The sequence below is a fragment of the Bradyrhizobium sp. 44 genome, from assembly GCF_023073095.1.
Lineage (GTDB): Bacteria > Pseudomonadota > Alphaproteobacteria > Rhizobiales > Xanthobacteraceae > Bradyrhizobium.
Window position 1 is genome coordinate 56,917 of record NZ_JADPIY010000029.1, and the last position, 112,917, is coordinate 169,833.

General features: G+C 63.5%; 106 protein-coding genes (1 of these 106 only partly in view). 49 read left to right on the forward strand and 57 right to left on the reverse strand.

Features of this window, described 5'->3' with window-relative positions; genetic code table 11:
• Positions 1-105 carry the 5' portion of a hypothetical protein gene (locus IVB41_RS35690; RefSeq protein WP_018460395.1) on the reverse strand. 18 nt of this gene lie to the left of the window's left edge, so only the first 105 of its 123 coding nucleotides appear in the window; the start codon lies at positions 103-105; its stop codon lies beyond the left edge, outside the window.
• A 131-nt stretch (positions 106-236) separates the two neighbouring features.
• On the opposite strand from IVB41_RS35690, the gene IVB41_RS25965 reads away from it, so the two are divergent.
• A complete protein-coding gene (locus tag IVB41_RS25965) occupies positions 237-455 on the forward strand; it encodes a DUF6894 family protein (protein ID WP_247436173.1) in 219 nt (72 codons plus the stop codon).
• A 14-nt stretch (positions 456-469) separates the two neighbouring features.
• On the forward strand, positions 470-937 hold the full coding sequence (locus IVB41_RS25970; protein WP_027570907.1) for a metallophosphoesterase family protein: 468 nt from the start codon (positions 470-472) through the stop codon (positions 935-937).
• 250 nt (positions 938-1,187) lie between these two features.
• Here IVB41_RS25970 and IVB41_RS25980 read toward each other — a convergent pair whose 3' ends face one another.
• Positions 1,188-1,757: a DUF1236 domain-containing protein gene (locus IVB41_RS25980; RefSeq protein ID WP_051462985.1), complete on the reverse strand. Its 570-nt coding sequence runs from the start codon at positions 1,755-1,757 to the stop codon at positions 1,188-1,190.
• Positions 1,758-1,906: 149 nt separating this feature from the next.
• On the opposite strand from IVB41_RS25980, the gene IVB41_RS25985 reads away from it, so the two are divergent.
• A complete protein-coding gene (locus IVB41_RS25985; RefSeq protein WP_247289218.1) occupies positions 1,907-2,080 on the forward strand; it encodes a hypothetical protein in 174 nt (57 codons plus the stop codon).
• An 836-nt stretch (positions 2,081-2,916) separates the two neighbouring features.
• On the opposite strand, the gene IVB41_RS25995 is transcribed toward IVB41_RS25985, so the two are convergent.
• Both IVB41_RS25995 and IVB41_RS26000 read right to left on the reverse strand, forming a co-directional pair.
• Positions 2,917-3,180 carry a hypothetical protein gene (locus IVB41_RS25995; protein ID WP_245287898.1) on the reverse strand — a complete coding sequence of 88 codons (264 nt, stop codon included), beginning with the start codon at positions 3,178-3,180 and terminating at the stop codon, positions 2,917-2,919.
• 145 nt (positions 3,181-3,325) lie between these two features.
• Entirely contained in the window at positions 3,326-3,805 is a 480-nt protein-coding gene (locus IVB41_RS26000; RefSeq protein ID WP_247436178.1) for a DUF4142 domain-containing protein, read from the reverse strand.
• Positions 3,806-4,020: 215 nt separating this feature from the next.
• Between IVB41_RS26000 and IVB41_RS26005 the strand changes: the two genes are divergently transcribed.
• The 4 genes from IVB41_RS26005 (at position 4,021) to IVB41_RS26020 (ending at position 6,899) form a co-directional block, all read left to right on the forward strand.
• Positions 4,021-4,530, forward strand: a complete 510-nt coding sequence (locus IVB41_RS26005) for a DUF2243 domain-containing protein (protein ID WP_247436181.1) — start codon at positions 4,021-4,023, stop codon at positions 4,528-4,530.
• A 175-nt stretch (positions 4,531-4,705) separates the two neighbouring features.
• On the forward strand, positions 4,706-5,491 hold the full coding sequence (locus tag IVB41_RS26010) for a succinate dehydrogenase iron-sulfur subunit (protein WP_247290829.1): 786 nt from the start codon (positions 4,706-4,708) through the stop codon (positions 5,489-5,491).
• A gap of 74 nt (positions 5,492-5,565) precedes the next feature.
• Complete coding sequence (locus tag IVB41_RS26015; RefSeq protein WP_247436184.1) at positions 5,566-6,039, forward strand: NUDIX hydrolase; 474 nt, start codon at positions 5,566-5,568, stop codon at positions 6,037-6,039.
• A gap of 83 nt (positions 6,040-6,122) precedes the next feature.
• Positions 6,123-6,899, forward strand: coding sequence for an SIR2 family protein (locus tag IVB41_RS26020; RefSeq protein WP_247438153.1), 777 nt, complete (start codon positions 6,123-6,125; stop codon positions 6,897-6,899).
• A 153-nt stretch (positions 6,900-7,052) separates the two neighbouring features.
• Here IVB41_RS26020 and IVB41_RS26025 read toward each other — a convergent pair whose 3' ends face one another.
• Entirely contained in the window at positions 7,053-7,289 is a 237-nt protein-coding gene (locus tag IVB41_RS26025; protein WP_247290823.1) for a DUF3551 domain-containing protein, read from the reverse strand.
• A 162-nt stretch (positions 7,290-7,451) separates the two neighbouring features.
• On the opposite strand from IVB41_RS26025, the gene IVB41_RS26030 reads away from it, so the two are divergent.
• Complete coding sequence (locus tag IVB41_RS26030; RefSeq protein WP_247436188.1) at positions 7,452-8,648, forward strand: NADH-quinone oxidoreductase subunit D; 1,197 nt, start codon at positions 7,452-7,454, stop codon at positions 8,646-8,648.
• Between the two features lie 26 nt (positions 8,649-8,674).
• Entirely contained in the window at positions 8,675-8,911 is a 237-nt protein-coding gene (locus IVB41_RS26035) for a hypothetical protein (RefSeq protein ID WP_247436191.1), read from the forward strand.
• A gap of 52 nt (positions 8,912-8,963) precedes the next feature.
• On the opposite strand, the gene IVB41_RS26040 is transcribed toward IVB41_RS26035, so the two are convergent.
• From IVB41_RS26040 to IVB41_RS26055, 4 genes are all read right to left on the reverse strand, one after another.
• Complete coding sequence (locus tag IVB41_RS26040) at positions 8,964-9,851, reverse strand: manganese catalase family protein (RefSeq protein ID WP_247436193.1); 888 nt, start codon at positions 9,849-9,851, stop codon at positions 8,964-8,966.
• Positions 9,852-10,056: 205 nt separating this feature from the next.
• The gene (locus IVB41_RS26045) at positions 10,057-10,401 is read right to left on the reverse strand and encodes a hypothetical protein (protein ID WP_247436196.1); all 345 of its coding nucleotides are present in this window, start codon (positions 10,399-10,401) and stop codon (positions 10,057-10,059) included.
• A gap of 73 nt (positions 10,402-10,474) precedes the next feature.
• Positions 10,475-11,344: an MBL fold metallo-hydrolase gene (locus IVB41_RS26050; RefSeq protein ID WP_247436199.1), complete on the reverse strand. Its 870-nt coding sequence runs from the start codon at positions 11,342-11,344 to the stop codon at positions 10,475-10,477.
• A 29-nt stretch (positions 11,345-11,373) separates the two neighbouring features.
• Positions 11,374-11,961, reverse strand: coding sequence for an NADH-quinone oxidoreductase subunit B family protein (locus IVB41_RS26055; RefSeq protein ID WP_276576680.1), 588 nt, complete (start codon positions 11,959-11,961; stop codon positions 11,374-11,376).
• Positions 11,962-12,189: 228 nt separating this feature from the next.
• On the opposite strand from IVB41_RS26055, the gene IVB41_RS26060 reads away from it, so the two are divergent.
• Together IVB41_RS26060 and IVB41_RS26065 are read left to right on the forward strand one after the other, a co-directional pair.
• The gene (locus IVB41_RS26060; RefSeq protein WP_247436202.1) at positions 12,190-12,687 is read left to right on the forward strand and encodes a ferritin-like domain-containing protein; all 498 of its coding nucleotides are present in this window, start codon (positions 12,190-12,192) and stop codon (positions 12,685-12,687) included.
• A 107-nt stretch (positions 12,688-12,794) separates the two neighbouring features.
• Entirely contained in the window at positions 12,795-13,055 is a 261-nt protein-coding gene (locus IVB41_RS26065) for a hypothetical protein (protein ID WP_247290808.1), read from the forward strand.
• A gap of 27 nt (positions 13,056-13,082) precedes the next feature.
• Here the strand turns inward: IVB41_RS26065 and IVB41_RS26070 are convergent, their stop codons facing one another.
• From IVB41_RS26070 to IVB41_RS26140, 15 genes are all read right to left on the reverse strand, one after another.
• Positions 13,083-14,150 carry a UDP-glucuronic acid decarboxylase family protein gene (locus IVB41_RS26070; protein ID WP_247436204.1) on the reverse strand — a complete coding sequence of 356 codons (1,068 nt, stop codon included), beginning with the start codon at positions 14,148-14,150 and terminating at the stop codon, positions 13,083-13,085.
• An 11-nt stretch (positions 14,151-14,161) separates the two neighbouring features.
• Positions 14,162-15,286, reverse strand: coding sequence for a glycosyltransferase (locus tag IVB41_RS26075; protein ID WP_247436207.1), 1,125 nt, complete (start codon positions 15,284-15,286; stop codon positions 14,162-14,164).
• Entirely contained in the window at positions 15,283-16,371 is a 1,089-nt protein-coding gene (locus tag IVB41_RS26080; protein ID WP_247436210.1) for a glycosyltransferase, read from the reverse strand. The genes IVB41_RS26075 and IVB41_RS26080 overlap by 4 nt, the downstream gene beginning before the upstream one ends.
• Positions 16,368-17,498, reverse strand: a complete 1,131-nt coding sequence (locus IVB41_RS26085) for a glycosyltransferase (protein ID WP_247436213.1) — start codon at positions 17,496-17,498, stop codon at positions 16,368-16,370. Before IVB41_RS26085 ends, IVB41_RS26080 begins: the two co-directional genes overlap by 4 nt.
• The gene (locus IVB41_RS26090) at positions 17,495-18,598 is read right to left on the reverse strand and encodes a glycosyltransferase family 4 protein (protein WP_247436217.1); all 1,104 of its coding nucleotides are present in this window, start codon (positions 18,596-18,598) and stop codon (positions 17,495-17,497) included. The genes IVB41_RS26085 and IVB41_RS26090 overlap by 4 nt, the downstream gene beginning before the upstream one ends.
• On the reverse strand, positions 18,595-19,881 hold the full coding sequence (locus IVB41_RS26095) for a TIGR04295 family B12-binding domain-containing radical SAM protein (RefSeq protein ID WP_247436220.1): 1,287 nt from the start codon (positions 19,879-19,881) through the stop codon (positions 18,595-18,597). The genes IVB41_RS26090 and IVB41_RS26095 overlap by 4 nt, the downstream gene beginning before the upstream one ends.
• The gene (locus tag IVB41_RS26100; protein ID WP_247436223.1) at positions 19,878-20,942 is read right to left on the reverse strand and encodes a GDP-mannose 4,6-dehydratase; all 1,065 of its coding nucleotides are present in this window, start codon (positions 20,940-20,942) and stop codon (positions 19,878-19,880) included. The genes IVB41_RS26095 and IVB41_RS26100 overlap by 4 nt, the downstream gene beginning before the upstream one ends.
• A complete protein-coding gene (locus IVB41_RS26105) occupies positions 20,942-22,054 on the reverse strand; it encodes an NAD-dependent epimerase/dehydratase family protein (RefSeq protein WP_247402530.1) in 1,113 nt (370 codons plus the stop codon). Before IVB41_RS26105 ends, IVB41_RS26100 begins: the two co-directional genes overlap by 1 nt.
• A 209-nt stretch (positions 22,055-22,263) precedes the next feature.
• Complete coding sequence (locus IVB41_RS26110; RefSeq protein ID WP_247436226.1) at positions 22,264-23,469, reverse strand: phosphopentomutase; 1,206 nt, start codon at positions 23,467-23,469, stop codon at positions 22,264-22,266.
• The gene (locus IVB41_RS26115) at positions 23,457-24,410 is read right to left on the reverse strand and encodes a beta-xylosidase (RefSeq protein ID WP_247358999.1); all 954 of its coding nucleotides are present in this window, start codon (positions 24,408-24,410) and stop codon (positions 23,457-23,459) included. Before IVB41_RS26115 ends, IVB41_RS26110 begins: the two co-directional genes overlap by 13 nt.
• Positions 24,407-25,174, reverse strand: a complete 768-nt coding sequence (locus IVB41_RS26120; protein WP_247359001.1) for a TIGR04290 family methyltransferase — start codon at positions 25,172-25,174, stop codon at positions 24,407-24,409. The genes IVB41_RS26115 and IVB41_RS26120 overlap by 4 nt, the downstream gene beginning before the upstream one ends.
• Positions 25,171-25,980: a nucleotidyltransferase family protein gene (locus IVB41_RS26125; protein ID WP_027566467.1), complete on the reverse strand. Its 810-nt coding sequence runs from the start codon at positions 25,978-25,980 to the stop codon at positions 25,171-25,173. The genes IVB41_RS26120 and IVB41_RS26125 overlap by 4 nt, the downstream gene beginning before the upstream one ends.
• A gap of 2 nt (positions 25,981-25,982) precedes the next feature.
• Positions 25,983-27,086 (reverse strand): glycosyltransferase, encoded by a 1,104-nt coding sequence (locus IVB41_RS26130; protein WP_247436229.1) that lies wholly within the window; start codon positions 27,084-27,086, stop codon positions 25,983-25,985.
• On the reverse strand, positions 27,083-27,682 hold the full coding sequence (locus tag IVB41_RS26135; protein WP_247436232.1) for a histidine phosphatase family protein: 600 nt from the start codon (positions 27,680-27,682) through the stop codon (positions 27,083-27,085). The genes IVB41_RS26130 and IVB41_RS26135 overlap by 4 nt, the downstream gene beginning before the upstream one ends.
• On the reverse strand, positions 27,682-28,782 hold the full coding sequence (locus IVB41_RS26140) for an inositol-3-phosphate synthase (RefSeq protein ID WP_247436235.1): 1,101 nt from the start codon (positions 28,780-28,782) through the stop codon (positions 27,682-27,684). Before IVB41_RS26140 ends, IVB41_RS26135 begins: the two co-directional genes overlap by 1 nt.
• A gap of 354 nt (positions 28,783-29,136) precedes the next feature.
• Here IVB41_RS26140 and IVB41_RS26145 point away from each other — a divergent pair, with 354 nt between their 5' ends.
• Together IVB41_RS26145 and IVB41_RS26150 are read left to right on the forward strand one after the other, a co-directional pair.
• Positions 29,137-29,424: a hypothetical protein gene (locus IVB41_RS26145; protein WP_247290759.1), complete on the forward strand. Its 288-nt coding sequence runs from the start codon at positions 29,137-29,139 to the stop codon at positions 29,422-29,424.
• Positions 29,425-29,462: 38 nt separating this feature from the next.
• The gene (locus IVB41_RS26150; protein WP_247436238.1) at positions 29,463-30,371 is read left to right on the forward strand and encodes a hypothetical protein; all 909 of its coding nucleotides are present in this window, start codon (positions 29,463-29,465) and stop codon (positions 30,369-30,371) included.
• Here IVB41_RS26150 and IVB41_RS26155 read toward each other — a convergent pair.
• The 3 genes from IVB41_RS26155 to IVB41_RS26165 all read right to left on the reverse strand — a co-directional run bounded on the left by IVB41_RS26155 (position 30,364) and on the right by IVB41_RS26165 (position 32,735).
• Complete coding sequence (locus IVB41_RS26155) at positions 30,364-31,146, reverse strand: Crp/Fnr family transcriptional regulator (protein ID WP_247436241.1); 783 nt, start codon at positions 31,144-31,146, stop codon at positions 30,364-30,366. The two genes, IVB41_RS26150 and IVB41_RS26155, sit on opposite strands and share 8 nt — an antisense overlap.
• 267 nt (positions 31,147-31,413) lie before the next feature.
• On the reverse strand, positions 31,414-31,602 hold the full coding sequence (locus tag IVB41_RS26160) for a hypothetical protein (protein WP_247436244.1): 189 nt from the start codon (positions 31,600-31,602) through the stop codon (positions 31,414-31,416).
• Between the two features lie 182 nt (positions 31,603-31,784).
• Positions 31,785-32,735 carry an AraC family transcriptional regulator gene (locus tag IVB41_RS26165; protein ID WP_247436247.1) on the reverse strand — a complete coding sequence of 317 codons (951 nt, stop codon included), beginning with the start codon at positions 32,733-32,735 and terminating at the stop codon, positions 31,785-31,787.
• Between the two features lie 209 nt (positions 32,736-32,944).
• Between IVB41_RS26165 and IVB41_RS26170 the strand changes: the two genes are divergently transcribed.
• The 4 genes from IVB41_RS26170 (at position 32,945) to IVB41_RS26185 (ending at position 37,711) form a co-directional block, all read left to right on the forward strand.
• Positions 32,945-33,868 (forward strand): class I SAM-dependent methyltransferase, encoded by a 924-nt coding sequence (locus tag IVB41_RS26170; protein ID WP_247436250.1) that lies wholly within the window; start codon positions 32,945-32,947, stop codon positions 33,866-33,868.
• A 74-nt stretch (positions 33,869-33,942) separates the two neighbouring features.
• On the forward strand, positions 33,943-34,734 hold the full coding sequence (gene mddA / locus IVB41_RS26175) for a methanethiol S-methyltransferase (RefSeq protein ID WP_247436253.1): 792 nt from the start codon (positions 33,943-33,945) through the stop codon (positions 34,732-34,734).
• 412 nt (positions 34,735-35,146) lie between these two features.
• Complete coding sequence (locus IVB41_RS26180) at positions 35,147-36,322, forward strand: helix-turn-helix transcriptional regulator (protein WP_247436257.1); 1,176 nt, start codon at positions 35,147-35,149, stop codon at positions 36,320-36,322.
• A 180-nt stretch (positions 36,323-36,502) separates the two neighbouring features.
• Entirely contained in the window at positions 36,503-37,711 is a 1,209-nt protein-coding gene (locus IVB41_RS26185; protein WP_247436260.1) for a multidrug effflux MFS transporter, read from the forward strand.
• A 69-nt stretch (positions 37,712-37,780) separates the two neighbouring features.
• Here the strand turns inward: IVB41_RS26185 and IVB41_RS26190 are convergent, their stop codons facing one another.
• Complete coding sequence (locus tag IVB41_RS26190; protein ID WP_247436263.1) at positions 37,781-38,131, reverse strand: RidA family protein; 351 nt, start codon at positions 38,129-38,131, stop codon at positions 37,781-37,783.
• 328 nt (positions 38,132-38,459) lie between these two features.
• Between IVB41_RS26190 and IVB41_RS26195 the strand changes: the two genes are divergently transcribed.
• Positions 38,460-40,781 (forward strand): molybdopterin guanine dinucleotide-containing S/N-oxide reductase, encoded by a 2,322-nt coding sequence (locus IVB41_RS26195; RefSeq protein WP_247436266.1) that lies wholly within the window; start codon positions 38,460-38,462, stop codon positions 40,779-40,781.
• A gap of 81 nt (positions 40,782-40,862) precedes the next feature.
• Here IVB41_RS26195 and IVB41_RS26200 read toward each other — a convergent pair whose 3' ends face one another.
• The gene (locus IVB41_RS26200; protein WP_247438162.1) at positions 40,863-41,846 is read right to left on the reverse strand and encodes a helix-turn-helix domain-containing protein; all 984 of its coding nucleotides are present in this window, start codon (positions 41,844-41,846) and stop codon (positions 40,863-40,865) included.
• Between the two features lie 353 nt (positions 41,847-42,199).
• Here IVB41_RS26200 and IVB41_RS26205 point away from each other — a divergent pair, with 353 nt between their 5' ends.
• Positions 42,200-45,082 (forward strand): winged helix-turn-helix domain-containing protein, encoded by a 2,883-nt coding sequence (locus tag IVB41_RS26205; protein WP_247436269.1) that lies wholly within the window; start codon positions 42,200-42,202, stop codon positions 45,080-45,082.
• Positions 45,083-45,133: 51 nt separating this feature from the next.
• On the opposite strand, the gene IVB41_RS26210 is transcribed toward IVB41_RS26205, so the two are convergent.
• The 4 genes from IVB41_RS26210 to IVB41_RS26225 all read right to left on the reverse strand — a co-directional run bounded on the left by IVB41_RS26210 (position 45,134) and on the right by IVB41_RS26225 (position 50,787).
• The gene (locus tag IVB41_RS26210) at positions 45,134-46,090 is read right to left on the reverse strand and encodes an alpha/beta fold hydrolase (protein WP_247436272.1); all 957 of its coding nucleotides are present in this window, start codon (positions 46,088-46,090) and stop codon (positions 45,134-45,136) included.
• 140 nt (positions 46,091-46,230) lie between these two features.
• The gene (locus tag IVB41_RS26215) at positions 46,231-46,932 is read right to left on the reverse strand and encodes a type 1 glutamine amidotransferase domain-containing protein (protein WP_247436274.1); all 702 of its coding nucleotides are present in this window, start codon (positions 46,930-46,932) and stop codon (positions 46,231-46,233) included.
• Between the two features lie 185 nt (positions 46,933-47,117).
• Entirely contained in the window at positions 47,118-47,825 is a 708-nt protein-coding gene (locus tag IVB41_RS26220) for a hypothetical protein (RefSeq protein ID WP_247436279.1), read from the reverse strand.
• A gap of 118 nt (positions 47,826-47,943) precedes the next feature.
• Positions 47,944-50,787 (reverse strand): winged helix-turn-helix domain-containing protein, encoded by a 2,844-nt coding sequence (locus tag IVB41_RS26225; protein WP_247436282.1) that lies wholly within the window; start codon positions 50,785-50,787, stop codon positions 47,944-47,946.
• Between the two features lie 335 nt (positions 50,788-51,122).
• Here IVB41_RS26225 and IVB41_RS26230 point away from each other — a divergent pair, with 335 nt between their 5' ends.
• The 7 genes from IVB41_RS26230 (at position 51,123) to msrA (ending at position 56,576) form a co-directional block, all read left to right on the forward strand.
• The gene (locus IVB41_RS26230) at positions 51,123-51,794 is read left to right on the forward strand and encodes a sensor histidine kinase (protein ID WP_247436285.1); all 672 of its coding nucleotides are present in this window, start codon (positions 51,123-51,125) and stop codon (positions 51,792-51,794) included.
• Between the two features lie 33 nt (positions 51,795-51,827).
• Complete coding sequence (locus tag IVB41_RS26235; RefSeq protein WP_247436287.1) at positions 51,828-52,553, forward strand: VOC family protein; 726 nt, start codon at positions 51,828-51,830, stop codon at positions 52,551-52,553.
• A gap of 259 nt (positions 52,554-52,812) precedes the next feature.
• The gene (locus IVB41_RS26240) at positions 52,813-54,126 is read left to right on the forward strand and encodes an epoxide hydrolase family protein (protein ID WP_247436290.1); all 1,314 of its coding nucleotides are present in this window, start codon (positions 52,813-52,815) and stop codon (positions 54,124-54,126) included.
• Positions 54,127-54,187: 61 nt separating this feature from the next.
• Positions 54,188-55,036, forward strand: coding sequence for an enoyl-CoA hydratase/isomerase family protein (locus tag IVB41_RS26245; RefSeq protein ID WP_247436293.1), 849 nt, complete (start codon positions 54,188-54,190; stop codon positions 55,034-55,036).
• A 108-nt stretch (positions 55,037-55,144) separates the two neighbouring features.
• The gene (locus IVB41_RS26250) at positions 55,145-55,567 is read left to right on the forward strand and encodes an OsmC family protein (protein WP_027566489.1); all 423 of its coding nucleotides are present in this window, start codon (positions 55,145-55,147) and stop codon (positions 55,565-55,567) included.
• A 23-nt stretch (positions 55,568-55,590) separates the two neighbouring features.
• Complete coding sequence (locus tag IVB41_RS26255) at positions 55,591-56,031, forward strand: cupin domain-containing protein (RefSeq protein ID WP_247436297.1); 441 nt, start codon at positions 55,591-55,593, stop codon at positions 56,029-56,031.
• A 29-nt stretch (positions 56,032-56,060) separates the two neighbouring features.
• Positions 56,061-56,576: a peptide-methionine (S)-S-oxide reductase MsrA gene (msrA, locus tag IVB41_RS26260; protein ID WP_247436301.1), complete on the forward strand. Its 516-nt coding sequence runs from the start codon at positions 56,061-56,063 to the stop codon at positions 56,574-56,576.
• Positions 56,577-56,625: 49 nt separating this feature from the next.
• Here the strand turns inward: msrA and IVB41_RS26265 are convergent, their stop codons facing one another.
• On the reverse strand, positions 56,626-57,342 hold the full coding sequence (locus tag IVB41_RS26265) for a TetR/AcrR family transcriptional regulator (protein ID WP_247436304.1): 717 nt from the start codon (positions 57,340-57,342) through the stop codon (positions 56,626-56,628).
• Between the two features lie 59 nt (positions 57,343-57,401).
• On the opposite strand from IVB41_RS26265, the gene IVB41_RS26270 reads away from it, so the two are divergent.
• The 3 genes from IVB41_RS26270 to IVB41_RS26280 all read left to right on the forward strand — a co-directional run bounded on the left by IVB41_RS26270 (position 57,402) and on the right by IVB41_RS26280 (position 61,072).
• Entirely contained in the window at positions 57,402-58,547 is a 1,146-nt protein-coding gene (locus IVB41_RS26270; protein WP_247436308.1) for an HlyD family secretion protein, read from the forward strand.
• Positions 58,544-60,040, forward strand: a complete 1,497-nt coding sequence (locus IVB41_RS26275) for an MDR family MFS transporter (RefSeq protein ID WP_247436311.1) — start codon at positions 58,544-58,546, stop codon at positions 60,038-60,040. Before IVB41_RS26270 ends, IVB41_RS26275 begins: the two co-directional genes overlap by 4 nt.
• Before the next feature lie 93 nt (positions 60,041-60,133).
• On the forward strand, positions 60,134-61,072 hold the full coding sequence (locus IVB41_RS26280) for an aldo/keto reductase (protein ID WP_247436357.1): 939 nt from the start codon (positions 60,134-60,136) through the stop codon (positions 61,070-61,072).
• Positions 61,073-61,095: 23 nt separating this feature from the next.
• Here IVB41_RS26280 and IVB41_RS26285 read toward each other — a convergent pair whose 3' ends face one another.
• The gene (locus tag IVB41_RS26285) at positions 61,096-63,936 is read right to left on the reverse strand and encodes a winged helix-turn-helix domain-containing protein (RefSeq protein ID WP_247436364.1); all 2,841 of its coding nucleotides are present in this window, start codon (positions 63,934-63,936) and stop codon (positions 61,096-61,098) included.
• Between the two features lie 296 nt (positions 63,937-64,232).
• On the opposite strand from IVB41_RS26285, the gene IVB41_RS26290 reads away from it, so the two are divergent.
• Positions 64,233-65,222, forward strand: coding sequence for a tripartite tricarboxylate transporter substrate binding protein (locus tag IVB41_RS26290; protein ID WP_247436366.1), 990 nt, complete (start codon positions 64,233-64,235; stop codon positions 65,220-65,222).
• A gap of 6 nt (positions 65,223-65,228) precedes the next feature.
• Here IVB41_RS26290 and IVB41_RS26295 read toward each other — a convergent pair whose 3' ends face one another.
• From IVB41_RS26295 to IVB41_RS26325, 7 genes are all read right to left on the reverse strand, one after another.
• Complete coding sequence (locus tag IVB41_RS26295) at positions 65,229-66,368, reverse strand: MFS transporter (protein WP_247436368.1); 1,140 nt, start codon at positions 66,366-66,368, stop codon at positions 65,229-65,231.
• A gap of 1,161 nt (positions 66,369-67,529) precedes the next feature.
• Positions 67,530-68,762, reverse strand: a complete 1,233-nt coding sequence (locus tag IVB41_RS26300) for a Zn-dependent hydrolase (RefSeq protein ID WP_247290687.1) — start codon at positions 68,760-68,762, stop codon at positions 67,530-67,532.
• Entirely contained in the window at positions 68,755-69,540 is a 786-nt protein-coding gene (locus tag IVB41_RS26305; RefSeq protein WP_247402708.1) for an ABC transporter ATP-binding protein, read from the reverse strand. Before IVB41_RS26305 ends, IVB41_RS26300 begins: the two co-directional genes overlap by 8 nt.
• Complete coding sequence (locus tag IVB41_RS26310; protein ID WP_247359206.1) at positions 69,537-70,310, reverse strand: ABC transporter permease; 774 nt, start codon at positions 70,308-70,310, stop codon at positions 69,537-69,539. The genes IVB41_RS26305 and IVB41_RS26310 overlap by 4 nt, the downstream gene beginning before the upstream one ends.
• 73 nt (positions 70,311-70,383) lie before the next feature.
• Positions 70,384-71,328 (reverse strand): ABC transporter substrate-binding protein, encoded by a 945-nt coding sequence (locus IVB41_RS26315; protein ID WP_247436386.1) that lies wholly within the window; start codon positions 71,326-71,328, stop codon positions 70,384-70,386.
• A 105-nt stretch (positions 71,329-71,433) separates the two neighbouring features.
• Positions 71,434-72,162 (reverse strand): histidine utilization repressor, encoded by a 729-nt coding sequence (gene hutC / locus IVB41_RS26320; protein ID WP_247402712.1) that lies wholly within the window; start codon positions 72,160-72,162, stop codon positions 71,434-71,436.
• On the reverse strand, positions 72,159-73,517 hold the full coding sequence (locus IVB41_RS26325) for a formimidoylglutamate deiminase (RefSeq protein ID WP_247436400.1): 1,359 nt from the start codon (positions 73,515-73,517) through the stop codon (positions 72,159-72,161). The genes hutC and IVB41_RS26325 overlap by 4 nt, the downstream gene beginning before the upstream one ends.
• An 84-nt stretch (positions 73,518-73,601) precedes the next feature.
• On the opposite strand from IVB41_RS26325, the gene hutI reads away from it, so the two are divergent.
• From hutI to hutU, 3 genes are read left to right on the forward strand one after another with little or no spacing between them, the layout of a single operon-like run.
• Positions 73,602-74,816 carry an imidazolonepropionase gene (gene hutI, locus IVB41_RS26330; RefSeq protein ID WP_247436403.1) on the forward strand — a complete coding sequence of 405 codons (1,215 nt, stop codon included), beginning with the start codon at positions 73,602-73,604 and terminating at the stop codon, positions 74,814-74,816.
• A complete protein-coding gene (gene hutH / locus IVB41_RS26335; RefSeq protein WP_247436406.1) occupies positions 74,813-76,372 on the forward strand; it encodes a histidine ammonia-lyase in 1,560 nt (519 codons plus the stop codon). Before hutI ends, hutH begins: the two co-directional genes overlap by 4 nt.
• Positions 76,373-76,385: 13 nt before the next feature.
• The gene (hutU, locus tag IVB41_RS26340) at positions 76,386-78,056 is read left to right on the forward strand and encodes a urocanate hydratase (protein ID WP_247436409.1); all 1,671 of its coding nucleotides are present in this window, start codon (positions 76,386-76,388) and stop codon (positions 78,054-78,056) included.
• A 6-nt stretch (positions 78,057-78,062) separates the two neighbouring features.
• Here the strand turns inward: hutU and IVB41_RS26345 are convergent, their stop codons facing one another.
• A complete protein-coding gene (locus IVB41_RS26345; protein WP_027519406.1) occupies positions 78,063-78,683 on the reverse strand; it encodes a TetR/AcrR family transcriptional regulator in 621 nt (206 codons plus the stop codon).
• Between the two features lie 254 nt (positions 78,684-78,937).
• Here IVB41_RS26345 and IVB41_RS26350 point away from each other — a divergent pair, with 254 nt between their 5' ends.
• The 8 genes from IVB41_RS26350 to IVB41_RS26385 are packed head-to-tail and all read left to right on the forward strand — an operon-like array spanning position 78,938 to position 87,300.
• Positions 78,938-79,798 (forward strand): xanthine dehydrogenase family protein subunit M, encoded by an 861-nt coding sequence (locus tag IVB41_RS26350; protein ID WP_247436412.1) that lies wholly within the window; start codon positions 78,938-78,940, stop codon positions 79,796-79,798.
• Positions 79,795-80,319 (forward strand): (2Fe-2S)-binding protein, encoded by a 525-nt coding sequence (locus IVB41_RS26355; protein ID WP_247436415.1) that lies wholly within the window; start codon positions 79,795-79,797, stop codon positions 80,317-80,319. The genes IVB41_RS26350 and IVB41_RS26355 overlap by 4 nt, the downstream gene beginning before the upstream one ends.
• Positions 80,316-82,691, forward strand: a complete 2,376-nt coding sequence (locus tag IVB41_RS26360) for a xanthine dehydrogenase family protein molybdopterin-binding subunit (RefSeq protein WP_247436429.1) — start codon at positions 80,316-80,318, stop codon at positions 82,689-82,691. The genes IVB41_RS26355 and IVB41_RS26360 overlap by 4 nt, the downstream gene beginning before the upstream one ends.
• Positions 82,692-82,713: 22 nt before the next feature.
• Entirely contained in the window at positions 82,714-83,955 is a 1,242-nt protein-coding gene (locus IVB41_RS26365; RefSeq protein WP_247436452.1) for an ABC transporter substrate-binding protein, read from the forward strand.
• A gap of 10 nt (positions 83,956-83,965) precedes the next feature.
• Positions 83,966-84,841: a branched-chain amino acid ABC transporter permease gene (locus IVB41_RS26370; protein ID WP_247436470.1), complete on the forward strand. Its 876-nt coding sequence runs from the start codon at positions 83,966-83,968 to the stop codon at positions 84,839-84,841.
• On the forward strand, positions 84,838-85,836 hold the full coding sequence (locus IVB41_RS26375) for a branched-chain amino acid ABC transporter permease (RefSeq protein ID WP_247436471.1): 999 nt from the start codon (positions 84,838-84,840) through the stop codon (positions 85,834-85,836). The genes IVB41_RS26370 and IVB41_RS26375 overlap by 4 nt, the downstream gene beginning before the upstream one ends.
• Positions 85,833-86,588 (forward strand): ABC transporter ATP-binding protein, encoded by a 756-nt coding sequence (locus IVB41_RS26380; protein WP_247436474.1) that lies wholly within the window; start codon positions 85,833-85,835, stop codon positions 86,586-86,588. Before IVB41_RS26375 ends, IVB41_RS26380 begins: the two co-directional genes overlap by 4 nt.
• Entirely contained in the window at positions 86,581-87,300 is a 720-nt protein-coding gene (locus tag IVB41_RS26385; RefSeq protein ID WP_247436477.1) for an ABC transporter ATP-binding protein, read from the forward strand. The genes IVB41_RS26380 and IVB41_RS26385 overlap by 8 nt, the downstream gene beginning before the upstream one ends.
• 2 nt (positions 87,301-87,302) lie before the next feature.
• Here IVB41_RS26385 and IVB41_RS26390 read toward each other — a convergent pair whose 3' ends face one another.
• Both IVB41_RS26390 and blaBJP read right to left on the reverse strand, forming a co-directional pair.
• Positions 87,303-89,312 (reverse strand): bifunctional diguanylate cyclase/phosphodiesterase, encoded by a 2,010-nt coding sequence (locus IVB41_RS26390; protein ID WP_247436481.1) that lies wholly within the window; start codon positions 89,310-89,312, stop codon positions 87,303-87,305.
• 320 nt (positions 89,313-89,632) lie between these two features.
• A complete protein-coding gene (gene blaBJP, locus IVB41_RS26395) occupies positions 89,633-90,517 on the reverse strand; it encodes a BJP family subclass B3 metallo-beta-lactamase (protein ID WP_247436484.1) in 885 nt (294 codons plus the stop codon).
• A 291-nt stretch (positions 90,518-90,808) separates the two neighbouring features.
• Between blaBJP and IVB41_RS26400 the strand changes: the two genes are divergently transcribed.
• Positions 90,809-92,125 carry an esterase family protein gene (locus IVB41_RS26400; protein ID WP_247436541.1) on the forward strand — a complete coding sequence of 439 codons (1,317 nt, stop codon included), beginning with the start codon at positions 90,809-90,811 and terminating at the stop codon, positions 92,123-92,125.
• Positions 92,126-92,135: 10 nt separating this feature from the next.
• On the opposite strand, the gene IVB41_RS26405 is transcribed toward IVB41_RS26400, so the two are convergent.
• From IVB41_RS26405 to IVB41_RS26415, 3 genes are all read right to left on the reverse strand, one after another.
• Complete coding sequence (locus tag IVB41_RS26405; protein ID WP_247436545.1) at positions 92,136-92,402, reverse strand: Plug domain-containing protein; 267 nt, start codon at positions 92,400-92,402, stop codon at positions 92,136-92,138.
• A gap of 63 nt (positions 92,403-92,465) precedes the next feature.
• Entirely contained in the window at positions 92,466-93,503 is a 1,038-nt protein-coding gene (locus IVB41_RS26410) for a hypothetical protein (protein WP_247436548.1), read from the reverse strand.
• A gap of 295 nt (positions 93,504-93,798) precedes the next feature.
• Complete coding sequence (locus IVB41_RS26415; protein ID WP_027566522.1) at positions 93,799-94,071, reverse strand: hypothetical protein; 273 nt, start codon at positions 94,069-94,071, stop codon at positions 93,799-93,801.
• A 169-nt stretch (positions 94,072-94,240) separates the two neighbouring features.
• On the opposite strand from IVB41_RS26415, the gene IVB41_RS26420 reads away from it, so the two are divergent.
• Positions 94,241-95,050, forward strand: a complete 810-nt coding sequence (locus IVB41_RS26420) for a substrate-binding domain-containing protein (protein ID WP_027566523.1) — start codon at positions 94,241-94,243, stop codon at positions 95,048-95,050.
• On the opposite strand, the gene IVB41_RS26425 is transcribed toward IVB41_RS26420, so the two are convergent.
• Positions 95,024-95,722 (reverse strand): ABC transporter permease, encoded by a 699-nt coding sequence (locus IVB41_RS26425; protein ID WP_027566524.1) that lies wholly within the window; start codon positions 95,720-95,722, stop codon positions 95,024-95,026. The genes IVB41_RS26420 and IVB41_RS26425 overlap by 27 nt on opposite strands.
• 237 nt (positions 95,723-95,959) lie before the next feature.
• Positions 95,960-97,012, reverse strand: a complete 1,053-nt coding sequence (hisC, locus tag IVB41_RS26430) for a histidinol-phosphate transaminase (protein ID WP_247402741.1) — start codon at positions 97,010-97,012, stop codon at positions 95,960-95,962.
• Positions 97,013-97,235: 223 nt separating this feature from the next.
• On the opposite strand from hisC, the gene IVB41_RS26435 reads away from it, so the two are divergent.
• From IVB41_RS26435 to IVB41_RS26455, 5 genes are all read left to right on the forward strand, one after another.
• Positions 97,236-98,714 (forward strand): FAD-binding oxidoreductase, encoded by a 1,479-nt coding sequence (locus IVB41_RS26435; RefSeq protein ID WP_247436551.1) that lies wholly within the window; start codon positions 97,236-97,238, stop codon positions 98,712-98,714.
• Positions 98,715-98,914: 200 nt separating this feature from the next.
• Complete coding sequence (locus IVB41_RS26440) at positions 98,915-99,826, forward strand: 3-hydroxybutyryl-CoA dehydrogenase (RefSeq protein WP_155809552.1); 912 nt, start codon at positions 98,915-98,917, stop codon at positions 99,824-99,826.
• Positions 99,827-99,956: 130 nt separating this feature from the next.
• On the forward strand, positions 99,957-100,421 hold the full coding sequence (locus tag IVB41_RS26445; protein ID WP_247436554.1) for a group III truncated hemoglobin: 465 nt from the start codon (positions 99,957-99,959) through the stop codon (positions 100,419-100,421).
• 265 nt (positions 100,422-100,686) lie between these two features.
• Positions 100,687-101,334: a ubiquinol-cytochrome c reductase iron-sulfur subunit gene (locus tag IVB41_RS26450; RefSeq protein WP_247436558.1), complete on the forward strand. Its 648-nt coding sequence runs from the start codon at positions 100,687-100,689 to the stop codon at positions 101,332-101,334.
• A 116-nt stretch (positions 101,335-101,450) separates the two neighbouring features.
• Complete coding sequence (locus IVB41_RS26455; RefSeq protein ID WP_027566530.1) at positions 101,451-103,178, forward strand: methanol/ethanol family PQQ-dependent dehydrogenase; 1,728 nt, start codon at positions 101,451-101,453, stop codon at positions 103,176-103,178.
• 305 nt (positions 103,179-103,483) lie between these two features.
• Here IVB41_RS26455 and IVB41_RS26460 read toward each other — a convergent pair whose 3' ends face one another.
• The 7 genes from IVB41_RS26460 to xoxF5 all read right to left on the reverse strand — a co-directional run bounded on the left by IVB41_RS26460 (position 103,484) and on the right by xoxF5 (position 111,392).
• Positions 103,484-103,744 carry a hypothetical protein gene (locus IVB41_RS26460; protein ID WP_247359102.1) on the reverse strand — a complete coding sequence of 87 codons (261 nt, stop codon included), beginning with the start codon at positions 103,742-103,744 and terminating at the stop codon, positions 103,484-103,486.
• A gap of 57 nt (positions 103,745-103,801) precedes the next feature.
• Positions 103,802-106,114, reverse strand: a complete 2,313-nt coding sequence (locus IVB41_RS26465; protein WP_247436562.1) for a molybdopterin cofactor-binding domain-containing protein — start codon at positions 106,112-106,114, stop codon at positions 103,802-103,804.
• A gap of 1 nt (position 106,115) precedes the next feature.
• The gene (locus tag IVB41_RS26470) at positions 106,116-106,568 is read right to left on the reverse strand and encodes a (2Fe-2S)-binding protein (protein WP_007601363.1); all 453 of its coding nucleotides are present in this window, start codon (positions 106,566-106,568) and stop codon (positions 106,116-106,118) included.
• A 652-nt stretch (positions 106,569-107,220) separates the two neighbouring features.
• A complete protein-coding gene (gene gfa / locus IVB41_RS26475) occupies positions 107,221-107,784 on the reverse strand; it encodes an S-(hydroxymethyl)glutathione synthase (protein WP_247436566.1) in 564 nt (187 codons plus the stop codon).
• A gap of 33 nt (positions 107,785-107,817) precedes the next feature.
• The gene (locus IVB41_RS26480) at positions 107,818-108,927 is read right to left on the reverse strand and encodes an S-(hydroxymethyl)glutathione dehydrogenase/class III alcohol dehydrogenase (RefSeq protein WP_027566533.1); all 1,110 of its coding nucleotides are present in this window, start codon (positions 108,925-108,927) and stop codon (positions 107,818-107,820) included.
• A 61-nt stretch (positions 108,928-108,988) separates the two neighbouring features.
• Complete coding sequence (locus tag IVB41_RS26485; protein WP_027566534.1) at positions 108,989-109,477, reverse strand: c-type cytochrome, methanol metabolism-related; 489 nt, start codon at positions 109,475-109,477, stop codon at positions 108,989-108,991.
• 109 nt (positions 109,478-109,586) lie between these two features.
• Complete coding sequence (gene xoxF5, locus IVB41_RS26490) at positions 109,587-111,392, reverse strand: lanthanide-dependent methanol dehydrogenase XoxF5 (RefSeq protein ID WP_027566535.1); 1,806 nt, start codon at positions 111,390-111,392, stop codon at positions 109,587-109,589.
• A gap of 511 nt (positions 111,393-111,903) precedes the next feature.
• On the opposite strand from xoxF5, the gene IVB41_RS26495 reads away from it, so the two are divergent.
• A complete protein-coding gene (locus IVB41_RS26495; protein ID WP_027566536.1) occupies positions 111,904-112,872 on the forward strand; it encodes a helix-turn-helix domain-containing protein in 969 nt (322 codons plus the stop codon).
• Positions 112,873-112,917: the final 45 nt, after the last annotated feature.

Here is a 112,917-nt window from a genome sequence, read left to right on the forward strand (position 1 = left end):
CACGGCGATCACGATCGCCGCATCGCCAGCGGCCATCAGCAACAGGACGGCAAGACTGGCGATGATCGCACCCGGCTGGGCAAGCACGCGCAACTCTCCGAGCATGTGTCGGCTCCAAAAACGCAGCAATGCCGCGACGACCCTGAGGGTTCCTGCGGACGTGCCGGGAGTTGACCTGCGAGCGCCGGAATGAAGGCTCGAGATCGCGCGTTCCTGCGAAGAATTCGAGGGTTCACGTGCCGCGCTATCATTTCGATCTGGTCGATTCGAAGACCTTTGCAGACGAGGGAGGTGCTGAATTGCCCGACGACATCATGGCCCTGGATGTTGCCGAGGAGATCGCCAGGAGACTTCTTGCGGAGCGTCCCGAACTCAGAAATCGTCATTTTTCCATCCTGGTCACGAACCAGGAGGGTGAGGAGATCGGGAAGGTACCCCTTGATGTCCTGCACTGAAGCCCTGGCCTGACATGACGTTGAGGATCGGCGTGATCTCGGATACGCACGGCCTTCTCAGGCCGGAGGCCGAACGCCGTCTTGCGGGGGTGTCGCATATCCTCCACGCCGGTGATATCGGCGCGCCGGAGGTTCTGGAGAGGCTTTGCCGAATAGCACCGGTCACCGCCATCAGGGGAAACGTCGACATCGGTAGTTGGGCGAGGCGCTATCCCGAAACCGAAACAGTGCACCTCTTCGCTCGCTGTTTCTACCTCCTTCACGATCTCAAGGCGCTCGCCATCGACCCCGCGGCAACCAGTGTGAACGTGGTGATATCAGGACATTCACATCGGGTGCAGGTCAACACGATCAACGGAGTGCTTTTCCTGAATCCTGGGAGCGCCGGTCCAAGGCGCTTCAAGCTGCCGATCACGCTGGCAACGCTCGAAATGGATGAGGGCGGCGACCTGCGCCCCACCATCCATGAGCTCGACGCGTGACCGAAGTGCGTGCGTGCCAGCTAGTGGGTATTCGACTTTTGCCACCGCTCCAGATCAATCGGGGGACGCTTTGGGTCGATCTGCTCCTTCTCGGGATTCCCCTGCCAAGGCTGGTCCGTCTGCCGGTGGGTTGGCAGATCGGTCTGCTGTCGCGGATCGTCGACCGGGGTTTCTCTGGGGTCGTTTTCAGGTGCTTTTGCTCTCGGCATAAGTTGTCCTCTTTATGGTCTGTCGATGCGGCGGCACGCGATCAGCGTACGCCAGCGATAATTGCCGCGACGCGGCGCGAATGCTGATCGACAATGACGAGATCGTTTCCGGCGATCAGATATTGATCGCCCCAGAACCCGTTCAGCACTTGGGTGACTTCGGGCGGCAAATCGGCAACCTCGGTCTGGCGCGGCACAGACGTACCGATCATCATTTCGAAATTCGGGCGATCCATCGTCGGGCCATGCGCCGATGAGATGATGGCGCGGAGCTGCTCGCGTTGCTGATCGTTGAGGCCAGCCGGCTGGGCGCTCTGCTTCACATCCCGCGCACGGGCGCCGGTCGTGTCTTCATTGCCAGCCGGGTTTTCCTTGGCCGCTTTGCTGACTGCTTCGCGTTGCGTGGGAACTCCCGTGCCGACCGTTGTGGCAGGGGCACCTTTGTCGGCGCCTGTGGAGGGGCGGCCCAGATAGTCTGTTGCCCCGAACATCTGGGGCACGGCGAACCAGACGATGAAACCTACAAACAGGACCGCGGCCACTCCCGATCCCGCCATCATCAGCTTCCGGGTGCCGTCCTTCTCCGTTTCACGCGATAGATACTTGACCATGAACAAAAAGCCTTCGGTATGAACTGCGGAGTCAACCCGCGCAGGAATCGTTCGTTCCTACGGGCATGCATGGGCATCGATCAGGAACGACCGCCGCCGCATCTCATTGCCAGCGCATGAGGTCGCGAGACCGAAGCAAGGAGCATGTAATGACCAAAATGCCCCCCGTACCGCCGGAGCAGCGCAGCGACAAGGGACCCGGATCTGATCCAAAGATCGAGACGGACGAAAAGCTGCCCGGCCGCGAGAACTTCGACACCCAGGGACGTCACGGCAACATCAAACAGAACACGACAAACCAAGGCTACCAGCAGGACCGATGAATGCCACACAAGAACCCAGACACTGAACGCTTTGGTGGTCCGGGCTCCTCGCGGCAGGATCGCAAGCACCCTGAAAAGGGAGGTCGCGACCTTGAGTGCCCTGCGCCCGGAACGCCCACCAACGACCGCAAATCACACGTCTCGGGAGGCGGTGGTGAGCGCGATCAACATCACACGCATAATGATCGTGAGAGGAGCTGAGCAATGCATAGGACAAGTTCGAGCTTGATGCTGATCGCCTTCCTGGCGAGCGCGTCGATAGGGGCCGCCTCGGCGCAGAGTGGCGGGGGTGGGGGCGGCGGCGGTGGCGGTTCGGGAGGATCGGGCGGAGCAAGCGCGAGCAGCACGAGCGGCGGCACCGGCGGTGCGACAAGCCCCGGGTCAGCCGGCGGTGCTTCGAGCCTTGGGTCTGCAGGTCCTGGGTCTGCAGGTCCTGGGTCTGCAGGTCCTGGGTCGACAGGTCCTGGGTCTGCAGGTCTTGGGTCTGCAAGTCCTGGGTCGACAGGTCTTGGGTCGCCGGGAGCGACAAACCAGGCGGGGGATGTATCGCCCAACCTGGTCAATCCAGCCGACGCGGCCGCGGCTTCGCGCGGCACGACGGCTACCGGCACGAACACCGCTGGAACGGCCCAATCAACGGGTAGCGGCCCGCAAGGATCGACCACCGTCGGGCGGGCCGGCAATCCCGCAGGAGGCACCAGCAGCGGACGGATCGACGGAACTGCGACACCCGGTCCGTCGATGCCGGGCGACGCCGAAATACGCTCCGAGAACTCTCAGGATTCGCACGTCGATCGAAAGATCAAGAGCATCTGCAAAGGCTGCTAGATTGGTGATCAGGACGCCGGGCTTCCCGGCGTCCAATCGAGGTCATCCTCGCTTCGAGGTTCGGGGTCGGGCGAGCAGGGCTTGATCTTCAGGTCGTCCTCGAGCCTGGGCTTGCCCTCGCTGCTTTCGACCAGACCAGCGTCTTCGGCTTTCTTCAGCGTTTCCTCTTTGGTCGAAAATGTCCGGCTCAGTTTTTCGTCATCCTTGAACAGGGCATACGCCATCTCGGTCCTCACAGTTTGATCATCGGCAACTTTGACGGCGGCCGTCACGCGCGGCCACCGCCAATGCTACGGCTGCCACTTCCGCTTGCGCTTGAGACGTTGCGCGCCGTTTCCCCTTTTTCCTTTGCCGTGCTTCACGGGGGCCGTCTCGATCTTCTTGCCATTTGTACCTCCTTGTCGCTGGGGTGAACCTCTAGCCGACTTCCCTGAGACTGCTCAGGATCGCAAGGTGACGCTGGATGATGGGCAGCGACATCTGTGCGACCTGCTGTTCGCTGGGGTTGCCACCGGATCGCAAATACGAATTGTTGAGCGCGAGCAATTCACGGTGTCCGCGGATCTGCCCCTGCACATACATCCGGTCGAAGGGACCCGACGGTGTGGCCTGAAGGCGCTGAAGCAGGGCGGCATGATCCGGCCGCAGCGGTGCCGATCCCGGCGCTGCTCCGAGCGCGCTCGCGACTTGGACCTGTTCGGTGATCTCTGCATTGGCGAAGTTGACGATGTCGGGATTGCCGGTGCGCGTCAGGGCGAGCTGACTCGTCTGCATCGCAAACGCGCCACCCATGAGGTCGGCCGTTCGAAAATCCCGCTGTGGGACTGGCTTGGATTGCGCAGCGTAGGTCGATAGTCCGAGGCCGCCCAACGCAAGTAAAAACGATCTTCTCAGCATGATGAATCTCCAATGTTGGATTCACAAGACACTGCGACCGTTTCGAACGTTCCTATCGTCACACAAGCAGCCGAGCGATGCTCCACCGAGCGCCTTCGGTGGCATGCAGGTTAACGCAGGTTATTGGCAGGGGGAGTGTGTCATGATCATAGGAACGGCAACCTGGAGGAGGGTTTGTCCATCATCCAGATGCCGACCGACGCACGAGCAGATTCATGCAAGACAGCAATTCATCCAGCTTCCCGATTTCCGCGGGTGTCCTTCTCGGGCTTGGCCTGGGCGGGTTTTTTGACGGCATCGTGTTTCATCAGTTGCTGCAATGGCATCATATGTTAAGCGGCTGGTACCCGCTCAACTCCATCGACAACGTCAAGCTCAATACGACCTGGGACGGCATCTTCCACAGTGCGACTTATCTGCTTGTGCTGCTCGGCCTGTATGTGCTGTGGCAACGGGCGCGCAGGCCCGACATTCACCTGTCGGGCAGCCGGTGTCTCGGAGCGGTCTTGCTCGGTTGGGGCATCTTCAATCTGGTTGAAGGCGTGGTGGACCATGAGATATTCAAGTTGCATCGGGTGAATGAGACCGTGCCCGACGAACAGCGCATCTTCTGGGACATCGGCTTCCTGCTATGGGGTGCGGCCATGTTGGTGATCGGCGCAGCCATGACACGCGCCGCCACGCAAGCGAGGGTACATGCGGAAAGCAGTCTACAGGCTCGCTAGAGAGACCCCGCCAGCTCTGGTCTACGCCCTTTTTATATTGCTGCTGTTGCTCGCGACAGCACCGGCCTTTCGCATCGTGCTGTTTGGTGTGTCGCTGGATGATCTCCTGCAACTACGTTGCTTCAATCCCAATTGATGCGCAGTTATCAACGCCTCATGTCCGCCCGGAGGTAACATGGTCGAGTTCAGGCTTCCGAAACACTCCCGCGTCGAAAAGGGAAGGATCTGGCCCAAGCCGGACAGCAAATCGTTGCGCGAATTCCAGGTCTATCGCTGGAACCCTGACGACGGTCGCAATCCCCGGCTCGACACCTACTTCGTCGATATCAGCGATTGCGGGCCCATGGTTCTGGACGGCCTGATCTGGATCAAGAACAACATCGACTCCACACTGACGTTCAGGCGGTCCTGCCGCGAAGGCGTGTGCGGCTCCTGCTCGATGAATATTGCCGGCCAGAACACGCTCGCCTGCACCAAATCCATGAGTGAGGACGTCCCGAACGGCGAGCCGTTGCGCGTGCTGCCCTTGCCGCATCAGCCCGTGGTCAAGGACCTCGTTCCCGACCTGACGAATTTCTACGCCCAGCTCGCATTGATCGAGCCTTGGCTGCAAACCGTGTCGCCCACGCCGCAGAAGGAATGGCGGCAGAGCCATGAGGATCGGGCGAAGCTCGACGGGCTGTACGAATGCATCCTCTGCGCCTGCTGCTCGACGTCTTGTCCAAGCTACTGGTGGAATTCCGAACGTTTCCTGGGCCCAGCGGCTTTGATCCAGGCGGCGCGGTGGGTCAATGACAGCCGCGACGAAGCGACAGGCGAGCGCCTCGACAAGCTTGAAGACCCCTTCAGGATCTATCGCTGTCACACCATTCTCAACTGCGCGAAGGCGTGTCCCAAGGGCTTGAATCCGGGCGAAGCGATTTCCGGATTGCGCCTCAAGATGGTCGAACGGAAGTTCTGATCGGAGATGGACGCTCCCCGCAGAAAGGAACGATGGCTGCGGCGTAGGCTTATCGACCAAACTGGAGGCGCCTGATGGGCAAGAAACAATTCGCCGCTTTGCCGTTCACGCTGACCAATTCCGAATTGCGCGTGATGCTGATCACGACCAGGCGTAAGGGCAGGTGGAGTGTCCCGAAGGGGTCGCCGATGCGCAAGACCGAGCCGCATCGTACGGCTGCGCTCGAGGCATACGAGGAGGCCGGTCTTGTTGGCGTCACCGCAAAGCGCGCGCTCGGGTCCTTCAAACATCGCAAACGGAAGGGTGATCGCAAGCAGACCGTGAACGTCGCCGTCTTTCCCATGAGGGTCCACGGGCAGGAGCGCTGGTGGCCGGAAAAGGGAGAGCGCGAAGCAATCTGGGTGTCGCCGAAGAAGGCGAACCGTCTGGTACACAAGGCGCAGCTTCGGCGTCTGATCGCCCGGTTTGCGGCGCAGACGGAGAAGACCGCCTCCTTACCGCTGGGCGACGGCCCAGGAACCCGTGTCTCGTCCAGCTATTCAAGGTAGATGAACCAGCAACCGACCGGACTCGCATTCGAGGAGCGACCGCCTCATGAGGTCCTGGCCGCTGCGACAAGCGGCGCTGCGCCATCCTGTTCGTCGGTGCCGGCGTCTCGATGGCTGTCGGCCTGCCGTCCTGGCAGTCTCTGATCGACCACCTGCTGGATGACCTTGGACTTGAGCGCAACATGATCGATGGAATGCACGGCGGCTATCAGATGCTGGCTGAGTACTACCGGCTTAAGCGCGGCGGAATTGGCCCGCTCCGCAGCTGGCTCGACCGCAACTGGCGCGTCGACCCGGACAGGATCGCAGCCTCGCGGCTCCACAAGCTGATCGTGGAGCTCGATTTTCCGACCATTTACACCACGAACTACGACCGCAACCTCGAGACAGCCTTCGACGTCCTGGAAAAGCCTTACGCCAAGATCAGCAACGCAAAGGATATTGCGGGCGCCCGTTCCGGCGTCACACACATCATCAAATTCCATGGCGACTTCGACGACGATGCCTCGCTCGTCCTGACCGAGACCGACTTCCTCAACCGGCTCGCGTTCGACTCGCCACTCGATATCCGGTTTCGCGCCGATGCCTTGGGAAGCACGTTGCTTTTCATCGGATACAGCATGTCCGATCCCAACATTCGGCTCCTGCTGCACCGGATTTGGCAGAGTTGGGAGGAGTCCGGGCACCGCCAGGACCGACCGAGGTCCTTCGCTTTCGTCACGCAGCGCAATCCGGTGCAGGAAGCGGTATTGGCGAACTGGGGCATCACCACCATCGCGCCGCCCGATGGCGTCAGCCCGGATGATGGTGTTACCCGGTTCTTGCTGGACATCCGCCAACGTATCGACCGAAAGAAGTAAGTGCCTCAACTGCGCCGCCACGATGCGCGCCCAGACCAAGACCACCGGCGAACACGATGGCCGTGAGCATTTGCTCTGCTGCCATGGGGCGCTCGGCTCAACGGCGGGATCGGTCAGAACGGGGCTCGATTGCCAGTCCGCAAGCGGGACTGGTCACCGATATCCCCTGTATCGCCGGCCATAGGCATAGCGAGGATTGACGCCGCAATAGGCGTTCGTTCCCGATGCAGTCGCCATGCACTGAGCGTAACTGGCGAACTGGCAGTTGCCCGGATAGCCCCAAACGCGGCCCTGAAGGCAGTAGCGGTCTTGTGCGACGGCGGCCGTCGAGGAGCCGAAGCCCATCACAAGCGCGAGAGACGCGGCAGCCAGGAGCAATCGATGTTTCATGAAAATCTCCAATTTCAACATTGAACGTCCCTCGTGAAGCGGCGTTCCAAAGTGCGACGTTGACGGCTCCTTTTCTCGGGTTCGACGCGAATCGTTAACCTGTGTGAAGCCGTTTGATGCCGATCGCGATTAAGGTGACGGATGTCCTCGATCGGAAGCCGTATGCCTGACCAATCTCCCAGCCTTAGAAATTTCACCATCAATTTCGGTCCACAGCATCCCGCCGCTCATGGCGTGCTGAGGCTCGTGCTCGAACTTGACGGCGAAGTCGTCGCACGGGTCGATCCGCACATTGGTCTTCTGCATCGGGGCACCGAAAAATTGATCGAGGCCAAGACCTATCTTCAGGCGATCCCCTATTTCGACCGGCTCGACTATGTCGCTCCTTTGACGCAGGAGCACGCATTTTGCCTGGCGATAGAGAAACTGATCGGGCTTGAAGTTCCGCGGCGAGGGCAGCTGATCAGGGTACTCTATCACGAGATCAGCCGCATCTTGTCTCATCTTCTGAACGTCACGACGCAAGCGATGGACGTGGGGGCCTTGACGCCACCCCTTTGGGGCTTCGAAGAGCGCGAGAAGCTCATGGTGTTCTACGAGCGTGCGTCCGGCAGCCGGATGCATGCCAACTATTATCGTCCCGGCGGCGTGCACCAGGACCTTCCCCCCAAACTGATCGATGATATCGAAGCCTGGTGCGATCCGTTCCTGCGCGTCGTCGACGATCTGGATCGGCTGCTCTCGCTCAACCGCATCTTCAAGGCACGAAACGTTGATATAGGCCGGGTGACACTCGATCAGGCCTGGGCGTGGGGCTTCTCCGGCGTGATGGTGCGGGGCTCGGGCGCGGCTTGGGACTTGCGAAAGGCACAGCCCTACGACTGCTATGCCGAGATGGACTTCGACATCCCCGTCGGCAGGAACGGCGACTGCTATGATCGCTATCTCATTCGCATGGAGGAGATGCGGCAATCCGTGCGCATCATGAAGCAGTGCATCGAGAAGCTGAAGTCTGCGGACGGCCAAGGCCCGGTGCTCGTGCAGGACAACAAGGTCGCGCCGCCGCGACGTGGCGAGATGAAGCGTTCCATGGAGGCGCTGATTCACCACTTCAAGCTCTACACGGAGGGCTTCCACGTTCCCGCTGGCGAGGTCTATGTCGCCGTCGAGGCTCCGAAGGGAGAGTTCGGTGTGTTCCTCATCTCGGATGGGACGAACCGTCCCTACAAGTGCAAGATCAGGTCGCCCGGGTTCGCCCACCTGCAAGCGATGGACTTTCTCTGCACGGGGCATTTACTCGCGGACGTCTCGGCGATCCTGGGGTCGCTGGACATCGTCTTCGGCGAGGTCGATCGCTGACTGGAAAACCGCATTGGAGGATCAGGATGGATATCAGGGAAAGCTCCGCGATGACCGAAGCGTCCGGTCTTGTGGACGATCAGGTCACCGCGCAGAACGGCTCGCACGCGTCGCACGGCGATACAAGAACAGGACTCGATACGCCTTTCCAAACGACCTCGGCGCAATTGGCCGACCAGCTGCGGAAGATGACCAGAGCAGCGCCGCTGCAGGCGGTCTTTGCGGCGTTTCTGTTGGGCGTTCTGATGGCTCGGGGTCGCTAGACATCGGCCAGGGCCGTCCCTTTCATGGGACGACCCCGGCCGTGGCACGAGATCAGGCCAGCGCGTTCGTCACCGGCGGCTCGTTCATCTGCTCGACCTGTGCGCCGCTATCCGGCCGCGCCGGTCCGAGCACAGGCTCCTCGCCCAACGGCTCGAACCCGGCGCGGAAGCTGAACGACCCCTGGCCGTCGAGCGAAGGACCTTCGCAGTAGCGCCCCGGCTGCAGCGGCGCCGCGTTGCGTTCGGTGCCCATGAACATGTAGCTGAACTCGGTCGCCTCCTTGCTGCGGTCGAAGCTGTTCGGAATAGGCAGGGCGGCGTCCGCGCCCATCTCCTCGATCACCGCGAGCCATTGCTGTTGATGCATGGTGTCGCGCGCAATCAGGTAGCTCAGCATGTCCTGCATGCCGGGATCGCTGGTGGAGTTGAAGAGACGCACGGCGAGGGTCCGGCCGGTGGATTCAGCCGCGACGTTGCAATACATGTCGGCGGCCAGATTTCCGCTGGCATAGACATGTGAGCAATCGAAGGGGACGCCGTCGCAATTGGCAGGGAAGGCAGCCATGCCGGTCGAGAGCAGATGCCGGTGCAGCATGCCCTCGATCACATGCCGCGGCCGCTCACCGCCGTTCATCACCGCGCCGACGACTGGATTGGCCTGCAGGCTGGTCTCCTGCATCGTTGCCGGCGCATTCTCCAGGTTCAGCGCTACCGCGGTCGCGAGCATCTCGATGTGGCTGATCTCTTCGGTCGCGGTATTAAGCAGGATGTCGCGATATTTGGCCGGCCCCCGCGCACCCCAGGCCTGGAAGAAATACTGAAGGCAGACGCGGATCTCGCCTTCGACGCCGCCGATGGCTTGCTGCAGCTGGCGGGCGAAGATCGGATCGGGCTTCTCGACCCTGACCGGATATTGCAGTCGTTTGTCGAAGTAGTACATGCGCAGCTCCTTTTTGTGTTGACGCTATTGCGCAATGAGTGCTGCCGGGTTGCGTTCCTATGGAGTTTCTAGCGACTATTTTGAAAGCCTTTAAATTTTAGACGTGAACGCGATGCGGCCCCGGCGAGGAGAGGATCTCGCCGAGGCCGCTCTCAGGCGCGCAACAGCAGGGAGCGCGCGTTAGAAAATTGCGAACCGCGAACCGTTAGCGCCGCGGCATGGTGCCGTTGGACGGTGGGGTCGTCTCGTTGCGCATGCCGGGAGGACTGGAAGCACCTTGTCCGCCCCGCTCGACATGGGTGATGCCGCCGCCACCGGAGCCGCCGGCTCCGCCCGAGCCGGCTCCTGCACCGCCAGCGCCAGCTCCAGCACCGCCGCCGGCCCCGGCGCCCGCGCCGCCGCCCGCGCCACCTCCGGCGCCACCCGCACCACCGCCGGCGCCGCCTGCGCCACCACCAGCGCCACCGCCTGCACCTTGCGCGAACGCTGCGCCGACTGAAGCGCCTGCAAGCATTGCTGCCGTAAAGATCGTCAGGATCGTCTTACGCATCTGTCTTCTCCTTGAGGTTTCGATGTCGGACCAATCATGTGAAGCATCCACCGTTCCTAGCCGTGCAGCGCGATCAAGCTCTGTCCTCGACGACTCCGCGTCGATATTGCGAAGGCACGGCAACTTCGTCGAACCGTTCGGCGAGAGCATCGAGAGCCGCGCGCATCTGCGGCCCCTGCATGGCCGCGCCGTGCCCGGTGACGACGATCTCTGGAGCGAGCGCGGCAAGTGCGCGCACCGATGTCTTCGCGCTTTCCCAATCGGGCGTGAAATACATCGGAGGTCCGTGCATCTCCGGCGCTTGCGTCACCGCGGCGTAGACGGATTCCTGCCGCGTCGTGATGAAGGCATCTCCGGCGATCAGCACGCGATCGCGTTCGCGCCAGAGCGAGATATGCCCTGGGGTATGGCCGGGCGTATGGATCCACTGCCATTCCGGCATGAAGGGTACGCTATGATCAAAGGGAAGATCATAGAGGCGCGATGCGACGTTCACCGGCCTTGTCGGGAAGAGCGGAGAAAGCCGGGCGAGCAGCCCGCCACCGACGCTGGGATCGGCCGACGGATAGGATTGACTTCCGTCAAGATAGGGATGCTCGGCCGCATGGGCATAAACCGGAACTTCCCATTCATTCGCCAGCGTTTCGAGCACGCCGACGTGATCGAAGTGCCCATGCGTCATGATGATGCAGGCGGGCCGGCCGTTCCCTCCGAATCTCGCTTTCGCGGCGGAGCGGATGGCGCCAGCCGATCCAGGAATGCCGGCGTCCACCAGCACCCAATTGCCGTCGCCGGCGTTCTCGAAACCGACGAAGATGACGTTGACGATCGCAAGCTGACGATAGGCGACGTCAGCGACGATCTGCCGCGTGCTGTCGTTGCGGTCGAGGTCGGATTGCGGGTGCTCCGCGTCGGCGGAAGAGGGAAGCGAGATCTGCGTCATGTTCATTCGAGTCCGATGTAATCAATTCTCTAGCGCCCAATCGTACCCATGCGCCGGATCTTCTTCTGAAGCAGCATCACGCCGTATAGCAGCGCCTCTGCGGTCGGCGGGCAGCCGGGCACGTAGATGTCGACCGGCACGACGCGATCACAGCCGCGCACGACCGAGTAGGAATAGTGATAATAGCCTCCGCCGTTGGCACAGGACCCCATTGAGATCACGTAGCGCGGCTCGGGCATCTGGTCGTAGATCTTGCGAAACGCCGGCGCCATCTTGTTGGTGAGCGTGCCCGCGACGATGATCACGTCCGACTGGCGCGGTGATGCGCGTGGCGCGAATCCGAAGCGTTCGGCGTCGTAACGCGGCATCGACATCTGCATCATCTCGACCGCGCAGCAGGCGAGCCCGAACGTCATCCACATCAGCGAGCCGGTCCGCGCCCAGGTGATCAGCTCCTCCGCCGTCGCCGTGAAGAAGCCCTTGTCCGCAAGATCGTCGCGGATCGTCATGAAGAACGGATCGGAAGTGTTGTCCGGCCGTCCCTCGCCCGGCCGGCCAGATCCAGGCCGGCCAAGCGAAGGGCCTGAGCTGCCGACGTGCGGAAAATTGTTTGTCATTCGTGTCCCTGAGCGCTGCGGCCGTTTGGCGATGCGACCACCCGCTCCGGGAAACAGTGATTTGCATGCGGCGTTCCTGCGGCGGGAGGAGGATTTGCGTTCTGTTATCGCAGGTTAGCTTCGGGTCCAACGGCCGGAACCCGGCGTTGGCGTCGTGGATCACCCGAGGAACGATCCACCGAAACTGCGGTTGGCGGCGACAGGGCCCCGTGAAATGGAGAACATGAAATGACGACCGCAGCCCGCGATACATTCGTCGTTGGATTACGCAATGCGCATGCGATGGAAGTGCAGGGGCGAGAGTTGATGGAGCGCCAGTCGGAACGACTGGACGAATATCCCGAAGTCAAGGCCAAGGTTGCCGCCCACCTTCAGGAGACCAACGAGCAGCTGAAGCGGCTGGAGAGATGTCTGGAAGCCTGCGGCGAGAGTACCTCCAGCCTCAAGGATACGACGCAATCCATGATGGCGAACATGCAAGCGATGGCACACTCTGTTGCCGGCGACGAGATTCTCAAGAATACGTTCGCCAACAATGCCTTCGAGAATTTCGAGATCGCTGCCTACAAGTCTCTGCTCGCCCTCTGCGGCGCCGCTGGTTTCGCGGAGGCCAAGGAGCCGCTCGAGACATCGCTGAAGGAGAAGCAGCGCATGGCCGCCTGGATCGACTCAAACGTCGAGAAGGTGACAATGGAATATCTGGCGCATCAGCGCCAGGCGGCCTGATCGCACATCACACCCGCAAGGGCGAGACCAGCGCTTCGGCCGCTGAGTCGCCTGCGTCCTCATATGGGCTCGCAGGACCGAAACCCTCTCATCCGCGTTTTGCTGCAATGGCGCACATCATCTTCAGCGACTACCGCAATCCTGCTGCCGAACAGGCCTATGAGATCGCATGGGACTTTCTGGCCCGCAGCGGGGCGATCCACGATGAGTTCGAGGCGTGCGTGTTTCTCGCTCAACGCATCACCATGATGGTCGAGGAAGGCCAGGCAAACCGAATCCGGATGGCCAATCGCGCGATCTCCGAATACCAGTACCATCTCGAGAACCTCTGCAAGCCGGCCCGTGGCGCGGCTGCTTCACGCGCTTGAGGGCTCGCGCGGGTTCGTGGGCTGTTACTACTGCCGATCTGCGATCGTGAGCTGGCCACGTGCCCCGGTACGTCCGCTCCTCCGCGGTGCAATAGCCGGGACCAGTGCCGGCGCTTCGCCGGCCATGCGCATGGCGAAATAAGCAATCGTCGCGCGAAGACCATCCTTGAGCGCCACGCGCGGGCGCCACCCCAACGCCTTCACGGCCGTGTCAATAACGGGCTTGCGGCGCTTCGGATCGTCTTTCGGCAGCTCCTCGAACCGGAGCGGGGAGGCTGATTCCGTATACGCCAGCACGTCGCGCGCGATCGCCTCGATCGTAACCTCGTGCGGATTACCCAGGTTGCACGGTCCGGTGACTGACGATGGGCTCTCCATGAGCAACTGGAGGCCACGCACGAGATCGTCGACGAAGCAGAAGCTCCTGGTCTGCGTACCACCTCCATAGATCGTGATCGGCTCTCCGCGAAGCGCCTGCACGATGAAGTTGGAGACCACGCGTCCGTCGTTCTCCAGCATCCGGGGTCCGTAGGTGTTGAAGATGCGCGCGACCTTGATTTCGACCCCGTACATGCGATGGTAATCAAACATCAGCGTTTCCGCTGCCCGCTTGCCCTCGTCGTAGCAGGCCCGGGGTCCGATCGGATTGACGTTGCCGAGATAGGATTCCGGCTGCGGATGGACCTCTGGATCGCCGTAGATCTCGCTGGTCGATGCCTGCAGGACCCGGGCGCCTTTCCGCTGCGCGAGCTCCAGCATGTTGATGGTGCCGAGCACGCACGTCTTCATCGTGCCGACCGGATCCTTCTGGTAATGACGGGGCGACGCCGGGCAGGCGAGGCTGTAGATCCGGTCGATATCGCCCTCGATCTCGACGGGATCGCGTACGTCATGTTCGATGAAGCGAAAATTCGGATGATTGAGCAGCGGCCGAATGTTGTCGGTCGTCCCCGTGAAGAGGTTGTCGAGGCAGATCACGGTGTGGCCGCGCTGCAAAAGCGCGTCGCAGAGATGGGATCCGATGAAGCCGGCGCCGCCGGCCACCAGAACGGTGGGAGAGCGGCGGGATGCGTTGATGCGGGTCTGAACTGTCATGGTGCTGCCTTTCAGATTTGAGCGACCTGCATGGGACGCGAGGCGGAAAGTTGCGGGGGTTTCCGGCGGCGACGTACCGATGCCTCGGCATAGTAGGTCTCCACTTGCCGGGCGCGGTGGTCGGAGGTGTGGTCGGCCAGAACGCGGCGCCGCGCGTTTTCCGCGATCGTGCGCCTTTGCTCCTCGGGCATGTCGCGCAGGATCTCCACGACGTCGCGGGGGCTCGATGCGAGCAGGATTTCCCGGGAAGGCTCGAAGACCGTCTCGATTCCAGGCCACCGGTCCGAGATGACGGGCGTGCCGCACGCGGCCGCTTCGAAAAGCCGAACGCTGGGCGAGAAGCCGAGCGCGCGCATGTCGGCGCGGGTGGCGTTTAGCGTAAAGCGTTGCTGTGCGTAAAATCCCGGATGATGTCTGGGCGTGAGGTGCTCGATCCGGGCGACATTGGCGGGCCAGACCACCTCATCAGGATATTGCGCCCCGGCGACGACGAATTGCTCGTGTGACAGAGTGCGAGCAGGGGCGAGCAGCAACTCCTCCAGAACCGGTTGCCGGTCCTCGCTGTAGGTTCCGAGATAGCCCAGTGCCCATTTCTTCTCCGCGCGTTGCGGCGCGTAGATCTCGGTGTCGGCACTGCAATACAGCACCCGAGCCAACGGACTGCCATAGTTCTCCTCAATCATGCCGGGCACCGGGCCGCCGGCAAAGGACAGATAAAGGTCGAAGCGCGGGATCATCGCCGCGGAAAGGTAGTCCAGGCCCTGCTCGAGCTTCGCAAGCGTGACCGGCGTGTCGATGTCGTAGAAGGCGGTAATCCCCCGGGCATGGGTCGTGATCCATTCGGAGATCGCAATGCCGTCGGGCACGTAGGAGCCGATGACCACCAGATCGGCATCCCGGATCATCTTGCCGAAGCGCTGCGGGATGTCCTTCAAGGATTGATAAAGCTCGACGGTCCAACCGGAAGGCTTGGCAAGATCACGATGCTCGCGATACCAGGGGACGTCGCGTTCCAGAAACGTGACGTGGTGACCTCGTCGTGCCAGGGCTTCGATCAGGGCGCGGTAGGTCGTGGCATGGCCATTGCCCCAGGACGAAGTAACCGAAAGACCGACGACGACGATGGTGAGGTTCATTCTGCTGCCTCGATTCGCGAACTGCTTGCGGCAAAGAGATCGTTGAACTTGCGCGCGCGCTGCCGGTAGGTGTGATGGCTCAGAATGCGCGCACGAGCGCGCGCTGCGATGGCCCGAGCCCGGTCGGGACGCAGTGCGGCAAGATGCTCGGCGACCTCCGCCCCGCTCGCGGCCACCAGCACCTCGCGATCTGGCTCGAGAAAATGATCGATGCCGTCCCACTGGTCGGTGATCAGGCAAGCTCCGGCACCGATGGCCTCGAACACGCGCGTTGGCGGCGAGAAGCCGTAGCGCGCCATGCTGTCGCGATTGACGTTCAGCGTAGCGAGACCGGAGCCGAAAAACGCGTTGTGGTCGCCGGTCCCGACATGCCCGACCTTGTGCAGATTGGCTGGCGTGTCTTTGGAATCCCACCCCGATCCACCGAGCACGAACGTTTTGTCGGGCAATTGGCGTGCGACATCGATGAAGAACCGCTCGACGCGCTGCTCGCGATCGGGCAGGCGGTTTGCCAGCAAGCTCAGATCGCAAGTGAAGTGCGTATTGGGCGGCGCCGGAAAGTGCGTGGCGGGGTCGAGCGCATTGTAGATCGGTACGCAGTCTCGCGCGCCGATGCCGCGATAAGCGGATACGACGGCATCGCCGCCGCCATAGGTCAGAACCATGTCGTAGGACCGGATCGCATGGCGCAGATGATGGTCTGGATTGTCCGCCACCGACTCCAGCGTCGCGGGGGCATCGACGTCCCAGTAGATGCGCATTGCATTCGATGGGATGTCGGCGACCGCGTTCTCCAGCTCCTGATCGAAGACGCCGACGCCGCTGGCCTTGACCAGCATGTCGGCCGAGCGGGCGGCTTCCTCAAGCGAGCTTCGCCAGCCGTCGGGCGTCGCGGCATAGACCACCACCTTCGCCCAGTCCGGATCGTCGATGTCGCGATGAGCCTGGCGCTCGAAGGCATCCGGCTCGTAGAATGTGACGTCGTGGCCGAGGGCCGCAATCTCCTTCAGCATGCCGCGGTAATAGGTGGCGGCACCGTTCCAGTAGGATGAGACGAGGCTGGATCCGAAGAAGCAGATCTTCATGCGGAGGCTCCGATATATCGCAGGGGCTGTGTGGAGTGGCGTGAGGCCCGGAGGTTCTGCACGATGCCGACAAGCTGTTCCGCCCGATGACGGCAGGTGTGATGCTCCTTGATCGTCCGGAGTCCGGTCTCCACCGTGGCGGACCATAATTCCCGGTCATCGAGCAGCGCACGGAGCGCCCGCTTCATCTCTGCGCCGTCGGAGGCACTGAGATAGGCACCTTCCGGGAACAGGTTTTCCGCATCTGACCAGGGGGCCGAGACCAGTGGAATGCCGCACGCCATCGCCTCGAAGACGCGAATGGTCGGAATGCCCGGAAGCAAGCGGACATAGGGGCCGCGGGGGACGTGGACAGTCGCACGTGCGCCAGCGAAAGCAATGGGAGCCCAGTGCGCTGGCAGCCAGCCGCCATACCGAATACCTGCGGCCTGAATGGTGGCGAGGGCTGGGTCCGAATAGCGGACGCCATAGACCCCCGCGCGCAGCTTCAGCTCGGCCACGGGTTCGACCAGAAATTCGTTGAGCTCGGCACTGCGTTCGCCGTCGCCCCAATTGCCGATCCAGACGACATCGTCGGTGCGCTCGATATGCGGCAGCGGATGATACAGGGCGACATCGGCCGCCTCGTGCCAAGTAAAGGCCCGGTCGGCCCAGCCGAGCTTCAGATAGATTTGGCGAAGCACCTCGCCAAAGGCGAGCACACCGTCGAATCCGTCGAGGTCGAACTGCGCAAGTTCGTCCGGTGCGCTGACGGCGCGATGATGGGTGTCGTGGAACAGCAGCGTAAACGGAGCGCCGTGAGCCCGTCTCGATCCGATGTCTGCGATCAGATCAGGTGAATTCCATTCGTGGACGACGACGAGATCGGCGCCGTGCAGCGCCTCATCGAGATCAAGGGGGGCATCGTGGCGGCGGATGCCGATGCCGGGAAACAGCGTTGGAATATCCTCCATGGTCTGATTGCCACCCTCGCGGAGCGCATTCAACCGGCTCCAGCCGTCGATCGGCTCGAACACGACTACCTCATGACCGAGCGCGTGAAGTTCGCGGGCATAACCGCGCAGGAAATGGGCATTGCCGTTGTTCCAGCAGGAGGTGAACGCGTGGTAGAACAGAACGCATTTCATGCGCGGACCTCCATGGGGGCGGGCGCGTGATGGACGGCAAGCAGCTCCTCGTACAGGCTGAGATAGGCGCTCGTGGTTCGGGTCAGCGAGTAGGTCAGGGAATGCTCGAAGGCGGCACGTTGCAGCCGCACCCGCTCGCGATCGTCGGTGCACAGACCTGCGAGCGCTCGATGCAGCGCCTTGCTGTCGGTGGGATCGACGAACAGCGCGGCCCCACTCCATAATTCCTTGAAGGTCGGAATGTCGGACAGGACGAGGGCACATCCCGCGGCCGCGGCTTCCAGAACGGAGAGGCCGAACGGCTCATAGAGCGCGGGGCTGGCGAAGATGGCAACGTGCTGCAAGTGCGCGCGCATGGCTTCGTGAGACAACTGCCCGAGCCAGGTGACGGAAGCCGAAGGGCACTCATCCGCCGGCCCGGCGACCTGAACGGGCCAGTCCAGTCCAGGCGCCGCGGCCGCCAGGACCTCGATGTTCTTGGCGCGGTCCCAGAGCCGGCCCGCTGCAAAGATCATGTCTTGCTTCCGTCCCGCGAGGCCCTGAGGGTCAATTCCATTCCAGATCACGATGCCGCGCGAGCGAGGCCGATAGATTTCCGCAACGTCATCGTGGAAGGACTGGCTGGGACAAACCCAGGCCTGTGCCGTGTCGAATGCGGCCGTCACCCGTTCGGTGTAGCCGCGCCATTTCGGTTCACCTAGCCAGCTCGTATTGCGGCACGCGAGCCCCCAGGAGTTGACGCAGGAATGCGCGACGACCACCACTGGAGCGCGCCAGGCGAAGTTCGCTTCGCGAAAGCTGTTGAGGTGAACGACGTCAGGCCGGATTCTGGATTCGAGCTTCGCAAGGACGCGCCTGGCCTGGGACAGATCTTGTCCTTCCGGATACTGCCATTCGAGTGCAAGGTCCGTTTCGATCAGGCGGACCCGCGAGCCACCGAGCATCTCAAGCTGGCCGGCCCGCGCGCGCGGACCCATCGTCACCAGGGTGACGTCGGCGCCCTTCGCTGCAAGGGACGACGCAAGAGATGACGAATAGGTCCAGACGCCTCCAACGGTATCGGTCGTCATCAGGATCCGGAGCTGCGAGCTGCGGCTCATGATGCCACCTGCAGTTCGAGAGTCTCGAGCGGGACCGGGCGATCGTTCTGCACGTCGCTGAACTGGTCGAACATCGCGAGATAGTGCCGGTGCGCGCGCTCCCAGGCGAAATCGTCGGGCTCGCCCCACAGCTTCCGATAATCCGGCGAGCCTGGATAGGGATACAGCGGGACCGGATCGTTGGCCCAGATGCCGGCATCCTGCATGGTGCGGCGCCAGCGCTGCACGATGGGGTCATCGTCCTCGGGGACTTCGATCAAATTGGCCTGCACGAAGGGGACGTGACGGCGCGCTTCGACCAGCCGTTCGGCAAGCTGGTCGGTCGTCATCTTGCAGTTCTTGGCGAGCGCGGCGCGGCCCTCGACCGTGAGGCTCTCGATGCCGGCTTCAATCGAGACGCAGCCGGCGCGGCCGAGCAGAGCCAGCATGTCCGGCTTCCAGAGGTCGATGCGGGTCTGCACCCCGAATTTCAGCCCGCGTGTGGCCAGCCCTTCCAGCAGTTCCTCGTTCGGAAGAAATATCTCGTCGATGAAATAGACATATTCGATGCCTTGACGGCGCAGGCCTTCGACTTCTTCGAGAACGATGGTGGCAGGCCGCTTGCGGTAGGCGTTGCGGAAGTTCTCCTTGGCGCAGAACGTGCAGTTGTACGGACATCCCCTGGACGCCTCGACCTCAGCGCCCGGCGCCTGCGGCTCGGCTTCGAAACGGTGGTGGTGATGGTGGTGCCGCCGGATCATCTCCTCCGGCCAGTCAAGCGGCGGCTGATCCTTGAATGCGACCGCCTGCGGGCCGCCATTGACGCGGAGCGAGGCGCCATCGGCAAAGCACAGGCCCGGAAAGTCCCGTTCGCCATTGGCGAGACGCAATAAGGAGGCCTCGCACTCGCCCATCACGACGATGTCGGTGCCGAGCTTTCGAAGCGCCGCTTTTGGCACGGTCGAGCCATGGGGGCCCACCGCGACGAGGATCGGAGCCAAGTCGCGCACCGCCCTCGCAAGCTCCTGCGGGACGCGGAGCTCGGGAGGGGCACAGCGCCAGAACAGATAGGTCGGTGCCGTCGTGATGACGATCTGGTCGGGGCCGAACGCGCGCAGCTCGGCTTCGATATCGGCGAGAGAAAGGTCAAACATGTGGGCGTCGAGCAGCAGCGTCTTGTGCCCGGCCGCCATCAAATAATGCTCGGAGATCCCGAGTTCGAGCGGAAGGTGAGGGGATCGGCAGCCGAAATAGATGCTGCCGCCAAAATCCCAATTCGGGTTGATGAGGGCAACACGCGTCATGCCAGCGCCTCGCGGTTGCCTTGTGACGATCCGAACCGGCCGTCCAGCCAGGTGTGAAGGGATCGGAGGCCGTCTGCGAACGAAACCTGAGGCGCCCAGCCGAGCGCGCTGGAGAGCGCGCGCGTGTCGGTCACGTACCAGGGCTGATCCCCGGGCCTCCAATCGGCGAAGCGATAGGCCACATTGCGGCCGGTCAGATCGGTGATGCGGTCGATCAATTCCAGCAGACTGATCGCGTTGGCCGGACCGCCGCCGAGATTGAAGACGCGTCCACGGGCGAGCGCGATGCCATCGAGCACGGCGAGCCAGGCCGAGACCGCGTCGGAGACGTGAAGCGCATCGCGGACCTGATGGCCGTCGCCATAGATCGTCAGCTCTTTGCTGCGGATGGTGCTCAGCAGGAAATGCGCGATCCAGCCCTGATCCTCGGTGCCGAATTGACGGGGCCCATAGATGCAACTCATGCGCATCACCACGGTCTGCAGGCCGTAGACCCGCGCATAGTCGTGGACGTATTGATCCGCCGTTCCCTTGGAGCATCCATAGGGACTGTAGAAGTCGAGCGGCGCATTTTCCGAGATGCCGGCGGCGAGCAGGCCGCTTGTCGGCGTGTAGCGGCGGCCGGTGAGCGCGATCTCGCCATCGTCGATCAGGCGTCCGTAGACCTTGTTAGTCGAGGCGAACACCACCGGCGCGGCGTTGTTGTGGAGGCGCACGGCTTCGAGCACGTTCAATGTGCCCCGCGCGTTGATCTCGAAATCGGCGGCCGGATCGCTCACGCTGTCGGTGACGGCGACCTGGGCGGCCAGGTGCAGCACGGCGCGGGCTTCGCGTACGGCGTCGATCACCGGGATCGGCTCGCGAATGTCGGCCACGGTAATTGTGACCCGGTCGCCATGCCGGGACTTCAGCCACTGCGCATTCTCCCGCACGCCGGCGCGGGCGAGGTTATCCAGGATCAGCACCGGCTCGCCGCGCTCCGCGAGGCGGTCGGCAAGGTTGCACCCGATAAACCCGCAGCCGCCGGTGATCAGGACGGGTCTGTTGTCTCGTTCACTCATCACGCGACCAATCCTCGTTGCTGCAGCTCCTTGGTGGCCCGCTCCGCCTGATCGTCAGCGATCTGGTCGGCGAGATATTCCGCCAGCTCTTCGAGCCCATCCCTGAATGCGACGCGAGGCTCGAAGCCGAGCACGTCGCGGGATTTTCCCATGTCGGCGAAGCAGTGCCGGATATCTCCTGCGCGATATTTCCGCGTCAGCTCGGGCGCAATGTCGCGGCGCCCCATGACTTCGGCCAGATCCTCCGCGACCGACAGAATGGTGCGGCTCTGGCCGGAGCCGACGTTGAAGACGTCCTGCGCGTGCTCCGCCTCCAGCGCCATCCGGCAGGCGCGGGCGACGTCATGGACATGGACGAAGTCGCGGCGCTGCCGGCCGTCCTCGAAGACGAGGGGAGGGCGGCCGTTGAGCAGCCGGGCGGCAAAGATGGCCAGCACGCCGGTATACGGATTGGACAGCGCCTGACGCGGCCCGAACGCATTGAAGAAGCGTAGCGCCACCGTCGGGATGCCATAAGCCTTGCCCGTGATCAGGCACATGCGCTCCTGCGCATATTTATTGAGCGCATAAATCGAGCTCAGCGAAGGCTGCTTTGTCTCCGGGGTCGGAACAGGATCGAGCGGGTTGCCGGTTGCATCGCGCAGCTCCCAATCGCCGCGGCGAAGCTGCTCGACTGCCCGCTCCTCGCAGGCGACCACGCTCTGATCGGCGCTCCGGTAGAGGCCCTCGCCGTAAATACTCATGGACGAGGCCACCACGAGCCGCGCGACCGGGCGCTTGGACAATGTCTGCAACAGCACGGCGGTGCCGAGCTCGTTGGTCCTGACATAAGGTTCGATGTCGTACATGCTCTGGCCGACGCCGACTGCTGATGCGAGATGCAGGACCATGTCCGTGCCGCGCAACGCATGATCGACCGCGAGAGCGTCGGTGACGTCACCGACGACGAGCTCCGCGTCTTTGGCAAGGTAGGCGGGACGCTGGCGGTTGCCTCCGTGGACCTGCGGCGAGAGATTGTCGAGCAGGCGGACTTCATAGCCGGCCGCCAGCAGCGCGTCGGCCGCATGCGATCCGATGAATCCCGCACCTCCAGTGATCAATACTCGCGTCATTCACCGCTCCGTGCCGCCGTGAGATCGATCCTGCGGGATCAATCCGTGATGAGAATGAAAGCGCGCTGCTGTTCTGGTCGGGCGACCGGCGCGCCAGTCACATTTGGGAGTAGAAGCGATGCAAGGAATGTTCGTTCCTGCGAAACCTACAAACGAATATTTCTCTAACCTGGATCAATAACCCAGGTGAATCTGCCGGGTGCAGCGGACTAGAAATGCACGCCGTGACCTGGCGTCCGCAGTTCGAGATGCCTCGCGACCGCTGCGCCGATGTCCGCAAATCCGGCGCGCTTGCCGATCGAAGAAGTTGAGCGCGGGCTCCATGCCAAAATCGGCACTTGTTCCCGCGTGTGGTCGGTACCGCTCCAGGTCGGGTCGCAACCATGATCGGCCGTGATGATCAGGAAATCATCGTCGTGCAGGCGGTTCAGCAGATCCGGAACGCGCGCATCGAATGTTTCGAGCGCCGCTGCATAGCCCGCGACGTCGCGCCGATGGCCGTACAGAGTGTCGAAATCGATGAAGTTGGCAAACAACATCCCGCCCTCTGCGAGAGAGGCCAGCCCATTGAGCGTGGCATCGAACAGCGCCTGGTTGCCATCGCCGCGCAGGTTCCTCCCGGTCCCGCGATGAGCGAAGATGTCGTCGATCTTTCCGATCGTGACGATGTCACGGCCTGCGCTTTCGGCAAGATCGAGGATCGTCCGCTCCGGCGGCGGGACCGAAAAGTCCTTCCTGTGCGATGTCCGCTTGAAGCCACCCGCCGACGTACCGACGAAGGGACGTGCGATGACGCGTCCGATGTTGAGGGGATCGACCAGTCCGCGGGCAATGCGGCAGACCTCATAGAGGCATTCGAGTCCGAACGTCTCCTCGTGCGCTGCGACCTGAAACACGCTGTCGGCCGATGTATAGCAGATCGGTTCGCCCGTTCTGATGTGACGCTCGCCGCATTCGGCGATGATCTCTGTGCCGGAGGCGTGACAGTTCCCGAGGATGCCGGGCAATCGCGCCTGTTCGCACAGGCTCTCCATCAAATCGCGCGGGAAGCACGGCTTGGTTCTTGGAAAATAGCCCCAGTCGAACGGCACCGGCACGCCGGCGATCTCCCAATGACCGGATGGTGTGTCCTTGCCTTTGGAGATCTCGCTCGCACAGCCAAATCGCGCATGCTCAGGACGGCCATCGAGCCCCGGCGGCACGCGCCCGGTGGCGAGACGGCAAGCCTGGCCAAGTCCGAGCGCAACCAGATTGGGAAGCCGAAGCGGCCCCTCCCGGCTGGGTCCGTCGGCAGTGCCGGCCATGCACATGTCAGCAATGTGGCCGACGGTATCGGCACCCTCGTCGCCGTAATTGATGGCGTCGGGGGCGGCGCCGATCCCGACGGAGTCCATCACCAGGATCAGGGCACGCATGTCGGCTCCGAGATGGCCGGGCGCGAAGACACTGCGGACGGCGCGAGTCCGGTTTTCGCGCAATAGCGTTCGACCATCTTTGCGCAGAAATCCGCGAACTCGTTGACGTCGAGCGGCGGGCTGGTGTGATGAGGCTCGATACCTCGATGTTCCGGGGTGAAGCAGAAGGTCACCGTGACCTGAAACTCGGCCAGCGCGTCCATCTGCCGATCGAACCAGGCGAGCGCATTGGGACGGAAGCTGTCGGCCCAGGACAGGCCAGTCCTGAGATGCTGCACGCCGAGCCGGCGCATCCAGCGCACGGCGTCATCGAGGCGGTGGTCCTCGAAGTGAAACCACTGGCACAGGCCCATCGCAGGTGCATATTGGCTGAACAGGCCCGCGGCAGCTTTCGGCGTGCCGTCCTCGCGCAGCAGCCCCATATGGAAATGCCGATAGTAGGAGGAACCTTCAGCTTCCTTGTGCCGCGTCGTCGCCTCCCAACTGGAAGGAAGATCGTAGAGGCTGTACCAGTGAATACGCGGCGCCCGGCCAGTCAACAGCTCGGCGGTCCGCGTCAGTCCCCAGGCCTGCACCTCCTCGGCACCGAAGGACGAGACTCCCACCTCGCTTACCCACACCGGCAGGGAAGTGACGGCCTTGATCTCGTCGATCTTGGCCGGCCATTCCGCGATCTGCCACAGGTTCCAGTCCAGCGGAAAGCCGTGCACGGCCACGGCATCGACATGATCGAGCACGCCGCGCGCCTGCATGTTGCGGATGAAGGACGGATCGATCGGCGATATACCGCCAAGCACGCGCGGGAGTGTGGGATGCGCGCTGCGGATCGCCTTTCCCGCAGCGAGCGCCAGGCTCGCGAACATGGTCCAATCCGGATCGATCAGGATGTCCCAGTGCGACTTGTTGTTGGGCTCGTTCCAGATCTTGGCGGCTTCGATCATCGGCCGGTCTCCCGCGACGGATAGACCGGACCTTCCGCCTGCGGCCTTGCTACCCGCTTGCATAGATAGACTTCGTCTTCCGGATGCGCCGCGATCGCAAAGCCGGCGCTGCGCAGCATGGCTTCGGCGCAGGCGCGGTTCGGCACCCACCAATTCGTGGGGTCGTCGGCATATTTGTTCTCGATGAAGTGCAGCTTTGGATAGCCCGGGGAATCGAACTGATCGGTGGTCCAGAAGTCGTAGTTCTTGTCGACGCAATCCACGCGGCTGTCGCCGCGCTGCATCGACTGGAACAGCAGGAGATCGCCGGCCACGTGCTCGTGGATCAGATCGAGTGCCAGCAGAGGGTGCCGCAGGTGGTAGAGCACGCCCATGAAGATCACGAGATCGAACTTTTCGCGCAGCTGTCCGACGTCGTAGGCTGACATCTTGCGGAATTCGATCCTGAGCCCGTTCACCTCGGCCGCGAAGCGGGCTTGTGCGAGATATTCGTCGTCAGTGTCCAGGCCGAGGACGCGCTCGGCGCCGCGCCGCTTCATCTCCATGGCGTAGAACCCGGCATTGCAGCCGATATCGAGCACGGTCTTGCCTTCGAGGCGGTCCGGGATGATCCCGGAGAAGCGGCGCCATTTCACGTTGGGATAGTCACCGAGAAAGTGTGAAGGCGCAGTCGGCACGCCATTCAGGTCCAGATTGTGAAACCATGGCCCGAGCGCATCGACGCGCTGGCGGATTTCCTCGCGGGAGAGGGCGCCTCTGCTCATGCGGTCACTCCATTGTTCATTGCGTGGGCCGGGCGGGCCGCCTCCGGCGAACCGCCGGCCAGCAGTCGAGAGCGTCCGTTCCCGACGGAGCTTTCGGCGAGCAACGCCATTGCCGTCCGGTAGCCGTCGATGGTGCCGACGTCGACATAGGATTCGCCGGCCTTGACGCCGAGACCCTGGCCGCCGGCCGCGATGTAGGCGTTGACGAGCGTCCCGAAATATTCATCCCGGCGCTCGCGCTTCGTCCACAGCGACTGTAGCTCGCGAAATCCGTTGCCGGACATCTTGAAGGCGCCCCATATCCATTTCGACGCCGCATCCGGCTGCTTGACCTGGATCTCCGTGACGCGATCCCCGTCGAGCACGACGGCATCGAAGAACTCGGGGTGTTCGACCGGAAACAGCAGAAACGACAGGTCAGCGGCCGGCAGCGCCTGCAGGGCGGCCTTTGGGAACCAGACGGTATCCGGAAGTCCGACCAGGATGTCTTCGTTGTGGCCAACCACCGTGCCCGCCCTGAACACGGCATCGCACAGCCCCGACGCATCGGGCTGCACAACATAGGCGAGTTGAGCGCTGCCGTAATGATCGCCGAAATATTCGAGGATGTCCGATTTGCCGGGGGAAATCACGAAGCAGATCTTGTCGGCACCCCCAAGGATCAGCCGCTCCAGCAGATATTCGGAGACGGCGCATGGACGATCGATGCCGTCGTCCCGTTGGCTTCCGACCGGAAGCAATTCCTTGGAGAAGGCGAGCGGCTGGATGCGGCTGCCGCGGCCCGCGGCCGGAACGATGCCCCACATGATCAGGCCTCCTCGGGTTGCTGTCGGCGCGCGCCGAGGGATGCCGTCTGCTCAAGCAGCGAAATCAGCTCGGCAGCGCGCTTGTCGGATGTGTGCTGATCCATGGTCCGCTCATATGCGCGCCCGGCGATGTGCTGAAGGTCGGCGTCGGCCATCGTCAACGCAGCAAGCGTGTCCTTCGCATCATGTGCGATCAGGATTTCCTGGCCGGGTACAAAGAATTCATCGAGTCCCGGCCAGTCGTCGCTGAGGAGCGGGGCCTTGCAGGCAGCGGCTTCGAACAGGCGGCCGGAGGGACACCAGCCCATCTCCGCCATGGCGCGGCGCGTGACGTTGAGCGTCAGCCGGGACGACGCAAAGAACGACGCGTGCTCAGACGGCGGCAAGTGCTGCACGAAGTAGATGTTTGGCGACCAGGGAAAATCTTCCGGGTACTGTGCACCCCCGATCAGGAAACGCCGATCCTGCCTGTTGCGTGCGGGTTCGACGAACAGAGCCTCGAGCGCGCGCTGGCGATCCTGCGAATATGTGCCGAGATAGGACAGATCCGCACGGTAATGCGGCTGCGACGACACCGGTCGATGGGTGTCCGTATCGACATGGCCGTAGAGCGGGCGGACATTGCCGGCGCCGAGCCTGTCGCGAAATTCGTTGCAGATGCGTGGACCGCCGGTGAAGCTCAGGACCAGGGCGAAATCCCGCAGGCCCCGCGGCCCGATATAGGGAACGGCCTCGCCGGCCATGAGCTTCGCCAGCGTGACCGGCGTGTCGAGGTCGTAGAACACGGGCACCGCGTGGCCCTCGGACAGGGCAAGTTCCGTCGCGGCGATCGCGTCGGGACAATAGGAGGTCACGATCGCGACATCGGCATCACGAATGTCGCTGCGCGCCAAAGGAAGTACATCGTCCCAGTTCGAGAACAGGCGCAATTGGCCGCCGGGCACTTCGTGCAAATCCCGCGCGCCGGCGTAATAGGGAACGTCGCGCTCGAAAAAGACGACGTTGTGGCCGGCTCGCGCGAGATGCTTGCAAAGCCCTCGCCACAAGGTGGCGTGACCGTTGCCCCAGGATGAGGAAATTGTCAGGCCGAAAATCACGATCTTCACGCTGGCACCCGCTGATTGATCCCGGTGATCTTGAGTCCGCGATTGTCCACGCTGAGGGTGCTGACGCTGCCGGGGTCGATCTCGATCGAGAGGAAGTCGTCCAGCTCTTTCCGGGAATAATGCAGCAGCGCCGCGCGGATCGGTTCGGCGTGGCTGACGGCGACGACGACCGTGCCGCTACCATGATCGTTGCGCAGCTGCTCCAGATGGGCGACGACGCGCCTCTGGAGCGACCGCATGCTTTCGCCGCCCGGCGGGCGGTTCGTTCCGCGTTGTTCGTTCCAGCGCGACCATCGGGGGTCTCGGGCGAGTGCCTCGAACGACAGTCCGGTCCATTCGCCGTAGTCGAGCTCGTCGAGTGCCGGCACGATCTCCACCGGCAAGCCGAAGCGTGCGGCCAGGATGCAGGCCGACTGCATGCAGCGCCGCTGCGGGCTCGACTGAACCATGTTCGGCGGCGGCGTGAAGGTATCGGCACATCGCGCGATTTCCTCGCAGCCGAGATCATCGAGCTCTACGCCTTTCATCCGGCCACAGAGAGTGCGGCCGAGCAGGGCATGATGCCCGTGGCGGATCAGATGAATGATGTTCGCCATCAGGTGTACGCCTTGTCGTCGATGAAGGCGCGCGTTCGCCGTCCGGCTTCCTCGTCCGGGAACTGCTGAGGCGGCGACTTCATGAAATAGCTCGAGGGGCCCGTCAGCGCGCCGGCTTGCCCGCGGTCCATGGCAAGCTTGGCGCAGCGGACCGCGTCGATCACGACGCCCGCCGAGTTTGGAGAGTCCCAGACCTCGAGCTTGACTTCCGCGCTCAAGGGAACACCGCCGAACGTCGTGCCCTCCAGGCGGATAAAGGCCAGCTTGCGGTCGGTCAGCCACGGCACATGGTCGCTCGGGCCGACATGGATATTATCGGCATCCATGGGCACGTCGAACTGGCTGGTCACGGCCTGGGTTTTGGAGATCTTCTTTGATGTGAGCCGCTCGCGCTCGAGCATGTTCTTGAAATCGGTGTTGCCGCCGACGTTGAGCTGGTAGGTTCTGTCCAGCCGCACGCCACGTTCGCGGAAGAGATTGGCGAGCACACGGTGCAGAATGGTGGCGCCGACCTGGCTCTTGATGTCGTCGCCGACGATCGGCAGGCCTGCATCCTCGAATCGCCGCCGCCAGTCGGGATTCGAGGCAATGAAGACCGGGATGCAATTGACGTAGCCGCAGCCGGCCTCGATCGCGCGCGCGGCGTAAAATTCGCTCGCGCGCTGCGAACCGACGGGAAGATAGGACACAAGCACGTCCGTGCGCGAGGTCGCGAGCACTTCGGAGACGTCGGCTTCCGGGACATCCGCGATCGGGACGTCGTCCTTGAGATAATGGCCGACGCCGTCCATGACCGGGCCGCGTTGGACCATGACGCCGGTGGCTGCGACGTCGGAGAAGCGGTGCGTATTGTTCGGCGCTGCGAAGATCGCCTCGGCCACGTCGCGTCCGACCTTGCCGGCATGGACGTCAAAAGCCGACGCGACCTGAATGTCGCTGATGTGGTAGCCGCCGAGATCGGCGTTCATCAGCCCAGGCACCGGCTCGTTCGATTTGGCGTCCCGGTAATAGGAGAGCCCCTGAACGAAGGAGCTCGCACAATTGCCGACACCGACGATGCCGACGCGCACGCGCCGCCTGTCCTGAAGACGAGAATGCATGGATCGAGGCCCTCCGGAAGACGTGCAGCGTTGAGGCATGCAGTGTTGAAGACTTGCAGTGTTGACGTAAGTACGTCGGCGAACGTGAGGAACGTATGTTCGTTCCTGAACTCACGGCACTATGTCCGCCTCACGTCGGATTTCGGCCGAAAAAATTTCACGCGCTTAACCTGGGATAGAATCCCGGGCAGTTTGGCGGGAACGAAACGCTTCCATGATGAAGATGAAGAAGATGATGCTTTGAGAGAGTCCGGCCTACGAAAGAACAAATCCTCGCGTCCGGCGTTCACGGCGAAACAGTCTGACGCGAGGGCCGATCCGTCGCTCGCTCCTTGTCAGGAATCGAGGTGTCACATGTCATCCAAATCACAAACCAGCGAAGCCCAGCAGACCACCAGCCATGACGTGATCCGGAAATGGGCGGAGGAACGCGGCGGAAAGCCCGCGACGGTCAAGGCTACCGAGGAGGACGGACACGCCGGCATCCTGCGCATCGATTTCGATCCGCCCGACGAAGGGCTCGACCGGATCAGCTGGGACGAATTCTTCGCCAAGTTCGACGAGACCGGCATTGCGTTCCTCCACCAGGACCGCACCAAGGACGGAAAGCCGAGCCGCTTTCACAAATTCGTTCGGCGTTGATCGGATCACCGCGGGTGTCGGGCGGTTGGACGGAGGCGATGCGGGCAGGCGAATTCGAACGCGCCTGGGCGATCAACGATCGCGATCTGGCAACGTTTGCGTATCCACCCAAGCATACCGGGCCTCGTCACCTCCAGCGCATCTGGCGCGGCGAGGAGCTGAGAGGCAAGGATGTACTGGTCCGCTGTTACCACGGGCTCGGCGACACCATCCAGTTCCTGCGCTTCATGCGGCCGCTTCGTGACGTCGCGCGCCGCGTCACGGTCTGGTGCCAGGGCGAGCTTCTGCCGCTGGTCGAGCGAGCGGCAGGCGTCGATCGGGCTTTTGCGCTCCATGATGGTGCACCTGAGATCGACTTTGAGATCGATATCGAGATCATGGAGGTGCCGCATGCCATAAGGGCGAGGCGGGAGCACGTCGAGATGCGTGCATCTTACGTATCGCTGCCGCCGGCGGTCGAGCAAGTCCGAGGTCTTGAAGGTGGAGCTCTTGCCGTCGGCCTGGTTTGGGAAGTCGGCAACTGGGACAAGCGAAGGACCATCCCGCCGTCCCTGCTAGGGCAACTTGCCGTTCCCGGAGTGACGCTCTGCTCGCTGCAACGCGGGGCCCGAACGCGCGAACTGGCCGAGATCGGCGCGAAGGACGTCAGCACGCCTGACATTACGGTTCTCGGTCGTCTCCTCCAGCGGCTCGATCTCCTCATTTGCGTTGATACCATGGTGGCCCATCTTGCGGGAGCGCTCGGCTGTGACGCGTGGGTCTTGTTGCATGCGGATTGCGACTGGCGCTGGCCGTCATCCGAGTCCCGTTCCCTTTGGTATCCGAGCCTGCGGCTGTTTCATCAGAGGACATCAGGCAATTGGGATGACGTCCTTGGAGAGGCGCGGGAGGCCCTGATTGCACGCTCCGCAAGCTTCCAACGTGTCGTCCGAAAGGGGCTCAAGTGAGCGCAAGGTCCGCCGTAAGTGGCCGGAGCCGCAATGACGACGCATCGTCGCGGCTGGACTGAATGCCCAGGTAAGTCGGATCGAATCTTGCGAGCCGCACGAGTCCCGGCCAGTCCGTAATCGTTACCGTCTTACCCTGCCATTGCAGGAGGTTGCATCGTCGCAGCTCCTGAATCGTGCGGTTGGCGTGGACCGGAGAGATGCTGCATGCTGCCGCAAGGTCCGATTGGGTAAAAGGTGATGGCAACCTGAGATCTCTCGCCAAGCCAACGCTTTGCAGGCGGATGGTGATCTCGCACAGCAGATGCGCCACACGCGTCAATGCATCACGGCTACCCAGGTTCACTGTCCAGTTGCGCTGAATCGCGTGGCTGGTGAGCAGCATCAGCAGCAATGCGCGAGACATAGCTGGCGAACGCGCGGACAAATCGCGGAAGAAACGGTGTGGCACGAGAGCGACGATGGCGGGGCCAAGTGCGATCAAATTGCCGTCAACGCGAGGACGATAAAGCGTGTGCAGATCGGCGATGTCTCCGGGAACATGGATTGAAGTGATCTGCCCGTCTGCACTCTCTGCATCCTGCCAAGACAGATATCCCTGAAGGAGCAGACAGCACTGAGTGGCATCATCGCCATGCCGCAAAACGGCCTGGCGCGAACTTAGATGCGCGATTGTGCTTGCCATGTCCGCGAGCAGGTGGAGATCGTCGGCCGTTACGGGAGTGAGGCTCGCCAACCGGTCGGCGAGCTTGGAGAACGCAAATCCTGCCTGCATTGGTCGCCTAACAACTCAGAACCCGTCCCCAATCTGATCGATGAGAACGACAGAGCGCATTAAACTTTGATAGTTTCACTCCATGCAGGCCATGTTTGTCTGCCCAGCATGCGCCCAGAAGTGGGAGGGACCATCGGTCAAACGGTTCCGGAACAGTAGACGGCGCATGCGATCGTCCTCAAGGATCGGAGGATTCGGGAACCGGAAGCGCGAGGCGCGCTCAGGCGAAGCACCTGTGTTCTCGCGGCGGGATCCGCGGAGATCGCGCTAGTCATGCTCATACTGTTCCGAGAGAAACTGATTGATCGCGTCGAACGCCTGCAACCGGTTCTTCTCCAGCAGAACCATGTGCGTGCCTTCGCCGATCTCGACCCATCGCCGATATCGCGCGTGTTTGTGCGCACCGAAATCGGCGTGCGTGACGCGTCCCCTACTCCAGGTCCACGCCGAGGGCACTGGGCGTGCCTATCAGCTGGTCACATGCTCCGCTGTGCGAGGTAGACAAGAGGTGCGATTCCGACCGTCCATGGCGGTTTTGACCCGCCACGGCTCTCGCCGCGACGGCGACGCATCATTTCCTGATCGTCCCCTATGGACGCTCGTTCTGAAACTTGACGCGTGCGCAATCAATTGGCTTGTCAGCGTTGCCGCCATCGCGCAGGCGCCAGGCCGAATTCACGCCTAAACGCCCGGCTGAACGCTTCTCCGGATCCGTAACCCACTTCCTCTGCGATTTGGTCGATGGGCTTGCGTGTTTCTCGTAGGCTCACCTTGGCTGCCTGAAGCCGCCAGATGGTCAGATACCGGATTGGTGGCACCCCGATCAGGGTTGTGAAGCGGTCGACGAAGGCGCTCCGCGACATCGAGACTTCTCTCGCGAGGGACTCCGCGGACCACGGCAGCCCGACGTTATGATGAATGGAGGCGAGCGCGCGTCCGATTTGCGGATCGGCAATCCCCTTCAGCCATCCCCCATCTTGATCGGTGTATGTCACGGAATACTGGCGCATCGCCTCTACGAACAGCAGTTCGGAAAGCCGAGACATCAGGTTTGACGAGGCGAACCTGCCGGCCGTCAGTTCGCCGGCTGCATATCGCACTGAAGCCTCGATCCAGTCGCGTGCGACGCCCTCGCGAATGTCGAGCTTCAGCACTCTTGGCAGGGCCGCGATCAACGGATTATAGGTTTCCTCGCTGCCGAGAAACCCGCACACGATTTGCGCCGGCTCACCGCCTCCGCCGTGCAGAATTTTTGCCAGCCCTCCATCCACTGAGGGTTGAATGAGATGACGCGCGCTTGTCGGTACCAGACCCGCGTCGCTGGCCAGCGTATGAACATCGTTTTGCGGCAGCAGTACGATTTCCCCGGCCCGCACTTCAATGGTGGGTTCACCATCGACGCTGAGCAATAATTTTCCCGCGATGACGAAGTGGTAAGCGATCAACAGCGACGGTTTGACTGCGAAAGTCCCGCAGTCCTCAGCGACGATCTGGGTATGCACGCTCCACGGCGCGGTGAAACGCGCATCCAGAAAGATCCCGCCAGTCAGGCGAACCGATCGAAGCACTTCCGATAGCGGATCGATCATTAGGCTAATCTCAGATTTGGACGATCGGTCAACTGATCCGGCTGGGCGATCATTCACCGTGGCGGTCCCCGCGCTTATACGGGGCTCATGAATGAACTGCCAAGCAACCGATTCCTCCACGTTTCCTTGAGACGATGTCCAGACGGTCAGGCGGACGCGGAACCGTTTGCGGAAGAACGGAAAAGCGGGACGCCACGACGGGGTTCCGGATGGCAACCAAGCAGACGGACATCTCGATCATGAGCATCGCGCAGGCTAACGCAACCGTCACTCCGTATATCGATTTCTGGAACGCAATACTGGCTCCGAAATTCAATGCGTGGCGGCACATCCTCGCCGGCGGCCTTCACCTGCATAGCGCTAAAGTATTCCCGTCGCTGCCGATCAGAGCCGGCGGCAGGGTCCTGGATGTGGGATGTGGCTGGGGCGACACCGCTATTGAACTTGCGCGGCGCGTCGGACCGGCCGGATCCGTCCTCGGCCTCGATTGCTGCAATGCCTTCCTCGACGTCGGCCGCGCCGATGCGAAGGAGGCAGGGGTGACCAATCTCAGCTTTCTCGAAGCGGATGTTCAGACCCATCCGTTCCAGCCGGTACATGATTTTTGCTTCTCTCGCTTTGGAACCCAGTTCTTCGAAAACCCAACGGCTGGCTTGAGCAACATGCGATTTGCGCTCAAGCCGGGTGGACTGATGACGATGGTCGTCTGGCGCGAACGGGCGGACAATCCGTGGCTTACACTGTCGAAGGAGGTTCTGCTTCGTTACCTGCCCCCCGTCAGGGAAGACGCCGCAACCTGCGGCCCCGGACCGTTTTCCATGACCGATCCCGAGGCCGTGACTCGGCAATTGATGATTGCCGGCTACAGCGGCATCAGGTTCGAACGGATCGATGCCGAAGTCCTGGTCGGGCGAGATCTTGACGAAGCGGTCGCGTTTCAGCTCGCGATCGGTCCCGCAGGGGAAGTCTATCGCGAAGCCGGCCCGAAGGCTGCTCGCCTGTTTGATACGCTGGTGGCGGCCTTGAAGGACGAGTTGAAACAATTCGTCCGCCCTGAAGGCGTGATGATGAATTCAAGCTCTTGGATGGTCACCGCGCAGAATCCGGGATCACCGCAGCGGCCCCGGGGGTGACGTACCCGCGCCGGTCGCTGCTCGAAATCTCTCCATTGTAAGCACCGCCGCAGCCGCCGCGATCTGACGAATCGATGCAAAAAATTGAACTCTCTGGGAGAAAATTGATGGCGGGTCTAGTTGCGGTCCTCTACGGCACTGCCGCTTACGGGGTGACGCTGATCGCGTTGCTCTATCTCATTGGCTTCACCGGGAACCTGGTCGTTCCAAAGTCTGTCGATTCCGGGGCCATTGGTCCGGTTCTGCCAAGCATTGTTATCGATGTGCTGCTAATCGGACTGTTCGCGATCCAGCACAGCGTGATGGCGCGTCGGGGCTTCAAGCGCTGGTGGATGCGAATCGTGCCGGCTTCGGTCGAGCGCAGCACCTACGTGCTGTTCGCCAGCTTTGCACTGCTGTTGCTGTACTGGCAGTGGCAGCCGATCCCCACGCCGGTCTGGACCGTGAGCCACCCGGTCGCGGCGGGGGCAATCGACGCCATCTTCTGGCTGGGTTGGGTCGTGCTGGTGGCCAGCACGTTTCTTCTCAATCATTTCGAGTTGTTCGGCCTCAGCCAGGTGTTCATGCGCCTGTTCGGTAAACAACCGTCCGAAGCCAGCTTCCGCACGCCGTTGCTCTACCGGTATGTCCGCCATCCGATCTATCTCGGCGTCCTGCTCGCAGTCTGGGCCACGCCTGCGATGACGATCGGTCATCTGCTCTATTCGCTTGGCATCACCGCCTACATTCTGATCGGCATTCAGTTGGAAGAGCATGACCTGATCCAGCAGTTCGGCGACCGGTATCGCCGCTACCGCCGTCATGCGGCCATGCTCGTCCCGCTTCCAGGCCGAAGATTCGCTGCTTCCGAGGACGCCGACATCTGACCCAAGACGCTCGTCAAGACAGGCCAATCAGTCAGCAAGCAGGGTGGATTGAAAGAGCCTGGGCACAAGCTATCCGCGACTGGCACTTGCTGGGCAGGCCTTGATTGCCGCGTCCGCGCCAAGTGTCGCGCTATTTGGCGGGGTTCCAGGGCGGCGCGTTGTCCGTTCGCAGCCGTATCGACACGGGCGGGGCGGCGTGCGCATCGCGTTCTGATCAACTCATTTTCAACCTGAAGCGTCCGGCCAAGATGTCACCGATCGCACTGATCATCCTCCATTTGAAGGATGGCCGATATTCCCCGCGGCCCCGCTGGGACACGATCAAAATGATTTGAGCGCGACACCGGCTCGATATCAGCGGAAAAGCTTAAAGTTGTTTCATAGCTATCCTCATACCGGGGCGCGTCGTCGAATGAACAGGGTTTCACATCCGTGGTCGGCTTCGGAATCGTCGCAAGACAATTCAGATGATCAGCAGCAACTGAGCGACCTGATCAGCGTCATCTACGATGCCGCAATCGATCCCTCTCGTTGGGAAGACGCCATCGTCAGCATCGTGCAATTCGTTGGCGGCGCGGGAGGCGGGCTGTTCTGCAAAGACATTGGTGTTCAACACGCCACGGTGCCCCATCGCTTCGGATTTGACGTGCCGTTGCGGGTCGAACTTTTTCGGCAGATTTATTCCTCCGCGGAGGGTCACTTTCTCGGTGACCTCGAACAGCCGGTCGCGACGACCGATTTGATGTCCTTCGCAGCACTCACCCAGAGTGAACTATACCGGCAGTGGGCCGAGCCCCAGGGGCTTGTCGATTTCGTCAGCGCGGTTGTCGACAGAACCACGGTCAGCACAGCCATTTTTGGGGTCTTCCGCCACCGGCGAAATGGGATCGTAGACGAGCACGCGCGCCGGCAAATGAGGCTGATAGCGCCGCATGTCAGGCGTGCCGTCGTGATCGGGAAGATGTTCGAGTTCAAGGCCGCTGAACTCGCGACGTTCGTTGACACGTTGGACGGGCTCGGTGCCGGCATGTATCTCGTCGATCCCGGTGGACGTCTCATTCACGCCAATACGGCCGGGAATGCCATTCTCGACGCCCGCGATATTTTGAGTTCGGTGGGTGGGCGGCTGGTCGCCAGCGATCCGCAGATCGATCGCACCCTACGAGATGTCTTCGCCACCGCGGGGCAGGGCGATGCCGCACTTGGTATAAGGGGCATCGCGGTGCCGCTGACCGGCAGGGAGGGCGACCGCTATGTGGCCCATGCATTGCCGCTCACGTCAGGCGCGCGTCGGCGGGCCGGTATTGTTTACACCGCCACGGTGGCCTTGTTCGTTCGCAAGGCGTCGCTGGCCGTCGCTTCTGTTCCCGGAGCCATCGGCAGCGCGTTCAAGCTGACGCCGACCGAGCTTCGCGTGTTGCTGGCCGTCGTCGAGGTCGGTGGCATTCCCGAGGTTGCTATGGCGTTCGGGGTCGCGGATAGCACGGTTAGGACGCATGTCAGCCGGTTGTTTGAAAAAACAGGTGCCGCGCGCCAGGCGGATCTCGTCAAGCTGGTTGCAGGCTATACGACGCCGCTGGCCGAATAGGAGAGAGGTCGCTCGTTGCAGCACCCAGAAGCAGCAAATATTTGCGCGCTCCTCCCACGTTCGCAGGACGACACCCAAGCAGCGGTTGTTCAGGATGGCATGCGTCCCGCCGGCACGCAGTGGGGTAGGTGATCAGGCGTCCCTGCCTCGCCGCATCTGGACAGGAGCTGGGAGCGCAGCATGTCCATTGACGTCGAGGGCACGGTTTCTGCGGCGGGGCATGGGCGTAAAGCAGGGGCGGCGGCGCGCAGAATAGTGATTTGTGCCCTGGCGGCGACAGGCATTCTTGCAACCAACATCTTCTTGCCTTCGCTGCCGGTCATCGCGGCCGATTTGCATGTATCCAGCGCGGCGGTCACGTCGGCCTTCACGATCTTTCTAGCGATTTTCGCCATAGGGCAATTGATTGCCGGCCCGCTGTCGGACCGGTTCGGGCGACGCATGCCGATCCTGATAGGACTCGGAATTTTCATCGCCGGTACGATCTGGTGCGCTTTCGCGCGCGATCTATCGAGCCTGCTGATCGGCCGATCGATGCAGGCTTGCGGCGCATGTGCGGCTTCGGTGCTTTCACGTGCGATCGCCCGGGATCTGTTCGATGGCCAGGCACTTGCAAAGGTCATGGCGTCGATCACAATGGCAACCGCGGCCGCCCCAGGCTTTTCACCGCTGCTGGGGAGTGTGCTCGATCTATTCTTTGGCTGGCGCTCGGAATTTGCCTTTGTCGCGGCCTTCGCGCTCTGCACGGCTTTGGCCTATGCGACCTTCGTCGGCGAAACCAATGACGGCGCGCGTCGTTCTCTGAACCCGCTCAAAATTGCCGGGGCCTATCTGGAGCTTGTTCGGGATCGCCGGTTCGTTGCGCCTGCTAGAACCGCTGGACTGGTGATGGCCGGTCTATTCGCGATTTTCTCCAGCGCGCCGCGGGTGCTGCTCGAATTGTTTGGATTCTCGCCAATCACACTTGGTCAGCTATTTGCGGGCGTCGTCTTCCTGGTGTTTGCGGCCGGCATGCTGGCGCCTAGGCTATCGGCGCGGGTTGGTACCTGCCGTGCGACGTCGGTCGGTTTGGGATTAACCGTCCTCGGAGGCGTCGGGCTGCTTTGCGCGGTGCTGCTCGCGAACGGCGCGCTGCTGCCATTTCTGTTAGCGGCTTCCGTCTTTCTGTTCGGCGTCGGAGTGGTGAGCCCGCTGTCGAGCGCGGCAGCGCTGTCGCCGTTTGGCAGCAAGGCCGGTATCGCCGCAGCCCTGTTCGGATTCTCGCAAATGGCGGGCGCTGCATGCGGTGCCTCTCTCGCGGCGATTGTCGCCAGCGATCCGGCCGTCGGGGTAGGAATCGTGCTGACAGCAACGTCGCTGGTCGCGGTTATCCTTCACAAGCGGCGCTAATCTGAGGTGGATCTTGCCGAGAACAAAATGGGTTTGGTGTGAGGTTCTTTGCGGCGCCTTGGCATGCCACTATTGTCGAGCGGCGACGGCTGTGATCTCGAGTTTGACACCGGGACCGAGATCGGCCACGCCGATTGCGGCGCGCGCCGGCAGATGAGCTTGTGCAAAATGCGCCTTCCAGGCCGCATTGAACTCTGCCTTTTCCTTGAGGCTGGTCATATAGATGGTCACCTGCAAGACGTTGCTCAGATCGGATCCGAGGGTCTTGAGCAACTGCGCCAACTGCCCGAGGACGTCGTTTGCCTGCCCCGACATGTCGAGGCTCGTGTCCTCGGGGACGATGCCACCGATGTAAAGCACGCCATGATGCTCGACCACTTCGTGGAGCAGACCTTCGTAGGGCAAGACGCGCTTGATCATGATTGGACCGATGTTGCTGTGTGACGGGCCGGGATATCGCACATTTCAATGTCAGTGTCGTCGCAAGAGATCTCGCGCCAGGTCTTGTCGGAAGACGGACCTGCACAGCTCTGAATGCAGACGGCTAACGCGTTGAAAATAAAAGTACAAATTGGTCGAAAAATCGCCGCCGGTCGTCCATGCAAATGTTCGCCAATCTGTCTTTGCACGAGCGCCCGGCATTTTCGCCGGCCCAGACCCGACGACATCGAAGAGCGGATCGCTATACTGCTATCCGGATGACATCGGTACGGCCGGGACCGCGCCGACCGGAACAAGGAATGCGACGATGGACGATACGATTGGCTTCCCCGACCCCGGCCTCGACCTCTCCGACGGTTTCAAGCCGCACACCTCGCATTGGGGCGTGTTCTCGGCACGTCAAGGAGACGCCGGGCTCGAGGTCAGGGCGTATGCGGGCGATCCCGATCCAAACCGCATCATCGACAATTTTCCCGGCGCGCTGCGCCATCAGGCGCGCATCACCCAACCTGCGATCCGCCGCGGCTGGCTCGAACGCGGTCCCGGTCCGGACGATCGCCGCGGCCGCGACGAATTCGTCTCCGTCAGCTGGGAGAAGGCGCTCGATCTGCTCGGCGACGAGCTGGCACGCATCCGTGACACGCGCGGCCCCGGCGCGGTGTTCGGCGGCTCCTATGGCTGGTCGAGCGCGGGCCGCTTCCACCACGCACAAAGCCAGGTGCATCGCTTCCTCAACGTCGCCTTGGGCGGCTATGTGCGCTCGGTGAACTCCTATTCCTCCGGTGCGTCCTCGGTGCTGCTGCCGCAGATCCTCTGCGGTTACGAGGACATCACCAAGCGCAACGTCACCTGGGAGCAGATCGCGGCTGATACCGACGTCGTGTTTGCGTTCGGCGGCATGGCGCTGAAGAACTCGATGGTCGCAGGCGGCTCGATCAGCAAGCACGTCGAGCGCGGCGCGATGGAAGCCGCGCGCCGCCGCGGCTGCGAGTTCATCCTGGTCAGCCCGTTGCGCGAAGACCTGCCGGTCGAGGCCGGCGCCGAATGGATGATATGCGTGCCCGGCACCGACACCGCGCTGATGCTCGGCATCGTTCATACGCTGGTCGCGGAAAACCTGCACGACCAGGCTTTCCTCGATCGCTACACCGAGGGATGGCCGGTCTTCCTGCGCTATCTCACCGGCGAGAGCGATGGCCAACCCAAGCACGCCGAATGGGCCGCCGCGATCTGCGGCGTCGACGCGAATACAATCCGCAAGCTGGCGTGCCGGCTCGCCGGCAAGCGTGCGCTCATTACCGTCTCTCATTCGCTCCAGCGCGCCGAGCACGGCGAGCAGCCGGTGTGGATGGGCATGGTGCTGGCGGCAGCGCTCGGCCAGATCGGCCTCTCCGGCGGCGGCTACGCCTATTCGTTGGGGGCGATCGGCTATTACGGCCGCCGCGTCAACGACGTGCCGGGGCCGACACTGGGGCAGGGCCGCAACGCTGTCCGCGATTTCATTCCGGTGGCGCGCATCGCCGACATGCTGCTCAATCCCGGCAGTACCTATCGCTACAACGGCGAGACGCGCACCTATCCGGATATCGGCCTCGTCTACTGGGCCGGCGGCAATCCCTTCCATCACCACCAGGACATCAATCGCTTGCGCAAGGCGTTTGCGAAAGTCGACACGCTGGTCGTGCACGAGCTCGCATGGACTGCCACGGCCCGGCATGCCGACATCGTGCTGCCCTCGACGATGACGCTCGAGCGCGAAGACATCGGCTATTCCAGCAACGATCCCCTGATGGTCGCCATGCACCGGATTGCCGAGCCGTTCGGCCTTGCGCGCGACGACTACGAGATCTTTGCCGATCTCGCCGACCGTCTCGGCGCGCGCGAACCCTTTACCGAGGGGCGGACGTCACGGCAGTGGCTGGAGCATCTTTATGAGCCGACCCGCGCCTCGCTCGAAGCGCGCGGCCTGGAGGCGCCGAGCTTCGAAGAGTTCTGGCGGCGGGGCAGCTTGGTGGTGCCGCAACAGCCCGACGACGGCGGCCGGCTGCGCCGCTTCCGCGACGATCCCGTCAACCAGGCTTTGCCGACGCCGAGCGGTCGCATCGAAATATTCTCTGCCAAGATCGCGGGTCATGGCGATGCGGATTGCCCGGGCCATCCGGTCTGGCTGGAGAAGTCCGACATGCCGAAGCCGGGGGCGCCATGCTTCCTGGTCGCCAACCAGCCGGTGACGCGTCTGCATAGCCAGCTCGATTTCGGTGGACATTCGCTTCAAAGCAAACATCGCGGCCGAGAGGTCGCGCGCATGAACCCGCAGGACGCAGACGCACGCGGAATCAAGCACGGCGACATCATTCGGCTGTTCAACGCGCGCGGCGCCTGTCTCGCCGCGGTTCACGTCACCGACGGTATCGCGCCCGGCGTGGTTCAGCTCCCGACCGGCGCCTGGTACGACCCGATGGACCCCGAAGACGACGCGCCGCTCTGCGTGCACGGCAACCCGAACGTGCTCACACGTGACGTCGGCACCTCGTCCTTCGCGCAGGGCTGCACCGGCCAGCTCACGACAGTCGAGGTCGAGAAGTTCACCGGCAATCTGCCGCCGATCCGGGCTTTCGATCCGGTGTAGAAAAAAAGGGGCCGCCCTGTGGGTGTAGGGACAGCCCCGAGTGGCTCGCAGGCCCGGGAGGATGAGGGCGCGAGCGAATGTTCACGCGGCTGCGCTGATCCAGTCTCTCTCCGTAGAAGGACGACGCGGCGGGAGTGCTTGCACCTCTCGCCGTTCGCCTTTGCTGGCGAGGCGCCAGCGTGCCGGCGATTGATCGCTGATGCGCTTGAACACAGTCGAAAAATGCGCCTGCGTGCTGAAGCCGACCGCAAGCGCGATCTCCGCCAACGGCCGGTCGGTGGTTGCCAGCAGCATCTTGGCATGCTCGATCCGGTGATTGAGAAGATATTCGCGGGGCCGGTAACCGGTCGCGACGCGGAACTGAGCCGCAAAGTGCATTCTGGATAGGCCGGCGACGTTGGCGAGTTCGGACAGGCTGATGCAGCGGTGGAAATGATCGGCGACATGTTGTTCTACGCGCCGCAGCCGCCATTTCGGCAAGGCATTGACCCTGGCGCGTGGCAATTCCAGGCGCGCCAGATGCATCGCAAGGGTTTGACCGATGCAGCGCGTAAACTCGTGGTCCGCGGCGTCGCCAAGTTCGATTAGCGCCTTGGCAAGCTCGGCTGCGAGCGGATCGCGCAACAGGACGAGATCATTCAATCCCTCGGTCCCGGAAAATTGTGCCGGAAATTGGTCCGCGGAAATGTGAATGTGCAGGAAGGCGCATGGCGACTGGAATTGCACGGCAAGGGGCTTCGACGGCGCGGTGAGATACAGTGTGCCCGCGGGCATGGTCCCGTCGAAAATGACTTGGCGATCCCGGGTCAGTTTCGCCCGCGTGGTCTTGAGGGCGATGCCGACGAAATAGCGATCCTCAGGCGTCGTCGCTTGGTGCGACGAGGTGCTCCGCGGGTCTTCCCATCGCGAGATCGCGATATCCTCTGCCACCGCGCCCGTGCGCGGATCGACCTGACGCCATTGATGCTCGCGAATGATCGCCTGTGTTGCCCGGGGGAGCTCGCAATCCCCCGGGGCGCCCGGAAATTCAATCCAGGCATCACCTGCCTGCAAATTGGTCAACATCGTTCGTCCTCTCCGGGCGTTCTCCGCTGTTTGCAACCAGCAAACGTGCAAAGCCCTGCTTTCCATGTTGAGAGGATAGGCGTGAGCTGACCTGCAAGCTCGTTAGTGGTGATTAGGATGTGTTAGTTTTTGTGGGAGCGCATCAGGTGCGGCATCCCTTCTCAGGAAGCGTCCTTTTTGTACAATTTATCAGATATTTGCGCATTCTCGATCCGACTCAGGAGAGCGCCGGACGTCGCGAGGAGATCGATGCGGCGGTGTGAGTTCCATGCGTTGCCCTCGCTGGACCTCGCATCGGTGCCGGGTATAGTCGCGGCGCATTTCGAAGGAGCGATCGTCAGGATGAGTCAGAAATGACCGAGCTCTCGGCAGGACATGGCCCCCGCGGCAGCGACGCCGCAACAATTCTGGATCTCGATGCCGTCGCGTTCGGGCCATTTTCGCTTCGGTCGCGGCTGCTGGAGAAGGATGGCTTGCCGGTCAGGCTCGGTAGCCGCGCGACGGATATATTGCGCCTGCTGGTCAGTCGCGCTGGCGAAGTGGTCCCGAAGAACGAAATTCTCGGCTATGCGTGGTCCGGACTTTCCGTCGAGGAGGTCAGCCTGCGCGTCCATGTCGCGGAGCTGCGCAAGGTGCTCGGCGACGGAAAGGATGGTGCCCGCTACATCACCAACATCCCGGGCCGGGGCTATTGCTTTGTCGCGCCCGTGCGGCGTGGCGGGCGCGCGGAGGTGGCTACACCGGCGTCGCGTGTGCCTGAAAGGGCCGCGCCGCCACCGTCGCTACCGCGCCGATTGGACCGGATGGTCGGGCGGGAGGACGCCGTGGCCGAGTTGGCAGCGCGCTTGCTCCGCGATCGCTTCGTCACGCTGCGAGGGCCGGGCGGCATCGGAAAGACCACCGTTGCGACCGCGCTCGCGCACGAGATGTGCGATAGCTTCGACGGCAAGGTCCATTTCCTCGAATTCGGTCCGCTCAAGGACGGAGCGCTGGTCGCGAGCACGGTTGCAGCCGCGTTGGGCCTCGTCGTGCACCACGAGGACCCCTCGGCCAGCATCGTCAATTTCCTGCGCGGCCGCCGGCTGCTTCTCGTGCTCGACAGCTGCGAGCACGTCATCGAGGAGGTCGCGCGCCTTGCAGAAAACATCCACCGGGAGGCGCCCGGCATCGTCATCCTCGCAACCAGCCGCGAGTCGCTGCTGGTGGAAGGCGAGCAGATTTTCGAGCTCGTTTCGCTCCCTGGTCCGCCGCAGGGCACCCGCCTTAGTGCCGGCGAGGTGCTGGCCTATCCCGCTGTGCGCCTGTTCGTCGATCGCGCCGTCGCGGCGGGGCATCGCGACGACATCACCGACGAGGATGCCGAAGTCCTGGCCCGGATTTGCGGCAAGCTCGACGGCATCGCGCTGGCGATCGAGCTGGCTGCCGCACGTGTTGGTCTCTATGGACTGCGCGAGATGGCGGCGCTGCTCGACAACCGGCTGCAGCTCGAATGGCGCGGGCGGCGGACGGCGCCGCCGCGGCAGCAGACGCTCGGCGCTACGCTCGACTGGAGTTTCGGTCTGATCGGCGAGAGCGAGCGGATCGTATTTCAGCGCCTCGCCGTCTTCGCAGGTCACTTCACGTTGAAGGGCGCGATAGCAGTCGCGGCCGGGGCGGAGATGGCGGAGGATCGCGTCGTCGAGGCCCTGGAGCAACTCGTGGTGAAGTCGCTGGTTTCCACCCAGCCGGACGGCGCATCGCGGCGCTATCGCCTGCTCGACGCAACGCGTGCCTATGCCCTGCAGAAACTGGCCGACGGCGGACAGCTGGCGCAGATCGCGCATCGTCATGCTCTCTATGTTCAATGCACGCTCGAAGCGGGCATGAGGGACAAGGAGGGCAGCGATCATGCGTCACGTTTGCAGGAACGCGCGAGCCTGCTCGCCGATGCCCGCGCTGCGCTGCAATGGGCTTATGCCAACGACGACGGCGCCGGCTTGCGCGTGCCGCTCGCCGGCAGCTGCACAAGGCTGTTCGTCGAACTCAATTTGCTGAACGAGGCCCGCATCTGGTCCGATCGCGCACTCGCAATGCTGGACGAGGCCGACCGGGGCGGCGCATGGGAGCTCGAACTTCAGTCGACGCTCGGTCACGCCTTCATGTTCACCGAGCGTAACAGCGAGCAGGCGGAATCGGCGCTCAGGCGCGGGCTGGAGATAGCGGAAGCGCTTTCCGATCACGCCAACACATTCAGGCTGTTGTCCCGGCTCAACATGTTCTACCGCCGGACCGGTCGCTATCGGCATCTGGTGCCGACTGCGCTTCACGCCGAGCGGATTGCCCGTGTGATCGGCGATACCGCGGGCATCGCCGGGAGCAAAGCGCTGCTCGGCGTGTCATATCACCTCGCCGGAGACCAGGCCGAGGCGCAAGCCCATCTCGACCAGGGCCTGCGCGACGACGCTGCGCTCCGCGGGACGCAACCTGGGCATTTCGCCTATTCACGCACACCGCAGATCCCGCTCGCGCGCGTCCTATGGCTGCGCGGCTTTCCCGATCGCGCGCTCGAATGCGTCCGGCCGCTCGTCGGCGCTTCGGCGCCGCATGACGTGGTCATGCATTGTATCGCATTATGCTGGTCCGCTTCGGTGTTCGGCTGGCTCGGCGACTGGTCGTCAGTCGAGGCCATGACCGATCGCCTGGCGGCGCATGCGAGCATGCACGGACTCGTGCCCTACGAAGCCGTCGCGACGGGTTTTCGGGCACAGAGCATGATCGCCCGGGGCGAGGTGGCCGGCGGCGTCGACCTAATGCGGAGTGCGCTTCCACGCCTGCATGCCGATCGCTACGAACTCTATGCCTCGGCGTTCGCCGCGGATCTGTCCCAAGGTTTGGTTACGTTGGGACAATTGACGGAAGGCATTCAGGTTCTTCACGAATCCATTGCTCGGGTCGAGCAGGAAGGCGGCGCCTTCGACCTGCCCGAGCTGCTCCGCCTGCGCGGAGAGCTGGAAATCCTTGGCGGCAATCCCGACGCGGCCGAGGCGGATCTTGTCGCCTCGATCTCGCTTGCCGAACAGCAGGGCGCCTTGTCCTGGCGGCTGCGAGCCGAGATGTCGCTGGCGCGGCTTCGAATCCGGCAGCATGTACAAAATCCGCTCGCACAGCTCGCTCAAACCTATGCCCGGTTCTCCGAAGGTTTCGAGACCGCCGATCTCATTGCAGCACGGCAGATGCTGAACGGGCCGGCGGCCTGACCAGGTCGGCACGACCGTGCCCTTCTCGCTGCTGAGCGCGTCCACCAGTGCTCAACCCTTGTGTCCACCCAGCCGCGCCAGGAAGTCGCGGACAAGCGTAGCGATCTCGTCGGTGGCTTCATCCAGCGCGAAGTGGCCGGCTTCGAGGATGTGAACCTCGGCATCCGGCACATCGTTGCGATAGGACGTCGCGCCTGCGACAGTGAAGGACGGATCGTATTTGCCCCAGACCACCAGCGTCGGTGGCCGCGTCTGGCGCAACCACGCCTGCCACTTCGAATACGAGGCGACGTTGGTCCGGTAATCCAAGAACAGCGTGGTCTGAATCTCGGCCTGGCCGGGACGCGTCAGGAACGCGTATTCGTCGATCCAGGCGTCGGGGTCGTAGCGCTCGGGACGCGGACTGGAGCCGAGATGCCGCTGACGCGTCGCCTCCAGGGATGTGAAGTTGGCCTTGAGCGCCTCGAGCTCGCGTGCCGGGTCGGCCCAGTACTTCCTGCGCGCATTCCACAGCGGGCTCAGCCCCTGCTCGTGCGAAACCGCGTTCTGGATGATGATGGCGCGAACGCGTTCGGGATGCGCCAGCGCCATGCGGAAGCCGACAGGACCTCCATAGTCCTGCATGAACAAGACGTAGTCCGTGAGGCCGAGCTTCGTTGTGAGTTCGCCCATTGCGGCGGCGATGTTGTCGAACGTATAGTTGAAATCGGACGGCGGCGGCGCGCTGCTGTTGCCGAAACCGGGATAGTCCGGCGCGATCAGATGATATCTGTCGGCGAGCAGCGGCATCAGAGATTCCCACATCCGCGACGACGAGGGAAACCCGTGAAGCAGCAGCACCGTCGGAGCGTCGGCGGGCCCGGCCTCGCGGTAGAAGATCTCGAGGCCGCGGATGTCGACCTTGTGATAGCTGATCGAGCGCCGGCTCGATCGCAGATCCTGCGCCGAGACCTGCACGGTCGCGCAGGCCAAAGCGGCTGATAGGGCAAGAGTGATTGGGATGTTCATGTCATCGCTCCGAATCCAGCATGTGGCGTGAAGATGTGTCGCAAGTGCGGGACATTGCGCTTGCTGCGGGGCATGCCTCGGCCTGTCGGCGTCGAGAGGCCCGATTGCGGGCACCTCTCGTGATGTGCCGCATCCGGGAACTACGAAGCGCGTGCCAGCGGCTTGCCCTTCAGGGCGGCCAGCAGGGCCTGCGCGGCTGGACCCGAGGAGTGCGGGTTCTGGCCCGTGATCAAGAGGCCGTCGGTGACGACGTGAACGCCCCAGTTTGCCGTTTTCGAGAAGACGGCGCCGAGCTTCAGCATTTCGTCTTCGACCAGGAAAGGCACCACCTTGGTGAGGCCGACGTCCTCCTCTTCACCGTTGGTGAAACCGGTCACCTCCTTGCCCTGGACCAGTGGCTTGCCGTCGGGCGCCTTGACGTGGCGCAGCGCGCCAGTCGAGTGGCACACGACGGCGACTGTCTTGCCGGCGGCAAGGAAGGATTCGATGAGCTTGACCGAGTCCTTGTCCTCGGCGAGGTCCCACATCGGGCCGTGACCGCCTGGGTAGAAGACGGTGTCGAAATCTTCCTGCTTGACGCTGTCGAGGCGAACCGTCCTGTCGAGCTGGGCTTCCGCGTCGGCGTCGGCTTCGAAGCGCAGCGTCAGGTCGGTGCGAAATTCGGGCTCGTTGCTCTTGGGGTCGAGCGGCGGACGGCCACCCTTCGGCGAGGCGAGGGTGATCTCGGCCCCGGAATCCTTAAAGACGAAATAAGGGGCGGCGAGCTCCTCGAGCCAGAAGCCCGTCTTGCGCCCGGTGTTGCCGAGCTGGTCGTGCGAAGTGATGACCATCAATATTTTCATGACCGTTCTCCTTGAGTGCGTTTGCGGCGATGACGCACTCCATTGTGGTGGAGATGCGCCGAGCTGGATCTCGTCCGAGCACGTCACGTCGTTCGTTGCTCGCGATCCCAATCTGCACTCAAGGCCGGCTGTTGGCGCGTTATGTATTGTTAGACGTTGAGAGCACGGAGATGTCGCGCGTCCCGCTACTCGAAGACGGCGTCAAAGATCTCGACGTCCATCAGCACGGGCTTGGCGACCACGGTTCCGTCGGGCCGCAGCGTCTGCGCGCGTCGGAGCGTCGGCACCACGATGCCGCCGAAGCTGTCATGGGCCCAGGAGTAATGCGCGACTTTCATGCCGAACAGATCGTGGTCGGTCCGCCGCTGCAACGCGTTGTGGTCGAAATAGAAGATCTGCTCGGGGGCGAGCGTGATCAGGCCCGGCGGGAACTGCGCCCGCAACCGCCGCCATGTCTCGTTGTTCTCCTGCCACGGTGGCAGTTCCTCCACCACGACATCGGGATGAGCGAGCAGGAATGGATTGGTCAGATAATTCCAGATCGCGACGCCGCAGAAGAAGACGAGATGCAGCTCGTCCGCGAGCGCGGGCGAACCGGTCTCGGTGAACGCAAGGCTCGGATTGGGCCAGGTCCTGAGGATCTCACCCTCGAGGCTTTCGATCGTGATCGCGTCCGGCTGAAACGAGCCGGAGTGTTCGCCTCCGGTGATGCCGGTGAAGCGGACCGACTGCGTGCGAATCGAGCCCTCCGCCGTCACGTCCTTGAATTCGCTGGCATGTCCGGTGCTGGAGAACAGCGTTCCGGCGACGGAGAGGTGAAGCGTGAACCGGCTCAAGCTATTCCAGCGGGCCATTCCGCCGCTGGCATCAATTGCATCGTCAAGAAGCGCCATGTCCCGCCATATCCACCATGAAGTGTCACCACCATGGCGGGGCGGATGCGGCTTGGCGTGTTAGAATTTGTTAGGAGTTGCGAGCGGATAGCCTTGCGGTATCCCATTGAAGATACTCTCAATTCAGCGCCGTAAGGAGCTCCCTGGCGGCGACGAGATCACGGGTCTGGAGACCCTCCTGGTATCGTGCGACGAGCGGAGCGAGCAGGGCGCGGGCGTCTCGGGCTTTACCAGCTTGGCGCCAGACCCGGCCGAGACTGATGGCCCCCCGCAGCTCCCAGCCGAGCGCGCATTGGCGACGTGACAGATCGAGCGAGTCCCGGAAGCAGCTTTCGGCCTCCGCGGCCTTGCCCGACCGGGCGAGGATGTCGCCCTTGACCCTGAGCATCTCCGGCATGTCGAAGGATTCGCCATGATCGGGAATCTCGGCGATGGCATCATTGATGGTCTGCAAGGCTTCGCCGGCCTGGTTCTGGAAGGCGAGACCCTCCGCGAGCGCAGTCGCAAACACCGTCGTCATGATCCGGTGTCGCGTCGCGTACAGCGTGGCCTGGCTGCGGCGGAGGTGCTCGATGCCGGCGGCGACGTCGCCGCGGCGAAGCAGCAGCTCACCCTTCTGGCCGATGCCGACCGCGTGATAGGGCCCGAGGAAGTGCCGCGCGGAATGATCGATCAGCCGCTCGATCAGGCTTTCCGCATTGGCCAGATCGCCGACCCACAGGAACACGTAGATGGTCCAGATCAAGGAAATACCGAGAGTGAGCGGCTGTTCGAGCAGCTCGGCTTCGCGAATGGTGTATCGCGACGCCTCGATCGCACGATCGGGCCGGCCGGTGAGCCAAAGCCCGCGTGCCAGCGCCACCAGTGCGACTATGCGGTCGTCATAGCCGAGATGCCCGATATTCAGCCGCTGCGAGCCGGGATTATGCAACATCGCGCTCTCGCAGAGCTGCACTGCCTTGTCCTGGTTGCCGATTAAATGATGGGCGACCCCCAACATCCATTCGACGTTCAGCGTGCTGGCGGGATCGTTCAGCTTCCGCGCGACGCTTTCGCCTTGTCCACCGATTCCGAGTGCTCCGTGAAAATCCCCGACCCTGGTGAGGTAGATGTGTAATCCGCGCAGCAGCCAGAGCTGCCAGTGCAAATCCTGGAGCTCCCGCGCAAGCTGGAGACTGCGCGTGAATGCCGAGCGGACCGCTTCGGTATTGCCTTGCGTGAACATCGCGGAGACGCCGAGCGCGGCCTGCAAGATCATTTCATTGCGGCCATCCTCCGCGCTTGCGTCGAGGGACGCCAGCGCCTGCTGGGTCCAGCGGTAGCATTCCGTCAGCAATGTCAGCTCAAGGAAGAACTGGGCCGCTGACGCCGCCAGATCCACGCCGATCGTTCGGTCCCCGCCGTCCGAAAAGCTCCAGTTCAGCGCGGCCCGGACATTGGGCAGGTGGTCGGCATAGGGAAGAAAGCCGCCGGCACTCTGCATGCCCGTGGATTGGAGAGCGATGTCGCGCAGGAAGTCGCGAAAATATTCGGCGTGGGCGCGTGCGGCGCGGTCCGCTTCGCCGTTCTCGACGAGCTTCTCCGCGACGAAGGCACGTGTGGTGTCGAGCAGGCGATAGCGCAGCCGCCGCTCCGCAGGCGAGGTCGCGATCAGCGATTTGGAAAGCAGATTGGAGATCGCCTCGGCGGCTTCTGCTTCGCCAATGCCCTGACAGGATGCGACCGCAAGCGCGGCTTCCAGGGTGAATGGCCCGACGAATGCCGACAATCCGCGCAGCGTTGCGCTTTCGGTTGCCGGCAGCAAATCATAGCTCCAGGCGAGCGCCGCACTCAGGGTGTGGTGCCGCGGGACGGCGGTGCGCCGCCCGCGCCACAGCAGCGAGAAACGGCTGTCGAGCAGAGAGGCGGTCCCGGCGATGCCATAGGCATTCACACGCCCGGCCGCGAGCTCGATGGCGAGCGCGATGCCGTCCAGCCGACGGCAGATATCGGCGACGAGCGGCGCATCCTCTTCGCTGAGCTCGAACTCGCTCAGGCTCTCTGCGATGCGTTCCACGAAGAGCTGAGTTGCAGGATAGGCAAGGATGTCGGCGATGCCGAGGCCGTCGCGCTGTGGCGGGCAATCCAATGGAAACAGCCGATGGACACGCTCACCTTCGGCGCGGAAAGATTCGCGGCTGGTGGCGAGAATTTGCAGCTCGCCCGCTTCCCGGACGATGCGCTCGGCCAGAGGGGCGAGATCGTCGAGGATGTGCTCGCAACTGTCGAAGACCAGCAGCATCCGCCGGCTGCGCAGGAATGTCAGCAACCCCGGCATCGGGTCGTCGGAATTGACTGTCAGGCCCAGCGCGGCCGCAATCGTTCCCGTAACGAGCCGGGTCTCCCTCAGTGCGCCGAAATCGACAAAACACACCTGGCCGTCGAAGGCCTGGAGCTCGCGATGCGCGACCGCCAGTGCTACTGAAGTCTTGCCGATTCCGCCGGGGCCGACGATCGTGACGAAGCGATGCAAGGCCAGCTCGGCGGAAATTCTCTCGACCGCATCGTCCCGCCCGATCATCCTCGCGAGTGGCGAGGGCAGCGAGCGCGGCGCAGCAACGGGCAGGCTGGTCCGGCTCCCCGAAGGGGCGGCCTGGAGCAGCGCGGCCGTGAAGCAATAACCTCGTCCGGGGACGTTGACGACGTAGCGGGAGCCTTCGCCCGGATCGCCCAAGGCCTTGCGCAGCGTCGTGATGTGAAAGCGCAGGCTGCCTTCGTCCACGTTCACGTCGGCCCAGACCCGCCGCATCAACTCACGCTTGTCCACGACCTCGCCGGCGCGCTCGGCGAGAAAAACGAGGATATCGAGTGCGCGGCCGCCGAGGTGAACAGGGGCGCCGTCCTTCTCGAGCAGCCGCGTCTTTGCGAACAGCCGGAATGGCCCGAATGCAATGGCCGAATCCTGGTCGTTAGTGTCCGGCACGTGCCAATCATTCCAGTGAAAGAGCTGAACTCTGCACTTTGATCTACCAGAAGGGAACCCTGAGTAAACTGGTCGAAAGTGGCGAAATCGCGTGGAGGGTGCCGGCAATTGGCCGGTCGCGCGCGACGATCCGTCGCAAATTGTACTCAAACGCGAGCATCTCGCGAAGCGATCGGGACAACCCGGCAGCGTGCTTGACCGACCAGCTCACGCTCGGACTGCCCGTCGTCGTACCGCCATCATAACAGAATCTTGCAACGTCTAACGAGCAATGCGCACGAACTGCATCCAGTATCCGTTCCGAGTTTGGCGTTAATTCCAACGGGGAGGCTACGATGTCCGGTATCGATGCTCGGCCGAATGACCACGTCGTTCGATCTCAATTTGTGGCTAGTCTTGACGATCAGTCGCGTGACTGGGAGCTCGTGCTGCGGGAATCCCACCATCGGATGAAGAACACGCTGACGATACTCGGTGCGTCAGTCCGCCGCGATTTCACCAGAACGGGTACCAGGGACGTGTCGCTTGCAGCGGACCGGCTCGAGCGGCGCATCGTCGCCTTCGGCAGGCTCTATCAGCTCTTGTCCGACAATGACGACCATACGGCGATCCCGGTCGCGGCCTTTTTCGAAAACCTGTGCGGAGCGATTTCCGAGGCCGTGCTGGAGCCGGCGGGCATCCGCTGCGAGGCTGCGATCGAAAGCGGTACGCTGCCGGCGTCGCAATGCCATCGGCTTGCGCTGATGCTGACGGAGCTGGTGACGAATGCGGCCAAGCACGCCTTCCCGAACAGGAATGACGCACTGATCCGCATCGACATGGCCAATCGCGACGGCGCCTGGTTCTGCACGGTAACAGACAACGGGATCGGCGCGACCGGGCCGCTTCAGGGCACCGGCAGCCGGATTCTCGAAGGACTCGCACGCAGCATTCACGGCCGGCTGCAGGGCGAGGCGGGAGAAGACGGCACACGGGTTACCATCGTGATGCCGATCACAGCTGCTTGAAGCTCGTCTTAGATCCAACCCAGGGAGTTCGACATGGCCACTACCGAAATCGACCGCGACGCCGCGGCCAAGCTTTCCAACAAGCCTTCCAACAAGTCTACGAAGACGCCTTCGACATCGCCTAGCGTCGATCAGCGGCTCGAGGTGATCGTGATCCCGGTGTCCGATGTCGATCGCGCCAAGGCCTTCTACGCGCGTCTCGGTTGGCGACTGGACGCCGATTTTGCCTCCGGCGATGACTGGCGCGTGATCCAGTTCACGCCGCCGGGTTCGGCCTGCTCGGTGATCTTCGGCAGGAACGTGACGGCGGCAGCGCCGGGCTCGGCGCGAGGCTTGTACCTGATCGTCTCCGATCTGGAGGCGGCGCGAACGGATCTGCTCGACCGCGGCGTCGAGGTCAGCGCTCCATTCCACGGTGCCGGCGATGTTCACGCCGGGACCGACGAGCCTTATCTCTCCGGCAGCGTTCGGGTGAGCGGTGCTGACCCGAAGCGCGGCAGCTACGGCTCATATGCGTCGTTCAGCGATCCCGACGGCAATGGGTGGTTGTTCCAGGAGGTCACGACGCGATTGCCGGGACGGATCGCGGGCGGCGGCACGACATTCGCTTCACAGACTGCGCTGGCCGCAGCACTGCGCCGCGCGGCGGCGGCACATGGCGAGCACGAGAAGCGGGCCGGCGGGCACGATGAGAACTGGGCCGATTGGTACGCCGATTACATCGTCCGCGAGCAGGCGGGCCAGCCGCTGCCATCCTGAGCTGGACAGCACGGATTCTTCGACTGAGGCAAGCCGACGCGGCGCGTGATGAATGAGCTCATCGCGCGCTGTGTTGCTTTGGCGGTGCGCATCGCGGATCGCCGCTTGCCCTGCTCGGCGCGGCTCGCAACGGCTAACGCGGTCTAACAACCCATAACGAGCAAATTGCCAGGGCCTGCGCCAATCTCTCTGCATGACGAACCGAGACGTTGATGTCGAATTCGGTCAGCGTCACCGACCAAAGCCAGGGAGATCGAACATGACCACGCAAGCACGTATCGACATTCTCAATCCAGACCGCCGTCAATTGTTGGGCCAGGCCGCGATGACCGCGGTTGCCGCAAGCGTATCGAGCTTGCTGCCGCTGCATTCCGCGAAGGCGGGCGTGAGTGGGGCGGTTCGCCCGTTCCACGTCAGCGTGCCCGAGCAGGATTTGCTAGATCTCCGCCGCCGTCTCGCGGCGACGCGCTGGCCCGATCGCGAGATCGTCGCCGATCAATCACAGGGCGTGCAGCTGACGACGGTGCAGCAACTCGTGAGCTACTGGCAGAACGACTACGACTGGCGCAAGATGGAGGCGCGGCTGAATGCCTTGCCACAATTCGTCACCGAGATTGACGGCGTCGACATCCACTTCATTCACGTTCGCTCGTACCACGAAAACGCGCTGCCGATGATCGTCACGCATGGCTGGCCTGGTTCGATCATCGAGCAGATGAAGATCGTAGGCCCGCTCACCGACCCCACCGCACACGGCGCGACGGCGGTGGACGCCTTCGATCTCGTGATCCCCTCGCTGCCCGGCCACGGCTTCTCCGGCAAGCCGACGGAGCTGGGCTGGGACCCCCAGCGCGTGGCGCGCGCCTGGATCGTGCTGATGAAGCGGCTCGGCTACAACCGCTATGTCGCGCAAGGCGGCGATTGGGGCAATGCCGTGACGGAGCAGATGGCGGTGATCGCGCCGCCGGAACTGCTCGGCATCCACACCAATATGCCCGCGACCGTTCCTGATGACATCGCCAAGGCGCTTCAGCCCGGCGGATCGCGGCCGTCGAACCTCTCGGCGGACGAGCGCTACGCTTACGATCAGCTCGATGATTTCTACAAGCATGGTCTCGGCTACGCGATCGAGATGTCCAACCGGCCGCAGACCCTCTATGGCCTGGTGGATTCGCCGGCGGGTCTCGCGTCCTGGATGCTCGACCATGATTCGCGCAGCACCGCGATGATCGCTCGGGTGTTCGACGGCAAGACGGAAGGGCTGTCGCGGGACGACGTGATCGACAACATCACGCTCTACTGGCTCACCAACACCGCGGTGTCGTCGGCGCGGCTGTACTGGGAGAACAAGCTGGTGTTCTTCGAGCCCAAGCAGATCAGGATCCCGGTCGCCGTCAGCGTCTTCCCGGACGAGATCTACGCCGCGCCGCGCAGCTGGACCGAGAAGGCCTATCCGAAGCTGATGCACTACAACCGCCTCGACAAGGGCGGCCACTTCGCCGCCTGGGAGCAGCCCGCATTGTTCTCCGCGGAAATGCGCACCGCCTTCCGACCGCTGCGTCAGTCGATCTGAGACCTGCGGGGACGCGCACTTCCGCGCGTTCCCTTCTTTCCCCACAGAGAGGAATGCAATCATGAACCGCCCCGAACGCACTTTCACGACGGACCAAATCCGCTTGGAACGTCGGCTGCCGTCGTATTGGCGCGTCACCTTCGACATGCCCCCGGTCAATATCTTCGGCCCCAAGCAACTTCCGCTTCTGGACGACGTCGTCACGGCGATCGAGACCGATCCTGAGGTGAAGGTCGTGGTGTTCGACAGCGCCGTCGAAGGCTTCTTCATCACACATTACGACTTCCTCGCGCCGCTCGAGGATTCGCTTCGTATCCCGCCCGGGCCGACCGGCCTGCAGGCACTGCCCGACATGCTGGTGCGTCTCAGCCGCGCGCCGGTCGTCTCGATTGCCTTGATCCGGGGTCGCGCGACCGGCGTCGGCAGCGAGCTGGCGCTCGCGAGCGACATGCGCTTTGCCAGCCGCGAAAAGGCGATTCTGTCGCAATGGGAAGTCGGTGCGGGCCTGGTGCCCGGCGGCGGGCCGATGGCGCGGTTGCCGCGCCTGATGGGCCGCGGCCGCGCGCTCGAAGTTCTGCTCGGCGCCGACGATATCCACGGCGATCTCGCTGAACGTTACGGCTATGTGAACCGGTCGTTGCCGGATGCCGAGCTCGACGGCTTCGTCGAGGCGCTGGCTATGCGCATCGCGTCCTTCGACAAGGAGGCGATTGCCGAGACCAAGCGCCTCGTCGACGTCGCGAGCCTGCCGCCGGATGTCGAGATCAAGCCGGAATGGGACGCGTTCCTGGCCTCGCTCAGCCGCCCCGCGAGTCAGACCCGCATCAAGGCGCTGATGTCGCGCGGCTTCCACCGCGCCGGTGACGTTGAGAACCGGCTCGGCTTCCACGTCGGACAGATTGGCGCCTAACGGAACCGCTGCGGCGTTCGGCCGGGCGGAACGGCGACAGGTGGTCGTGCCAATGTCGCTTTCGTCCGGTACCGAGCCCCGGTGCTGAATCAAACATGGAGAATTGAGATGATCCGCAAGGCAACAGCAGTCTGGAAAGGCACCGGTCGCGATGGCACCGGTCAGCTATCGAGTGAATCCGGCGTGCTCGCCGCGACGCCCTATTCGTTCAAGACCCGCTTTGAGAACGAGAAGGGCACCAATCCCGAGGAATTGATCGCGGCGGCCCATGCCGGTTGCTTCACCATGGCGCTGGCCTTCGGCCTGCAGCTCGCCGGCTTCACGCCTGACGAGCTCTCGACAGAAGCCGCGGTCACGCTCGAACCTGAAGGCAAGGGTTTCAAGATCAGCAAATCGGCGCTGACGTTGCGTGCCAAGGTGCCGAACCTCGATGACGCAGGTTTCGCCAAGATCGCCGGCGAAGCCGAGAAGAACTGCCCGGTGTCGAAGGTGCTCAACGCCGCAATCACGCTCGACGCCAAACTGATCTAGCTCAACACACCAGGACTGCCGTCATGCCCCGCCAACATCAGCCGGACGAAGACAGGTTCCGGGCCATTCTGCCCGAGGATATCGCATGGCAGCCGTTTCCGGCATTCCCGCCGGGCGCGCGGCTGGCCGTCATGGTTGGCCACCCCAGTGAGCCCGGGCCTTACGTAGTCCGGGTGAAAGTGCCCGGCGGCACCAGGCTGATGCCGCACAAGCATCCGGAGGACCGCATCTACACGGTCATGTCGGGTGTGTTCTACATCGGGCTCGGCGAAGGCTTTGATGGCGACAAAGTGAAGGCTTATCCGCTGGGCAGTGTTATCGTGCTGCCCGGCGAGACCTGGCATTTTCATTGGGCGAAGTCCGGCGAATACGTCACGCAGGTTTCCGCCATCGGCCCATTGGGCCTGGAGTATCACGACGACCATGATGACCCGCGCCTGCGTGCCATCGCAGAACAGCGGTAAGCATCTCAGCTAAACGGATGGAGCATCGAATGACAACGGAACGCGCAATTCTGGCCGGAGGCTGCTTCTGGGGCATGCAGGATCTGATCCGCAAGCAGCCGGGCGTGATCTCCACCCGTGTCGGCTACACCGGCGGCACGGTGGAGAATGCGACCTACCGCAATCATGAAGGTCATGCCGAAGCGATCGAGATCACCTTCGATCCCGCCAAGACCAGCTTCCGGACCATGCTGGAGTTCTTCTTCCAGATCCACGATCCGACCACACTCAACCGCCAGGGCAATGATTTGGGCACGAGCTATCGCTCGGCGATCTTTTATACGAGCGACGAACAGAAGCGGATCGCAAAGGACACGATTGCAGACGTCGAGGCGTCCGGTCTGTGGCCTGGCAAGGTCGTGACCGAGGTCGCGCCCGCCGGCGAGTTTTGGGAAGCCGAGCCGGAGCATCAGGATTATCTCGAACGCTATCCGGACGGCTACACTTGCCACTTCATCCGCCCCGACTGGAAGCTGCCGCGGCGCGGGGCTGCAGCGGCAGGCTAAAGCTGGTCGTCGCTATTGCCGGGTGGAGCCATGGCTGAAATCCGCGAGATCATCGCCGGCATCCGCAGAGCACATCGACCGCTTTTCGGGCCATCTCCCTCAGCTCGGAGCGGCGGGCGCCGGCACGGGCGCGAATGGCAATGGTGTGCATCGTGGCCGAAGCGAGAATGGCAAGCGCCGCCGGATCGGCGTCGCGCTTCAGCTCGCCCTTGTCCTGCGCGAGGCGGAAGCGGGCTTCGAAATCGGCATCTATCATGCGCAGTCCCGCCGCGACGCTGCTCCGGATCGCGGCATCTTCTGCGACTTCGGTCACCGCCGTCCCCACCACGAAGCAGCCGCGCGCGGCTCCCTTGCCGGAAAAATAGATCGACAGCGCCGCGTCATAGGCCAGCATCAGCGCCTCGTCCAAGGGATGGTCCCCCGCGAGTGCCTCACGGGTCGCGGCCAGGCTGATCTCCCAATAACGCGCGAGCGCCTCGAGATAGAGCGCATGCTTGTTGCCGAACACTGCGTAGAGGCTCGGCGGACTCATCCCGGTCGCGGCAGCGACCTTGTCCAGGGAGGTACCGGAATAGCCCGTCCTCCAGAACGTTTCCGTTGCCCGCTTTAAGGCCGTCTCTGCGTCGTAGGCTGGTGGCCGTCCCCGGCGCGCCGGGCTCGTTTCGCTCTTTTTCCGTGCCATGTCGTCAGAACCCCGGTTGCCACGTTCCACGCATATATTTGTATGGATCGTTATAAAAATCAAGGTCGCGCTATTGATCGCCACGTCGGAGTACAATATTTGTAACGAACGTTATTAAATAGATTGAACCGGAGGATTTTTCGATGCGTTTCGATTTCGCGCCAATCGCCGGCGGGCTCGGCGATCGCAACAGGTTCCGCACGAGCGAGGCCGCCGCGCAATGGTTCAGGACAGGGCTCGGCAAGCGGCTGCGACGGCCGCTGATGCTCGCGCTGCCGATGGCGGTGGCCGTGGTCGGCGCCTTTATCTATCTGGCGCAGGAGCAATATGTCTCGACCGACGACGCATTCGTTCGCGCCGCCAAGGTGACCATCAATGCCCGGGTTTCCGGCCAGGCGGTCGAGATCGCCGTGCGTGACAATCAGCGCGTCCGGCGGGGCCAGGTGCTGTTTCGCATCGACCCGGAGCCTTATGAAATTGCCGTCGACCAGGCCGAGGCGCGCCTCGGAAGTGCGCGGCTCCAGATCGAATCCCTCAAGGCGACCCATCGTCAGCAGCAGGCGGAGCTGCAATCGGCCAAAGAATCTGCTGCCTTCGACGAGCGCGAGTTCGACCGCAAGAAGATGCTGGTCGCTTCCGACTTCACGCCGCGCGCGGTCTACGAGCGGGCCGAGACGGATATGAAGGTCGCTCGCCACCGCATTGTGTCGATCGAACAGCAGATCGCCAACACGGTCGTTGCCCTCAATGGCGATGCCGATATCGACATCGATCGCCATCCGACCGTTCGCGCGGCCAGGGCACAGCTCGACCGTGCGCGGCTCGATCTCTCCTATGCCACCGTGACGGCGCCGGAGGACGGCATCGTGACCAAGGTGGACGATCTCCAGATCGGCGGCTTCGTCAATGCCGGGGCACCGACGTTCTCGCTGCTGTCGAGCCGGCACGTCTGGGTCGAGGCGAATTTTCGCGAGACCGGTCTCAGTCATATGCGTCCAGGGCAGGAGGCGACGATCGACGTCGATGCCTATCCGGATCGCAAGTTCAGGGCGCATATCGTCAGCATGAGTCCCGGCACCGGATCGGACTTCTCGCTCCTGCCGCCCGAGAATGCGACGGGAAACTGGGTCAAGGTCGTCCAGCGATTGGCGGTGCGCCTGGAACTCGACGATCTCGATCCAAGCCGGCCGCTGTTCTCGGGCATCAGCGTGACGGCGCGGGTTGATACCGGCCATCGCCGCAGCTGGGCACATCTGCTCCAACCCGCGCGCGCAACGGAGGGAAAATGACTACGCCCCTTCCATCGACCACGGCGCCCGGTGGTCGTCACGCGATCGCCGCGGCCGCCCTCATGGCGACCTACATGCAGGCCGTCAACATTTCGATACCGAACGCGGCGCTACCTCATATTCAGGCGACGCTCTCGATGGCCAATGACGAGGTCGGCTGGGTGTTTTCCTCTTATATCGCTGCGAGCGCCGTGACCATGTCGATCACGCAATGGCTGGCGGGACGCTACGGCCGGAAAGTGGTCTATCAGGCCGCCGTCACGATTTTCGTGTTGGGTCTCGCCCTCGATACACTGGCGACGACCTCGATTCAGTTCGTGCTGGCGCGAATCCTCCAGGGCGCGGCGAGCGGACCGCTGGCGCCGCTCTCGCTGGCGATCCTGCTCGAGGCGACATCGCCGGTGCGACATGCGCGCATGAGCCTGGCGTGGACCGTCTGCTCCCTGCTCGGCATCAGCAGCGGCCCAGCCATTGGCGGTTGGCTCAGTGAATATTACGGCTGGCCCGCGATCTTCTATTTCAGCCTGCCGATGACGGGCTTCATTTTCCTGACGATGGCTCAGCTGCTCGGCGAGAAGCGGGCCGAGCAGAGCCAGCCCTTCGACTTCTTCGGCCTGACGACGTTCTCCGTCGGCATGATCGGGTTGCAGATGTTGCTCGACCGCGGCGAGCGCCTGGAATGGTTCGCCGCGACGGAAATCTGGATCGAGGCGGGCGCCTCCGTGCTCGGCTTCTATCTCTTCATCGTGCACGTCATGACGACAAAGGAGCACTTTCTCCGCACGGCGCTGTTCAGGGACCGCAATCTCGTGCTCTCGACGGTCATCTCCTTCGCGCTTGGTTTCGTGCTGCTGCCGACCCTGGCCCTGACGTCTCCGATGCTGGAGGAATTGCTCAACTACCCCGTCGACACCACTGGATACATGACTGTTCCGCGCGGCGTCGCGCTGGTGGGAGCGCTGGTGCTGACGAGCCTGATCCCGGCGCAGATCGACTACCGGCCGTTCCTCGTGGGCGGAATGACGCTGGTGGTCTATGCCAACTGGCTGATGCTCGGCTATTCGCCGGCGATGGATTGGCGGCCGGTGGTCGAGGCCGGCCTGCTCCAGGGAGCGGGTCTCGGCATGTTGCTGCCCGCGCTCGCCAGGGCCGCGTTCGGCACGCTCGATCCGAAGCTCCGCCCGGAAGGCAGCGCGTTGGTCAACCTTTCGCGCCTCTATGGCAGCACCATTGGCATCGCGGTCGTCCAGCTCTTCTTCTACGCCAACACGCAGGCTGTGCACGCCGCACTCGCAAAGAATCTCAAGCCCTATCGTGTCGCCGCTTATGTCGGGGGCTCGGTCGGCAAGCCGGGCCTTGCGGCCCTCAACGGCATGGTCACGCGTCAGGCGGCGACCGTCGCGGTCATCGACCAGTTCGAGATCCTGATGTTCGCCATGCTCGTCGTGATTCCGCTCGTGTCTTTTCTCCGTAAGCCGCGGCCTACCGGTTAACGCCTGGAGCCGTGGAACGACATCGCATCGTCAATTCCGAATACCTCGTCCCTCACTTTTGAGGGAGCCGTGGACAAGCAAAGGAGCATCAGCATGACTTCGTCAGATACGCTTCGTTATACGAGAATTCCAACTCATCAATCCGGGACGATTCCCGCGGTGGGATTTGGCACGCTCATTCCGGATCCGCTCGTGACCAGGCGGGCCACCAAGGCTGCGTTGGAGGCCGGATTTCGACATCTTGATTGCGCGGAGCGCTATCGCAACGAGGAAGCGGTCGGCGACGCGCTGCAGGAGACCTTCAAGGCGGGGACGCTTCAGCGCAAGGACCTGTTCGTTACGACGAAGCTATGGAACACCAATCATCGGCCGGAACGGGTCAGGCCTGCCTTCGACGCCAGTCGCCGACGGCTGCAGCTCGACGAGATCGATTGCTACATCATCCATACGCCCTTTGCCTTTCAACCCGGCGACGAGCAGGACCCGAGGGATGAGCACGGTCGGGTCATCTATGATTCTGGGGTTACGCTGGCCGAAACGTGGGGGGCGCTGGAACGCCTTGTCGACGAGGGGCACTGCAAGTCGATCGGCCTGTCGGACATCACGCTGGACAAGCTGCGCGAGATCGTTTCGGTCGCGCGGATCAGGCCCGCCATGGTGCAAGTCGAATCGCATCCGTATCTCCCCGAATGGGACCTGCTCGACTTCTGTCGAGAGCACGGAATTGTGCTGCAGGCGTTTGCAGCGCTGGGACACGCGATGAAGCCGAACGTCTTGGCTGATCCGGCGATCACTGCCATCGCGGAGCGTTTGCACAAGACACCGGCTCAAATTGCGCTGGCGTGGGCCGTCCAGCGCGGCACCGCTTTCCTGACGACTTCGACCAATCCCCGGCGCATCCAGGAAAACTTCGATATTTCAGCCTTGCCCGAAGACGCCATGCGAGAGATGAGGGACCAGATCACAACAAACATCAGGTTCAACACGGTCGTCGAGACCGGCGTGCCCGGATTCATCCCGCGGGCTGGATGAATCAGTGCCGGTCAGCCGACTCGTCAAGCCCGGAGCTGCTCGATCAAATCGTGGGCGCTACGGATCTCGGCGATGCCGGCGCCCTCTTTGAAAGGCCCGCATGCGCGTTCCAGAATTGCCAAGGCTTCCGTGGTCTGGCCAGCCCCAATCATGAACCGCGCCAGGCTGACCGCGCTTCGCAGCTCCCAGAAGCGCGCGCCTTGCTGGACGGCAATGTCCATGGCCTCGCGAAAGTGGGTCTCGGCGTCTTCCGAATGCCGAGTGCTCCTGAGCATCAACTCTCCCTTGATGCGGATCAGCTCCGGCAGATACCAGAGCTCCTGCCGGTCGTTGCAGCGGGTCAGGACATCCTCGATCACGTCGAGCCCGCGATCGACCTGGTCGGCCTCTCCGGAACACGCGGCGAGCTCGCCGAGCAGGGGCAGAAAGCGCGGCAGGAAGCGCGCATCGCCGGCGCGATTGAGCTCCTCACGCAGCAGCGGCAACCCGGTCGTGACGTCGCCGCGCTTGACCATGACCGCGGCATTGAAGGCCCGCGCCCACAGGCCCCACAGCCGGATCGCGTGGCGCTCGGTGTGTTCGAGCAGCTCGGCGCCGTGGCGTTCCGCAGCGTCGAAATCGCCGGACCAGAAGGCGATCGGGCAGGCGGCTTGTCCAAGCACGCTGCAGAAGGTCAGCGCGTGGCCGTTGGCCCGGCCTTCCTCGATGTTTCTGGCGGTAAGGGCCTGAGCCTGATCGGCCAGGCCTTGAAGCCACAGGATGCGAGCCCGAAAATATTGCGTTGAGATTCTCAGATCGAGCGGAAAGATTTTCGGCTTCTCCGCCAACACATGCAGCGATGCATTGACCCGCTCGATGCGCAGCCGAGCCTCGTTCTGATCCCCGAGATAGTGCAGCGCCACGGCCATCAGCCGGTCGCCCAGCATGACATCGGTCTTGTCGGGCGAGTTCGCGGCCGCGTTCGCAAAGCGATCGGCGAGCGCACGGGCCTTGCCGAACTGTCCGTTGTTGAACTGGTCGATGCACAAGCCCCAGAGCGCGCGCAGCCGGAAATCCTTGTCGTCGAGCCTGTCAGCAAGCTCAAGGGTCGTCTCGAGGATCGGCCGCGCCTCGCGCGCGCGGCCCTCGCCATACATCAGCGACCAGCCGAGCGCCGACAGGAGCTGCATGCGGATGCGGTTATCGTCGGCGGTGTCTCCGAGCGCCGCGAGGGCCGTTCTGCTGCGCTCACGGCACTCCGCGAACAGCGAAAGACGCACCCACAGCGTGACCGCGGCCGCCGTCAGCGCGATACCGAGTCTCGCCTCGCCGTCGGGGCCGAAGGCCCAGTCCAACGCCGCACGCACATTGTCCAGCTCCGCGCCATAGATGCTCAGCCATTCGGGCAGCGGCGTTGAAATATCCGCCTCCGCGCGCTGGAATAAATCGCGAAAATGCTCGGCATGACGCCGCGCGAACTGCCTGGCTTCGCCGAGCTCGTTGAGTTTTCCGTATGCATAGGTGCGCGTGGTGTCGAGCAGCCGATAGCGCAGCGTGCGCGAGCCGGACGGCGAAATAAGCGACTTGGTCACCAGGCTGTCGATTGCTTCGAGAGTCTCGGACGCATTGAGTCCGTCACCGGACGCGACCGCGGCAGCCGCCTCCGGCGCGAAAGGGCCGGCAAAGACCGACAGGCGTCGCAGCGTGGCGCTCTCCACGGGAGGCAGAAGGTCGTAGCTCCAGTCGAGAGCCGCAGCGAGCGTCTGGTGCCGCGGCACGGCGGTACGCCGGCCCCGCCATTGCAGCGAAAAGCGGCTGTCGAGCAGGGATGCCGTGCCGGCGATGCCGTAAGCATTGACGCGGCCCGCCGCGAGCTCGATCGCCAGCGCGATGCCGTCGAGGCGCCGGCAGATGCTCGCGACGAGGGGCGCCTCCTCTGCACTGAGCTGGAACGGGCCCGAGCTCTGCGCAATGCGGTCCACAAAGAGTTGAGCCGCGGGATAGGCAAGGACCTCGTCGACAGCAAGCCCTTCGCGCTCGGGCGGACAATCCAGCGGGAACAGCCGGAAAATCCGCTCGCCTTCGCTGCGGAACGATTCGCGGCTGGTTGCGAGAACACGAAGCCGCGGTGCCTCGCGAACGATGTGCTCGACCAGCGGCGCCAATTGATCCAACACATGTTCGCAACCGTCGAAGATCAGCAGGGCCGGGCCGGTCTTCAGAAACGTCAGCAGAGCCGGCGTCGGATCCTCCGCGCTGATGGTCAGTCCGAGCGCCGAAGCAATGGTGGTCGCGATGTGACTGGCATCCCTCAGCGGACCGAAATCGACAAAGAAGACTCGCCCGTCGAAATCCTGGGAACGGCGATGCCCGACGGTGACGGCGACCGAGGTCTTGCCGATGCCGCCCGGGCCGACGACGGTCATGAAGCGATAGAGCGAAAGTCCGTTCGAGATCTTCTCGATGACATCTTCCCGGCCGACCATCCTTGTGAGCTGAGCGGGCAGGGAGCGGGGAGGGGCGGTTTCGGCCGGGAGCGGGGCGGCCGGCAGAGCTGCTTGAGCGAACGAGGCGACAAAACAATAGCCTCGGCCCGGCACGTTGACGACGTAACGGGCCGACTTGCCGGTGTCGCCGAGCGCCTTGCGCAGCGCCGCGACGTGGAAGCGCAGGCTGCCCTCGTCGACATTGACGCCGGCCCAGATGCGCTTGACCAACTCTCTCTTGTCGACGACTTCTCCGGGGCGTCCGGCAAGGAAGATGAGAATGTCGAGCGCGCGGCCGCCGACATGAAGCGGCGAGCCCTCCTTCTCCAAGAGCCGGGACTTTGGAAACAGTCGAAATGGCCCAAAGGAAATGGCCGAGTCTTCGCTACGATCTGGCACGCGCCATCGCCCCCTCGAAGGGAGTCAAAAGGTATTACTTTTTGGTCTACCAGAATGAGGCGTACAGTAAACTGGCCGAAAGCAGTGGGCAGGGCTGGCAGCCCTGCGTGGACGGCTTGGGTCGGCTCGCTCGCGAAATTATGCTTGGAAAGTAAAGAGTTAGGCCGACGTGACAACGCGATGACACCGGGGCTCGTCCGGATGGAGCATTGACTGTGGTGCCGGATTGCTGCGATGGCATGGTCCGGGAGCCGGTCCCGCCACCACATTGACTGCCGACTTCCGGAATTTCCAGCATGACCTCTTTCACGCGGCGACAATTCGTGCACGCGTTGACAAGCGCGGCGGCGCTCGCCGCGCTTCCCCGAAGCGGACAAGCCGCCGACTATCCGTCTCGTCCCATTCGCCTGGTGATTCCCTACGGAGCCGGCGGATCGGGCGACCAGATCGCGCGCCCCTGGGTGGACAGGATGCCGTCGCTGCTGGGGCCGACCTTCGTCGAATATATCGGCGGCGCGGGCGGCGCCATCGGGACCGCGGCGGTCGCGCGCGAGGAGCCCGACGGCTATTCGCTGCTGCTCGGCAACGGCAGCACGCAGGTCATCATTCCCATGACGTCGGCGAATCCCGGATATTCCGTTGGCGATTTCCGCGCCATCTACCGCCTGATCAACAGCGCGCTGGTTTTCGCCATCAATCCTTCGGTGCACGCCGCAAACCTGCGCGAGTTGATCACCTATGCGAAAGCCAATCCGGGAAAGCTGTCCTATGGCACGCCGGGGATCGCCACCGGAAACCATCTGGTCGGCGAGTCCTTCAAGCAGCAGGCCGGTGCACTGGACATCGTCCACGTGCCCTATCGGGGCATCGCGCAGGCGACCAACGATCTCGTCAGCGGCCAGATATCGCTCGTCATTGCCGTCATGTCCGTTCAATTGCAGCAGTTGGCTCAAGCGGGGAAAGTCAGACTGCTGGCGGTCACCACCGAAACGCGGCTGAGCGGCGCGCCCGAGATCCCGACCGCCGTCGAATCCGGCATGCCCGGCATCCGGTATGAGGGCTGGTTCGGTCTGTTCGCACCCAAGGACACCGGCGATGCGATCATCGACCGGATTGCGCAGGCGACGCGGCTCGCCATGGCCGATTCGGCGCTTCTGGCGAGCTATCGCGCCCAGGGCATGGAGCCGGACAACGATTCAAGCCCGGACAAATTCCAGCGCATCGTCGAGGCCACATCCGCAAGCCTCGCGCCCCTGATCAAATCGATCGGGCTGAGCAATTTGTGAGGCCGCTCAGCCGTCGGCGCGCGTGACAATGCGCGCCGTCAGCGTGACGAGACCCATCAGCGCGGCCAGGAGCCAGAACGCGACCGGCAATCCGCCAAGGCGTGCGACGAAGCCGACACCGGCGGGGCCGACGAGAACGCCGGCGTAGCCGGCGGTCGTGATCGCTGCGACGGCGAGCCCCGTGGGCATCACCGTCTGCCTCGCCGCCCGGCGGAACAGCACCGGCACGAGGTTCGATGCGCCGAGGCCGATGAGCAGGAAGCCGGCCACAGCCACCGCCACGACGGGAGCCGTGAGCAGGACCACGAAACCCGCGATCGCAATCAGGCTGCCCCAGAACAATGTGGTGCGGTCTCCAATGCGCGCGACGACGGCGTCGCCGCCGAGCCGCCCGATCGTCATCGCGACCGAGAACACGATATAGCCGATCCCGCCCTGCGCCTCGGAAACGAGGCCCGCGCCGATGACGAGCAACGCGCCCCAATCGAGCATCGCGCCTTCGACCAGGAAGGTGATGGCGCAAAGCAGTGCGAGCAGGAGCACGGCGCCATGCGGCAGCACGAACAGCGGTCCCTCCTGCACCTGCACGGAGCGAAGCAGCCGCGGCCAGGCCACCAGCATCGCGATCAGCATCAGGACGGAGCAGATCAGCGTGCAAGCGAGCGCGCCGAGTTGCAGCGAGAGCAGTGCGGTCATGAGCGCGGCCCCGGCGAAGCCGCCGATGCTGAACAGCGCGTGGAAGCCGGACATCAGCGGACGTCCCGCGACGCGCTCCACCTCCACCGCGTGGATGTTCATGGCGACGTCGATGGAACCGAGCGCGGCACCGAATGCGAGGAGTGCCAGCGCCAGCGTCGCCGGCGAGCTCGCGATTGTCAGCAGAGGCAGGACCAAGGCAAGACCGAGCCCGCCCGCAATGATGATCGGCTTGCTGCCATAGCGCGCGCTCAGCACGCCGGTCAGAACCATCGCGATGACCGAGCCGATGCCAAGGCTGAGCAGGAGCAGTCCGAGGATGCCGTCGTCGACGGCGAGCCGCGCCTTCGCGAACGGCACCAGCGGTGCCCAGCACGCGATGCCGAAGCCCGCGACGAGGAAGGCAAGCCTGGTCGCAAGGCGTGTCGCCGGCTTGTCGGCAGAAGACATGGGAACTCCGGGGAGGAGAATTAGGGCGGGGGCGATCGACAAGCCTCGCAATTGTTGCGTCTTTATGTCCGCGGCGGACTCGAATTTGTCGCAGGCGGCCCTGGGCGGACGGAACGCCAGTGCGAACAAAGGAGTGAGGCTTCGTAGCCCGGATGGAGCGCAGCGCAATCCGGAGCCGCTCGCGCGCATTCGGCACCGTCCCGGATTACGCTTGCGCTCCATCCGGGCTACACGACCGCCTCTGTGTCGCCCTCCTGTCAATCTCACCGCGCAAAAATATTCCACTTTACCGAAATTCGGAAATGGCGTATGTGTCGCCCATCCCGGCTCATTCTTGAGGGGCGATCTTGTGGTCGTCACGTTCGCGAGCCGGGCTTGCGGTGGACGCGGCAGCGTTCGGGGACGAGAGGCTAAGGGCAGGGCGGATTGCTCTCCGTGAGCCCGAGGCTTCGTTCCGACGAGCGGCGCTGCTAGGCTTCGTCTCGTCATCAGGTCGGCGGCAACGTGCACAACGTCGTCGAAACCGGTGACGAAATGGCGGGCCGTGCGTACGGCAAAACCGTGTGGTCCTGGCCGTCGTTGCTACGGTCAAGTCCTGGCGAATGCGGCATCTGCGTCAACCGGCGCGGTGTCGGTGAATTTCGTTGGGGTGAGGGAGGCCAAAAGGAACTCGGCTCCCGGGAGAGCACGGCATAAGCCGTCCAACCATCGCGCAGGGAAGGCCGAGTGATTGGCTACACCTGTATGCTGCTGTGCGGTTCTTTTGCGCTACATCTTCGCGCAGCGGACCGCGGGTGCCAGCCGGCACCCGGCCTTCCCTGCGCCCTCTTGGCTTTGGGGGTGGAATGACCAGGCAAAACTCGGGCGAAACGCGCCGCGAGGATGCGAAGCTGCATCTGCAATTCAAAATGCGAGCTGGAAAAGTGCCGCTGCCGCCTCATGCTCCGTCATTGCGAGCGCAGCGAAGCAATCCAATCTGCCGCCGCGGAGGGATTCTGGATTGCTTCCGCCTTCGCTAAAGCTTCGGCGGACAAGTCGCTGCGCTCGCAATGACGATGTGGAGAGAGTGTGCGCCACACTCCGTTCTCGTGCCGGACGCAGCGCAGCGTCTCTTCGACGGTGCGTTGCAGCGCTTCCGAGACACGAGAGTGGGGCGGCGTTCTAGCCGCTGAGTATCCTCCGGCAAGCTTCGACGAACACCTGGGCGCCGGTGACGATGTCGACGTCGGCGGTGTTCTCGGTCCAGTGATGGCTGATGCCGCCGATCGACGGTACGAACAGCATGCCCGCGGGCATGATTGTCGCCAGCATCTGCGCATCATGGCCGGCACCGCTGGGCATGCGAATGGATCGTCCGCCGGCCAGAGTCTTGCTCGCGGCTTCGATCGCGTCCTGGATGCCTGCCTTCATCATGGCCGGCGCGCCGGTGCGCAGTTTTTCCACGGTGACGGTGCAGGGACCCTTCGCACTGGCCTCGTCCGCCATGCTCCGCAGCAGCTCTTCCAACCGGGCGATGACGGAAGGATCGTCGTCGCGGATCTGGAACAGCATTTCGGCGCCACCCGGAATGATGCTCGGCGCGCCCGGATCGAGCGTGATGCGGCCGGTGGTCCAGACCGTGCGCGGACCGCAGCTCTCGGGAAAACGCTCGTCGATGGCGACGCAGAACTTTGCCAGCGCCAGCCCGGCATCCTTCCGTGCAGCCATGCGGGTGGTGCCGGCGTGATTCTGCTCACCGACGAAATTGATCTGGTATTGCCAGATGCCGACGATGGAGGTGACGACGCCGACCGCAAGGCGACCGCTTTCGAGCGTGTCGCCCTGCTCGATATGGGCTTCCAGATATCCGACGTGCCGGCCCGGCTCGGCGGTGATGCGCGGTCGTCCTGCGAGCCCCATGTCGGCGAGTGCGTCCCGCATGGTGCGGCCGCTGGTGCGGTCGCGTGCGGCATCAATGTCGGCCTCGCTCACTTGCCCGACATAGGAGCGCGAACCGAGGAAGTGCCCAAAGTGTCCTTCCTCGTCGCACCAGGCGGCAATCTCGACCGCGCCTTCGAGCGAGGGATCGGCATTGAGCACGCGCGCCGCTTCGAGCGCGTAGACGACACCGAGCGGGCCGTCGAGCCAGCCGGCGTAGTTCTGGCTTTCGAGATGCGATCCCGCGAGCAGCTTGGGTCCCGCCTTTGCGCTGGTGCCGAAGACATTGCCGATGCCGTCGATCGCGGCGGAGAGGCCCGCGTCGGGCAGCTTCCGCACCAGCCAATCCAGCGAAAGCTTGTGCGGTTCGGAGAAGGTCGGTTTGTGCACGCCGGTCTTGTAGGCGCCGATGGCACGGAGCGCATTGAGATCGGCGAGAACGCGCTCGCCGTTTGCGCGTGAAAAGGTGTCAGGCATGTTCGGCAACCTTCAACGCCTCGGTGCGGATCTCCTCGACCAGCCGTTCCTTCAACTGGACGAATTCGGGTGTGGTCTTGATCTTGTAGGAGCGCGGATGCGGCAGGTCCACGTTGATCTCGGCCTTGATGCGGCCGGGGCGTGCGCTCATGACGATGACGCGGCTGCCGAGGAAGATCGCTTCCTCGATGTCGTGGGTCACGAACAGCACGGTCTTCTGGTCGCGCTCCCAGATCCCGAGCAGCATTTCCTGCATCAGGGCGCGCGTCTGGTTGTCGAGCGCGCCGAAGGGCTCATCGAGCAGCAGGATCTTGGGATCATTGGCGAGCGCGCGCGCGATCGCGGTGCGCTGCTGCATGCCGCCGGAGAGCTGTTTCGGCCAATGGTTCTCGAAGCCGGACAGGCCGACCTGGCGGATGAAGGCGTCGGCGATCTTGTTTCGCTCCGCCTCGGATACGCCACGCTCGCGCAGGCCGAAGGCGATGTTCTCGCGTACCGTCAGCCAGGGAAACAACGTGTAGGACTGGAACACCATGCCGCGATCGGCGCCCGGGCCAGTCACCTCGCGTCCATCGAGCACCACGCGTCCGCCGGTCGGGCGATCGAGGCCGGCGACGATGCGAAGCAGCGTGGACTTGCCGCAGCCGGAAGGGCCGAGGATGGTGACGAAGTCGTTGTTGCCGATCACAAGATCGGTCGGCTCCAGCGCCCTGGTCGGGGCGTTGCCGTGGCGCGCGGGAAAGGTTCGCGAGACCTGTTCGATCTTGAGGATCGTCATGCGAGCCTCCAGGGAAACAGCCACGCGTTGAACGCCTTGAACAGGAAGTCCGAGACCAGGCCGATCAGCCCGATCACGATGATGCCGAAGATGATCTGGCCGGTGTTGAGCAGCGCCTGGCTGTCGGTGATCATGTGGCCGATGCCGGAGGAGGAGCCGATCAGTTCAGCGACGATGACATAGGTCCAGGCCCAGCCCAGCACCAGCCGCAAGATCTCGGCGATCTCAGGCGCGGAGGAGGGCAACAGCACGCGGCGGATGATGCCACGGTCGCTGGCCCCCAGTGTATAGGCCGCCTCGACCAGGTCGCGCCGCGTCGTGCCGACGGTGACCGCGATCATCAGGATGATCTGGAACACCGAGCCGATGAAGATGACGAGCAGCTTCTGCAGCTCGCCGATGCCGGCCCACAGGATCAGGAGGGGAATGAAGGCGGAGGCTGGCAGATAGCGCGCAAAGGAGACGAACGGTTCGAGGAACGCCTCGACCGGCTTGTAGGCGCCCATCAGCACGCCGAGCGGCACCGCGATGAGCGCGGCGAGCACGAAGCCGCCGACGACGCGCCAGATCGTCATGCCGATGTCGAACAGGAAGCCCTGTTTGATGATCAGATCGACGCCTTCCTGCACCATGGTCAGCGGGTTGGCGAGGAACACCTTCGACACGTGGCCGCCGAAGGTCGCCCAGGACCACAGGGCAACGAACACTACGAAGAACGCAAGGCCGTAAGCCACGCGCTGCCTTGACGTCACGGGATCGAGGGGACGCATCAAACTGTCTATCCGGGCGGTGAACAAGTTTGCCGGCCCCGCCGCGAGACGGGGCCGGCGGCTGCTAGGAGATTTAGTTGATGTAGCTGGCGTCAAAGAGATCCTCGACCTTCGGCGCGGCCTTGATGATGCCGATCTCGAGCAGGAGGTCGGCGGCCTCCTTGTTGAAGGTCAGGAAATCGCCGGCGAAGAATTTCTGGTTGGCGGCCTTGTCCTGCCAGCGCAGATACTTCGCCGAGTTGCCGAACGCCTCGCCGCTCTGCTTCACGTCGGCACCCATGATCTCGTAGGCCTTGGCCTGGTCCTTGGCGATCATGTCGAGGGCCTCGAAATAGCTGTCGGCGAGCGCCTTGGCGGCCTTCGGGTTCTCGGTGAGGAATTTCGGCGTGCAACCGAACGTGTCCATGACCATCGGATAGTCGAGCGTGGTCGCGATGATCTTGCCCTTGTCGGGTGCGGCACGAACCGTCGACAGATACGGCTCATAGGTCATCGCGGCATCGTTCTGGCCGGAGACGAAGGCCTGTGCGGCCGCGGCCGGCTCGAGGTTCACGACGGTGACGTCCTTCACCGACAAGCCGTTCTTCTTCAGCATCCAGGCCAGCGCGAAATAGGGCGAGGTGCCGGGCGCGGAAGCCGCAACCGTCTTGCCCTTCAGATCCTTGATCGCGGCGAGCTCGTTACGCACGGCCATGCCGTCGGCGCCGTAGCTCTTGTCGAGCTGGAAGATCTGCTTGGTCGCGACGCCGTTGGCGTTCCAGGAGATCCAGGTCTCCACGGTCGTTGCCGCGCACTGGACGTCACCGGAGGCGATTGCGAGATGGCGATCCTTCTGCGGAATCTTCTTGATGGTGACCTCGAGGCCGTTCTTCTTGAAGATGCCGGCTTCCTTCGCCAGCGTCAGCGGCGCGAAGCCGGTCCATCCGGAGATGCCGACGCCGACCTTGACGTCGTCGGCGAGCGCCGGCGTGGAAGCTGTGAGGGCAATGATTGTCGCAAATACTTTCGAACTACGCATGATTGTCGTCCTCTTGCCGATCGATGGATTGACGTCCTGTTGATCTCGGTCGGTCCTCATGGACCGTTGCCCGAAGCGTTGCACGATTTGTGCCGACACGTCCTCTCAGCCTCCCTTGAATCGGGCGACAAGGCGGTGAGAGTCACCGGGATAGAGCAGCCGCACCGCGGTGATCGTGCGCGCGCTGCGCCAGGTATAGCGGTCGATCACGAGGCAGGGTGCGCCGACGGCGATGTCGAGCGCCTCCGCCGTGCGATCGTCCGCGACGATGGCGCTGATCGTATGCTCGGCCTCTGTCCATGGCACATGGTGAAGCAGCCACGAGCCGGGTGGCTCACGCGAAAAATCTGCGGTCGCCGCATCCGGCACCGACGCGAGATCGATCAACCTGTCCTCGACGGCGAAAGGTACGTTGTCGGCGCTGTGGCGGCAGGTGATCGCGACCACCTTGCCGGCCTTCTTGACACCGAGGCGGTCACGGTCGGCCGCGGTCGCGGCGCGGAGCTTGCGACCGATCAGCTCGTAACCGTAAGCGCGCCCGAGCGCGGTGATCTCGGCGCGCATGTCGGCGATCTTGAGCACGGCAGACTGATGTTGCGGCCGGCGCACGAAGGAGCCGGCACGTCGCCGCCGCTCGATCAGGTCGGCTTGCGCGAGCTCCGACAGCGCCTTGTTCACGGTCATGCGCGAGCAGCCGTAACGCGCCACCAGCTCGTGCTCGAACGGGATGCGATGCCCGGGCGGCCACTCGCCTGTCAGAATGCGCTTCTCGATATCAGCACGAATCCGTTTGTAGAGCGTCGGCTGGTCCGGTGTATCAGTGGCGAGACTCATGCAACGAGCCTCCGCACCGATGTGTTGAAGTGTTCGCGCGCGGCCTGGCGCAGTCTGTGCCGGCCGCCCTCGACGACCTTGTCGCCGCCGGCCCAAACGCAATCGATCGCACCGCTGCCCGCGGCAAAGATCCAGCCGTCGATGGCGGCGTCGCGCGCGCGCCCCGCCAGCGAGGGATGCGTGGTGTCGAGCGTGACGATGTCGGCGCGCGCACCGGGTGTGAGACCGACTGACATCTGTGCCAGTGCCCGCGCGCCGCCTGCAAGCGCATGATCGAACAGCGTGCGTCCCGTCGAGCGCCCCGCGCCGGCGGAGAGCACGTTGCGCTCGCGGTGCTTGAGCCGCTGGCCGTATTCCAGCTGGCGCAGCTCGTCGGCGACGCCGACCAGCACGTTGGAATCCGTGCCGATGCCAAAGGCACCGCCGGCACCGACGAATTCGCGAGCCGGGAAAATGCCATCGCCGAGGCTTGCCTCGGTAACGGGGCAGAGGCCGGCGACCGCGCCGGCTTTGGCGAAGGCGCGGACTTCCTCGGCCGTGGTATGGGTGGCGTGAATGAGGCACCAGCGTTGATCGACGGGCGCGTGCTCCAGCAACCATTGCACCGGACGTCGTCCGGACCAGGCCAGGCAATCCTCGACTTCCTTCACCTGCTCGGCGGCATGAATATGGACCGGGCCGCCGTCCGCGAGCGGAAGGATTGCCGCAAGCTCGGCCGGCGTCACAGCGCGCAAACTGTGCGGCGCGACGCCGATGTTGGCACCCGGCAATGTTGCGAGCGCCTTACGCGAGGCGCTCACCAGCGCGGCGAACTGATCAACCGTGCAGATGAAGCGGCGCTGGCCGGCATGCGGTGCTGCGCCGCCAAATGAGCCATGCGCATAAAAACTCGGCAGCAACGTCAGCGCAATACCCGAAACCTCGGCGGCCTGCGCGATGCGTGCGGCCATTTCGCTGATGTCGGCGTAGGGCGAGCCGTCGCGATCGTGATGCAGATAATGGAATTCGCCGACGCGGGTAAAACCCTGCTCCAACATCTCGACATAAAGCAGTGTCGCGACCGCTGCGACGTCGTCAGGCGTCATCGCCAGCGCAAAGCGATACATCGTCTCGCGCCAGGTCCAGAAAGTGTCGGTGCTATCGCCGCGCAGTTCTGCGAGACCCGCCATGCCGCGCTGGAAGGCGTGGCTGTGCAGGCTCGCAAGTCCCGGAAGCGCGATTTGGTGGCGTTCGTCGCCGGTGGCCGGGGCCACGCCCGGCGTCACCTCGGCGATCGCGCCGGCGGTGATCACCACCTGCACGTCATTGGCCCAGCCCGAAGGCAGGAGCGCGGAGGCGAAATGCAGTCGTGTCATGTTTCCATGCCGGCTGGACAGAACCGCGACACGATTATATGTCTAGACATATAAGTCAAGCATCCCACGCGAAGGGACAGTTGCATGGCAGAACGCTTCGACCGGATCTGGCATAACGCCCGGCTCGCCACGATGCGGGCCGATCATCCCGATCTCGGCGAAATCGAGCACGGCGTGATCGCCGCGCGCGCCGGCCGTATCGTCTATGCGGGGGCGCAGGCCGATTTTCCGGCGAATGCCGATACAGCCGAACGCATCGATTGCGAAGGGCGTTGGATCACGCCCGGTCTCATCGATTGCCACACGCATCTGGTCTATGGCGGCAACCGCGCTCATGAATTCGAGCTGCGCCTGAAGGGCGCGAGCTACGAGGAGATCGCGCGCGCCGGCGGCGGTATCGTCTCGACGGTGGCCGCGACGCGCAAGGCAAGCGAGGCCGAGCTCGTAGCACTCGCGCTGCCGCGGCTCGATGCGCTGATTGGCGAGGGCGCCACCACGGTCGAGATCAAATCCGGCTACGGCTTGGACACCGAGACCGAGATGCGGCAGCTGGCCGCCGCGCGAAGCCTGGGTCGTCAGCGGTCGGTCGCGATCCGAACCTCGTTTCTCGGTGCGCATGCCCTGCCGCCGGAGGCCGATGGCGACAAGGATCGCTACATCGATCTCGTCTGCAGGGAGATGTTGCCTGCGGTCGCGAAAGCCGGTTTGGCCGATGCGGTCGATGCCTTCATGGAGGGGATCGCATTTTCCGGCGAGCAGACGACGCGGGTGTTCGAGGCAGCGAGGCGGCTTGGCCTGCCGGTCAAGCTGCATGCCGACCAGCTCTCGAACCTCGGCGGCGCTGCGCTCGCCGCAAAATTCTCGGCGCTCTCGGCCGATCACCTCGAGCACACCGACGAAGCCGGTGCAGCGGCGATGGCAAAAGCTGAAACGGTGGCCGTGCTGCTGCCCGGCGCCTTCTACTTCATCCGCGAGACGCAAAAACCTCCGGTCGAGGCATTCCGCAAGCACGGCGTTGCCATGGCGCTGGCGACCGACTGCAATCCGGGCAGCTCGCCCCTGACATCGCTCCTGCTCGCCATGAACATGGGCGCGACGCTGTTCCGGATGAATGTGACCGAGTGCCTTGCCGGTGTCACTCGCGAAGGCGCGCGAGCGCTCGGCGTGCTCCATGATACCGGCACGCTCGAGGCCGGCAAATGGTGCGACCTTGCGATCTGGGACATCGAGCGCCCTGCCGAGCTGGTCTACCGCATCGGCTTCAATCCGCTGCACCGCCGGGTGTGGAGGGGACAGTGACGGAGCCGCGCGCGCCGATCGTCGTCAAGCCGGGAACGGTCAGCCTCGATGATCTCGCGCGCGTGCTCGAAGGCGCATCTGTCGTTCTCGATCCCTCGTTCTGGCCGCGCGTCGACGCGGCCGCGGAGATCGTAGCAGGGGCCGCGCGAGCGGATGCTCCCGTCTACGGCATCAACACCGGCTTCGGGAAGCTGGCGTCGAAGCGCATCCCGCCCGATCAGACCGCGCTGCTCCAGCGCAATCTTATCGTCTCGCATTGCTGCGGCGTTGGCACCGCGACGCCCGAACCGATCGTCCGCCTGATGATGGCGCTGAAGATCATCTCCCTCGGGCGCGGCGCCTCCGGCGTGCGCCGCGGGGTGATCGAGCAGCTGCAGGCCATGCTGGCGCGGCGCGTCTCACCGCTGGTGCCGCAGCAAGGTTCGGTCGGTGCTTCCGGCGATCTCGCGCCGCTCGCGCATATGACCGCTGTGATGATCGGCGAAGGGCAGGCGATCGTCGACGGCAAGACAGTGTCGGGCAGCGAGGCGCTCGCGGCCGCCGGCCTGCCGCCACTGACGCTCGGTCCCAAGGAAGGGCTCGCGCTGATCAACGGCACGCAATTCTCCACCGCCTACGCCGTCTCCGGCGTGCTGCGCGCATTTCGCATGGCTCGCGCTGCGCTGGTCACCGGCGCGCTGTCGGTCGATGCGGCGATGGCCTCGACTGCGCCGTTCCGCCCCGAGATCCAGTCGCTGCGCGGCCATTCCGGACAGGCCGCGGCTGCGGCAACCCTGATGGCGCTGCTCGACGGCAGCGACATCCGCCTGTCGCATCTCGAAGGCGACGAGCGCGTGCAGGATCCCTATTGCCTGCGCTGCCAGCCGCAGGTTGCGGGCGCGGCGCTCGACCTGATCGTGCAGGCGGCGCGGACGCTTGTCGTCGAGGCCAATGCCGTCACCGACAATCCGCTCGTGCTGGTCGAGACCGGCGAGATCGTCTCCGGCGGCAACTTCCATGCCGAACCGGTGGCTTTTGCCGCGGATACCATCGCGCTCGCGCTGTCGGAAATCGGTGCGATCAGCGAGCGGCGCATCGCGACGCTGGTCGATCCCGCGCTCAATTTCGGCCTGCCGCCGTTCCTCACTCCCGATCCCGGTATCAATTCCGGATTCATGATCGCCGAAGTGACGGCGGCCGCGCTCTATGCCGAGAACAGGCAGCGCGCCGCCGCCTGCTCGATCGACTCGACCCCGACCAGCGCCAACCAGGAAGACCATGTCTCGATGGCCGCGCATGCTGCGCGGAGGCTGTCGGACATGGCCGACAATCTCGCCACCATCCTGGGCATCGAGCTGCTGGTCGCCGCCCAGGGCATCACGCTGCGCGCGCCGCACGCAACCAGCGCGCCGCTCGCTGCCGTCATCGCCACACTTCGCGAGCAGGTGCCGCCGCTCGGCGCCGACCGCTACATGGCCGGCGATCTCTCCAAGGCTGCAGCGCTGGTCGAGGCCGACGCGCTGCCGGCTGCGGCGCTCGCCGTGCTTTCAACCGACCCGTTTCCGACACTTGCCTGACGAGGTGTTCCGCATGAACCGCCGACTGGACAATGACCGCACCATTCGCGCACCCCGCGGCAGCGAAATCAGCGCCAAGAGCTGGTTGACGGAAGCGCCCCTGCGCATGCTCATGAACAATCTCGATCCCGACGTTGCAGAACGTCCGAGCGAGCTCGTGGTCTATGGCGGCATCGGCCGCGCTGCGCGCGACTGGGAGAGCTTTGACCGGATCGTTGCTTCGCTGCGCGAGCTCGAAGATGACCAGACGCTGCTGGTCCAGTCCGGCAAGCCGGTCGGTGTGTTCCGCACCCATGCCGACGCGCCGCGTGTCCTGATCGCCAACTCCAACATTGTGCCGCACTGGGCGACGCTCGACCATTTCAACGAGCTCGATCGAAAGGGCCTGATGATGTACGGCCAGATGACGGCCGGTTCCTGGATCTATATCGGCAGCCAGGGCATTGTGCAGGGCACCTACGAAACCTTCGTTGAAGTTGGCCGCCGCCACTATGGCGGCAGCCTTGCCGGCAAATGGATTCTGACCGCCGGTCTCGGCGGCATGGGGGGCGCGCAGCCGTTGGCTGCGACCATGGCCGGGGCTTCGATGGTGGCGGTCGAATGCCAGCCGAGCCGCATCGAGATGCGTCTGCGCACCGGTTATCTCGATCGCCAGGCCGCGACGCTCGACGAGGCGCTTGCGATCATGGCGGAGGCGACGAAGACGATGAAGGCCATCTCGGTCGGCCTGCTCGGCAACGCCGCGGAGATTTTTCCCGAACTGGTCCGCCGCGGTGTCAGGCCCGACATCGTCACCGATCAGACCAGCGCGCACGATCCGATCAACGGCTATTTGCCGAAGGGCTGGACACTCGCCGAGTGGGAAACCAAGCGCGCCGCCGACCCCAAGGCCGTGGAGCGCGCCTCGAAGACCTCGATGGTCGAGCACGTCCAGGCCATGCTGGATTTCCATGCGCAGGGCATTCCGACGCTCGACTATGGCAACAACATTCGCCAGATGGCGCAGGACATGGGCCTGAAGAACGCCTTCGATTTTCCCGGCTTCGTCCCCGCCTATATCCGTCCCTTGTTCTGCCGCGGCGTCGGGCCGTTCCGCTGGGCCGCGCTGTCGGGCGATCCCGAGGACATCTTCAAGACCGACGCCAAGGTCAAGGAGCTGATGCCTGACGACAAGCACCTGCACAATTGGCTCGACATGGCCAGGGAGCGCATCAAGTTCCAAGGCCTGCCGGCGCGGATCTGCTGGGTCGGGCTCGGCGATCGCGATCGCCTGGGCCTTGCCTTCAACGAGATGGTGGCGCGTGGCGAATTGAAGGCACCAATCGTGATCGGCCGCGACCATCTCGACAGCGGCTCGGTGGCGAGCCCCAACCGCGAAACCGAAGCGATGAAGGACGGTTCGGACGCTGTGTCCGACTGGCCCTTGCTCAACGCGCTGCTCAATTGCGCCAGCGGCGCGACCTGGGTGTCGCTGCATCACGGCGGCGGCGTCGGCATCGGCTATTCCCAGCATGCCGGCATGGTGATCGTCGCCGACGGTACGCCGGAAGCGGCGAAGCGGATCGCGCGCGTGCTCTGGAACGACCCTGCCAGCGGCGTCATGCGCCACGCCGACGCGGGTTACGAGACCGCGATCGAATGCGCCCGCGACAAAGGGCTCAATCTGCCGAGTCGGGCGACGTAGCCAGGCTCAGTCGCGCGCCAGGAGCCTCGGCATCGTGGTCTTCGCGCCATCCATGAAGGTCTGGACGGCATCGCGAACGATCGCGTCGAGATCTGCCGGGATTGGCGTCGCGTAGATGAATTTGCGGATGGCGAGATAGAAAATCCGGCCGTGCAGGCCCCAGAACAGCTCGGTCTCGCGCTCGCCGAGCGGATGTGTCTTTGCTTCGGGCAGTTTCAGATCGTGGCGCAGTTCGCCGGCCGCCGGCTCGATGATCTCGCGCCTGATGATGTCGAGATAGCGGCCGGTGATGCCGAACGACTTCATGCCGGAGAAGACGAAGATCCGCACCCAATTGTATTCGAACACGCGTTCGACATAGTCGAGATAAAAGCGCGTCAGCCGGGCCTCGAGCGATAGCGAGCGGTCGCGGATCATCGGACCCCAATCGGGCGACCAGCGGCTGAGATAAACCTCCTGGTAGACACGCTCGATCAGCGCTTCCTTGCTCGGGAAGTGGCGGTAGATCGCCGAATGCGTGATTCCCAGGCGCTTGGCGAGCTCGCGCGTCTGCCCCTCGAAGCCGCGCTCGGCAAAGAATCGGATTGCCTCGTCCAGGATGGCGCGCTCGCGGTCGGCCGCACGCATGTTGCGGCGCTTTGGCGCGGACTTGCTGCCTGTCTCGGACCGCTTCCGGACCGGTCGCTTCGCCGTTTTCTGCGCTTTGCGGGCCATTTCGTCGCTGAATCGCACGTCCCGTCGTCTTCATAGCCCAACGCGCATTTGTAACCAAATGGTCATTTCCTGTTGACCGACTTCCGATGGCGTGTCAGGATTTTGAGACCAGATGGTTACAAATCTGGCGTCCCGGCTGATGAGCCGAGGAATCCGAGGAAACGGCGGTGAAGGCGAGGGCTTTCAGCTATTTTCGCGCTGCGACGATCGACCAGGCGTTGGATGCTCACGCGCGCGCCGGCGACGATGCGCGTTTCATTGCCGGCGGCCAGAGCCTCGTGCCGGCGTTGTCGCTGCGGCTGCAGGCGCCGCGGCTGCTGATCGACATCACTCATATCTCCGAGCTGCGTGGCGTCAGGCGTGCGGGCGGATATTTGCGCATCGGTGCGTTGACGCGCCATTGCGAGATGCTGAGCGAGCCGCTGATCGCCGAATTCGCGCCGCTGTTGCATGCGGCTGCGCCCTTCGTCGCCCATCCCGCGATCCGCAACCGCGGCACGTTCGGCGGCAGTGTCGCGCAGGCCGACCCGGCTTCCGAATTTCCGGCGATGACGCTGGCGCTCGATGCCGAGATCGAGATTGTCGGCCCTTCGGGCAGCCGGCGCGTCAAGGCCGACGACTTCTTCGTCGACCTGTTCGAGACGGCTTTGCAGCCCGGCGAGCTCATCACCGCGGTCTTCGTCCCGCTGTTCAAGGCCGATCAGCGCTTTGCGTTTGACGAATTGGCCCGGCGGCGCGGGGACTATGCCCTGGTCGGTTGCGGCATGCTCGCAACCTGCACCGGCGAGCGCATCGATGACATAAGAATCTCGTTCTTTTCTGTCGGCAATACGCCGACGCGGGTGAAGGGAACGGAGGCTACGCTCATCGGCTCGAGCCTTGGCACCGAACGCATCGCCGCCGCGCAAGCTGCGCTAGAAGGTGATCTGACGCCACCGGATAGCGACGAGGTGCCGCCGGCGATGCGGCTGCATCTTGCCCGCGTATTGCTCGGACGCATGCTCGGACGTCTCGGAGCGGGCGGATGAGCGGCTTCGACGGATCCCTCCTGGATGATGCGGACGAGACCGTGCGCGTTAGCTTCACCGTCAACGGCCGCAAGGTGGCCTGTGAGGTCGCGCCGCGCGAGACGCTGGTCGATTGCCTGCGCAACGCGCTCGAGCTGACAGGCACGCATGCCGGCTGCGAGATGGGCGCCTGCGGCGCGTGTCTCGTCCAGCTCGACGGCAAAGCCGTGCACGCCTGTCTGATGTTCGCGGTGCAGGCTGACGGCGCCACTATCGATACGATCGAAGGTCTCACGGAGAGCGGCGTGATCGCCGACCTCCAGGCCGAATTCCACCGCCGCAACGCTCTGCAATGCGGCTTTTGCACGCCGGGCATGCTGGTCAACGCGCACGAACTCCTCTCGCAGGTGACGCGGCCAAGCCGCAAGGACATTCGTGACGCGCTGTCGGGCAATTACTGCCGCTGCACCGGCTATGAAGCCATCGTAGATGCCATCGACGCGGTGGCAAAAGCCCGCAGCGAAAGCGGAGGCGTGACATGAGCGCGCCGCTGACCTCACTGGATCGCCCGAATTCCTATATCGGCCGCTCCGTGCCGCGCCCGAACGCCAAGCGGCTGCTCGCCGGGCGCGGGCGCTATGTCAGCGATCTCAGGCTGCCGCGGATGCTGTATGCCGCGTTCCTGCGCAGCCCGCACGCGCATGCGAAGATCATCTCGATCGATGCCGGGCGGGCGAGCGCGCTCGAAGGCGTGCATCTCGTTGCGACCGGTGCCGATCTCGCCAAGATCTGCTCGCCCTGGACCGGCACGCTCGACCATTTCAAGGGGATGATCTCGGCACCGCAATTGCCGCTGCCGCTCGACCGCGTGGTCTGGGCCGGGCAGGCGGTGGTTGCAGTCGTTGCCGAGAGCCGTGCGATCGCCGAGGATGCGCTGGAACTGATCGAGATCGACTACGAAGACCTTCCGATCGTCGCCGATATCGATAGCGCGCGTGAGGGCGGCGGGCCGCTGATCAATCCTGGCAGTGCCAACAATGTCTGCTTCCGCAGCCAGCTCGACAACGGCAGCGTCGACAACGCCTTTGCGCATGCTGCCCATGTGGTGGAGGAGGAGTTGTCCTTCGGCCGCCATACCGCGGTGACGCTGGAGCCGCGCGCCATCGTTTCCGATTACGATCCTTCGGCCGAGATGCTCACCGTGCATCACGCGACACAGACGCCGTATCAGTTCCAGGACCTCTATTCGCGCCACTTCGGCATTCCGGAGGCCCGCGTTCGCGTGATCGCGACCGACATCGGCGGCTCCTTCGGGATGAAGCTGCATGTCTATCATGAGGACATGGCCGTGGTCGGCCTCTCGATCCTGCTCGGCCGGCCCGTCAAATACGTCGCCGACCGCATCGAATCGTTCGTCTCCGACATCCATGCCCGCGACCACCGCGTCCGCGCCCGGATGGCGCTTGACGCCAAGGGCGAGATCCTTGCGATGGACGTGCTGGACCTGACCGCAATCGGGGCGTTTTCGACCTATCCGCGTACAAGCGTGGTGGAGGGCAACCAGGTCATCCGCCTGATCGGCGCGCCCTATCGCTTCAAGAACTACCGCGCGACGCTCGAAGTGCTCTTCCAGAACAAGGTGCAGACCAGCCAGTATCGCGCGGTCGGCCATCCCATCGCCTGCGCCGTCACCGAGCGGCTGGTCGACATGGCCGCGGCGAAGCTCGGTCTCGATCCCTTCGCGATCCGAGCGCAGAATGTCATCGCCGATGAGGCCTATCCGCAGACCTCGCCGACCGGCTACCGTTTCGAGGCGTTGTCGCATCAGGCCTGCCTGAAGCGGCTGCACGAGATGATGGATTATGACGGGCTGCGCGCCGAGCAGGCGGAGTTGCGCAAGGGCGGCATCTATCGCGGGATCGGCATCGCGGCCTTTGTCGAGATCACTAATCCAAGTCCCGCGTTCTATGGCGTTGGCGGAGCCCGTATCTCCTCGCAGGACGGTGCGATCGTCAGCCTGACGCCATCAGGCGAAGTGCGCTGCCTGATCTCGGTCACGGAGCAGGGGCAAGGCACCGAGGCGATCATCAGCCAGATTGTGGCAGACCAGCTCGGCCTCGCGCAGGAGCACGTCAAGGTCATTACCGGTGATACCGAGGTGACGCCGCATGGCGGTGCGACCTGGGCCTGCCGCGGCGCCGGCATCGGCGGCGAGACTGCGCTCCAGGCCACGCGCGCGCTCAGGCGCAATATCCTGGAAATCGCCGCGCTCATCCTCCAGGAGCAGCCATCGGCACTCGACATCATCGATGGCGAGGTCGTCGATGCTGGCACGCGAAACCAGCGGATGCCGATCTCCGAGATCGCGCGCATTGCCTATTTCCGTTCCGATACGCTACCGCCGGGCACGCAGGCCCAGCTCACCGTGAGCCATCACTTCGCGCCACAGGGCTATCCGTTCGCCTTCACCAACGGCATCCAGGGCTGTTCGCTGGAGGTGGACGTCGAGACTGGCTTCATCAAGATGTTGAAGCATTTCATCGTCGAGGATTGTGGCCGGGTCATCAATCCGATGCTGGTAGACGAGCAGCTCCGCGGTGGCATCGTGCAGGGATTGGGCGCGGCGCTGTTCGAGGAGTGTCGCTACAGCGAGACCGGCCAGCTCGTGAACGGCTCGCTCGCCGACTACCTCGTCCCGATGCCGATGGAGATGCCTGACATCGTCATCGCCCATGTCGAGACACCGACCGCCGACACCGAGCTTGGCGCTAAGGGATGCGGTGAGGCGGGGACGGCGGCGGCGTCGGCCTGTGTGCTGAACGCCGTCAACGACGCGCTCACACCGTTCGATGCGACGATCAATTCGATCCCGATCACGCCTACAAAAATCCTGAAAGCCCTGGAGCGATTCTAGAAAAAGACAATTGGAGGAAATCATGCCCAAGTCCGCTTCCACCTCGAAAATATCCCGCCGCACCGCGCTCGCCGGTCTCTCGGCAAGCGCGGCACTGCTCGCCATGCCGCGGCTCGGGCGCGCTGCCGACGAAACGATCCGCATCGGCTTTCCGACCCCGCTGACCGGCCCGTTCGCTGCGGAGGCGCGCGACCAGGTCAAGTGCGCCGAGCTCGCGGTCAAGCTCGCCAACGACAAGGGCGGCATCGGTGGCCGCAAGGTCGAGCTGTTGGTGCGCGACGACAAGCTCAATGCCGGCGAGGCCGCGACCCGTACGCTGGAGCTGATCGAGAAGGACAAGGTTCACGCCGTGGTCGGCGCGCTCTCCAGCGCCGTGCAGCTCGCGGTCAACGAAGTCACCCGCGCCCGCGGCGTGATATACGTTTCGATCAGCCAGTCCGACACCATCAACGAGGTCAAGGATTTCAGCAAATACACCTTCCACGAGGCGCTGAACCCGCACATGACGACCGCCGCCGTGGCACGGCAGACCCTGAAGAAGGGCATGAAGGTTGCCCATCTCGTCGCAGATTACGCGTACGGGCATGAGATGCTGCGCGGCTTCAAGCGCGCGCAGGCGGCGATCGGCGCGGATAGCGTCGGCGAGATCCTGCATCCGTTCGGCGCTGCCGACTATTCCACCTTCATGCCGCGCCTGATGTCGCTGCGGCCCGACGTGCTCTGCATTTCCAATTTCGGCCTTGACCAGGCCAATGCGATCAAGCAAGCGGTGGACTTCGGCGTCAAGCAGCAGATGAAGATCGTCGTGCCGGTGATCCTGCACAACCAGCGGCTCGCGGTCGGCCCCGACGTGTTCGAGGGCGTGGTTGGCGGCGCCAACTATTACTGGGGCCTAGAGACGCAGAGCAAGTCCGCCGCCGCTTTCAACGCCGCCTTCAAGGCAGCCAATGGCGGCGCCATCCCGACCGACTACGGCGCCTACGGTTATGCCGGCGTCGGGTCGCTGCTGGCGGCCATGCAAACCGCGGGTGGCACCGAAACCGACAAGGTGGTCGATGCGCTGGAGAAGCTGCAATACGACCTGACCAAGGGTCCGCAGCATTACCGCAAATGCGATCACCAATCGGTGCAGCCGGTTCTGGTGCTGGAGTCCAAGAAGAAGTCCGCCATGGCCAACGACAACGATCTGTTCGCCATTCTCGCCAACGACACTGGCTCCGACGACATGCTGCGCAGTTGCAGCGAGCTGGGCCACGCGACCTGAAGCCCGGGCAATGGACCTGTCGCTGATCATCATGCAGCTTCTTTCCGGGATCGCTCTTGGGGCGGTCCTGGTAATCACTGCGCTTGGACTGACGATCGTGTTCGGCATGCTCGGGGTGGTCAATTTCGCTCATGGCGCGCTGTTCATGATCGGGGCCTATGCGGGGCTGCATCTGGCGTCTCTCACCGGAAGCTTCTGGTGGGGATTGCTGCTGGCGCCCATCCTGATCGGCGCCTTCGGCATGCTGATCGAGTTCGTCCTGATCCGAAGGCTCTATGGGCGCTCGATCGACGATCCACTGCTCCTCACTTTCGGCCTCAGCTACATCCTGGTCGAGGGCGTCCGGATCGTGTTCGGCAGCGACGGCATCCCGTTTCCGACCCCGCCGCAGCTGATCGGCGTGCTCGATCTCGGCATCGGCTTCTTCCCGCGCTACCGCCTGTTCGTCATTGCGCTGGTGGCGGTGGTGCTCCTGGTGCTCTGGCTGACGCTGGAGAAGACGCGGATCGGCTTGATCGTGCGTGCGGGCGCCCGCGATCCCACCATCATGCAGGTGCTCGGTGTCGACATCGGCCGGGTCTGGCTCGCGATCTTCGGGCTAGGCGTCGGGCTGGCCGCGCTCGGCGGCGTGCTCGCGGGTCCTATGCGCAGCGTCAATCCGGAGATGGGATCGCTGGTGCTGGCGGAAGCCTTCGTGGTGACCGTGATCGGCGGTCTCGGGTCGATCGTCGGGGCTGTCGTCGCAGGCCTCATGGTCGGCATCTCGATCAGCCTGGTCGCGCTGTTCGCGCCGGAGATGGCGACCATCGTCATGTTCGCACTGATGGCCGTGGTGCTGCTGATCCGCCCGCAGGGCTTGTTTGGCATCAGAGGGAGGACCGCGTGACCTCACCATCGAGCGGCGAAGCGGTCGCCAAACTCTCGTCCGGCGGGCTCGGCCGGCTTCTCGACCAACGCGTGTTGCTCTCGATCGCGGTGCTGGCTGTGTTGCCCTGGCTGTTGCCGTCCCACGCGCTGGCCGTCAACGTCCTGATCTACGGCGTCGTGGTGATGGGCTACAATCTGCTGTTCGGCTACACGGGGCTGTTGTCGTTCGGCCAAGCCGCGTTCTTCGGTGCGGGCGCCTACTTCACCGGCATTGCGATCGGTCGTTACGGTGTGCCCTGGTTCGCCGCGGTCCCGATCGCCGTCCTCCTCAGCACCGGCCTCGCCGCCGCGATCGGCATCGTCTCGACGCGCACGCGCGGCATCTATTTCTCCATGGTGACGCTTGCGCTGGCTCAGCTCGTTTATTACGTGGCGCTCCAGGCCTCGTCCTTCACCGGTGGCGAGAATGGCCTGCGCGGCTTTACCGTTGATCGCATCAGCCTGTTCGGCTTCCCCGTCAATTTCCTCGACCCCGTCAACAAATATTATGTGCTGATGGCCTTCGCCGCATTGGCCATGTGGTTCCAGTCGCGCATCCTGAACTCGCCCTTCGGGGCCGTGATCGAGGCCATCCGCGAGAACGAGCAGCGGGCGCGGGCCTGCGGCTATGACGTCGAGCGCAGCAAGCTGATCGTGTTCATGCTGTCGGGCGCGATCTCCTCGCTCGGTGGCTGCATGCTGGCGCTACATCTGTCGATCGTGCCGCTCGACATCCTGCACTATCAGACCTCGGGCATGATCGTGATGATGGTGCTGCTCGGCGGCGCGCGCAGCTTCTTCGGGCCGTTCGTTGGCGCGGCGGCGTTCCTGATTCTGGAGGACGTCATCTCGGTCTGGACCCCGCACTGGCAGCTCTTCGTCGGTGCGATCTTTGTCCTGTTCGTGCTGTTCCTGCCCAAAGGCATCTGGGGCACGCTGCTCGACACATTGGGTGTCGGAAAGGCGCGGCCGTGAGCGGCGAATTGCTTCGTGCCGAGGGAATAGGCAAGCACTTCGGCGGCTTCGTCGCGCTCGAAGGCATCACCGTGTCTTTTGCGGCCGGACAGCTCACCTCGATCATCGGGCCGAACGGCGCCGGCAAGAGCACGTTCTTCAACATCCTCTCCGGCGCGCTGACACCGACGTCAGGCAAGCTGCATTTCAGAGGGCGCGAGCTGAACGGCCTTCCGCAGCATCGGTTCGTGCATCAGGGCATCTCGCGCTCTTATCAGATCACAAACATCTTCCCGAACCTGTCGGTGCACGAGAACGTCCGCGTGGCGGCGCAGGCATTGACTGTGAGTTACGACATTTGGCGTAACCGCGCCCGACTTACAGAGCTCAATGCCCGCGCCGATGCTGCACTCGACGCAGTCGGGCTATCTGGCAGGCGCGCCGAACTGGCGAAGTTCCTGTCGCATGGCCAGCAGCGCGCGCTGGAGATCGCGATTGCGTTGGTCTCGGAGCCGGAATTGCTTCTGCTCGACGAGCCGACCGCCGGCATGGGGCCGGAGGAGACCAAGGACATGGTCGCGCTGCTCGAACGGCTCGCCGAGACGCGCACCGTGCTTCTCGTCGAACATAAGATGAAGATGGTGCTGGGCCTATCCAAGCGCGTCGTGGTGCTGCATCATGGCCGTCTGCTTGCGGACGGCGCGCCCGATGAGATCAGGAGCAATCCGGAGGTCCGCCGGGTCTATCTCGGACAAAGTGAAGGCTATGGCTGAGACTGCACTGCTCGAAATCAGGGATCTCCACGCCTGGTATGGCGCGAGCCATATCCTGCACGGTATTTCCTTGCATGTGCAACCCGGCGAGGTCGTTGCCCTTGTCGGCCGCAACGGGGCCGGGAAGACCACCACGCTGCGGTCGATGATGGGCCTGATGCCGAAGGCGACGGGTCGCGTGCGCTTTGCGGGCCGGGAGCTTCTGCAGCTGCGCGCCCATCAGCGCTTCCATCTCGGCCTTGCTTACGTCCCCGAGGAGCGCCGCATCGTCCCCGGTCTCTCCGTGCGCGAGAACCTTCGTCTCGGCCTCGTCGCGGCAGGAAGCGACATCGATGAGCGCGTCGCGATCGACGAGATTGCCGAGACCTTTCCGCGCCTGAAGGAGCGCCTCGACCAGGAGGGTGTCACGCTGTCAGGCGGCGAGCAGCAGATGCTGGCGATTGCACGCGCCTTGATCGCAAAGCCCAAGATGCTTCTGCTCGACGAGCCGTCGGAGGGCATCATGCCTGTCCTGGTCGAGGAGATGGGCGTGCTGTTCCGTCGTCTGCGCGACGAAGGCAAGACGCTGCTCCTGGTCGAGCAGAACGTCGAATGGGCGCTGCGGCTCGCTGACCGTGCCGTGATCATCGATCAGGGTGAAGTCGTGCATCAAAGCAGCGCCGCGGCGCTGCTGGCGGACAAGGACATCCAGGAGCGCTACTGCGCGGTCTGACTTTAGGCCACGACCCTGGATACGGCGCCGCCGAGGCGCTGGCGTTCCCTGGCGAGATACTCGTCGATGGCGTCGCCATGCATGGGCTTGGCGAAGTAGTAGCCCTGGATGAAGTCGCATCCCAGCCGGCGCAGGGTGTCGAGCTGAGCGCGGGTCTCGACGCCCTCGGCGACGCAGGCGATCTCCATGTCGTCACAGAGGCCCGTGAGGGACTTGATGATCTTGTGGCTCACTGGATTGTCGTTGACGTCGGCGATGAAGCTGCGGTCGATCTTGATTTTGTCGAGCGGCAGCCAGTGCACGTGGCTCAGCGAGGAGTACCCGGTGCCGAAATCGTCCAGCGAAATGCCGCAGCCCATCGCCTTCAATGCCGCGATCGACTGTTGTGCGCGTACGAAATCGAAGGTGACGGCGGTCTCGGTGATCTCGAAGTCGATCCGGTGCGGCGGCAGCCCGCTCTTCTCGATGATGGTGATCAGCGGCAGGATGCCCTCGGGCGAGCAGACGTCGTGGGCGGACAGGTTGAACGACAGGCGGATGTGGTCGGGCCAGGTCCTGGCCGTCGCGAGCGCGCGTACCAGGAGCGCCTGCGTCAGCGGCCGGATCAGGCCAATGCGCTCGGCGGCCGGAATGAAATCGGCCGGCGAAACCAGGCCGAGGCGGGAGCTGTGCCAGCGCGCCAGGACCTCGAAGCCAGCGGTATGCTCGCTCATGGCGTCCACGATCGGCTGGTACACCAGGTCCACCTCGGTGCTGAAATCGGCAGTGCGCAGCAAATTCTCGATGACGCCGCGGCTGCGGATCTCGGCCTCGAGCTCGCTCGAGAAGATCACGGTGCGGCCGCGCAGATGGCGCTTGGCGTGATAAAGCGAATAGTCGGCGCATTCATAGAGCGCTTCTGCCGTCGTTGCCGATTGCGGGAACAGCGCGAAACCGATCGAACAGGACAGCCCGGTATGGGCGGTGTCGAGCTGGTAGGGCAGCTTGACCTGGTCACCAACTCGTTCGCCGAGCCGCATCAAATCCGCATCGTCAGGGTCGCCGCACACGACGAGGCCGAACTCGTCGCCGCCGAGCCTAGCGAATTCCACCCGCTGCGGGCCGAAGCCCTCGCAGACCTCGCGGATGCGCCGGCCCGCCTCGATCAAAACGCGGTCGCCAACCGAATGGCCGTAATTGTCGTTGATCGGCTTGAAGCCATCGAGGTCGATGATCCCGACCGCGACGCGAACGTTTCTGCGCTCGGCATCGGTGAACGCGCTCGACAGCTCGGCGAAGAAGCGGCGGCGGTTCGGCAGCTCGGTGAGGGAATCGAGGTTGGCAAGGCGGAAGTTCTCGTCCGAGAGGGCTTGGGTGGCCGCCTGCTGTGCCAGCAGCGATTTGCGGCTCGCGACGAGGTCGGCGAAGTCGCGATAGTAGATGAACAGCACCGTGACCATCGCACCGGTGACCAGCAGATTGTTGACGGCCATCGCCTCCAGCGTCGGTTCGCCCGTGGCGAAGTAGAACAGCACGTAGGGCACGTCGACGACCAGCGTCACGATCAGTGCTGCCGAGCGCAGATGCATCAGCGAGAAGATGCAGCCGATCACGGTCACCGCCATGTAGAAGGCAACCTGACTCTTGGCGAAAGCGTCGCCGTAGGGATACAGGGCAAACGACCAGAGAGTAAAGCCGGCGGCGATCGGCGCTGCAATCCAATTGGTGAGGCGCAGGTTGCGCAGGATGTCGGCATCCTTGCGGACGACACCGCGCTGGCGCAGCCACCAGAATGTGCGAAAGCCTGTCACCCCGATCAACACGGCCGGCACGATCATACTGAGCGAGGCCGGTGCCAGCGGCACATAGGTATAAGCCACCGCGATCGTGTTTGTGATCAGGATGAAATAGAGTAGCGGGATCTGTTTCGAGAAGGCGTCGAATTGCGCGCGCATCAGCTCCGGATTGTCGGCCGGCACCCGAAACAGCTCTGCAACGGCAGCTAGATGTGACTTCAAATTGGTGACAGGCATTGCAATATCAGCCCTGAATTCCTCAAAACGCGGGCGATCTTGCACGGCGGCGGTAAAGGGGGCGTTAGATTGGAGTCCTCGCGAGAGATTCGACGCGCCGCGGATCTTCTCGATCCGCGCACCGGTGAGGCCGCGTTAACGATATCCGGCGGCGGAAGTGCGGGGATTGGCTGAAAGAGAGCTTGCATAAATTGCGGCTACGCTCTGCTAACCATATGCGCCAGCGGAGCGTATTGTCGCATCGACACAGTGCGAGCCGGCATGCCGGCTTCACCTCTCCCCCGGAGAGAAGGAGAGGTGAAGATAGTGCGAGACGATCGCTATTTCTTCTCGAGCGCGGCGGTCTGCTTGGCGAGCTGCTTGTCGAAATCTTCCGACAGGGTTGTGGAGTAGGCTGCGAGTTCACCCGGCTTGACGAACGGGTTCGGTGCGCCGTCCTTCATTTCGGCGCGCTTGGCCTGCATGCCATAGACCTCCGGATGCGGCCCGAGCAGCACGTCGATTCTCATCGCCTTCACTTTGGCGTAGGTCGCACGGTAGTCGTCGACGATTCCGGCGTGGGTCGGCTGGCCGACCAGCCGGTTCAACGCCACCGTGCCGCTACAGAAGAACAGCACTTCGCGGTCCTGATTGCCGTCCTTGACGGTCATCTCCCAACTCGTGCAGCCGGGCGAATGGCCGGGGGTGGCGTGAGCCGTCAGCGTGGTGTCGCCGAGCGTGATCTTGTCGCCTTCCTTCACGGCGCGATCGACCTTCACTGCGGGGAAGGCGAGGTCCTCGTTCTTCTCGTCGCCAGGATAATAGCCGCCTTCCAGCAGCGGCTGGTCGCGTTCGCCGGCGATCAGCTGCGCGCCGGTCTCCTTCTTGATTTCGGCGAAACCGCCGGTGTGATCGAAATGCGCGTGCGTGTTGAGGATGATCTTGATTTCGGAGACCTTGAGACCGAGCTTGGCAATGTTGTCCTTGATCATGCCGGTGGATTCCGGAAGCGCCGTATCCATCAGGATCAGGCCTTGTGAGGTCTTGATGATGTAGACGGCGATGCCGTCAGTGCCGACATAGTAGATGTTGCCGATGAGCTGGAACGGCTCGAACGGCGTGGTCCATTTCTTGGTGACCACCGCCAGGAAGTCCTTGACGGTCTGCGCCTGCGCGCCGGTTGCGAGGAACGCCAGCGCGCACAGCGCGGCCGTGAGCTTCTTCATGGTTTGTCTCCCGGGATTGTTCTTGCAGATTGTTCTTGCAGATTGTTCTTGTCGTCTTGATCGGGCGCGGCCTTCGCGCGGCCGGCCGGCAAGCTACGTCGTGCGAGGTGCGGCAGCAACGGCTACATGTCTGAAAAATTTCGTGGCATGCGCGGAATAGCAGTATCTGTCCGTTTTGAGCATGGCGGCCATTGCGGTAACGCGGCCGGGCGGGATTTGACCACGCGCAGGCGGCTCGTCATACTTTGCGCCAAGGCGAGCCAGAAAGACTCGTCGGCATCGGGAGCTGAAATGACCAATTCGTTGTCCGTCCTTGCGGGGACTCTGATTTCCCTCGTCTCCTTCACGTCGATTGCCTTGTCGCAGCCGGCCTGCGTCACCCAGAACATGGTGGTGCCGCCTGGGGCCAACAGCACCGACAAGGCGGGCCCGTTCTTCATCGATACGACGGATCTCGACTTCAAGACGGCGCCTCCGACGCGTGATCCCTCCAATCCCAATTATCCACGCGCCACGGAGCTTCCTGACGGAACGCTGCCGCCACCGGATGCCGAGGGCAATTTCATCATCGGTCCCACCCACAATCCTGCGCCGGAGACGATCGCGAAGGAGGGCGTGCCGCGTGGGACGACAAAGTCCTTCACGTTGTCGTCGAAGGAGAGCACCATCTACAATCCGGGTCTGATCCGCGACGATCTTGCTGGTTGCACCAATTCCTCGATCATGACGACCGTCACGGCGCCGGACGACAAGTCGCACATGATCGTCACCACCAGCCATCCCGGCGTCTGGTCGCGCACCATCGACGTCTATGTGCCGGCGCAATATGCGCGCGGCAGCGAGGCGCCGTTCATCGTGGTCGGCGACGGCGGCTCCAACGCCTACAAGGATCTCGCCGTCACGCTCGACAATCTGATCGCGCAGCGCCGCGTGCCGCCGATGATCGCGATCCAGATCGGCAATGGCGGGCAGGACGCGCAGGGCAGTCAGCGCGGCCGCGAATATGACGCGGTGTCAGGCGCCTACGCGCAATTCGTCGAGCGTGAAGTGCTGCCGCTGGTCGAAAAGAACGCCGAGGTCAGGCTGACCAAAAATCCCGATGGGCGTGCGACCATGGGGCTGAGTTCGAGCGGCGTGGCAGCCTTCACCATGGCGTGGTTCTATCCCGATCTCTATCACCGCGTGCTGGCGTTCTCGCCGACCATGGTCAACCAGCAATGGCCGTATGACCCGTCGCTGCGCGGTGGCGCCTGGGAATATCACAGCGCATGGACGGGGCCGGCCACACCCAATCTCATCTCCAAGGCGGGCGTGCTTACGCCGGCCGAGCCGCCCGGCGTGCCCCTGATCGACGCTGCGCCGACCAAGCCGATCCGCTTCTGGTTCTTCGGCGGCGACCAGGATCTGTTCTATCCGAACCCCACCATCCCCGACGGCATGCACGACTGGACCCTCTCCAACGCGCTGATGGCCAAGGTACTGGCGGAGAAGGGCTACCACTATCAGTTTCTGTTCGTACGCAACGCCAAGCACGTCGACCGGCCCACGATCGCGCAGACGCTGCCGTCGGCGCTGGAGTGGGTCTGGAAGGGCTATCCGCTCCCCTGAGCGAAGTGGCCTAGCGTCCGATCGTCACGCCGGCGGTCGAGCGCATGGCATCTTTGAGGCTCGTCGCGTTCTTGTCGTCGAGGACCTCTCGCGTCAGCATGGTGGTCTGGCCGGGCGTGTTGAGGATCGTCTCTCCGCGCGAAGAGGAGAGGCGGTCGGCTTTGTAGGGTGACGCCTGATCGGTCGCGGGCGCATGGCGTTTACTGGATGCGGCAAAGGCTCCTTGAGAGACGCAGAGGGCGGCAATCACAACCAGTCGCAATGATTTTGTGGGCATGCGATCTCCCAAATTCAAGGCGTTAGCCTATCATATGGGCTGGTCGTCGTAGGAAATAAAGGGTCAGGCGAGAGCGGCCTGGCGTTCCCGCATTGGTTCGCGGACCCGATCCGGTTTCCCCGGCTCCGCGAGCCGCGTAAAACTGCGCTGGCTCGCATGCGCGGGTGCTTCGACGATCACGCCCTCGCAGACGATTTGTCCGCCGAGCATCCTGAATTCCAGCTTGTCGTAGCGCGGCATTGTCTCGCCAGGCGCGGGCGGCAGCAACCCGACGCTTCCCTGGATGTTCAGCGTGGCATCACCGGCGCCGTGGACGCGCGGATTCCACATCCTGCTCCCGGTCTCCGTCCAACGCTGTCGGATCAGCGCGGCGCGGTCGGCGGGTTCTGCGATCTTTGCACGAATCTTCGGCGCGCTGGTGATCTCCGCAGCGGGAGCCTCGAGGGCTGGCTCCGACGCAACATCCGTGACGACGCTGGGTGTGCTGGCGACGACTTCCGCCGCGCTGGAGGCAAGCGCGACACGCGTGTCGTCGAGAGTTGAGCAAGTATCCACGTTGACGGCGGAGGAATGCTCGTCGTTGATGGCGAGAGCGGGGGCATCAACCGGGACGAGCTCGACATCGACGGAGGAGGCCTTCTCCACGACAACGGGCTCAACGTCGTCCGCGAGTTCGGGAGATGGATCGCTGTTGATGGTGAGTTCGGGGACGTCGACCGTCTCACGCTCGACATCGATGGTCGCGACCGAAGCTTCCTCCACGACGACCAACTCGACTTCCGCCGCCGTCTCCCGGGATGAATCGTCGCTGCCGCTAACATCGGCTGGCGCTTCCGACGGGCTCTCCGCGATGACGGGTCTGGCGGTCCCGTCTTCGACGGCTGAAGCGGCGGCCGCAACGTCGCAGTTTGACGTATCCGCGCTGATGCTGGTGTCCAGAGCCGGAGCGGCTTCTAAAATCTCGGCAACGAGGGCGGGCGAGGCGTCCGCGGCATCAGCTGCGACGTCGATGCTGCCGCCGTGCGGCGCGGGCCGGAGTCGGTTGAACGCCCATTTCACCGCGGGGATGCGGCGCAGCAACGATATCAGTCTCGAAAGCACTGGGAGTTATCCAAGAGGTACTCGGCTTGAGGCCATCGCTGATTCGCCAGCAATGTAAAAATCCCCGGCTGTCACACTGATGTCAATGTAGGTGGGACCAATTGCAGAACATCCACGCTTTCAGAGCGCGAAGCTGCGGTTTCGCTGGCGTGACTGCAATCAAGGTGCAGCTTCGCCAATACGCTCTGTTCGACACCAACACCTTTGCGGACGACGTCGACAAGCTTTTGACGGCATGAAGACATCTGGGAGAGGGGACGATCGCCCCCTCTCCAGATTTCCGATCGATGCCGGCCTACTTCCCGGAGCCCGCGCCGCCGCCGGCCTGGCTGCCCATGTTATTGGTGTTACTGCCACCGGCGCTCGGAGCCTGCTTGCCCTTGCTGTCGGCGGCCTCGTTCTGCATGTTCGACGACGTGCCGGTCGTCATGCCCTTGGTCGCGGGGCCCCGGGACGAGGGCCCGACGTCGCCCTGACCGGATGCGCCTGGGGCGGGTTGTGTCTGTGCGAAGGCGCCGCCGGTCGCCAGCGCCATGATGCATGCGGATGCCAAAATGATCTTCTTCATCTGGTTCCTCCTGGGTTGACTTGATGACAACTTGCGCGCGGAGCGGACGTTCCTCACAGGGGAGCGTCGCGACGATCCTGACCAAGCGCGTTGCGGCGCTTGTTGTTCCCTGTGCGTCTCTGTCGACGGTAGAGTTTGGAACATCCGGCATCTGGTGTAAGGACGAGGCATGAAAAGGATAATGACTCTCGGAGCGATTCTGCTCTGGTCCACGATCGCATTCGCGCAGGAGCGCGCCATCACCGTGGCCTCGACGACGTCGACGGAACAGTCGGGGCTGTTTGGCTATCTGCTGCCGCTATTCTCGAAGGCCGCGGGCATCGACGTGAAGGTCGTTGCTGTCGGCACGGGCCAGGCACTCGACATCGGGCGGCGCGGCGATGCAGACGTCGTGTTCGTCCATGACAGGCCAGCCGAGGACAAGTTCATGTCCGAAGGGGAGGGCGTGAAGCGCTTCGATGTCATGTACAACGACTTCGTCATTGTCGGGCCGAAGAGCGATCCCGCGAAGATCGCCGGCGGCAAGGACGTGGCCGAGGCGCTGCGCAAGATCGCGGCCGCGAAGGCGCCGTTCATCTCGCGCGGTGACAAGTCCGGCACGCACGCGGCCGAATTGCGGCTTTGGAAGGAGGCAGGCGTCGATCTCGGTGCCGCCAAGGACGGCTGGTATCGCGAGATCGGCCAGGGCATGGGTCCGGCCCTGAACATGGCATCGTCGTCGAATGCTTATCTGCTGTCGGATCGCGGCACCTGGTTGTCATTCAAGAACCGCGGCGAGCTCGCTGTCCTCACCGAAGGCGACAAGCGGCTGTTCAACCAGTACGGCGTCATGCTGGTCAATCCGGCCAAGCATGCGAACGCGAAGGCGCAGGACGGGCAAGCCTTCATTGACTGGCTGATCTCTTCGAAAGGGCAGGAGGCCATCGCCGGCTACAAGGTCGGGGGCGAGCAGCTATTTTTCCCCAACGCGTCCCACTAGCAGGAAGGCGACGGTCGACACTGCGACGCTGAGCGCGAGCAGGATCAGCCCGAGTCCGAGCGCCAGCGGCAGGTCGCCCTTGCTGGTCTCCAGAGCGATCGCCGTCGTCATCGTGCGCGTGAAACCGCGGATGTTGCCACCGACGATGAGGATGGCGCCAACCTCCGCAATCGCGCGGCCGAAGGCTGCGAGAAAGGCCGTCAGCAGCGAGGTCCGGCCCAGCGCGAACAGCAAGCCGATGCTGCGTAGTGTTGACAGCCCATCGATCCGCGCCAGGTCGCCATACTCCGCCCACAGCAGGCTCGCCGGCCGGTGCACCAGTGCGACCACGATCGGTGTGGCGAGCAGCGTCTGCGCGACCACCATGGCCGCCGGCGTGAACAACAGGCCGGCGGCCCCGAGCGGCCCGGACCGCGACAGCAGAAGATAAAGCGCGAGCCCGACCACGACCGGTGGAAGACCAAGCAAGGCATTGGTCAGGACGATGATGACCTGCCGCCCGCGGAACCGGGTGATCGCAAGCAGGACCCCGAACGGCGCCCCGATCAGAAGCGCGAGGATGCTGGCGGTCAGGCTGACGCGCACCGACAGTCCGACGATGCCCAGAAGTTCTGCATCGGCCTCGCCGATCAGCGTGAATGCGGCGCCGATGGATCGCGCAAAGTCGTTCATCCGTGCCTGAGCTTCGGCGCCCGCCACGACGTCTTGGCTGCGTCGATTTCAGGACTGCGGAGGTGTTTCACGTATATTTCCCTGAGGGTATCGTCGGGCAAAGCAGCGGCGCGGTCGCGCTCCGCAGGCAGGTTTGGTAACCCGAATTTGGCCGGAAATCAAAGCCGCGGGTGGCATGGCACGATGCCGCGTTTGGGCTCATCGTTTGATGCTGGCCGATGCAGGGACTGTCGGGGCTCAGATCAACCCACGCAGCACCTCAACAAGCCGGGCACACTCCGCCTCCGTTCCGACCGTGACGCGCAGGAAGTCCTCGATGCGCGGCTTTCCGAAATGACGGACCAGAACGCCACGCTGGCGAAGCGCTGCCGCGAGATCTGCTCCGCTCCGGCTTCGATGGCGCGCGAAGACGAAGTTGGCGAGCGACGGCAACACCTCGAAGCCAAGTTGTCCAAGGTCTCGGGCCAAGGTTTCGCGGCTTGCGATGATACGAGCACGGGTGTCTCTGAACCAGCCCTCGTCCTTGATCGCGGCGACGGCGCCGGCGATCGCGAGGCAATCGACGGGATAGGAGTTGAAACTGTCCTTCACCCGTTCCAGCGCTTCGATCAGCGGTCGTTGGCCGATGGCAAAACCAACCCGTAGGCCAGCCAGTGAGCGCGACTTCGAGAAGGTCTGGATGACCAACAAATTGTCGTGGCGTGCAACCAGCGGCACGGCGCTCTCGGCGCCGAAATCGACATAGGCCTCGTCCACCACCACCAGCCGGTCCGGCCGTTCGGCCAGCAGGGATGCGATTGCGTCGCGCTGAAGGGCGATACCGGTCGGAGCGTTCGGATTGCAGAGCAGGATGGCGCTCGATGGTCGACTGTAGTTGGAGATATCGATCCTCATCGCAGCATCGAGCGGCACCTTGTCATGCGTTATTCCATAGAGGCTGCAATAGACGGGGTAGAAGCTGTAGGTGACGTCGGGGAACAGAAGCGGCGTGTCGTGCTTCAGAAGGGCCTGGAAGGTGTGGGCCAGAACCTCGTCGGAGCCGTTACCGACGAACACTTGCTCGGGCACCACATCGCAATGGGCCGCGATCGCCTCGCGCAGGCGCGTTGCGCGCGGATCGGGATAAAGGCGCAGCCGCTCCGCGGCCGATGCGATCGCCGCCAGCACGCGCGGCGAGGGCGGGTAGGGATTCTCGTTGGTATTGAGCTTGACGATGCCGTCCTGCTTGGGCTGCTCGCCGGGGACATAGGGCGAAAGCGTGTGGACGACCGGACTCCAGAAACGGCTCATGAGCTCCAATCCGAATTGATCGGGGTACAGTAGGGTATGCGGGACCTCGGCGGAAGTGCGCCTGCATTCAGCATTCCACGCAAATCCGCACGAGGCTTACTGCCGGGGACGTTCCCGCAACCGCGACCCGTATGCTAGGGTCGTTGCACCACCGCCCAGAATGAAAACAAGAACGAAGCCTTGCGCGCCCCAAGGCGCTGAACGGCCGAAAAGAGAGGAACACATGCCGGGTGCAGCCCTTCCCATCGCTCCCTCCATTCCGACCGCACCCGTGACCTCAGCCGTTCTCGACCGCTTGCGGGCCATCGTCGGCGACAAAGGCCTGATCCTGGACGAGCACGACAAGCAGCCCTTCGTGACCGACTGGCGCGGCGAACTGGCGGGGCAGGCCGCGGCGGTCGTGCGTCCGGCCAGCACCGCGGAAGTCTCCGCTGTGGTCAAGCTCTGCTACGACAACGGCATTGCCATCGTTCCGCAAGGTGGCAACACCGGGTTGATGGGCGGCGCCACGCCGTGGCCCATGCACCGCGGCATCGTGCTGTCGCCCGGTCGCATGAACCAGGTGTTGAACGTCGATCCCGTCGGCTACGCCATGACTGTGGAGGCAGGCTGCATCCTCGAGACGCTTCAGGACGCAGCCGCGCGCCACGACCGCCTGTTTCCGCTCAGCCTGGGTGCTCAGGGCTCCTGCATGATCGGAGGTAATCTGTCCACCAATGCCGGCGGCGTGCAGGTGCTGCGTTATGGCAACGCGCGAAATCTGGTGCTGGGTCTCGAGGTCGTGCTGGCTAACGGCGATGTCTGGGATGGCCTGCGCGCACTCAAGAAGGACAACACCGGCTACGACCTCAAGCACCTGTTCATGGGCGCCGAAGGGACGCTCGGCATCATCACCAAGGCGGTGCTGAAACTCTGGCCGGCGCCGAAAGACGTGTGCACAGCATGGCTCGCAATCCGCGATCCCAAGGCTGCCATCGAGCTTCTGTCGGAGGCGCATGCCGCTTCCGATGACAATGTCGGCTCCTGTGAGCTCATCAGCCGTGCGTGCACCGACATGGTGCTGCGCCACATTCCCGGCACTCAGGATCCTCTCAAGGCTGAGACCGAATGGTACCTCCTTCTCGAATGGTCGTCGGCCCGGCCCCGGCAGGACGGTGGCACGGGCATGTCGGACAGGATGGAGCAGTTCCTGGCGGACCAACTCGAGGCGGGCCGGGTGCTGGATGCTGTGATCGCGCAAACCGAAGCGCAGTCGCGCAACATGTGGCGGATTCGCGAGAGCGTGGCCGAGGCATCGCGCACCGAAGGTCCGGGCTTGAGCTACGATGTGTCGGTTGCGGTCTCCAGGATTCCCGAGTTTATCGACAGCGGTCTCGAGGCCGTGCTCGCCATTTTGCCGACGATCCGCCCCTATCCGCTCGGCCACATCGGAGACGGCAATGTGCACTTCTCCTTCATGGGCCCGAAGGGCATGGACCGCGATACGCTCTCCCAGTATTCCGCGGCGATCACACGGGCCGTCAACGACCTCGTCACCTCCATGGGCGGTTCGATCTCGGCGGAACATGGCATCGGCATCGAGAAGCTCGACGAGCTCCAGCACTACCGTTCCCGGACCGAGCTCGACATCATGCGCACGATCAAGCGGGCGCTCGATCCCAAGAACATCATGAATCCGGGCAAGGTGCTTCGTCTCGGTTAAGCCGCTACCGCCTCGAGCCCGGTGCTCCCCGCACACTCGCGCCCTCCGGGGACGGGATGCCGCAGATAAGCCGGGCCAAACAGGCCGGGGCACCAAATCACGCCGTTTGGCGGCCGAAAGCCGGCTTTATTCCCCCCTTGGATGCTTTAAGGAAGGGAGAGGATCAGGTCGCACCCGCCCGGGGGCGGTGCTAGACCCTGATGCAGGAACAAAGGGGCGGGCCGGTATGGCACGTCCGCAAGGATGAAGGATTTGAGGCAATGATCCAAACCGTTGGCATCATCGGGGCAGGCACCATGGGGAACGGCATCGCGCAGATTTGTGCCGCGGCCGGGCTTTCGGTCGTGATGGTCGATATTTCCGATGCGGCAGTGAACCGCGGGATTTCAACGGTTGGCGGCAGCCTCGAGCGCCTGGTCAAGAAGGAGAAGATGTCGGCGGGCGATCGCGACGCCACGCTCAAGCGCATCACCGGCACCACCGACCGCGCCAAGCTCGTCGATTGCGATCTCGTCATCGAGGCCGCGACCGAGAACGAGGAACTCAAGGTCAAGATCCTGAAGGATCTCTGTGCGACGCTGTCGCCGCGGACACTGCTCGCCACGAACACCTCGTCGATCTCGATCACGAAGCTCGCTGCGGCGACCGACCGGCCCGACCGCTTTATCGGCATGCACTTCTTCAATCCGGTTCCGGTCATGGCGCTGCTGGAGCTCATCCGCGGCCTGCAGACCTCCGACGACACCCATGCCAAGGCGCTGGATTTCGCCAAGCGCGTCGGCAAGGTGGCGATCACGGCGAAGAATAGCCCGGGCTTTGCCGTCAACCGCATCCTTTGCCCGATGATCAACGAGGCGATCTTCGCGCTGCAGGAGGGGATTGCGACGGCGGAAGAGATCGATGCCGGCATGAAGCTCGGCTGCAACCATCCGATCGGGCCGCTGGCGCTCGCCGATCTCGTCGGGCTCGACACCATGTTGTCGGTGATGGAGGTCTTTTACAAAGGCTTCAACGACCCCAAATACCGTCCAGCCCCCTTGCTCAAGGAAATGGTCGACGCCGGCCATCTCGGCCGCAAGACGGGGCAGGGCTTTTACACCTACAGCGCCTGACAACGGCGCGCGGCGGGCGTTGAGTGCTCGCCGCCCCGCGATTTGCGCTGCGACAAAGACGCCGCGCGCAATCGGCCCGACAATGTCGAACGGGCGGCCTGCGGGAACAACGGAACGGATAACAAGGGACATGTCGGATCGACTGAAGGCCGAGCGCGAGGCTGCGGCCGTGCGGCGGAATTTGCTGACCCAGGATGCAACCGAGCGCACCGGGATCACCGAAGAGATGATCGGGGAACTCGTCACCCGCTTCTACGGGCGCGTGCGCGAGGATGAGCTGTTGGGGCCGGTGTTCGCGGTCGTGCAGAATTGGGACGAGCATCTGGCCAAGCTCCGGGATTTCTGGTCGTCGGTCGTGCTGATGAGCGGCCGTTACCACGGTTCGCCGATGCGGGCGCATATGCCACTGAACCTGATCGGAGATCATTTCGACCGCTGGCTCGATTTGTTCGAACAGACCGCGCGCGAGGTCTGCCCGCCGCAGGCCGCCGCGCTGTTCATCGACAGGGCGCGCCGCATCGCCGACAGCTTTGAAATGGCGTCGGCAACCTTGGCCGGTCGCATCGCTTCGCCGCGTCACCTGCTCCGCTCCTAGAATACAGAATGGCTGCCTGAGAAATGCGCAGGCGGCACTGATGGCGCTACGATCGCGCCGCGCGTCGGCGCATTGCACCAATACCGCTAGCATTTACCTGATCTGCAAAATCATCATGCCGGTCGCGTAGCGTGACGTTGCAATTAAAAAAATGCGCGTAAATGCGCGTGTTCGCGTTCAATCAGCGCGAGCAAAACCGTGTGATGCACTGCAGTAAAAAATCTTTGCCTTTTTTTCGGCAGAGTTCCAGCGCCTGCTTGGAGACATGTCGCGTGCATCGTTCGATACATCCTCTTCATCCTCCGACAACACAGCGGAATCCGACGCTGACACGGAGCAAACCCGGCGGGCGCTATTGATGAGTGCGCTGGCCACCACGACGTGCTTCGCCTGTTCCACGCAGGTCCACGCGGGCGAGGATGCGCCCGGCTCCGACGAGCGGCCTCAGAAGGGCGATCTGCTCGTGTTCTCCGAAGGCGATCAGGAGGGAAAGCCCGTGACCGCGGCCGATCTGTCGGCCGGCGGCCCGCCGGTGCATGCCTGGCCGAAAGACCCGAAGACGTCGGTCGTGCGCAGCGCCTCGCGCCTCAACGAGATTCTGATCATCCGCCTCGACCCCGCCGAGCTCGACGAGCAGACGAAAGCGCGCGCTGTCGACGGCATCCTCGCCTATTCGGCAATCTGCTCGCATGCCGGCTGTCCTGTCACGGCCTGGGTGAAGAGCGATGTCGGCGACAAGGAAGTGCTCAAATGCATGTGCCACAACTCCGAATACGATCCTCGCGCGGCCGCGCAGGTCGTGTTCGGGCCGGCGCCGCGACGGCTCGCTGCGCTGCCGCTGGCGCTGGCTGACGGCTCGCTCACCGTCGCCGGAAACTTCGTCGGAAAGGTAGGTGGCGCGCAGCCGGGATGATGGACGTGCGGGTTGTGCCCGCGTCACGAGAGGCCGCATCCGCCGATGGGCGGACGACGGGACGAACGACAAGAATTCAAAACAAGAATTCAAACGGATGAAAAAGGGGAACGTCCATGACCAGGAAGCAGTGGTTACTGTCCGGCTTCGTCGCCTTCACGTGTCTTGCGTCGACCGCCGCCGTATCAGGCCCGGTCGAGAACTACGCGCCGGTCACCGCGCAGCGGTTGGAAAACCCGGAGCCCTCCAACTGGATGCTGTACCGGCGGACCTATGACGGGCAGGGCTACAGCCCGCTAGACCAGATCAACACCTCGAATGTGAAGAACCTCACCCCGGTCTGGACCTTCGCGACCGGCGTCGTCGAAGGCCACGAGGCGCCGCCGATCGTCAACAACGGCGTGATGTTCGTGGCAACCCCGATGGGGCAGGTGATTGCGCTGAACGCCAAGACCGGCGACGAATATTGGCGCTACAAGCGGCAGCTCCCCGACGATCTGTTCCAGCTGCATCCGACCAGCCGCGGCGTCGGCCTCTGGGAGGACAAGCTCTATCTCGCCACCACCGACGACCATGTCGTCGCGCTCGACGCCAAGACCGGCAAGGTGGTGTGGGACACCAAGGTGCAGGACTACAAGAAGGGCCAGTACATGACCCTGATGCCGCTGATCGTCGACGGCAAGGTCATCGTCGGCGGCTCCGGCGGCGAGTTCGGCGTGCGCGGCTATGTCGCCGCCTATGATGCCAAGGACGGCAAGGAGTTGTGGAGGACTTATACGATTCCGGGCGAAGGCGAACCCGGTCACGACACCTGGCAGGGCGAGGACTGGAAGAACGGCGGCGGCTCGGCCTGGATGACCGGCAATTATGACAAGGACACCAAGACGATCTATTGGGGCGTCGGCAACGCCGCGCCGTGGCCCGGCGAGATGCATCCCGGCGACAATCTCTATACCTCCTCGGTACTCGCGCTCGATCCGAACACCGGCAAGATCAAGACTTATCACCAGTATCACCAGAACGATTCCTGGGATTGGGACGAGGTCGAAGCGCCGATGTTGATCGACCTGCAACGTGACGGTCGCAACATCAAGAGCCTGGTCCATCCGGGACGCGATGCGATCTTCTGGATACTCGAGCGCACGCCGACCAAGATCAACTACGTCGCCGGTTGGCCGTTCGTCTCCACTGACGTCTGGAAGGGCATCGACGCCGAGAGCGGCAGGCCGATCGTCGACCCCGCGCACAAGCCGATGGTCGGCAAGCGCGTGGAGTTCTGTCCGTCGCTGTGGGGCGGCAAGGATTGGCCGTCGGCGGCCTACAGCCAGAAGACCGGCCTCGTCTACGTACCCGCCAACGAGAATTTCTGCGGCGGGTTCACCGGCGAGAAGGTTCCGCTCAAGCCCGGCGAGCTCTGGCTCGGCACCAAGCCGGAGGACATCGGGCTGAAGACGAAGCCCGGGGCGGATCATTTCGGCGAGCTCCAGGCCTGGGATCCCGTTACGGGCAAGAAGATGTGGCAACACAACTTCCCGAAATCGCAGCTGTTCGGCTCGGTGACGGCGACTGCGGGCGATCTCGTCTTCGTGGGCGGCACCAACGACCGCAACTTCCGCGCCTTCAACGCGAAGTCCGGCGAGTTGCTGTGGGAGCAGAAGACCAACTCCGGCATCATGGGCATGCCGGTGTCTTATGAGATCGACGGCACGCAATACATCGCGATCCAGTCGGGATGGGGCGTGGATGCGCAGCGCATCCAGGATGCACTCGTGACCAACAATATCGGCATCGAAGCCAACGTGCCGCAAGGCGGCGTGATCTGGGTGTTCGCGCTCAAGAAATAAGCTCCGCTGGCGGATCGAAAAAAGCGGAGTGTCAGGGGGCAAATGCGGCGGACGGCAACGTCCGCCGCATTTTGCGTTGGCGTCTTCCCTTCGCTCCTTGCGGAAGAAGGTGGCGCGAAGCGCCGGATGAGGGGTTCCATCCGCGCATCTCAACGTGCGAGGCTCGCGCAGGCATACCCCTCACCCAGCGTGATCGTGGCAACCGGCGTCGCTGCCCTCTCCTGCAAGGGGAGAGGGCACAACGATGCGGTTCGGCGAAGAAGTAGAGCCGATAATCACGACGTCAAACGCCGATGCGCAGATCGCTACTTCCCCTCGCGCTCGACCTTGTCCTTTTCCTTCTGGTTCATCTCGCGAACCTTGGGATCTGGATTGGGCTGCCCGGTGGTCTGGGTGGTCGAGGGCGGCGTGGCATTGGCGTTGGGCAGGGAGTTCTGGTCCGGCGTGCTGGGGCGCGTCGCCGTTGTCGGCGGCGTGGTGTTGCTCTGGGCGTATGCGCCAGTGGCCGTCAAAAGAAAGGCGCTCGACAGCAATGAGACTGCGAGCGCCTTTGAGATATGGGTCATCGATCTGCTCCTGTCAGATCGATGCAAACGGCGCGAGGCCGCCTTGTGTTCCCGCCTTTACGCTTCCAATTGCTTGCCGAGCGGAAGGCTGCGGATGCGCTTTCCGGTCGCGGCGAAGATGGCATTCATCAGCGCCGGCGCGAATGGCGGGACGCCGGGCTCGCCCACGCCGCTCGGCGGCGTGTCGGGTCCGGGCGGCACGATGTAGACGTTGGTCACCGCAGGGGATTCGTCGATCCTGAGGACCTGGAAGTCGTCGAAGTTCTTCTGCTGCACCTTGCCGTCCTTGAAGGTGATCTCGCCGTATTTGGCGAGACTGAGCCCCATGATCGCCGCCCCCTCGATCTGCGAGGCGATGCGCTCGGGGTTGACATAGGTGCCGCAGTCGATGGCGGTGTCCACCCGCGGCACCGTCAGCTTGCCCTTGTCGTCGACGGCCACCTCGACGATGGTCGCGATATAGCTGACGAAGCTGCGGTGCACGGCGATGCCGAGGCCATGGCCCTTCGGCACCTGTCGGCCCCATTCGCCCTTCTCGGCGACCAGCTCGACCACCTTGCGCAGGCGCGCGGTGTCGATCGGATAGCTGTCCAAGGGCTCGCCGTAGTTCCACATGTCCTTCACAGCAGGCTTGACGATGCGCGGGCTGCCGATCAGCGCGAGCAGCGTCTCCTTCTGGTCGCGGCCGGTTGCATGGGCGATCTCACCCACCATCGACTGCACCGCGAAGGCGCGCGGGATGTTCGAGACCGAGCGGAACCAGCCGATGCGGGTGAACGCCGCGGCCTCCGGGTTCTCGCAGGAGATGTTGGCGATCTCGAAGGGCATGTCGACGAGGCCCATGCCGAGCTCGAAGGGCGCCTCATGCTTTGCACCCGCCGCGAACGTCGAGGCGATGCTCGGGGCCACGCTGCGATGGCGCCAGGCGATCACCTTGCCGCTCTTGTCGAGCCCCGCCTCGATCCGTTCCACGGAGACCGTGTGCAGGAAATCGTGGCGGACGTCGTCCTCGCGCGTCCACTGCACCTTGACGGGCACGCCGAGCTCCTTCGACAGCAGCGCGGCCTCGAGCGCGAAGTCGCATTTCGACTTGCGGCCGAAACCGCCGCCGAGCAGCGTGACGTTGACCGTGACATTGCCCTCGGGAATGCCGAGCGTCTTCGCGACGTCCTCGCGCGTGCCGCCCGGGCTTTGCACCGGCGCCCAGATCTCCGCTTTGTCACCCTTGACGTCGGCGACCGCCACCGGCGGCTCCATGCTGACATGGGCAAGGTGCGGCAGATAATATTCGCCGACAACGATCTTGTCGGCGCCCTTCAGAGCGGCCTCGGCGTCGCCTTCCTGGCGCACGACAAGGCCCGGCTTGCGCGAGGCCTCCTCGAGCTCCTTGCGGTAAGCGACGGAGTCGTATTTGCCGTTGGCGCCGTCGTCCCAGGTCAGCTTCAGCGCGTCGCGGCCCTTGATCGCCGCGCCGGTGTTGCGCGCGATCACGGCAACGCCGCCGAGCGGCTGGAATTTCGACGGCCACGGCCATCCGCGCACCTGCATCACCTTCTCGACGCCGGGGACCTTCAACGCCGCGTCCGGATCGAACTTGACCAGCTTGCCGTCGGTCACCGGCGGGCGCGCGATCACGGCATACTTCATGCCTGGCAGCCGCACGTCGGCGCCGTAACGCGCCTTGCCGGTGGTGATGTCATGGAGATCGACGATGCCGATCTGGCCCTTGCCGAGATAGCGGAAGTCCTTGGGGTCCTTCAGCTTGAGCCCTTCGATGCTCGGCACCGATTCCTTGGCGGCGTCGGCTGCGAGCTCGCCGAAGCCGAGCTTGCGGCTCGTCGCGCTGTGGACGACCTCGTGATTGACGGCCTTGACCTCGGTTGCCGGCACACCCCAGCGTTTCGCGGCGGCTTGCTCGAGCATGGTGCGTGCGGAGGCACCGATCTGGCGCATCGGCATCAAATAATGCCGAGTGCTGCGCGAGCCGTCGGTGTCCTGGTTGCCGAACTTGACCTCGTCGCCATGGGCCTGTTCCACCTTGACCCGCGACCAGTCGGCTTCCATCTCCTCAGCCACGATCAGCGGCAGGCTGGTGCGCACGCCCGTGCCCATCTCGGCGCGGTGGGCGAGGATGGTGACGGTGCCGTCGGGTGCGACCGCGACGAACACGCGCGGATCGACCACGACGCCGTGCGGCATCTTGCCGGCGCCGGTCTCGTAGGCGAACGCCTGGCGCGACATCACGGGAGCAGCGAGCACAAAGCCGCCGGTGATGCCGAGCCCCTTCAAGATGCTACGGCGCGAGACCTTTTCGACCCTGATGTTCTTCTCGAAGCCACGAAGCTTCCTCGGATTGTCGATGAAATTCATGTCACACTCCCGTCGATGCGAGATGGACCGCATTCTCGATGCGCTGGTAGCAGCCGCAGCGGCAGATGTTGCCGGACATCGCTTCGCGGATCTGGTCGTGCGACGGCTTTGGATTGTCCATTAGCAGCGCAGCCGCCTGCATGATCTGGCCTGCCTGGCAGAAGCCGCATTGGGGGACGTTGACCTGCCGCCAGGCCTTCTGCACCGGGTGATCGCCGTTCGGATGCAGTCCCTCGATCGTCGTGATCTCGCGGCCGGCGACGTCGTTGATCGACGTGATGCAGGCGCGCACAGCTTCCTTGTCGACGATGACGGTGCAGGCGCCGCACAGGGCCTGACCACAGCCGAACTTGGTGCCGGTCAGCCCGGCCTCGTCGCGCAGGAACCAGAGTAGCGGAAGATCCGGGTCGCCGTCCCAGCTCTGTTCCTGGCCGTTGATCTTCACCTTGATCATGATCGTCCCTCGCTCTTCATAAGCTTGTTGATTTCAGATTTTCCAGATGCCGGTCGGTGCAATGTCCGCTGCGCGGCGTCGCATTCCGGCGGTCATCCCGCGCGGGCAGATCCCGGCAGGACTCAGGAATGCCAATTCATGTCCGGATGTGCTCGATACCTCCCGTCGTGTTCTTGATTATTGAATTTCGCGCGGCATCGTCACGACGCGATCTTAGTGGGATCGCTTCGGTCCGGTCACAGCCAAGTGTTCTCTCGTCAGCTGTTCTCGATGGGAAAAGATTGCAACGAAGGTTTGTCAAAAGCAGGGCGCCGCATCACGCCACGCGCCTCTTGAGATGGGCACAATAAAAAAAAGCTTCGTCCGCCAGAAGACCTGTGCGGACGAAGCAGGATGCCTCAGTCGAGGGAGGGAGAAACGCAGGGGCCGCGGACTTCAAGCAGGAAGCCGGCGGTCCTGCGCAGTCATTCAGAGACCAGGACTGAGGGAGCTGACGGTCCCACACAAGTGCAGTCGAGAAGCGGCGGCATCGCCGCGATTGTCCCGGGTCGGCTCCGTCCGCTCGCTGGGTGTGGTGGAACCAGCGAGCGGGCGGGCGCGGCAAACGTCAGGCGGCCTTTGCTCGGGCGGCCTTTGCTTAAGCGGCCTTTACTTAGGCCGCCTTGGCCTTCGCCACGTGGGTCGCGATGGCGTCCATCAGCGCCGGCGACAGGCAGTCATAGGGCTCGAGACCAAGCTCCTTGAACCGAGCCCGTATTCCGCCCATCTGCTCCGGCTTCACGCCCGATTCGATCACCGACGAAACGAAGGCGGCGAATTGCGGCGCCTGCGAACCCTGTTCCTGGAACAGTTCGGGGTGAATGAAGTCGAGGCCGTAGAACGGGTGACCCTTGTTCTCGATGCGGCCGTACATGTGCGTGCCGCAGGCCTTGCAGGCGTAGCGCTGGATCACCGCCGATGGATCGACGATCTGGAGCTTGTCGCCGTTCTCGAGCACGGTGACGTTCTGGCGGGGCACCACGGCGACGACGGAGAAATTCGCGCCCTGCGGTTTCCAGCACTTGGTGCAGCCACAGGCATGGTTATGCGCGACGTCGCCCTTGACGGCGACCTTGACCTGATGGTCGCTGCATTTGCATGCGAGCGTGCCGCCGGCGAAGCTGCCGCTGCCCTGTTTGATGCCGTTATCGATCGCTGGATGGAGTGCAACAGTCATGGGTCGATCCTCCTTGGGGTGACGCTTTTCGATTTAGAACACGACGACTGAACGGATCGATTTGCCCTCATGCATCAGGTCGAAGCCTTTGTTGATGTCTTCGAGCTTGAGCGTGTGGGTAATCATCGGGTCGATCTGGATCTTTCCGTTCATGTACCAGTCGACAATCTTCGGCACGTCGGTGCGGCCCCGCGCGCCGCCGAAGGCGGTGCCGCGCCAGTTTCGCCCGGTGACGAGCTGGAACGGGCGGGTCGCGATCTCCTTGCCGGATTCGGCAACGCCGATGATGATCGAGGTGCCCCAGCCGCGATGGCAGGCTTCCAGCGCCTGGCGCATCACTGTGGTGTTTCCGGTGCAGTCGAAGGTGTAGTCGGCGCCTCCGTCCGTCAGGGTCACGAGATGCGGGACGATGTCGCCCGTGATCTTCTTGGGATTGACGAAATCGGTCATGCCGAACCGGCGTCCCCATTCCTCCTTGGAGTCGTTGATGTCGACGCCGATGATCTTGTCCGCGCCAGCCATCTTGGCGCCCTGGATCACGTTCAGGCCGATGCCGCCGAGGCCGAACACGACCACGTTGGAGCCCGGTTCGACCTTGGCGGTGTTGACGACGGCACCGACGCCGGTGGTGACGCCGCAGCCGATGTAGCAGCTCTTGTCGAACGGCGCGTCCTCGCGGATCTTGGCGACCGCGATCTCCGGCAGCACGGTGAAGTTCGAGAAGGTCGAACAGCCCATGTAGTGGTAGATCGGCTTGCCCTTGTAGGAGAAGCGGCTTGTGCCATCAGGCATCACGCCCTTGCCCTGCGTCGCGCGGATCGCGGTGCAGAGATTGGTCTTCTGGCTGAGGCAGCTTTTGCATTGCCGGCATTCCGGCGTGTAGAGCGGGATGACATGGTCGCCCGGCTTCACCGAGGTCACACCAGGACCGATCTCGCGGATGATGCCCGCGCCCTCATGGCCCAGGATCGACGGGAAGATTCCTTCGCTGTCGAAGCCGTCGAGCGTGTAAGCGTCGGTATGGCAGATGCCCGTCGCCTTGATCTCGACCAGGACTTCGCCGACCTTCGGTCCTTCCAGATCGACTTCGACGATCTCGAGCGGCTTCTTGGCTTCGAAAGCGACGGCGGCACGTGTCTTCATCTTAAGCTCCTCAAATTCCGGCAGGGCGCCAAGAACCAGGTCCTGGTCGGGCTCCGCACGTTCACTTCTTGCCCATGCACGAATCTTCGTTCTTGGTATAGGCGTCGTTCTTGTCGTCGTGCTTGCCAGGTCTGGTGCGGCCCCAGGCCTCGTTGGAGCGGGCGCGCAGATAGACGTAGAGATCGTCCATGTAGCAGGCGACGTTCGGGTTATCGCCGAAGGCCGGCATCACGTTCTCTGCGGCAGTCGAGATGTTCTTGCGGCCGGAGGCGACGACGCCGAGAAAATCGGCATAGCTCATCGTCTTCAGCGAATCCTTCAGCGCCGGGGCGTAGGTCGAGCCCATGCCATCCGGGCCGTGACACACATGGCAGTCCGAGTGATAGCGGCGGTATCCGGAATAGGTATACCAGTCGACGGAGCCGTCGGTGATCTTGTAGGTTGGGTTGCCTTCCTTGTCGGACCATTCGCCGGTTTCGTTCTGCTTGACGGCAGTCGGGTCACCTGAGCCGTCCGCGACGGCAATTCCCCCGGACGCGATCAAGAACATCGCGGCAATGGCAGAGCAGATTTTACGCAAGAGCTTTTCCTCGGAAGGCATTCGGTGAGACGAGCCGGCGCGTGGAGTTGATCCACGCGCCGGAGCGATGCTGAGAGGCCTAGTTGGGCAGCGAGAACACGGTCAGCGTACCGCCGAGTGCCGTGTAGTTGCTGAGCGCCGCGTAGCCACCGACTGCGCCGAGACCGGCGGTCGGATCGGTCAGACCTGCCGCCAGACCGATGCCAGCCCAGCCGCCCACGCCGGAGAGCACTGCGACATACTGCTTGCCGCCGTTCTCATAGGTGGTGACGTTGCCGATGATGCCGGAAGGAGTCTTGAACTTGTAGAGCTCCTTGCCGGTCTTGGCGTCGACTGCCTTCAGGTAGCCTTCGAGCGTTCCGTAGAACACCACGTTGCCTGCGGTTGCGAGCGCACCCGACCAGACCGAGAACTGCTCCTTGTTCGACCAGACGATCTTGCCGGTCTTGCCGTCCCAGGCGATGAAGTTACCCATGTGGGTTTCACCCTGCGGCGGATACATCGAGAGCGTCGCACCCACATAGGGCTGGCCCGCGGTGTAGCTCACCTTGAACGGTTCATAGTCCATGCAGACGTGGTTGGTCGGGACGTAGAACAGCTGCGTGTCCGGCGAGTAGGCTGCCGGCTGCTCGTCCTTGGTGCCGAGCGCGGCCGGGCAGATGCCCTTCACGTTGTGGTCCTCGCCCGCCTTGTCGGTCGAAGCTGCGTCGAGCACCTTCGGGCGGCCGTAGGTCGGCGAGTTCTTGTCCATGTCGACGCCGGAGGTCCAGTTCACCTTCGGATCGTACTTTTCGGCGACCAGGAGCTCACCGGTGGCACGATCGAGCGTGTAGCCGAGGCCGTTACGATCGAAGTGCGTCAGCAGCTTGCGCGGCTGGCCGTTGATCTGCTGGTCCGAGAGGATCATTTCGTTGACGCCGTCATAGTCCCACTCGTCGTGGGGCGTCATCTGATAAACCCACTTGGCCTGACCGGTGTCAGGGTTGCGAGCCCAGATTGTCATCGACCATTTGTTGTCGCCGGGACGCTGCTTCGGATTCCAGGTCGAGGGATTGCCCGATCCGTAGTAGACGAGGTTCAGCTCGGGGTCGTAGGAGATCCAGCCCCAGGTGGCGCCGCCGCCGATCTTCCACTGATCGCCTTGCCAGGTCTTCAGGCTGGAGTCCTTGCCGACCGGCTTGCCGAGTGCGGTGGTCTTCTCGGCGTCGACCAGGATTTGATCATCCGGTCCTTCAGAGTAGCCGCGCCAAGCCAGCTTGCCGGTCTTGATGTCGTAGGCGCTCATATGCGCCTGAACACCGAACTCACCGCCGGAAATGCCGATCAGCACCTTGTCCTTGACGACGAGCGGCGCCGAGGTGCCGGTCTCGCCCTTGCCGGGATCGCCATTCTTGGCGGTCCATGCAACCTGACCGGTCTTGGCATCGAGCGCGACCAGAGTAGTGTCAGCCTGATGCAGGAAGATCTTGCCGTCGCCGTAAGATACGCCGCGGTTGACTGTGTCGCAGCACATCACGGGGATGACGTTCGGATCCTGCTTCGGCTCATACTTCCAGACGATCTTGTTCTCGTTCGAAAGGTCAATAGCGTAGACCTTGTTCGGGAACGGTGTGTGGACGTACATCATGTTGCCGATGATCAGCGGGCCGCCTTCATGGCCGCGCAGCACGCCGGTCGAGAAGGTCCAGGCGACCTGGAGCTTGCCGACATTTTGAGCATTGATCTGGTTGAGCTTGGAATAGCGGGTATTGGCATAGTCGCCCGCCGGCATCACCCAGTCTTTCGGGTTCTGCGCCATCTTGTTCAGCTCGTCATTGGCTGACGCGCTGCCTACGGCGAGAGCCGCAGCGGACCCAAGAAAGGTCGCCAGTAGTACCTTGCGCATAGTCATTCCTCCGTTGTCTCGTTTATTTTTCCGAAGCATTGCTCAATCACCGGGCTTCTCGTCCGGTGTCTGCTCGTGCAGGGCGGTCACATTTGGGACCAGAAACGATGCTGGGTGCTTTCTCCTCCTGATGAGAGCTACGGGTCCACGTGCAGGAGCGGCCCGTTTTTGTTGTTCCTGATGCATCCGTAGCGACTTCGCCATCGGGAAACTTGCCCAAGAGGGAAGCTGGTTTGCTTGACAGCGCACGGCCGCGAAGATTTTGATTTTGCAGTAGCGAATTCAGCGGCTTCCGCAGCGCTTTGGGACCGTCTTCCACGCTTAGGTTCCCCTTGACGGCGCTGCAACTAAGGCGGAGGATTAACTTTCAAGGGTGGCAATGGAACGATGGCGCTCGTTCCAGAAGATCGCTCAAAATCGAGGTAAACGTCACGCAATCACGGTTCAGGGCTCCGGCAGCGCGGCTCGCGATTCGCGTCAAAATCTCCGGATCAAACCAGTGGCTGGATTAATGTCCGACACAATTCACACGCTCTCGACGACGGGAATGACGCCGAAGCGGCAGATCCAGAGCTGGATCGACGGGCTGACGAGCCTGTGTGGGCATTTCGACGTCGATCCGCTGGAAGCGTCTTCGCTCGAAGGCCGCATCGACTACACCAGCGTCTCGCGCCTGAAGCTCTGCCAGATCGAGGTCAGCCAGCATCGCATCGCGCACACACTGGCGCGCGCCAAGGCCAACGAACACCCATATATCAAGATCCACTTCCAGACTTACGGCGTGTCCTATTTCGAGCAGGAAGGCCGCCACATCGAGATCAACCCGGGCGACATCATCGCCTATGACGTCTCCTGTCCGCATTCGATCATCAGCCCTGCTTTCACGCGCCACGACGTGGTGATCGTACCCAAGGCGCTGCTGCGCGACCGCGGGTTCCCGTCGCAGCGAATGCCGGCCTGCAAATTGACCTCACGCACGGGAACGGGGCGGATCGCCCACGATTTCGTCCATGCGACCTTCGACGAGGCGGCCAAGCTGTCGGCGAATAGTGCGGTCGGCGTCGCCGATTCGCTGATCGACCTCTTGCTGCTGCCGCTGCGCGAGGCGGACACGATGCTCGATCGCGTCGGTCCCGAAGCGACCTATGTGCGCGCGCAGTTCTTCATCCGCGAGCATTTGCGCGATCCGGATCTGTGCATCGACCAGATCTCCGGCGAGCTCGGCTGCTCCAAGCGTTATCTGCACATGCTGTTCTCGGAGCGCGGCACCACGGTGAGCGACTACATCTGGCAGGCGCGTCTTCAGAATTGCCGCCAGGAGCTCGAGGCCCACGCCGGCAAGACCATCACCGACGTCGCGTTCTCCTGGGGCTTCTCCAGCTCATCGCATTTCAGCCGGGTGTTCCGGAAATATTTTGGCGTAGTGCCGTCCTCGATCCACAAGGCGCAACAGGGCGCGGTTGCCGCGGACGAGCATTAGGCAAACGCCAGGTTCGGCGACGACGACGGTTGACCGTCGCGCGCC

Excerpts from the sequence above, each read along its gene's own strand:
- blaBJP (WP_247436484.1), bottom strand. The coding sequence starts at position 90,517 with ATGAAGAAGCTCACGGCCGCGCTGTGCGCGCTGGCGTTCCTCGCAACC.
- IVB41_RS26305 (WP_247402708.1), bottom strand. The coding sequence starts at position 69,540 with ATGACGATCCTCAAGATCGAACAGGTCTCGCGAACCTTTCCCGCGCGC.
- IVB41_RS26415 (WP_027566522.1), bottom strand. The coding sequence starts at position 94,071 with ATGAAGAAGATCATTTTGGCATCCGCATGCATCATGGCGCTGGCGACC.
- IVB41_RS26445 (WP_247436554.1), top strand. The coding sequence starts at position 99,957 with ATGTCGGATCGACTGAAGGCCGAGCGCGAGGCTGCGGCCGTGCGGCGG.
- IVB41_RS26325 (WP_247436400.1), bottom strand. The coding sequence starts at position 73,517 with ATGACACGACTGCATTTCGCCTCCGCGCTCCTGCCTTCGGGCTGGGCC.
- IVB41_RS26345 (WP_027519406.1), bottom strand. The coding sequence starts at position 78,683 with ATGCGTGCGGCCGACCGCGAGCGCGCCATCCTGGACGAGGCAATCCGA.
- IVB41_RS26440 (WP_155809552.1), top strand. The coding sequence starts at position 98,915 with ATGCAGGAACAAAGGGGCGGGCCGGTATGGCACGTCCGCAAGGATGAA.
- IVB41_RS26105 (WP_247402530.1), bottom strand. The coding sequence starts at position 22,054 with ATGACGCGAGTATTGATCACTGGAGGTGCGGGATTCATCGGATCGCAT.
- IVB41_RS26460 (WP_247359102.1), bottom strand. The coding sequence starts at position 103,744 with ATGACCCATATCTCAAAGGCGCTCGCAGTCTCATTGCTGTCGAGCGCC.
- IVB41_RS26495 (WP_027566536.1), top strand. The coding sequence starts at position 111,904 with ATGTCCGACACAATTCACACGCTCTCGACGACGGGAATGACGCCGAAG.
- IVB41_RS25980 (WP_051462985.1), bottom strand. The coding sequence starts at position 1,757 with ATGGTCAAGTATCTATCGCGTGAAACGGAGAAGGACGGCACCCGGAAG.
- IVB41_RS26140 (WP_247436235.1), bottom strand. The coding sequence starts at position 28,782 with ATGCATTCTCGTCTTCAGGACAGGCGGCGCGTGCGCGTCGGCATCGTC.
- IVB41_RS26080 (WP_247436210.1), bottom strand. The coding sequence starts at position 16,371 with ATGAAGATCTGCTTCTTCGGATCCAGCCTCGTCTCATCCTACTGGAAC.
- IVB41_RS26110 (WP_247436226.1), bottom strand. The coding sequence starts at position 23,469 with ATGCGTGCCCTGATCCTGGTGATGGACTCCGTCGGGATCGGCGCCGCC.
- IVB41_RS26125 (WP_027566467.1), bottom strand. The coding sequence starts at position 25,980 with ATGTGGGGCATCGTTCCGGCCGCGGGCCGCGGCAGCCGCATCCAGCCG.
- IVB41_RS26300 (WP_247290687.1), bottom strand. The coding sequence starts at position 68,762 with ATGCCTGACACCTTTTCACGCGCAAACGGCGAGCGCGTTCTCGCCGAT.
- IVB41_RS26055 (WP_276576680.1), bottom strand. The coding sequence starts at position 11,961 with ATGACAAACAATTTTCCGCACGTCGGCAGCTCAGGCCCTTCGCTTGGC.
- IVB41_RS26390 (WP_247436481.1), bottom strand. The coding sequence starts at position 89,312 with ATGCCTGTCACCAATTTGAAGTCACATCTAGCTGCCGTTGCAGAGCTG.
- IVB41_RS26385 (WP_247436477.1), top strand. The coding sequence starts at position 86,581 with ATGGCTGAGACTGCACTGCTCGAAATCAGGGATCTCCACGCCTGGTAT.
- IVB41_RS26480 (WP_027566533.1), bottom strand. The coding sequence starts at position 108,927 with ATGAAGACACGTGCCGCCGTCGCTTTCGAAGCCAAGAAGCCGCTCGAG.
- IVB41_RS26150 (WP_247436238.1), top strand. The coding sequence starts at position 29,463 with ATGCGGGCAGGCGAATTCGAACGCGCCTGGGCGATCAACGATCGCGAT.
- IVB41_RS26215 (WP_247436274.1), bottom strand. The coding sequence starts at position 46,932 with ATGAAAATATTGATGGTCATCACTTCGCACGACCAGCTCGGCAACACC.
- IVB41_RS26000 (WP_247436178.1), bottom strand. The coding sequence starts at position 3,805 with ATGCTGAGAAGATCGTTTTTACTTGCGTTGGGCGGCCTCGGACTATCG.
- IVB41_RS26210 (WP_247436272.1), bottom strand. The coding sequence starts at position 46,090 with ATGAACATCCCAATCACTCTTGCCCTATCAGCCGCTTTGGCCTGCGCG.
- IVB41_RS26400 (WP_247436541.1), top strand. The coding sequence starts at position 90,809 with ATGACCAATTCGTTGTCCGTCCTTGCGGGGACTCTGATTTCCCTCGTC.
- IVB41_RS26240 (WP_247436290.1), top strand. The coding sequence starts at position 52,813 with ATGACCACGCAAGCACGTATCGACATTCTCAATCCAGACCGCCGTCAA.
- IVB41_RS26435 (WP_247436551.1), top strand. The coding sequence starts at position 97,236 with ATGCCGGGTGCAGCCCTTCCCATCGCTCCCTCCATTCCGACCGCACCC.
- IVB41_RS26455 (WP_027566530.1), top strand. The coding sequence starts at position 101,451 with ATGACCAGGAAGCAGTGGTTACTGTCCGGCTTCGTCGCCTTCACGTGT.
- xoxF5 (WP_027566535.1), bottom strand. The coding sequence starts at position 111,392 with ATGCGCAAGGTACTACTGGCGACCTTTCTTGGGTCCGCTGCGGCTCTC.
- IVB41_RS26370 (WP_247436470.1), top strand. The coding sequence starts at position 83,966 with ATGGACCTGTCGCTGATCATCATGCAGCTTCTTTCCGGGATCGCTCTT.
- IVB41_RS26235 (WP_247436287.1), top strand. The coding sequence starts at position 51,828 with ATGGCCACTACCGAAATCGACCGCGACGCCGCGGCCAAGCTTTCCAAC.
- IVB41_RS26405 (WP_247436545.1), bottom strand. The coding sequence starts at position 92,402 with ATGCCCACAAAATCATTGCGACTGGTTGTGATTGCCGCCCTCTGCGTC.
- IVB41_RS26035 (WP_247436191.1), top strand. The coding sequence starts at position 8,675 with ATGGATATCAGGGAAAGCTCCGCGATGACCGAAGCGTCCGGTCTTGTG.
- msrA (WP_247436301.1), top strand. The coding sequence starts at position 56,061 with ATGACAACGGAACGCGCAATTCTGGCCGGAGGCTGCTTCTGGGGCATG.
- IVB41_RS26315 (WP_247436386.1), bottom strand. The coding sequence starts at position 71,328 with ATGCGTAGTTCGAAAGTATTTGCGACAATCATTGCCCTCACAGCTTCC.
- IVB41_RS26270 (WP_247436308.1), top strand. The coding sequence starts at position 57,402 with ATGCGTTTCGATTTCGCGCCAATCGCCGGCGGGCTCGGCGATCGCAAC.
- IVB41_RS26360 (WP_247436429.1), top strand. The coding sequence starts at position 80,316 with ATGAGCGCGCCGCTGACCTCACTGGATCGCCCGAATTCCTATATCGGC.
- IVB41_RS26205 (WP_247436269.1), top strand. The coding sequence starts at position 42,200 with ATGACCGAGCTCTCGGCAGGACATGGCCCCCGCGGCAGCGACGCCGCA.
- IVB41_RS26120 (WP_247359001.1), bottom strand. The coding sequence starts at position 25,174 with ATGAGCAGAGGCGCCCTCTCCCGCGAGGAAATCCGCCAGCGCGTCGAT.
- IVB41_RS26365 (WP_247436452.1), top strand. The coding sequence starts at position 82,714 with ATGCCCAAGTCCGCTTCCACCTCGAAAATATCCCGCCGCACCGCGCTC.
- IVB41_RS26045 (WP_247436196.1), bottom strand. The coding sequence starts at position 10,401 with ATGCGTAAGACGATCCTGACGATCTTTACGGCAGCAATGCTTGCAGGC.
- IVB41_RS25985 (WP_247289218.1), top strand. The coding sequence starts at position 1,907 with ATGACCAAAATGCCCCCCGTACCGCCGGAGCAGCGCAGCGACAAGGGA.
- IVB41_RS26280 (WP_247436357.1), top strand. The coding sequence starts at position 60,134 with ATGACTTCGTCAGATACGCTTCGTTATACGAGAATTCCAACTCATCAA.
- IVB41_RS26065 (WP_247290808.1), top strand. The coding sequence starts at position 12,795 with ATGGCGCACATCATCTTCAGCGACTACCGCAATCCTGCTGCCGAACAG.
- hutC (WP_247402712.1), bottom strand. The coding sequence starts at position 72,162 with ATGAGTCTCGCCACTGATACACCGGACCAGCCGACGCTCTACAAACGG.
- IVB41_RS26115 (WP_247358999.1), bottom strand. The coding sequence starts at position 24,410 with ATGATCGAAGCCGCCAAGATCTGGAACGAGCCCAACAACAAGTCGCAC.
- IVB41_RS26425 (WP_027566524.1), bottom strand. The coding sequence starts at position 95,722 with ATGAACGACTTTGCGCGATCCATCGGCGCCGCATTCACGCTGATCGGC.
- hutI (WP_247436403.1), top strand. The coding sequence starts at position 73,602 with ATGGCAGAACGCTTCGACCGGATCTGGCATAACGCCCGGCTCGCCACG.
- IVB41_RS26085 (WP_247436213.1), bottom strand. The coding sequence starts at position 17,498 with ATGAAATGCGTTCTGTTCTACCACGCGTTCACCTCCTGCTGGAACAAC.
- IVB41_RS26145 (WP_247290759.1), top strand. The coding sequence starts at position 29,137 with ATGTCATCCAAATCACAAACCAGCGAAGCCCAGCAGACCACCAGCCAT.
- IVB41_RS25970 (WP_027570907.1), top strand. The coding sequence starts at position 470 with ATGACGTTGAGGATCGGCGTGATCTCGGATACGCACGGCCTTCTCAGG.
- IVB41_RS26355 (WP_247436415.1), top strand. The coding sequence starts at position 79,795 with ATGAGCGGCTTCGACGGATCCCTCCTGGATGATGCGGACGAGACCGTG.
- IVB41_RS26190 (WP_247436263.1), bottom strand. The coding sequence starts at position 38,131 with ATGATCAAGCGCGTCTTGCCCTACGAAGGTCTGCTCCACGAAGTGGTC.
- IVB41_RS26485 (WP_027566534.1), bottom strand. The coding sequence starts at position 109,477 with ATGTTCTTGATCGCGTCCGGGGGAATTGCCGTCGCGGACGGCTCAGGT.
- IVB41_RS26255 (WP_247436297.1), top strand. The coding sequence starts at position 55,591 with ATGCCCCGCCAACATCAGCCGGACGAAGACAGGTTCCGGGCCATTCTG.
- IVB41_RS26050 (WP_247436199.1), bottom strand. The coding sequence starts at position 11,344 with ATGACGCAGATCTCGCTTCCCTCTTCCGCCGACGCGGAGCACCCGCAA.
- IVB41_RS26185 (WP_247436260.1), top strand. The coding sequence starts at position 36,503 with ATGTCCATTGACGTCGAGGGCACGGTTTCTGCGGCGGGGCATGGGCGT.
- IVB41_RS26010 (WP_247290829.1), top strand. The coding sequence starts at position 4,706 with ATGGTCGAGTTCAGGCTTCCGAAACACTCCCGCGTCGAAAAGGGAAGG.
- IVB41_RS26015 (WP_247436184.1), top strand. The coding sequence starts at position 5,566 with ATGGGCAAGAAACAATTCGCCGCTTTGCCGTTCACGCTGACCAATTCC.
- IVB41_RS26470 (WP_007601363.1), bottom strand. The coding sequence starts at position 106,568 with ATGATCAAGGTGAAGATCAACGGCCAGGAACAGAGCTGGGACGGCGAC.
- IVB41_RS26030 (WP_247436188.1), top strand. The coding sequence starts at position 7,452 with ATGCCTGACCAATCTCCCAGCCTTAGAAATTTCACCATCAATTTCGGT.
- IVB41_RS26005 (WP_247436181.1), top strand. The coding sequence starts at position 4,021 with ATGCAAGACAGCAATTCATCCAGCTTCCCGATTTCCGCGGGTGTCCTT.
- IVB41_RS26170 (WP_247436250.1), top strand. The coding sequence starts at position 32,945 with ATGGCAACCAAGCAGACGGACATCTCGATCATGAGCATCGCGCAGGCT.
- IVB41_RS26195 (WP_247436266.1), top strand. The coding sequence starts at position 38,460 with ATGGACGATACGATTGGCTTCCCCGACCCCGGCCTCGACCTCTCCGAC.
- IVB41_RS26075 (WP_247436207.1), bottom strand. The coding sequence starts at position 15,286 with ATGAACCTCACCATCGTCGTCGTCGGTCTTTCGGTTACTTCGTCCTGG.
- IVB41_RS26025 (WP_247290823.1), bottom strand. The coding sequence starts at position 7,289 with ATGAAACATCGATTGCTCCTGGCTGCCGCGTCTCTCGCGCTTGTGATG.
- IVB41_RS26100 (WP_247436223.1), bottom strand. The coding sequence starts at position 20,942 with ATGAGTGAACGAGACAACAGACCCGTCCTGATCACCGGCGGCTGCGGG.
- gfa (WP_247436566.1), bottom strand. The coding sequence starts at position 107,784 with ATGACTGTTGCACTCCATCCAGCGATCGATAACGGCATCAAACAGGGC.
- IVB41_RS26070 (WP_247436204.1), bottom strand. The coding sequence starts at position 14,150 with ATGACAGTTCAGACCCGCATCAACGCATCCCGCCGCTCTCCCACCGTT.
- mddA (WP_247436253.1), top strand. The coding sequence starts at position 33,943 with ATGCAAAAAATTGAACTCTCTGGGAGAAAATTGATGGCGGGTCTAGTT.
- IVB41_RS26095 (WP_247436220.1), bottom strand. The coding sequence starts at position 19,881 with ATGACGCGTGTTGCCCTCATCAACCCGAATTGGGATTTTGGCGGCAGC.
- IVB41_RS26230 (WP_247436285.1), top strand. The coding sequence starts at position 51,123 with ATGTCCGGTATCGATGCTCGGCCGAATGACCACGTCGTTCGATCTCAA.
- IVB41_RS26250 (WP_027566489.1), top strand. The coding sequence starts at position 55,145 with ATGATCCGCAAGGCAACAGCAGTCTGGAAAGGCACCGGTCGCGATGGC.
- IVB41_RS26135 (WP_247436232.1), bottom strand. The coding sequence starts at position 27,682 with ATGGCGAACATCATTCATCTGATCCGCCACGGGCATCATGCCCTGCTC.
- IVB41_RS26420 (WP_027566523.1), top strand. The coding sequence starts at position 94,241 with ATGAAAAGGATAATGACTCTCGGAGCGATTCTGCTCTGGTCCACGATC.
- IVB41_RS26040 (WP_247436193.1), bottom strand. The coding sequence starts at position 9,851 with ATGTACTACTTCGACAAACGACTGCAATATCCGGTCAGGGTCGAGAAG.
- IVB41_RS26060 (WP_247436202.1), top strand. The coding sequence starts at position 12,190 with ATGACGACCGCAGCCCGCGATACATTCGTCGTTGGATTACGCAATGCG.
- IVB41_RS26200 (WP_247438162.1), bottom strand. The coding sequence starts at position 41,846 with ATGTTGACCAATTTGCAGGCAGGTGATGCCTGGATTGAATTTCCGGGC.
- IVB41_RS26465 (WP_247436562.1), bottom strand. The coding sequence starts at position 106,114 with ATGAATTTCATCGACAATCCGAGGAAGCTTCGTGGCTTCGAGAAGAAC.
- hisC (WP_247402741.1), bottom strand. The coding sequence starts at position 97,012 with ATGAGCCGTTTCTGGAGTCCGGTCGTCCACACGCTTTCGCCCTATGTC.
- IVB41_RS26165 (WP_247436247.1), bottom strand. The coding sequence starts at position 32,735 with ATGATCGATCCGCTATCGGAAGTGCTTCGATCGGTTCGCCTGACTGGC.
- IVB41_RS26090 (WP_247436217.1), bottom strand. The coding sequence starts at position 18,598 with ATGAGCCGCAGCTCGCAGCTCCGGATCCTGATGACGACCGATACCGTT.
- IVB41_RS26290 (WP_247436366.1), top strand. The coding sequence starts at position 64,233 with ATGACCTCTTTCACGCGGCGACAATTCGTGCACGCGTTGACAAGCGCG.
- IVB41_RS26220 (WP_247436279.1), bottom strand. The coding sequence starts at position 47,825 with ATGGCGCTTCTTGACGATGCAATTGATGCCAGCGGCGGAATGGCCCGC.
- IVB41_RS26295 (WP_247436368.1), bottom strand. The coding sequence starts at position 66,368 with ATGTCTTCTGCCGACAAGCCGGCGACACGCCTTGCGACCAGGCTTGCC.
- IVB41_RS26310 (WP_247359206.1), bottom strand. The coding sequence starts at position 70,310 with ATGCGTCCCCTCGATCCCGTGACGTCAAGGCAGCGCGTGGCTTACGGC.
- IVB41_RS26245 (WP_247436293.1), top strand. The coding sequence starts at position 54,188 with ATGAACCGCCCCGAACGCACTTTCACGACGGACCAAATCCGCTTGGAA.
- hutU (WP_247436409.1), top strand. The coding sequence starts at position 76,386 with ATGAACCGCCGACTGGACAATGACCGCACCATTCGCGCACCCCGCGGC.
- IVB41_RS26275 (WP_247436311.1), top strand. The coding sequence starts at position 58,544 with ATGACTACGCCCCTTCCATCGACCACGGCGCCCGGTGGTCGTCACGCG.
- IVB41_RS26180 (WP_247436257.1), top strand. The coding sequence starts at position 35,147 with ATGAACAGGGTTTCACATCCGTGGTCGGCTTCGGAATCGTCGCAAGAC.
- IVB41_RS26155 (WP_247436241.1), bottom strand. The coding sequence starts at position 31,146 with ATGCAGGCAGGATTTGCGTTCTCCAAGCTCGCCGACCGGTTGGCGAGC.
- IVB41_RS26450 (WP_247436558.1), top strand. The coding sequence starts at position 100,687 with ATGTCGCGTGCATCGTTCGATACATCCTCTTCATCCTCCGACAACACA.